Source organism: Streptomyces sp. NPDC039424, assembly GCF_055639495.1.
On sequence record NZ_JBVKAI010000025.1, the window covers coordinates 1 to 114731 of the forward strand.

A 114731-nucleotide genomic window follows, 5' to 3' on the forward strand; every position below is an offset into this window, starting at 1 on the left:
AGCTTGCCCTTCGCGTGCTGCGCCTCGGTCGCCCGCTCGCTCGGACCCGCCACGGCCTGCGCACGGATCTCGTGCAGCTCGGCGACCCGCCCGCGCGCGTCCGTCGGCTCGGCGCTCGGCACGTCCGCAGGATCACCCGTCGTCTCTTCCAAAACGGTCATGTAGCGACCTTACGAAGGACACCAAGGAAAGCGAGCCGTCGACTCCGTACAGTCTCCGGCCCGTTTTCCTGGTACCACTGAACAGAACCACCACGGGATGCAGCCGTTCCGACTGCTCAGAGGGCGTGGGGGTTGTAGGTTCGCCACAAAGCGGTCACCGGAGAGTCACCTCACATTCGTGGGTGGCACATGCCATCCCAGGAGTGACACGAACCCTCAAACGGCGGCCCGCCGACAGGATGTCCACGGAGTCGTCAGCGCGCAGCACCGAGCGCACCGGATGCTCCCAGACGATCTCCAGCGGCTCGCCGGTGCGTGGCGGCTCGCTGACGCAGAGCCTAGCCGTCCGGCCCCGCCGCCGGTGCCGGACCAGCACGCTCGCGCCCGCGGAGGCGGTGAGCGGCCCGGCCGTGGCGGCCTGCCAGAAGACTCCGGCGGTCAGTCCGAGGGAGGGCACCGAGACCGCCTGCCGACGGGCGTCGTTGGCGAGGACCGACAGCCAGCGGCGGTCGGCGGCACGGGCGGCGACCGTACGGCGGGACGCTCCCGGCATCAGGACGTAGACGTACGTGGCGTCCGCGGGGTCGGTGCCGTGGTCCAGCCAGAGCGTCTGCCAGCGCCGGGTGCGCCGCTCGGCCGTACTGGTGGTGTTGATGTCGGACCAGGCGCCGGTGCGGTCCTCGCGGAGGGTGCGCAGATCGCCGTCGCCGTACGGCAGGACCCAGCCGCCGTGGCCTTCGAGGTACGCCCAGCGGCGACCCCGTACGAAGACCTGGTTTCCGCCCTCCCCCAGGTTCCGGTTGTCGACCACCGTCTCGACCGGCACGCCGTCGGCGCAGCTGATCCCGGCGCCGAGGCATACCACCGCGTCGGCAACGCAGAACCAGGACTTGCGGGCCCGCAGCGTGGAGTCGAGGCCCTTCACATGCTGGCCGATCGCCGCGTACTCGCCGTCCGTCGTGCCACCCACCCAGCGCACGTCCGGCTTGGGGGCGCCCCACTCACCGCCGGCCCGGTCGGCGAGCGGCTTGGTGGAGACGGTGGTGCCGGGCAGCCGGTACCAGTTCACCGTGGGCCAGAACCAGTCCGTGTACTGATCGGACCGGCCGCTCCGGCCGGACGGCCACCAGTAGAGCATCCCGGCGCCCGTGTGCCAGCCGCGCGGGTTCTCGCCGTTGCCGCACTCGTACGATGCGATGCGGTCGCTGGACATCGAGAGGGCGGCGACGAAGCCGGGCCGACGGTGCACCGCGCGGTCCATGGCCGCGAAGAGCCGGTGGCCGGTGGGTTCGGGCGCGGCGGCCACCGGCGAACCGGCGACGGCGTGCAGCCGGGCGAGATCGGCGACACCGAACTGAGGGGCCGTCAGGAGAGGTGCCACCGTGTCCCGTTCGATCCATCCCTTGATCCGGCCGTACCACCGCTCCCGCTCCGCCGCGCTCGCACCGGCCGCCAGCAGGGCCAGGGCAGCGATGAGCTGCTGCCCGTGGAAGTGGTCGCCGCGCATAACGTGCTGATCGTCGCTGAGCAGATAACCGCGGCTGATGGCACGCCCGTTGACGCCGTCCATCACCAACCCGTCGTGGATGAGGGGCGCGTAGGCGCGCTCGACGCTGTCGAGGACGTTCTGCCGGCCGGGATCGGTGACCTCCCACTCCGACTCCGCGAGCAGCGCGAACAGCCGCCCGAGTCCGTCGAGCAGGACCTGCCCGTACGTCCCCGAGTAGGCGACCCAGGTGTGCTGGACGAACGAGCCGTCGGCGTACAGCCCGTCCCCCTGGGTGACGTACGGGAACACCGGCGAGAGCGCGTCCCGGGCGAGCGCGATCCGGTCGGCGGCCCGGCCCAGGATGCCGCGCAGGGCGACGCCGCGGCACAGGTCGACGCGGTTGGCGCCGGTGGACGTGCCGGAGTAGTCGGTGAGCATCGCGTCCGGGATGAAGTGGTCGACGGCGGCGCAGGCCGCTGCGATCCGGTCGGCGCCGAGGCGGTCGTACAGGGCCGCCGTGATGTCCATGAGGAGGCGGGGGCTGCCGATCTGCCATTCCCACCAGTTGCCGTAGCGGGTGGTGGCCGGGTTGTAGACGGCGGCGGAGAGATGGTCGAGCCCGCGCAGCACGTCCGCGAGGAGGCCGCCGTCGCCGGTCGAGCCGGTGCCGTCCTGCACATACGCCTGGGTCATCGTCCACAGGCGGCTGTAGCTCTGGGTGATGCCGGAGGGCGGGTCGAAGGGGTATCCGGGCCAGAGGGAGGTGGGGGCCGGGGTCATGGTGGCCCGTAAGGCACGGGCGAGTTCCCCGGTCCGGGCGAGGCGGGAGGCATAGGGCTCCGCGGCGGGGTCGTACCCGGCGCCGAGGGCGAGGCCGAGCCAGCGGTGGCGGAGGGTGTCGTAGGGGTCGGGGCCGGCCTGGGCCGCTGGGGGGGGTGCCGCGGTGGCGGTGAGGAAGGTGGTGAAGGTGGCGGAGGCTGCGGCGAGGAGGGTGCGACGGGCGGGACCTTCGGATGTGGATGCCATACCCCTGCCGTCTACTCCTTCCTCGGCGGCGCCGGAAGCAGGCGGCGGGGCGACACTCGGTAGTGGACACAACACGCCGGCCGATGATGTTGAAACTTGAACGGAATAGGTCTACGGTCGTTCTCGTTGACCTCGTTGAAGATTCAACATCACCGGCGAATCACCGGCGATCCGTCCCCCAAGGAGCACGTCATGGGCATCTTCGGCCGCAAGAACACCGCTGACACCGACACCACCCCCGCCGCGGCGCCGACCGCCGTAAACCCCGAGCTGGCCGCACTGACCGGCGACTACACGATCGACCCGTCCCACACCACGATCGGCTTCGTGGCCCGCCACGCCATGGTCACCAACGTCAAGGGCAAGTTCCTCGACTTCACCGGCACCCTGCACCTGGACGGCGCCGACCCGGCCGGGTCCACCGCCTCGATCGACGTCAAGATGGACAGCATCGACACGGGCAACCCGGACCGCGACGGCCACCTGAAGTCGTCGGACTTCTTCAAGACCGACGAGTTCCCGACCATGACCTTCCGCTCCACCAAGGCGGAGGCCCTCGGCGGCGACGACTACCGCATCACCGGCGACCTCTCCATCCTGGGCGTGACCAAGCCGCTCACCATCGACCTCGAGTTCAACGGCGCCGCGAAGGACCCCTTCGGCAACGAGCGCGTCGGCTTCGAGGGCAAGGCCGAGATCCTGCGCTCCGAGTGGGGCCTGACCTGGAACGCGGCCCTGGAGACCGGCGGCGTCCTCGTCTCCGACAAGATCAAGCTGAACTTTGACATCTCGGCGATCAAGAACGCGTGAGCCCACGGCGTCCGCCGGCCTGGCCGCTCCGAGCTCAAGGGGCGTACAGGAAAGGGGCGTACAGGACGGGACCGGTCCTACATGGGGTGGGTTTCGTCGGCGGGGTTTGCATGTGGCCGTGGGGGCCGCCCGCTTCTTGGTCATTGTCGTGCTTCCACGGCCCGAGTAAAGGGCGCTACGCGTCAGCTTCGCCGATGGCCCTGCGGGCCACCCTTGACTCGGGCCGCTCCAGCACGCGGGAGAAGCGAGCGAGCGGCCCGGAAAGGCGGGGTCCCGGGTCTTGATTCCCCTTGCGTGGGCTGCGTCCCGGGCCCGGGGTGTGGGGGCGCGGTCGCGCCTCGCCTGCACGCCGGGTCGGCTAAGCGGCGATCGGTGAGTGGGGGGTGCGGGGGCGCGCTGGGCGGGTGGCGGCACGCCGGGTGGGCTTAGCGGGGACCGGTGGGTGGGTGGTGCGCGTCCGGCCGGTGGCGGCACGCCGGGTCGGCTCAGCGGGGACCGGGGGGTGGGTGGTACGCGTCCGGCCGGTGGCGGCACGCCGGGTCGGCTCAGCGGCTTGCGGTCGGTGGCTTGTTGGCTCCCGGGCTCGGGCATATCGGGCGGGGTGGGGGTTGGGCGGTGCGGAGCGGCTGCGGCGGAGGCAAGTGGAGGACTTGGGCCGCGTCTGGCTTCGGCCACCTGCGTCTTTGCCTCCCGGGCGTGGCCCAAGTCCTCCAATTGCTCGCCACGCGGGACTGATGGGGCTGATGGGGCTTGTGGGACGAGGGGGCGGGCGGGTGTGGAGTCGTCCCACTCACCGGAAGCCGCCACGCCCACCGGCCGTGCCGCCACCCGCCGGACGCGCACCACCCACCCACCCACCGGCCGCAAGTCGCTGAGCCGCCCCGCCGTGCCACCACCCGCCCCTCGCGCCCCCACCCACCGGCCGCAAGTCGCTAAGCCAGCCCGGCGTGCCGCCACCCGCCTGACGCGCACGCCCACTCCCCCCACCGATCGCCGCTAAGCCCACCCGGCGTGCAGGCGAGGCGCGACCGCGCCCCCAACCCCGGACGCGACCGCAGCCCACTCAAGGGAAAACCCCGCCCGGGCCCCCGCCTTTCCGGGCCGCTCGCTCGCTTCTCACCCGTGCTGGAGCGGCCCGAGTCAAGGGTGGCCCGCAGGGCCATCGGCGCAGCCGACGCGAAGCGCCCTTTACTCGGGTCGCGGAAGCACGACAATGACCAAGAAGCGGGCGGCCCCCACGCCCACATGCAAACCCCGCCCGCACGATCTTGCCGGGGCTCCGTTCACCACCGCCGGCCTCAGAAGCTGCCGAAGTCGCCGCCGCCTCCGCCCCCGCCGAAGTCCCCTCCCCCGCTGTCGCCGAACCCGCCGCCGAAGTCGCCGGTGTCGAAGTCCGCTCCGGACATGTCCCCGCCCTCGTAGCCGCCGCCGAAGTCCCCGTAGCCGGCGCCGTAGTCCGCCGCGTAGGCGGGGCCGGACATCATGCTGCCCAGCAGGGTGCCGACCAGGAGGCCGGGGAGGATGCCGCCGCCGAAGTAGCCGCCTGCCCAGGGGCCGTAGGCGGGGCCCGCGTCCCAGTAGGGGCGGCGGCCGTAGTCGGTGTCGACCTCGCGGATGACGGGGTCGCGGCCGTCGGCCAGACGGGTGGCGTCGGCGGCGCAGACGGGGACCTCGCGGGAGGCGCCGCCGGGGGGTGTCCAGGTGGCGTCGGTGGTGGAGGGGCCGTGGCGCGGGTCGAAGAAGCAGGGTGGGCGGCGTTCGGGCAGGGGGCGGCGCTCGCGGCGGGCGGCGAGCTGGGTGAGGGAGAAGCGGCCGTCCTCCAGGGCCTCGGTGACGGGGCGGACGTCCTCGGGTCTGCGGGCGTCGGCCATGTACTGCTTGGCCTTCTCGTAGGCGTCCAGGGCCCGCTCGTAGTCGGCGCGCATGGCGTCGTCGGCGCCGGCCTCGGCCGGGTGGAAGTCGAGGCGGTCGAGTTCCTCGCCGAAGGCGGTGATGTCCTCGTCCACGACGACCCGCAGGCGGTCCAGCGCGGCCCGCTGTTCCTCGGCGTGGCGGCGGCGGTTGCGGCGGACGACGCCGTACGCGCCGGCGCCGCAGAGCACCAGGACGGCGGCGGTGGTGACGAGGGCGGTGGTGGAGACGCCGGTGCTGCCGGTGGAGGAGCCCCAGGTCGAGGGGGCCTTGCCGCCCATGTTGGCCAGGGCGCGGTCGGTGAAGTCGGTGAGCTGGGTGTCGGCGTTCTCGCCCTGGACGCTGGTGACCAGGTTGCGTACGGCCGTGCGGGACAGGACCGAGGAGTCGGCGCGGGCGTCGAAGCGGTCGCCGAGGCGGACGGCGTACAGGCCGGTGATGCCGGTGGCGGTGCGCAGGTCGGTGAAGAGGTCGCGGGTGGGGTAGTCGGCCGGGAGGACGGCGATGAAGAGGGGTTTTCCGGCGTTCTTGATCTGTTTGGCCAGGGTGCCGGCGTCGGACGTGGACAGTTGGGCGGAGGCCGCCGGGTCGACGTAGACGGGGCTCTTGCGGAGGGCCTCGGCGATCGTGGAGACGCCGGTGGCCGCCGTCGCCCGGGGCGCGAACACGGTCAGGACGGCCAGCGCCAGGGCCAGCAGCAGCACGGGGAGGCTTCGGGTCCGTACGACACCCTTCGGAGTTCGACCCTTCATGGTTCGAAACTACCCGAAGCCTCCCAAATATGGTCACTCTCGTGTGATTGTCATGCCGCTCGGTATGCCTCCCGCAGCTTGCGGAGCGCCTCCCCGTACCGGCCGGTCAGCAGCAGGTGGTCCGCATCGGCGAAGGGTTTCGCCACCGCCGGGGTGATCGCCTGTCCGATCCTGGCCTGGACGATCAGGCGCGCCCTGGTGACCAGCTCGCGGCCGGTCTCGTCCGAGCCCGTCCGCTCGGCCGCCGTGGCGGCGGCGGCCAGGGCCCGGAGGGTCGTGTCGCCGCCGTGCGGGATCGTGGTCCGGGTGGTCAGGCCCCAGCCGTAGGGGTACTGCGGGTCGTACGCGGTGTCGCCCACGTTGATCGGCAGTTGCGCCTCGGACCTGGGCCAGGTCACCGGGAGCTGTCCGGTGAAGGGGCGCCTGCCGTAGAGCACGTCCGCCACGCCGTCGCCCTCCGTGCCGGGCAGCCAGGACGCGACCAGGGCGTCGATCTCTCCGAGCCGGTCGCCGATGAGCTGGGGGCGCCCGGAGACGGTCAGCACCGCGCACTTCATGGCCGCGCAGACCTTGTCCACGGCGGCCCGGTCGGCGGCGGTCAGCTTGAGGTCGTGGCCGTTGCCCACGTCGCCGACGCCCTCGGCGTACGGGGTCTCGCCGACGACGACCACGCCGACGTCGTAGCCGGTCAGGGGTGCCGAGGCGTCCTTGGAGTAGGTGATGCCGCCGCCGGCCTCGCGCATCCCGTCGAGGATCGTGGTGCCCGGGGTGATGTCGCCGGAGGAGCCCTGCCAGGTGACCGTCCAGCCGCCGGTCTGGTTGCCGATGTCGTCGGCGTTGGATCCGGCGACGTACACCTTCTGGTTCTTCCTCAGCGGCAGGAGGCCGCCGGAGTTCTTCAGCAGCACCTGCGACTCGGCGGCTGCCTGCCGGGCGACGGCCCGGTGAGCCGGGGAGCCGATCCGCGCGGCGCCGGTGGTGTCGGCGTACGGGTGCTCGAAGAGGCCCAGCCGGAACTTCTGGGTGAGGATGCGGGAGACGGCGTCGTCGATGCGCCGCTCGGTGATCCGGCCCGCCTTCACCTCGTCGGTCAGGGTGGTGGTGAAGTCCTTGTAGACGTACGGGACCATGATCATGTCGAGGCCCGCGTTGACGGATGTGCGGACGTCGCTCGCGTAGTCCCCGGGCAGCTGGTCGATCGCCGCCCAGTCGCTGATGACGAAGCCGTCGAAGCCCATACGGCCCTTGAGGACGCCGTTGATCATGTCCGCGCGGGCGTGCATCTTGACCGGGCCCCGGCCGTCGCCGAGGAGGTCGAGGGAGGAGTACGACGGCATGACCGAGCCGATGCCCCGGTCGACGGCGGTCCGGTACGGGGCCAGGTGGACGGCTTCGAGCTGCTGCCTGGTGACCTTGGTGACGCCCTGGTCGATCGGGTAGGTGCCGGTCGTCGAGGAGCCGTACTCGGTGCCGCCGTCGCCGACGAAGTGCTTGGCGGTGGCCAGGACCTTGTCGTCGCGGCTCAGGTCCTCGCCGTTCGCGCGTCCTTGGAGGCCCTGGATGATGCTCTCCATGGATCGGACGAGGGCCGGGTCCTCGCCGAAGGACTCGTAGGAGCGGCCCCAGCGGTCGTCACGGGTGACACAGAGGCAGGGGGCGAAGTCCCAGGAGATGCCGGTGGCCCGGACCTCGGCGGCCGTCACCGCGCCGGTCCGCTGGGCGAGCCGGGGGTCGCGGGTGGCCCCGATGCCGACGTTGTGCGGCATGATCGTGGCGCCGACCAGGTTGTTGTGGCCGTGGACCGCGTCGACGCCGTAGATCAGGGGGATCTGGAAGCGGGTCGCCCGGGCGCGGAGCTGGAAGGCGTCGATCATCTTCGCCCAGGCTTCGGGGGTGTTGGGCGTCGGTGTGGAGCCGCCGCCGGAGAGGAGCGAGCCGAGGGCGTACGTCGCGATGTCGCCCTGGTCCGTCATGGCCCCGCGCTCGGCCTGGGTCATCTGGCCGGCCTTCTCCGCCAGGGACATGCGGGACAGAAGGTCCGCGACGCGCTTGCGCACCGGCAGCCCGCTGTCGAGGTACGGCAGTCCGTGGGCGTCGACGACGATCTGCGGGGTCTCGGCGGGGGCCTTGGCCCCGGTCACCGTGAGCTTCAGGGGGATCGTCTCGGCGGGCTCGGCCGTCCGGTCCCGGAGAGTCGGGACCTTGACGGTCCGCGCGGTGCCGGAGGCCGTGCCGGCCGGGAAGGTGAGGGTGCCGGAGAACGGGGTGTAGTCCTTGCCGGGGGTGGCGGTCCCGGTCGCCGCCGTCTCGTACGCGACCGTCACGGGCTGGTCGAGGGGGGCGGCGCCGGTGGTGGCCACGGAGATCCTGGCGGTGGCCGTGCCGCCCTCCGCGACCGGGTACACGGCGGAGTCGGTGATGACGGAGGCGCGCAGGGACTGGTCGGCCTTGCCGTAGAGCTCCACGTCGTCCATGGCGAAGGTGCCCTGGGCGCCCGCGGGGAGCGTGACGGCGTATCCCCACATCTGTGTGAGGCCGAGGACGTGGTCGATGCCGCCGACCGGCTGGTAGTCCGTCCGGTAGGCGAAGTCGGCGAAGGGGATCTCGATCTGCTTCCAGCCGGTGAAGTCGTCGGTGAAGGAGGTCGTCCAGAGTTCGGAGGCCTCGCCGTTCGCGCCGCCGTCCTTGATCTCGAAGGCGATCTTCTCGCCGTTGTCGCGGCCGTCCCACCAGAAGCGGACGCCCCGGTGGGCGGACCAGTCGTGGGCGGGCTCGGTCGCGGCGTAGTCGTGGGTGAAGCCGCCGTAGCCGCTGATGTCGTAGGTGCCGGTGAGGACCTTCTCGCCCTCGGGGGCGTCGGGGCGGGCGGTGAGCCGGAGGGCGGGCGGGTCGTCGGCGTCGCCGCCCCAGGTGAAGATGCCCTCGGCGGGCTGGCCGGTGAAGGGGACCTCGCCCTCGAAGCGGTCGACGGGGGTGGGGGCGGGGGCCGGGTCGTCGGCCGCGCGGGCCGACGCCAGGGGGATCAGGGCGGTGAGCAGGGCGGCGGAGGCGAGCAGGGCGGTTCTTCGCATGGGCGGCCTTCCCTCGGCACTCGGATACGCTCAGGATTCGCTCATGACTTAGATCACGTCGTGAGTTAACTGGCGGTCCCTCGTGTCGTCAAGACCGTGCTGCGGATCGCCCTGCGGCAACGCATGGTGGTGGTATGACCACACCGCAGGACCTGCTGATCGCCGCCCTCGACGTCGCCGCCGACCGCCCCGTCCCGCAGGGCGAGCTCTCGCTGGCCCTCGCGGGAGCCGAGCTGGTCGACCTCATCGGCGCCGGGGCCCTCACCCTGGACGGCGACCTGATCGTGCCCGGCGCGCAGTGGGCCATGGAGGACCGGCTGCTGGACGGTGCGATGTCCTCCCTCGTCCGGCAGACCCCGTACGAGTCGGTCGAGGACTGGCTGTGGCGCCGGGGGCGTGGCCTGGCCTCCGCCTATGTCGCGGCCCTGGAGGCGGAGGAGCAGCCCTCCGGGGAGCGTCACCGCTGGCTGCCCCTGAGGGGCGGCCGGGCGGCACCGGCCCACTCGCCGGCCCGGCGCCGGGCGGCCGACCGCTGGGCCTCGGGCGAACCGGTCCTCGCCGCCCTCGGGTCCGCGGTGGGCCTTCGTGACGAGCCCGCCGAGCCCGCCGAGGAGATCGCGGAGCACGCCGGCGAGGCGGTCGTGACCGTGCTGGACGTGGTCCACGACGCGGTGACGGAACTGGAGGCCGTGCGGCAGCGGCGTCAGATCGAGGAGGCGGCCTTCGACAACCTCTGGCGCGGCGACTGACGCGGGAGGACGCCGGGGTGCGTGGTCAGAGGACCGGCTGGCCGATGCCCAGCAGGTTGCCCTCGCTGTCCCGGAACCAGGCGCCGCGTTCGCCCCGTGCGCCCTTGCTCGGGTAGTTCCCCTCGACCTCGGCGATCCCGTCCCTGGTGCGGAACCCCGGCGTGTCGACCTCCTCGAACACCACGCCGCGCCGTCTGAGCTCCGCCACGGCCGCCTCGATGTCGTCGACCTCCCACGCCATCTGCGTGAAGGTGCCCGGCGAGGCTCCGGTGGAGCGGAAGACCACGAAGTCCACGCCACCGCAGCGGTACAGCAGTCCGCCGGGCCGTTCGTCGACGGGCTCCAGGCCGAGCCGCTCGGCGTAAAAGCGCCGGGCCCGGTCCAGGTCCCGGGCCGGCAGCCTGGTCGCCGCGCGGGCCCGGGTCAGGAAGTCCCTCTGTTCTGCGGTCATGCCTCCACTGTGGCTACTCCGCCGGGGTCACGCCCGCCCGGAGGAGGCCATACGTGTACGCGTCCTCCAGCGCCTGCCAGGAAGCCGCGATCACGTTCTCCGCGACGCCGACCGTGGACCACTCGCCCTTGCCGTCCGAGGTGGAGATCAGGACGCGGGTGGTGGACTGGGTGCCGTGCTTGCCCTCCAGGATGCGGACCTTGTAGTCGACCAGGTCGAGGGCGGCCAGCTCGGGGTAGATCTTCTCCAGGGCCACGCGCAGCGCCCGGTCCAGGGCGTTGACGGGGCCGTTGCCCTCCGCGGTGGCGACGATGCGCTCGCTCTTGGCCCAGAGCTTGACGGTGGCCTCGTTGGCGTGGGTGCCGTCGGGGCGGTCCTCGACGATGGCCCGCCAGGACTCCACCTCGAAGTACTTCAGGGGCCTGCCCTCGACCTCGGAGCGCAGGAGCAGTTCGAAGCTGGCGTCGGCCGCCTCGTAGGTGTAGCCCTGGAGTTCGCGTTCCTTGACGCGTTCCACCACCCGGCCGACCAGCTCGCGGTCGCCGCCGAGGTCGACGCCGAGCTCCTTGCCCTTGAGCTCGACCGAGGCGCGGCCCGCCATGTCGGAGACCAGCATCCGCATGGTGTTGCCGACCTGCTCGGGGTCGATGTGCTGGTAGAGGTCCGGGTCGACCTTGATGGCGGAGGCGTGCAGGCCCGCCTTGTGGGCGAAGGCGGAGACGCCGACGTAGGGCTGGTGCGTGGAGGGGGTGAGGTTGACGACCTCGGCGATGGCGTGGGAGATGCGGGTCATCTCGCGCAGGCGGCCGTCGGGGAGGACCTTCTTGCCGTACTTCAGTTCCAGGGCCGCGACGACCGGGAAGAGGTTGGCGTTGCCGACGCGCTCGCCGTAGCCGTTCGCCGTGCACTGGACGTGGGTCGCGCCCGCGTCGACCGCGGCGAGGGTGTTGGCGACCGCGCAGCCGGTGTCGTCCTGGGCGTGGATGCCGAGCCGGGCGCCGGTGTCGGCGAGGACCGTGGAGACGACGGCGTGGATCTGGGCGGGGAGCATGCCGCCGTTGGTGTCGCAGAGGATGACCACGTCGGCGCCGGCCTCCGAGGCGGCGCGTACGACCGACTTGGCGTACTCCGGGTTCGCCCGGTAGCCGTCGAAGAAGTGCTCGCAGTCGACGAAGACCTGGCGGCCCTGCTCGCGCAGGAAGGACACGGTGTCGCGGACCATCTCCAGGTTCTCGTCCAGGGTGGTGCGCAGCGCCAGTTCCACGTGCCGGTCGTGCGACTTGGCGACCAGGGTGATCACCGGGGCGCCGGACTCGAGCAGGGCCTTGACCTGGGGGTCGTCCGCGGCCTTGGCGCCCGCGCGGCGGGTGGCGCCGAAGGCGACGAGCTGGGCTTGCTGGAAGTCGATCTCCTGCTGGGCGCGGGCGAAGAACTCGGTGTCCCGCGGGTTGGCGCCGGGCCAGCCGCCCTCGATGAAGCCCACGCCGAAGTCGTCCAGGTGCCGAGCGATGGCCAGCTTGTCAGCGACGGTGAGGTTGATGCCCTCGCGCTGGGCGCCGTCGCGCAGGGTGGTGTCGAAGACGTGGAACGAGTCGTCCGGCCGGCTGGTTTCGGTCATGGTCTCAAGGCTCCTGTTATGAATCTCGGTCTTACCGGAATGACCGGCTCCACCGTCCCCTCATAGTCCCTCGCGCTCCGTCCCCGGCTGAAGGTGGGCCGGAAAACGAAAAAACCCCTCGCGGGTGCGAGAGGTCTGCGCGCGGGTCGAGGACGACGATGGCCACCCGTACCTGGTCGTACGTGGTGGTCACTGCGGACCGGCGCGCCTGCTGCCAATAATCATGGCGAACGAGAGCACGGGGGCAGTCTGGCACAGGCCTGCCCCCGGCTCACCGACCGTCTCAGGATGCGGTCGTCACGGCGGACGCCTCGCGGGCCTTCACCCGGGCCAGGTCCAGGTCCTTGGTCTCCCGCATGGTGACGTACACCACGAGGGAGACCGCGGCGCAGCCCGCCACGTACCAGTAGAAGCCGGACTCGATGCCCGCCTTCTTGAACCACAGGGCGACGTATTCCGCGGTGCCCCCGAACAGGGCGTTGGCGATGGCGTACGGCAGCGCCACGCCCAGCGCGCGCACGCTCGTCGGGAAGAGTTCCGCCTTCACGCAGGCGTTGATCGAGGTGTAGCCGGTGACCACGACGAGCGCGAGGAGGGCGAGGCCGAGGGCGGGCCAGTAACTGTCCGCGTGCTGGAGCAGGGTCATGATCGGCACGGTGAGGAAGGTGCAGCCGACCGCGAAGGTGATCAGCAGCGGGCGGCGGCCGATGCGGTCGGAGAGGGCGCCCGCGAGCGGCTGGAGGCAGGCGAAGACGATCAGCGCGGTGAACGAGACGAGGGTCGCGGTCTCCTTGGACAGGCCCGCGGAGTTCGACAGGTACTTGGTGAGGTAGGTGGTGTACGTGTAGTAGGCGACCGTGCCGCCCATGGTCAGGGCGATGACCAGGAACGCCTCCCGCCGGTGCCGCCACAGCGCGCGCAGGGTGCCGCGCTCCTCGGCGTGGGAGGCGTCCTCCTCGTACACCTCGGTCTCCAGCATGTTGCGCCGGAGGTAGAAGACGACCGCGGCGCCGAGCGCGCCGACGACGAAGGGGATGCGCCAGCCGTAGCTGTGCAGGGCGTCGTCGGACATGGTGCGCTGGAGGATGATCTGCAGGCCGAGGCCGATGATCTGGCCGGCGGTCATGGACACGTACTGGAAGCTGGAGGCGAAGCCGCGCCTGCGCGGGTCGGAGGCTTCGGTGAGGTAGGTGGCGCTGGCCGCGTACTCGCCGCCGACCGAGAGTCCCTGGAGCAGACGGGCGACGAGCAGGACGAGGGCGCCGCCGTATCCGGCCACCGCGTAGGTGGGGGCGACGGCGATGAGGATCGCGGAGGCGGACATCAGGGTGACGGTGAGGGTCAGCGCCGCCTTGCGGCCCTTGCGGTCGCCGACTCTGCCCAGCAGCCAGCCGCCGACGGGGCGCATGAAGAACCCGACGGCGAAGATGCCCGCCGTGTTCATCAGTTGGGCGGTGGGGTTGCCGCTCGGGAAGAACGCTCCGGCGAAGTAGGTGGCGAAACTCGCGTACACGAACCAGTCGAACCACTCGACCATGTTGCCCGCCGAGCCGACCCAGATCTTCTTCCAGTGTTGTCGTCCCATGGGCCGTTACTGCCCGGAGGGCGGGCCGGGGATTCCCGCCGAGGCGGGTCCCGCGCTCAACTCACGTCTCCGGGGCGGCGATTCTCAGGCGGCGACCACCCGTACGGCGTCAGGCAGGAAGTGCGTCTCGCACGGGCCGGTGCAGTCGCTGAACAGGGTCGCCACGACCGCGCCGCACCCTGCGCACCCCTCGTTGGGCCCCTCGCGCCCGCGCGCACCGCGGCAGCCGATCTCCAGCAGGGCGGGGTTGGCGGACAGGTGATGCCGCCCCACGTGGCGGGGCCGCCGGGGACGCGGAGTCCGGGGCGGCCCTGTCACTGGAACGGGTGACTTCTAGCTGAGCTGGTGCATCCAGCCGTGCTCGTCCGCCGTGACGCCGCGCTGGATGTCCAGCAGGGCCTGGCGGAGCTTCAGGGTGACCTCGCCGGGTTCGCCGGAGGACTGCTGCCATTCGGCGCCGGTGGAGCGCTTGACCGTGCCGACCGGGGTGATGACGGCGGCGGTGCCGCAGGCGAAGACCTCGGTGAGGGTGCCGTTCTCGGAGTCGCGCTGCCACTGGTCGACCGAGACGCGGCCCTCCTGGGCCTCGTAGCCGAGGTCGCGGGCGAGGGCGAGGAGGGAGTCGCGGGTGACGCCCTCCAGGATCGAGCCGGTGAGGGTGGGGGTGATGATCACCGGCTTTTCGTTGGACGCGGCGCCGTAGACGAAGTACAGGTTCATGCCGCCGAGTTCCTCGACCCACGTGCGCTCGACCGCGTCGAGGTAGCAGACCTGGGCGCAGCCGTGGGCGGCGGCCTCGGCCTGGGCGAGGAGGGAGGCGGCGTAGTTGCCGCCGGTCTTGGCGTCGCCCATGCCGCCGGGGACGGCACGGACGCGGTCCTCGGAGACCCAGATGGAGACGGGCTTGACGCCGCCCGGGAAGTAGGCGCCGGCCGGGGAGGCGATCACGATGAAGAGGTACTCGTTGGCGGGCTTGACGCCCAGGCCCACCTCGGTCGCGATCATGAAGGGGCGCAGGTAGAGGGACTCCTCGCCGCCGTGCGCGGGCACCCAGTCCTGGTCCTGCTGGACGAGGACGTCGCAGGCCTCGATGAAGGTCTCGACCGGCAGCTCGGGCATGGCCAGGCGGCGGGCGGAGCGCTGGAAGCGCTGGGCGTTCTGGTCGGGGCGGAAGGTGGCGACGGAGCCGTCGGGGCGGCGGTAGGCCTTCAGGCCCTCGAAGATCTCCTGGGCGTAGTGCAGGACGTTGGTGGCCGGGTCGAGTGGGATCGGCGCGTACGGAACGAGCTGGCCGTCGTGCCAGCCCCGGCCCTCGGTCCACTTGATCGTCACCATGTGGTCGGTGAAGTGGCGGCCGAACCCGGGGTTGGCCAGGATCGCCTCGCGCTCCGCGGCGGGCAGCGGGCGGGCGGAGGGCTTGAGCTCGATCGTGGGCGTCGTCATGAGTGCTTGTCCTTCACCGGTTGTAGTGACGGGCCGCGCTCACGCCCGTACGGCCTTCCGGCCAGTGCTAGGACGTCCGAGCATTCCCTCATACCGCGGCTCCGCGTTCGATTATCTCGCGAAGGGCGCGGCGGGTAGGAATAGGGGTGATTGCGGCCCTGGGGATGATGGTGGCACCCGGCGGGGACATGGGGGAAGCCGCCGAGTGCGGATGCGACCCGGCGGCTTCGAAAACGTTCGAACAGCTCGGCGGGGTCAGCCGGCTACTCGTACGGCGAGGGCGTCGCCGATCTCCGAGGTGGAGCGGGCGGGCAGCTGGGCGCGCTCGCCGAGGTCGGCGGAGACCGCGTCCTCGATCCGGGTCGCCTCGGCCTCGTAGCCGAGGTGGCGCAGCAGCAGGGCGACGGACAGGACGGTGGCGGTGGGGTCGGCCTTGCCCTGGCCGGCGATGTCCGGGGCCGAGCCGTGGACGGGCTCGAACATGGACGGGAACTCGCCGCTCGGGTTGATGTTGCCGGAGGCGGCGACGCCGATGCCGCCGGAGACGGCCGCGGCGAGGTCGGTGATGATGTCGCCGAAGAGGTTGTCGGTGACGATGACGTCGAAGCGCTCGGGCTGGGTGACCAGGTAGATGGTCGCCGCGTCGACGTGGATGTACTCGGTGGTGACCTCGGGGTACTCCTCGGCCACCTTGTTGAAGATGTTCGTCCACAGGTGCCCGGCGAAGGTCAGCACGTTGTTCTTGTGGACCAGCGTGAGCTTCTTGCGCGGGCGGGCCTGGGCGCGGGCGAAGGCGTCGCGGACGACGCGTTCGACACCGAAGGCCGTGTTGACGGAGACCTCGGTGGCGACCTCGTGCTCGGTGCCCTTCCTGATGGTGCCGCCGTTGCCGGTGTAGGGGCCCTCGGTGCCCTCGCGGACCACGACGAAGTCGATCTGCGGCTCGCCGGCCAGCGGGGTGGCGACACCCGGAAGGAGCTTCGAGGGGCGCAGGTTGACGTGGTGGTCGAAGGCGAAGCGGAGCTTGAGCAGGAAGCCGCGCTCCAGGACGCCGGACGGCACGGACGGGTCGCCGATCGCGCCGAGCAGGATGGCGTCGTGCTGCCGCAGGGCGTCGAGGTCGGCGTCGGTGAGGGTCTCACCGGTGGCGTGGTAGCGCTGGGCGCCGAAGTCGTAGTCCTTGGTCTCCAGCTTCACGTCCTCGGGAAGGACGGCGGAGAGGACCTTGAGGCCTTCGGCCACGACTTCCTGACCGATGCCGTCACCGGGGATCACTGCGAGATCGATGCTGCGAGACATGTCGGCACCCTACCCCTCGTCCCATGGGATGACATGGTCTGTCCGCCATGCGGACATGGGCAGGCGCCCCGGGGCGGGCGGTGGGCGTCATCCTGTTGGCCGCCGTTCACCCGTATGTGGGGCCGGTGTTGGGATTCGCTGGGAACTTCTGTCGACATGGAGACCCCTGACTTCGGCATTCCGCGGCGGCTCGTGGAGCGGATGAGCATGGCCGAGCAGTACGAGTACCTGCGCGCCCGGATGACCCGGCGCCGGACGCTGGTGACGGCGGGCGCGGTGGCGGGCGGGCTGCTGACCGGCTGCGGGGGTACGGCGGCGCCGTCCCGTACCGCGGGCGCCCCGGCCCCGGCGACCTCCCGTGTGCCCGGTTCGGTCGTCACCCCGTTCGGCCGCCATCTGGCGTTCGGGGCCGATCCGAAGACGCGGATGCGGATCTCCTGGCAGGTGCCGTTCGCGGTGAAGCGGCCGTATGTGCGGGTCGGTCTGCGGCCGGACGACCTCGGGCGCCGGGTCGGTGCCGAGGTGCGCCCTCTGCACACGCCCGGGGTGCAGGGGGTGCGGCCCGCGGTCGAGCAGTACTACGTGCACGCGGCCCTGGACGGTCTCAGGCCCGGCACGACGTACTACTACGGCGTCGGCCACGAGGGCTGGGACCCCGCCTCTCCGGCCCACCGCTCGACGATCGCCTCCTTCCGCACCGCGCCCGCGACGCCGGAGAGCTTCGTATTCACCGCCTTCGGCGACCAGGGCGTCGGCACCGGTGCGAACGCCAACGACCATCTGCTGCTGCGGCTGAAGCCGGCCTTCCATCTGCACGCGGGCGACATCTGCTACGCGGACGTCAACGGCGCCGGTTCGAAGCAGGACGGCTACGACCCGACGTTCTGGGACCTGTTCCTGAAGCAGAACGAGCCGGTGGCGAAGTCGGTGCCGTGGATGGTGACCACCGGCAACCACGACATGGAGGCCTGGTACTCCCCGGACGGCTACGGCGGTCAGCTGGCCCGCTTCTCCCTCCCGGACAGCGGCTTCGACCCGCACGGGTCGCCGGGCGTGTACGCGTTCACGTACGGCAACGTCGGCTTCGTGGCGCTGGACGCGAACGACGTGTCGTACGAGATCCCCGCCAACCTCGGCCTCACCGGCGGCAGGCAGACGAAGTGGCTGGACAAGAGGCTCGGTGAGCTGCGGGCGGCGAAGGGCGTGGACTTCGTGGTGGTCTTCTTCCACCACTGCGCCTACTCGACCTCCACGCACGCCTCCGACGGCGGTATCCGCAAGGAGTGGCTGCCGCTGTTCGACAAGCACCGGGTGGACCTGGTGATCAACGGGCACAACCACGTGTACGAGCGGACGGACGCCCTCCGCAAGGGCCGCATCGGCCGGACCGTACCGGTCGGCGGGTCCACGGATCCGGCGCGGGACGGGATCGTGTACGTCACCGCGGGCGGCGGTGGCCGCAACCTCTACTCGTTCCCGTCGGGCGTGAAGGACAGCTACGAGGGGCACGTCACCCGGCACGACGCGGTCAAGACCTTCCACTGGGCCGAGGGGAAGGTCCCGCAGGCGGAGACGGTGGAGTGGTCGCGGGTGCGGTACACCGGCTTCTCACTGCTGTCGGTTCAGGCCCGGGCCGGCGCGTCCCCGAGGCTGAAGGTGTCGGCGCTGGCGCAGGACGGCAAGCGGGTGGACCACTTCGAGGTGCGACGCGGCGGGTGAGGCCGCGCCGCACCTCGAACGGGTGCGGCTCCCGGCTGGTGGGGCGGCGGGCCGGCTCAGTGGCCGGTCTCGCCGCCGTTGTCGCGGCGGTCGAGGGCGCGCTGGAGGGCGGCGGCGGCGTTCTTGCGGTCGGAATCGCTCGTGCGGGACACGTGGCGGACTCGGCGGCGGACGGTCGTCTCGGCCATGGTGATCGACTCCTTCGACACACGGGAGTGCGGAAGACGGGGGGTTGCGAGACGCCGGGTGGGGCGGGGAGCGGACCGCAGGGGTTGCCTGCGCGGGGCCCGGCTCACGACCGCCATTCGCTGGATCGAGCGAGACGTTCGGCTCCTACAAAAGTAAGGGAGCGGCACGCTTCTGTCTGCACAATTACTCGGACTTCCTACTATCTGAGACGGTGGACCGGGTCACACCGCCGTGACCTGCGGTTTCGTCGTACGGGGACGCAGTGCGCGCAGCTCCCGGACGAGCGCCCGGACGGCCGCCGTGGTGGCCAGTTCGGGGGTGGTGACATAGCCGACGGAACGGGTCGGACGGCCGGGTCCGAGGCCGGTGATCTCGACCGTGGGCGGGGCGCCGGTGAGCGACAGCGCGGGCATGATCGCCATGCCGAGACCGCTGCCCACCATGGACAGCACCGCCCCGTCGTCCTCGGCGCGCACGGTCGCGGCCGGGATCCAGTCCTGGGCCGCCCACCACGCGCGGGTGTAGGAGCCGCAGTTCTCCATCCAGTCGACCAGCGGCAGCGAGCGCGGCGCCCGATGTCCGGCCGGGTGGACCAGGGAGTACGGCTCCTCCAGGAGCACATCGCCGACCAGGCCGAGCGGCAGCGGGGCCCCGGCGCCGAGGGTGACGATGCCGAGGTCGGCGCGCCCCTCGGCCACCTCGCCGGCCGTACCGGCGCCCAGTTCCCGGACGACGGTCACGGTGGTCTCCAGGCCGGGGTGGCGGGCGGTCAGGCGTTCCAGGGCGGCCGGCAGCAGATGCAGGGCGGCGCTGCGGAACGCGGCGATCCGCAGCGGCCCCGCGACCTCCCCGGCGGCAGCCCCCCGGGCCTCGGCCACCAGGGCGTCCAGCATCCGCAGCACCCGGCGCGCGTGCGCCGCCGCCCGCTCTCCGGCCGCCGTGGGCCGGGCGCCGTACCGGCCGCGCTCGAACAGCACGACGCCCAGTTTGCGTTCGATGCCGCGCACGGCGTGGGAGACGGCGGACTGGGTGGTACCCAGGCGTGCGGCGGCGGCCGAGAAGCCGCCCTCGGCGGCCACGGCCACCAGGGTCCGCAGCTCCTGCGGGGCAAGGTCGACTGAGCTCACTCGGACGCTCCCACCTGCTGCTATGAGGGTGATTCATGGACCGGTCGGTTCCATGAGCGCAACCCTCTGCCCGGCCCCCGCATTCCTGCCTACGGTCGGCCGCCATGACCGACATCGCGCTCACCGTGCAGCAGACCGCCCGCCCGACCGGCTTCCCCACCCCCGGCCACTTCCGCTTCGCCGAGTCCCCGGTCCCCGAACCCGGCCCCGGTACGGCCCTGGTCGAGAACCTCTACTGGTCCGTGGATCCATACCACCGCGAAATGATGGACGGGGACTTCGAGTTGAACGCCCCGCTGGAGGGCCGCGCCCTCGGCCGGATCGTCGCCTCCCGGCACCCGTCCCTGCCCGAGGGCGAGATCGTGTTCCACCGGCACGGCTGGCGCACCCACGCGCTGGTCCGCCCCGAGGAGGTCAGACACCTCCCCCATGACAGCGGGGTGCCGCTGTCGGCGTACCTGAGCGTGCTCGGCGGCACGGGGCTGACGGCGTACGTCGGCCTGACCCGGATCGCCCGGCTCCGCGAGGGCGAGGACCTGTTCGTCTCGGGCGCGGCGGGCGGCGTCGGGACGGCCACGGCACGCTTCGCGCGGCTGCTGGGCGCGGGCCGGATCGTCGGCAGCGCGGGCTCCGCGCGGAAGGTGAAGTACCTGACGGAGGTGGTCGGTTACGACGCGGCCTTCGACTATCACACCGGCCCGGTCTCCGAACTCCTCGCCGGGGCCGCCCCCGACGGGATCGACGTCTTCGTCGACAACGTCGGCGGCGAACACCTCGGCGCCGCGATCGGGGCGCTGCGGGAGCGTGGGCGGGTGGTGCGGATCGGCACGATCGGCCAGTACAACACCCCGGACGCGCCGCCCGTGGTGTTCAACCACGCCGATGTCGTGGAGAAGAGCCTGCGCGTCGAGGGGTTCCTGGTGAGCGGCTACCGGGACGTGCAGGAGGAGTTGTACGAGTTCGCCGTGCCACATCTGCTCAGCGGGGCGCTGGTGGCGGACGAGACGGTGGTGGACGGGTTCGAGCGGATCGTGGAGGCCTTCCTGCTGATGCTGCGGGGTGGCAACACGGGGAAGATCCTGGTGCGGGCGACGGCGACAACTGACCTGCCCTGACCTTTCCTCGGATCTTTACCGCTGCCAAGGTTCTTGACAGGCCCATCCACCCCCTCCACCCTCCCATACATCGGATGAATCAGAGACTGGAGGGTTCCGTATGCCGGTCCAACGTCGGGCCCGCACCATCGTGTTGACGCTCTGTTCCGCTCTGCTCGCCACCGCCGCCACCGCGCTCCCCGCCCGCGCCACGGCCCCCACGGCGCCCACGACCTGGGAGGTGTCCGCCCCCGGCCCCGCACACGACTCCCCCACCGCCACGGTCGCCCTCGATCCCGCCGACGGCCACCCCACGCTCACCGTCAGACGCGCCGGCGCCACCGTCCTCGACCCGTCACCCCTCGGCCTGGTCACCCAACAGGCCGACTTCTCCGCGCACTTGACCCTCGTGGGCCGCAGCGCCCGCACCGTCACCGAGCGCTACACGGCCACGGCGGGCAAGTCCCACCACCGAGCCACCCGGATGACGGAGGCCCGCTTCCGCTTCCGCACCGCCGACGGCGCCCGCATCGACCTGATCACCCGGGTCGCCCGGGACGGCGTCGCCTACCGCTACGCGCTGCCGCACAACCACGGCGACGTGCTCCGCGAGGCCTCCGGTTTCACGCTCCCCACCGGAGCCGGCGCCGTCCTCGGCGCCTACCGCGCGGACAACGAACTCCCCTTCAAGCGCTACGAGTCGGCCACCGCCGCCCCCGCGGGTACGTACATGACGCAGGCCCTGTTCGACACCCCCGGCGGCTACGCCCTGATCGCCGAGTCGGACCTCGACGGCTCCTACGCGGGCGCCCACCTCACCCATCAGGCCGCCTCACCGACGTACGGGGTGAGCCTCTGGAACGACGAACCGGTCCGGACGCGGGGCGCGTTGACCACCCCCTGGCGCACGATCATCACCGGCGACCTGGCCACCGTCACCGAGTCCACGCTCGTCGACGACCTCGCCCCGCCCTCCCGGATCCGCGACACGTCCTGGATCCGGCCGGGCCCGGCGCTGTGGACCTGGCTCGCCGGCGGCAAGGCGGCCGGGCAGAGCCTGACGGCACAGGAGAAGTACGTGGACTACGCGGCCGAGCGGCACTGGCCGTACGAAGTCGTCGACGCGGGCTGGTACTTCAAGACCGACGCGTGGGACGTCGTCGACCCGGACTGGCAGACCGACAGCTGGATGCCGGAGCTGGTGCGGTACGCCGCCGCGAAGGGCGTCGGCATCCATGTGTGGCTGCACTACTCCCTGCTGACCGATCCGGCCGAGCGGGAGAATTGGCTGGGCACGCTGGAGCGCTGGGGCGTCAAGGGCGTGAAGATCGACTTCATGGACTCGGAGTCGCAGGAGCGGATGCGCTGGTACGACGACGTCCTTCGGTCCACGGCCCGCCACCACCTCCTGGTGAACTTCCACGGCTCGACGATCCCCAAGGGAATCCAGCGCACCTGGCCGCAGGTCATGACGATGGAGGGCGTCGGCGGCGAGGAGAAGCGCAGCAACACCGCCGAGCACCTCGCCGCGCTCCCGTTCACCCGCAACGCGATCGGCTCGATGGACTTCACGCCCGGAGCCTTCCACCGCCCCTACCGGCCCAACGTCAGCTCGGACGCGGGCGAGCTGGGCCTGACGGTCCTGTACGAGTCCGGCGTCCAGAACCTCTCCGGCACCCCCGAGTCCTACGACGCCCGCCCCGAGGCCCGCCGCTTCCTGCAGCAGTTGCCCGCCCGCTGGGAGGAGACCCGCCTCCTGGCCGGCGACCCGGGCCGCTCGGCCGTGCTGGCCCGGCGGTCGGCGGACGGCCGCTGGTTCATCGGCGGCACGTTCGCGGGCGCGGCGCACACGGCCGACGTGCCCCTGCGGCTGGGGCCGGGACGCTGGCTGCTGGAGACCCTGACGGACGGGCCGTCGGGCCTGGTCCGCACGCCTCAGGTGGTGCGGGGCGGGGACACGGCGGCCGTACCCGTCGTCGCGGACGGCGGTTTCGCCGCGCTCGCCTGCCGGTGGCATCCGGGCCGTACGACCTGCGAGAAGTAGCTCACAGGGCCGCCGCCACCGCCTCCCGGAAGCCCTTGGGATCCTCCTCCCACGGCAGGTGCCCCGCGTCCGGGAGGCTCACCCGGCGGACGCGGGGCAGGGCCCGCTCCAGGGAGTCCACCGCCGAGCGGGGGCGGATGTCGCGGGCGCCGTCGATGATCGTGACCGGGAGGTCGAGGGACTGGCAGGCGGCGTACAGCTCCGGGGTGCCCCAGGTGCGCCTGCGCTCCTCGTTGAGCCCCCTGCCGCACTCGTCGTTGATCCCGAACCAGGGATCGGCCATGCGTCCGGCGGGCTCCAGCGCACGCTCCCGGTCCTCGAACTCGACCGACCAGTGGAGCACCGCCCGCTCCCGGTCCTCGTCCTCCGTCCGGTCCGGGCGGTCGGTCAACTCCTGCCAGCGGGCGAGGCGTTCGGGGTGGTCGCCGAGCCGGGCACGGAAGTTCTCCTGGTAGCCGGGGTGCCAGTCGGCGTCCGGGCCGATGCCGGTGCCGGAGACGTACACCAGCGCGCTGACCCGCTCCGGGTGGGCCAGCGCGTAGCTCAGCGCGAGCTGCGCGCCCCAGGAATGCCCGAGCAGGCGCATGCGGCCCAGCCCGAAGTGCCGTCGGACGGCGTCCAGGTCGGCCACGAAACGCTCGCTCGTCCACGGGCCGGCGCTCCGCTCGGACCGGCCGCACCCGCGCTGGTCCCAGCGGACGACTCCGGTCACGTCCGCCAGCAGTGCGGCCACGTCGGTGAACATGTCCCACAGGCCCGGGCCGCCGTGGCACAGCACCAGCGGCTCACCGCCGCCCGGACCCGAGGCCCACAGGCGTGTCCCGTCATCGGCCGTCACCGTCTCCGCGTCCGTCATGGGGACAGTCTGCCCGCGCGGACACGCGAACGGGCCGGGTCCGTGCGGACCCGGCCCGTTTCACGACGGGCGGTCAGCCCATGTGCGGGTAGATGTAGTCGGTCGGCGCGACCAGCGTCTCCTTGATGGCGCGGGTCAGGGTCCAGCGCGTCAGGTTCTGCGGGGCGCCGGCCTTGTCGTTGGTGCCGGAGGCCCGGCCGCCGCCGAAGGGCTGCTGGCCGACGACGGCGCCGGTCGACTTGTCGTTGATGTAGAAGTTGCCGGCCGCGTAGCGCAGCTTCTCCATCGTGTGAGCCGCCGCCGCGCGGTCGCCCGCGATGACCGAGCCGGTCAGGGCGTAGTCGGACACCGACTCCATCTGGGTCAGCATCTCGTCGTACTTCTCGGCCGAGCTGTCGTCGTACACGTGCACGGCGAGGATCGGGCCGAAGTACTCGGTCGTGAAGACCTCGTTCTCCGGGTCGGTGCACTCGATGACGGTCGGGCGGATGAAGTAGCCGACCGAGTCGTCGTAGCTGCCGCCCGCGACGATCGTGCAGCTCGGGTCGGCCTTCGCACGGTCGATCGCGGCCTTGTTCTTGGCGAAGGAGCGCTCGTCGATGACCGCGCCGATGAAGTTCGACAGGTCGGTGACGTCACCCATGGCGATGCCGTCGACCTCGGCGGCGAACTCCTCCTTGAAGCCGGAGTTCCAGATCGAGGCGGGGACGTACGCGCGGGAGGTCGCCGAACACTTCTGGCCCTGGTACTCGAAGGCGCCACGGGTGAGCGCCGTCTTCAGCACCGCGCGGTCGGCGCTCGGGTGGGCGACGACGAAGTCCTTGCCGCCGGTCTCGCCGACCAGGCGCGGGTAGGAGCGGTACTTCTCGATGTTGTTGCCGACCGTCTTCCACAGGTACTGGAAGGTCTTGGTCGAGCCGGTGAAGTGGATGCCGGCGAGGTCCCGGTGCTCCAGGGCGACCTCGGAGACCGCGATGCCGTCGCCGGTGACGAGGTTGATGACGCCCTTGGGCAGACCCGCCTCCTCCAGCAGCCGCATGAGCAGCACGGCGGCGTGGGTCTGGGTCGGGGACGGCTTCCAGACCACCACGTTGCCCATCAGCGCGGGCGCGGTGGGCAGGTTGCCCGCGATCGCCGAGAAGTTGAACGGCGTGATCGCGTAGACGAAGCCCTCCAGCGGGCGGTGGTCGAGGCGGTTCCAGACGCCCGGGGAGTTGGCCGGGGGCTGCTCGGCCAGGATCTGGCGGGCGTAGTGGACGTTGAAGCGCCAGAAGTCGACCAGCTCGCAGGGGCTGTCGATCTCGGCCTGCTGGGCGGTCTTCGACTGGCCCAGCATGGTGGAGGCGGCGATGGTCTCGCGCCAGGGGCCGGCCAGCAGCTCGGCGGCACGCAGGATGATGGCCGCGCGGTCGTCGAAGGACATCGCGCGCCAGGCGGGCGCGGCGGCGAGGGCCGCGTCGATGGCGTCCTTCGCGTCCTGCTGGGTGGCGTTGCGGTAGGTGCCGAGCACGGCCTTGTGGTTGTGCGGCTGGACGACCTGGAAGGCCTCGCCGCCGCCCATCCGCTTCTCGCCGCCGATGGTGCAGGGCAGGTCGATCGGGTTGTCGGCCAGCTCCTTCAGCTTGACCTCCAGCCGGGCGCGCTCGGGCGAGCCGGGGGCGTAGCCGTGCACCGGCTCGTTGACGGGGGTGGGGACCTGGGTCACAGCGTCCATGGGTTCCGTAACTCCTTACTCTGAGCGGTGTTGCGAGCTTGGGGGGGCGGGGATCAGCCCTTGCTGACCATCGACCGGAGGAAGAAGCGCAGGTTGGCCGGCTTCTCCGCGAGACGGCGCATGAAGTAGCCGTACCAGTCGGTGCCGTAGGCGGTGTAGACGCGCATGCGGTGGCCCTCGGCGGCCAGCCTCAGGTGCTCGTCGCCGCGGATGCCGTAGAGCATCTGGAACTCGTACTCGTCCAGTTTGCGCCCGGCGCGGTGGGCGAGTTCCTGGGCGATGGTGATCAGACGCGGGTCGTGGGAGCCGATCATCGGGTACCCCTCGCCCTCCATCAGGATCCTCAGGACGCGGACGTACGCCTTGTCGATCTCGTGCTTCTGCTGGTAGGCGACCTCGGCCGGCTCCTTGTAGGCGCCCTTGACCAGGCGGACGCGGCTGCCGTTCGCGGCGAGGCGGCGGGCGTCGGCCTCGGTGCGGAAGAGGTAGGCCTGGATGACGCATCCGGTCTGCGGGAACTCTTTGCGCAGCTCGTCGTGGATGGCGAACATCGAGTCCAGGGTGGTGTGGTCCTCGGCGTCCAGGGTGACGGTCGTACCGATGGCGGCGGCGGCCTCGACGACCGGGCGGACGTTGTTCAGCGCGAGCTCGTGGCCGCCTTCGAGCGCCTGGCCGAACATGGACAGCTTGACCGACATCTCGACCTTGTCGCCCAGCTGAAGCTGCTTGAGGTGGTCGGTCAGCGCCAGATAGGCGTCCCGGGCGGCGGCGGCCTGCTCGGGGGTGGTGATGTCCTCGCCGACCACGTCCATGGTCAGCTCCAGGCCCTTCGCCGTGAGGTCCTCGACGATCGGGACGATGTCGTCCACGGTCTCGCCGGGGATGAAGCGGTCGACGACCTGCTTGGTCACCGGGGCCGCCGAGATCAGGCGTCGCATCCGGTCGCTGCGCGACGCGGCGAGAATCACGGGACCCAGCACGGGGCACCTCCACAAGGGCAAAGAAGGCCGATACCCGACCATTCGGGTACGGCACGGAGAACCACCGTGAAACCTAAGGATCCCTCCGATCGTCGGCCATCGACAGCTGTCACGCATCCGTGCACTGGATCTCAGACAGATGTATGAAGGCTGCGGGATATGCGCGAGAATGCCCGGGTGACGTCCGATGCCGCGCCGTTCAAAAACGTGGGTGACTACCAGGAGCTGGTGGACGAGATCTCGGAGCTCCTGGGCGCGCCGGCGACCCTGGAGAACCGTGACTTCGAGCTGATCGCCTTCGGCGCGTACGACAGCGAGGGCGAGCTGGACGCCTCGGCGCTGGACCCGGTGCGCACCCGCTCGATCCTGACCCGGCGCTCCACGGCGGCGGTCCGGACCTGGTTCGAGGGGTTCGGCATCACGCGGGCGACCGGTCCGGTCCGTATCCCGCCGACGCCGGAGGCGGGGGTGTACCGGGGGCGTATCTGCCTTCCCGTACGCCATCGGGGGGTCGTCCTCGGATACGTGTGGCTCCTGGACGACGACCCGGGCCCGAGCGAGCGGCAGCTGGCCTCGGCGATGAGGGTCACGGCGCGGATCGGCGCGCTGCTCGCGGACGAGGCGCAGCACGGCGCCGACCTCACCCGGGAGCTGCGGGCGGTGCTCACCGCCGAGCGGGGCTGGCAGCGGGACATGGCGGTGGCCGAGCTGCGTACGGCTCTCGGCCCCCGGGCGGACGGTCCGCACACGGTGGTGTGCGTGGCCCCCTGGCCGTCCGCCGATCCGGACGACGCGCCCTCGGTGCGTACGCTGCCGGGCGCGACCGCGCTGTGCACGGCGCCCTGGGGGACGTCCGCGCAGTGCCTCGTGCTGCTGGTGCGGCTGCGGTCGACGGACGCCGTGACTCCGGCGGTGTCGGCGGCGGGGCGGCTGCTGGAGCGGGCGGGGAGTACGGGCAGGGGTGCCGGGCGGGGTGGTGGCGGTGCGGCGGCCGGGGTCGCCCTCGCGCGGCTGGGGCTCGCCGAGCTCGGGACCGCCTGGCAGGAGGCGTCCTCGGCGGCCAGGGCGGCACTGGCGGAGCCGCGGTTCGGGCCGGTCGCGGAGTGGGCGCGGATCGGCCCGTACCGGCTGCTGACCTCCCTGCCGCCCGAGGCCGCCCAGGACCCCGTGGCCACTCCGCTCCTGGCCCCCGCCCAGCAGGAGCTGGCCCGCACCGCCGAGGTCTTCCTCGACTGCGCGGGCCAGGCCGGCCGTGCCGCCGCCGAGCTGGGCATCCACCGCCAGACCCTGTACTACCGGCTGTCCCGCGTCGAGCAGTTGACGGGTCTGGACCTGGACGACGGGGAGGACCGGCTGTTGCTGCACATGGCGTTGAAGGGGGCGCGGCTGTAGCCGGTCATGTCCGCGTGGCGGCCTCGACGACCTGGCGCAGTCCCTCGGTGAGGGCGTCCGCGTCGGGTGCGGTCTTCGGGTCGAAGGTCCACTGGGCCATGAGGCCGGTCAGCACGGTCAGGTAGAACCGGCCGAGGGTGTCCGCGGTCTCGTCCGGCACCTCCTCCTCCGGCACGTCCATCAGCAGGGCGACCAGGCCGCGTCCGCCCTCGCGCTGGGCGTGGGCCAGAGGCTCGCGCACCCCCGGCAGATCCATCGTCATGATCTCGATGCTGAGCCGCCACATCGAGCCGGGCTCCCGCATGCTCTCGACGATGTTCGACCACACCGCCCGGAACCGCTCCAGCGAGCCGGGCGCACCGTCGATCCCGCCGGTCCCGGCGCCCGCGAAGACGTCGGACATGCCCTCCACCATCGAGATGTAGGCCTGGGCGAGCAGCGCGTCCTTCGAGCCGTAGTGGTAGCCGATCGAGGCCAGGTTGGTCCCCGACTCCTTGACGATGTCGCGCGCCGTCGTGCGGGCGAAACCCTTTTCCAGCAGGCAGCGCTTGGCGCCCTCCAGCAGATCCTCACGGTGTCCCATACGGACCATCCTACCCCGCTATCCATACAAACGTCCTATACAGATGACCTATACGGCCGGCCTGTACGGACGACCTATACGAACGACTTACACAGTCGTACTAGACAAGCGTTTAATACGTGTGTACATTCACTGTCATGACGAACTCGACGAGCGCCACGCCGACCGCCCGCGCCGGGCGCCGCGAATGGACCGCCCTCGGCGTGCTGATGCTGCCGCTGATGCTGGTCTCGATGGACGTCTCCGTCCTGTACTTCGCGATCCCCGCGATCAACGCGGACCTGGAGCCGACCGGCGCCCAGCAGCTGTGGATCTTCGACATCTACGGCTTCGTCCTGGCGGGCCTGCTGATGACGATGGGCTCCCTGGGCGACCGCATCGGCCGCCGCCGGCTGCTCCTCATGGGCGCCGCCGCCTTCGGCACCGCCTCGGCGCTCGCGGCGTACGCGAACAGCCCCGAGACCCTGATCGCCGCCCGCGCGGTACTGGGCATCGGCGGGGCCACCCTGATGCCCTCGACCCTGGCCCTGCTGCGCACGATGTTCACCGACCCCGGCCAGCGCGCCAAGGCGATCGGTCTGTGGTCCGGCGTGATGACGGGCGGGGTCGCGCTCGGCTCGGTGATGAGCGGCATCCTCGTCGAGCACTTCTGGTGGGGCTCGGTCTTCCTGGTCAACCTGCCCGCGATGCTGCTCCTGCTGGTCCTCGGCCCGGTCCTGCTCCCCGAGTCCCGCAGCGAGAACCCCGGCCGCTTCGACTGGCCGAGCGTCCCCCTGTCGATGGCCGCCGTGCTCCCCGTGATCTACGGCCTGAAGGAGATCCCGTCCGAGGGCTGGCACGTGCGGTACGTGGTGTCGGTGGCCGTCGGCCTGCTCTTCGCCGCGCTGTTCGTCCGCCGGCAGCGCACCGCGGCCTCCCCGCTGATCTCGCCGGCCCTGTTCCGCGGCCACGGCTTCACCCCGTCGATCGTGCTGACCCTGGTCTCCTCCTTCGGGATGATGGGCTCGGCCCTCTTCACCACCCAGTACCTGCAGTCGGTCCTCGGCAAGAGCCCGCTGGAGGCCGCGCTGTGGAGCCTGCTGCCCTCGGTGCTCATCGGCGTCGCCGGACCGGTGACGACCCAGCTCGTCCAGAAGGGCGTCAACCGGGGATACGTCGTCGCCGCCGGCTTCGCCGTCACCGCGGCCGGCTACGGCATGCTCGTCCTGGCCGGCACCGACTCCCTCTGGCTGGTGCTCGCCGCCGCCGGCGTCCTGGCCTCCGGGGTCGTGATGGTGATGTCCCAGCTCTCCGACCTCGCCCTGAGCAGCGCCCCCGTCGAGCAGGCCGGCGCGGCCTCCTCGGTCATGGAGACCGGCACCGAGTTCGGCGGCGCGCTCGGCATGGCGGTCCTCGGCTCCATCGGGGCGGCCGTCTACCGCCACGAGATCCCGGCCTCCGCCCCGGCGCCGGCCCACGAGACCCTGGGCGGGGCCCTGGCCGTCGCCGACCGCGTCCCGGGGCTGGCCACGGCGGCACGGCAGGCGTTCGTCAGCGGAATGCACTGGGCGGCGATCGCCGGGGCGCTGCTGCTGGCGGGAGCCGCGGTCGCGGCGGCGGTGACGCTGCGGCGGGTGACCGTGCGGGATGTCCCGGTGGCCGCGGAGGTCACCGAGCGGGAGAAGGTGGCCGCCTGAGAAGGCGGGCGAAACGAAAGCGCCGGGCGGGCTGGATCACCAGCCCGCCCGGCGCTTTCGTACGACTCTGCCCAGGGGGGTCAGACGAGGTTCACGGAACGCGCGAACGTGGCGCCGATCTCCTCCGCGACCTCCGCCAGAACGCCGGAGGCGACGGTGTCGTCCACGGTCAGCACGGCCAGCGCCTCGCCGCCCGCCGCCAACCGGGCGACCTGCATACCGGCGATGTTGAGGCCCGCCTCGCCGAGGATGCGGCCGACGGTGCCGACGACGCCCGGCCGGTCCTCGTACCGCAGGACGACCATGTGGTCGGCGAGCGCGAGGTCGACGTCGTACTCCCCGACCGCGACGATCTTCTGCAGGTGCTTCGGGCCGGCCAGCGTGCCGGACACCGAGACCTCCTCGCCGCCCGCCAGCGTGCCGCGCACGGTCACCACGTTGCGGTGGTCGGCCGACTCGGAGCTGGTGGTCAGGCGCACCTCGACACCGCGCTCCTGCGCGAACAGCGGGGCGTTGACGTACGACACCGTCTCGTCGACGACGTCCTCGAAGACACCCTTGAGCGCGGACAGCTCCAGCACCTTCACATCGTGCTGGGTGATCTCGCCGTACACCTCGACGTCGAGGCGGACCGCGACCTCGCCCGCGAGCGCGGTGAAGATGCGGCCGAGGCGCTCGGCGAGCGGCAGGCCCGGCTTGACGTCCTCGGCGATGACACCGCCCTGGACGTTCACCGCGTCCGGCACCAGCTCACCGGCGAGGGCGAGACGGACGGACCTGGCGACGGCGATACCGGCCTTCTCCTGCGCCTCGTCCGTCGACGCGCCGAGGTGCGGGGTGCACACCACCTGGTCGAACTGGAACAGCGGGGAGTCGGTGCACGGCTCCTTGGCGTACACGTCCAGGCCGGCGCCCGCGACCCGCCCCTCCTTGAGGGCGGAGTACAGCGCCTCCTCGTCGACGATGCCACCGCGCGCGGCGTTGACGATCCGCACCGACGGCTTGACCTTGTGCAGCGCCTCCTCGCCGATCAGACCGAGCGTCTCGGGCGTCTTGGGCAGGTGCACGGTGATGAAGTCGGAGACCTCCAGCAGCTCGTCCAGCGACAGCACCTTCACGCCCATCTGCGCGGCCCGGGCGGGCTGGACGTAGGGGTCGTACGCGACGACCTTCATGCCGAACGCGGACATGCGCTGCGCGACCAGCGCGCCGATGCGGCCGAGGCCGACCACGCCGAGGGTCTTCTCGGCCAGCTCCACGCCGGTGTACTTGCTGCGCTTCCACTCGGCGTTCTTCAGCGCGGCGTTGGCCTGCGGGATGTTGCGGGCGGTGGCGAGGATCAGACCGCAGGCCAGCTCGGCGGCGGTCACGATGTTGGAGGTGGGGGCGTTGACGACCATCACGCCGGCCTTGGTGGCGGCGGAGACGTCCACGTTGTCCAGGCCGACGCCGGCTCGCGCGACGACCTTCAGCTTCTTGGCGGCGGCGACGGCCTCGGCGTCGACCTTGGTGGCGGAGCGGATCAGGATCGCGTCCACGTCGGCGATGGCGGGAAGCAGTTCGGCCCGGTCGGCGCCGTTGCAGTGCCGGATCTCGAAGTCCGGGCCGAGTGCGTCGACAGTCGCGGGCGAAAGCTCTTCAGCGATGAGTACGACGGGTTTCGAGCTCACGTGAGTCCTCACAAGTCCAATGCGTGCGGACGGCCGTCCCGACGGCCGCAGGCGGAGGAGGGGCTAGCCGCGGAAGACGCACGACGCTGTGGGCCTGACGCGTGTTGTGCAGCAGTGTAGTGGCGGGACACATAGCGTCTTACGCCTCTGCGGAAGGATCACCCGTCCGTGGCTGGACGGGATGGACAACGGGGGCCGGAGCAGTGTGCCCCGGCCCCCCGCCATGAGGCTTACGCCTCCTCGTTCACCCAGCTCATCAGCTTGCGCAGCTGCTTGCCGGTGGTCTCCAGCAGGTGCTCGGAGTCCTGGTTCTTGTACTCGTTGTACTTCTTCAGACCGCCGTGGTACTCGTCCATCCAGTTCTGGGCGAAGGTGCCGTCCTGGATCTCGGTGAGGACCTGCTTCATCTCGGCCTTGGTGGCGTCGGTGATGATGCGCGGGCCGGTCACGTAGTCGCCCCACTCGGCGGTCTCGGAGACGGACCAGCGCATCTTCTCCAGGCCGCCCTCGTACATGAGGTCGACGATCAGCTTCAGCTCGTGCAGGCACTCGAAGTAGGCGATCTCCGGCTGGTAGCCCGCCTCGACCAGGGTCTCGAAGCCCGCCTTCACCAGCGCGGAGGTACCACCGCAGAGCACGGCCTGCTCACCGAACAGGTCGGTCTCGGTCTCCTCGGTGAAGGTCGTCTTGATGACACCGGCACGGGTACCGCCGATGGCCTTCGCGTACGACAGGGCCAGCGGGAACGCGTTGCCCGTGGCGTCCTGCTCGACGGCGGCGATCGCCGGAACGCCGCGGCCCTCCTCGTACTGACGGCGCACCAGGTGGCCCGGGCCCTTCGGGGCGACCAGGGCGACGTCCACGCCGGCCGGGGGCTTGATGAAGCCGAATCGGATGTTGAAGCCGTGCGCGAAGAACAGCGCGTCGCCGTCCTTCAGGTTCGGGGCGATGGACTCCTCGTAGACCTGGGCCTGGATCGGGTCCGGGATCAGGATCATGATGACGTCGGCCTCGGCGGCGGCCTCCGCCGGGCTCACCGCACGCAGACCCTGCTCCTCGGCCTTCGCCTTGGACTTGGAGCCCTCGTGCAGACCGACCCGGACGTCGACACCGGAGTCGCGCAGCGACAGGGCGTGGGCGTGGCCCTGGCTGCCGTAGCCGATGACCGCGACCTTGCGGCCCTGGATGATGGACAGGTCGGCGTCAGCGTCGTAGAACAGCTCGGCCACTTTGGGTTCTCTCCTTGGTGTGCAGGTGTTGCTCCCACCGTATGACGGCGGGCGGAAGGGAGGTTTCGGGATCTCGGCATACGGGCGGCCGGTGTCACCCGACCGGCCCGAACGCGGTGTTACGCCGACCGGTCGAGGGCGCGCAGCGAGCGGTCCGTGATGGAACGGGCTCCGCGTCCTATGGCGATCGTGCCGGACTGGACCAGCTCCTTGATGCCGTACGGCTCCAGCATCTTGAGCATGGCCGACAGCTTGTCGCTGCTGCCGGTGGCCTCGATCGTCACGGCCTCCGGGGAGACGTCGACGGTCTTGGCGCGGAAGAGCTGGACGATCTCGACGATCTGGGAGCGCGTCTCGTTGTCGGCGCGCACCTTCACCAGGACGAGTTCGCGCTGAACCGCCTGCGCCGGCTCCAGCTCGACGATCTTGAGCACGTTGACGAGCTTGTTGAGCTGCTTGGTCACCTGCTCCAGCGGCAGATCCTCGACGTTCACCACGATGGTGATGCGGGAGATGTCGGGGTGCTCGGTGACACCGACCGCGAGCGAGTCGATGTTGAAGCCGCGGCGGGAGAACAGCGCGGCGATCCGGGCGAGGATGCCCGGTGTGTTCTCCACCAGGACGGAGAGCGTGTGCTTGGACATATCTGGTCTTCCTCTTCGCTCTTCCTGGCTCAGTCGTCTTCGTTGTCGCCGAAGTCGGGGCGGACGTCCCGGGCGGCCATGATCTCGTCGTTGGAGGTGCCGGCGGCGACCATCGGCCACACCATCGCGTCCTCGTGGACGATGAAGTCCACGACGACCGGGCGGTCGTTGACGGAGTTCGCCTCTTCGATGACCTTGTCCAGGTCCTCCGGGGACTCGCAGCGGATGGCGTAGCAGCCCATGGCCTCCGACAGCTTCACGAAGTCGGGGACGCGGGTGCCGGCACTCGGGCCCTTGGGCTCGGCGCCCGGGCCGGAGTGCAGCACGGTGTTGGAGTACCGCTGGTTGTAGAAGAGGGTCTGCCACTGGCGGACCATCCCGAGGGCGCCGTTGTTGATGACGGCGACCTTGATCGGGATGTTGTTCAGGGCGCAGGTGGTGAGCTCCTGGTTGGTCATCTGGAAGCAGCCGTCGCCGTCGATCGCCCAGACCGCACGGCCGGGCTGCCCGGCCTTGGCGCCCATCGCGGCCGGGACCGCGTAACCCATGGTGCCCGCGCCGCCGGAGTTCAGCCAGGTGGCGGGCTTGTCGTACTGGATGAAGTGGGCGGCCCACATCTGGTGCTGGCCGACGCCCGCCGCGAAGATCGTGCCCTCGGGCGCGAGCTGGCCGATGCGCTCGATGACCTGCTGCGGGGAGAGCGAGCCGTCCTCGGGCTGGTCGTAGCCGAGCGGGTAGGTCTCGCGCCAGCGGCTGAGGTCCTTCCACCAGGCGGTGTAGTCGCCCTTGTGGCCCTCGCTGTGCTCCTTCTGCACGGCCTGGATCAGGTCCGCGATGACCTCGCGGGCGTCACCGACGATCGGCACGTCGGCGGCGCGGTTCTTGCCGATCTCGGCCGGGTCGATGTCGGCGTGGACGATCTTGGCGTAGGGGGCGAAGCTGTCCAGCTTGCCGGTGACGCGGTCGTCGAAACGGGCTCCGAGGGCGACGATCAGGTCGGCCTTCTGCAGCGCGGTGACGGCGGTGACCGAACCGTGCATGCCCGGCATTCCCACGTGCAGCGGGTGGCTGTCGGGGAACGCGCCGAGCGCCATCAGGGTGGTGGTGACGGGCGCTCCGGTGAGCTCGGCGAGGACCTTGAGCTCGGCGGTGGCGTGGGACTTGAGGACGCCGCCGCCGACGTACAGGACCGGCCGGCGGGCGGAGGTGATCAGCTTGGCGGCCTCGCGGATCTGCTTGGCGTGCGGCTTGGTCACCGGGCGGTAGCCGGGCAGGTCCGTGGTGGGCGGCCACTGGAAGGTGGTCCTGGCCTGGAGGGCGTCCTTGGCGATGTCGACCAGGACCGGGCCGGGACGGCCGGTGGAGGCGATGTGGAAGGCCTCGGCGATCGTTCGCGGGATGTCCTCGGCCTTGGTGACCAGGAAGTTGTGCTTGGTGATCGGCATGGTGATGCCGACGATGTCCGCCTCCTGGAAGGCGTCCGTGCCGATCGCCTTGGACGCGACCTGGCCGGTGATCGCCACGAGCGGCACCGAGTCCATGTGCGCGTCGGCGATCGGGGTGACCAGGTTCGTCGCACCGGGGCCCGAGGTCGCCATGCAGACGCCGACCTTGCCGGTGGCCTGCGCGTAGCCGGTGGCCGCGTGACCGGCGCCCTGTTCGTGGCGGACCAGGACGTGGCGGACCCGGGTGGAGTCCATCAGCGGGTCGTAGGCCGGGAGGATCGCACCGCCGGGGATACCGAATACCGTCTCGGCCCCGACCTCCTCGAGCGAGCGGATGAGGGACTGCGCACCCGTGACGTGCTCGACGGGGGTGGGCTGCTGTCCTCCGGAACGGGGCCGCGGCTGCGGATGGTGGGCCCCGGTGGCCTGCTCGGTCATCGGCATTCTCTTCTCGATGCTGAGGGTTTTTGCGAGGTTTGTGCGGTGTACGGCTGCTGTACGGCAGGTGCCTGTGCAACAAAAAACCCCTCGTGCCGTAGGGCAAGCGAGGGGAGCGCGCCGGTGAGGTCGCTGGGGTTTCCGGATCGTCCTCCGGTGGGTCCCAGCTCAGCCGACGCGCTGTCCAAGTACGAGAATTCGGGTGCGCATGGCACTGACCCTCCCCCCGACGCGCACCACGTGTCAAGTGGGTGGGACGGGAGTCTCATTATGTGAGCGGAGGGCGCTGCCGCTTCCGAAGACGGCGGAGACACCCCCGGTGACACCACTGGTGTACACCCCCGCGGCGCCGACCGTGAAGGCCGGCTCGGCGGGCGGGTGCGGAACCGGATAGTGGCCGGATACCAGCGCTCTGCGCAGCCGGTACTCGTCCAGCGGTCCGGAGAACGCCATGCCCATGCCGTGGGTGCAGCCCATCGCGCGCAGGGCCACGGCCTGTTCCGGGAGGTCCACGCCCTCGGCCACGGACTGGAGCCCGAGGTCGGCGGCGATACGGAGCAGCCCACTCGTGATCTTGTGCAGCCGGGCCGACTCCGCGACGCCCTCGACCAGGCCTCGGTCGAGTTTCAGCAGGTCGACGGGGAGTCTGCGCAGTGCCGTGATCGCCGCGTAGCCGCTGCCGAAACCGTCCAGCGCGATCCGGACGCCGAGCCGGCTGAGGGCGGTCAGGCGCCGCTCCAGCTCGTCCAGGCTGATCCGGGGATCGGTGTCGGACAGTTCGAGGACCAGCGAGCCGGAGGGCAGCCCGTGCCGGGTGAGCAGGGCTTCCACCGAGCCCAGCGGCAGGGAGCGGTCGAGCAGCCGCCGGGCGCTCATCCGGACGGCCACCGGTACGGTCAGCCCGGTCGCGGCCCGCTCGGCGGCCTGTTCCACGGCCTCCTCCAGGACCCAGCGGCCCAGTTCGGCCGCCTTGTCGCTGTCCTCGGCCACCCGCAGGAACTCGGCCGGGGTGAACAGCACCCCTTGGGAGGAGCGCCAGCGCGCCTGGGCGCAGACCGATGCGATCCGGCCGTTCTCCAGGGACACCACCGGCTGGTGCAGCAGCGCGAACTCGCCGTCGTGCAGCGCGGCACGCAGCCGTGTGGCCAGTTCCGCCTTGCGTACGACGTCCTGCTGCATCTGCGGCTTGTACAGCTCGACCCGGCCCTTCCCGGCCGACTTGGCCCGGTACATGGCGAGGTCGGCGTTGCGCAGCAGCTCGCCCGCACCGAGGCCGGGTTCGGCGAAGGCGACGCCGATGGAGGCGTTGACCCGGACGTCGTTGCCGTCGATCGCGTACGGCTGGGAGAGGGTGACCCTGAGGCGGTTGGCGAGCTCCAGGATGTTCCGCTCCCGGGCGCTGCGGTCCCGGGTGCCGTCCCCGACGATCAGGGCCGCGAACTCGTCGCCGCCCAGCCGGGAGGCGGTGTCCCCCTGCCGGACGGCGTCCTGGAGTCTGCGGGCGGCCTGGACGAGCAGCTCGTCACCGGCCTGGTGCCCGATGGTGTCGTTGACGGCCTTGAATCCGTCCAGGTCGATGAAGAGGACGGCCGTGCCGCGCAGCCGGTCGCCGCGGTCGGAGGCGCGGCGGCCGGACAGGGCCTGCTGCACGCGCTTGGTGAACAGGGCGCGGTTCGGCAGGTCGGTGAGCGGGTCGTGCTCGGCGTTGTGCTGCAGCTGTGCCTGCAGTCGCACCCTTTCGGTCACGTCCCGGCTGTTGAAGATGAGGCCGCCGTGATGGCGGTTGACGGTGGACTCGACGTTGAGCCAGCCGCCGTCGCCGGAGCGGAAGCGGCACTCGATGCGGGTGGTGGGTTCCTCCAGGGGGCTGGCGGCGAGGAAGCGGCGCACCTCGTGCACCACGCAGCCCAGGTCCTCCGGGTGGATGAGATTGGCCAGTTCCGTACCCACCAGTTCCTCGGCGGACCGTCCGTAGACCCCGGCGGCGGCCGGGGAGACGTACCGGAGGATGCCGTTGGGGGCGGCGATCATGATGACGTCGCTGGAGCCCTGCACCAGGGAGCGGAAGTGGTTCTCCTTCTGGGCCAGTTCCTGGGTGAGGGTGATGTTGTCGAGCAGCATGATGCCCTGGCGGACGACGAGCGCGAGCACGACGCAGCCGGCGGTGACGAGCACGACGTGGTCGGGGCTGCGGCCGTCGAGGACGTTGTACAGGATGCCCAGGGTGCAGACGGCCGCGGCGAGGTACGGCGTGAGCGCGGCCAGGGAGCCGGTGAGCGGCGGGCCCGCCGGGTACCGGCTGTGATCCCCTCCCGGCGCGGGCGCCGGTGCCGGTGCCGGTGCCAGGGGGTGGCCGCCGCCGCGCCGGCCGGGCAGGTGCTCGTGGACCACGCGGGTGTGGCCGTCCACGGCGCACCGGTCCCGTTCGGCGTTCTGCCGGCCCTGGTGCCGGGGAGCGGCCCAGGGGGCGTACGCCAGGAGCAGCGAGCCGGCGAACCAGCCCGCGTCGAGCAGCTGGCCGGAGTGGTAGCTGCTGTGCAGCAGCGGCGAGGTGAACAGGGCGTCGCACATCACGGTCAGGGCGAGCGCGCCGATCGCGGTGTTCACCGCCGTGCGGTTGCCGGGCCTGCGCCGGAAGTGCAGGGCCAGCACCATGCTGACGAGCGCGATGTCGAGCAGCGGGTACGCCAGCGACAGGGCGGCGTGTGCCACGCTCGGCCCGTCGAACCGCGCGGCCTGGGCGAGTGCGAGGCTCCAGGACAGGGTGAGCAGCGAGCCGCCGATCAGCCAGGCGTCCAGCCCCAGGCAGATCCAGCCCGCCTTGCTCACCGGGCGCTTGGCGAGCACGAGCAGTCCCACGATGGCCGGCGGCGCGAAGCACAGGAAGAACAGGTCGGCGTAGCTGGGACTGGGTACGGCCTGGTCCAGCACGATCTCGTACCATCCCCAGACCGCGTTGCCCAGGGCCGCCATCGCCGACGACAGCGCGAACAGCAGCCAGGCGGGTCGAAAGCGGACCCCCGGGCTGCGGGCGTAGAGGAAGCACGAGACGGCGGCGGTGCCCGCCGCGGCGGTCAGACCGAAGTCACCCATGATCAGCGCGACTTCGTTCGAACCCCAGCCGAGCGCGGAACCGACGGCGTATCCCGCGCACACCATGGCCAGGACCAGTTGGTGGACCAGTCGTGAGCCGTCGCCGGAGGCCGGCGGACGGGGCAGCAGCGTCCCCGGCGGACGCTGCGCGCGCAGCGTTTTGTCGAGGGTCGTCACGGGCGGGGGGCTCACCGGGCCCTCCCGGTCCGTGGGTGGTGGTGGCTGGTGTGGTGGCCGCGTCTGCGCGTGGCCTTGCGCCAGGGTCGTCGGCGGCTCCGCCGCGTCGGATCGTTCGTCCATAGGCCGTGCATCGCCCGTCGCCCCCCTCACAAAATCTGAAATGTCCATCCCCGGCGCCGAATGGTCCGCGGCGCAGCCCCTGTCGGGACGATACACCAGTCTCGTCACTCAGGGACATAGCTTCTCTACGCTCCGTGACGACCAGCGGGGATGCGGGTACGCACCGCGTCCAGGGAATCGCGGAGGGTACCCGAAGTGGGTTACGACCCCGCCGGGGAGCCCGTCGTAAGGATCACGTTGCGCAACGGCCGCCGGTTCACGAAACGGCTCAGCTGGTCCGCCAGCAGCCGCTTGGCGCGCGGCAGGAAGGCTGACGTGGGGCCGCCCACATGCGGGCTGATGAGCACGCCCGGGGCCCGCCACAGGGGGTGCGCGGGGGGCAACGGCTCGGGGTCGGTGACGTCCAGGGCGGCGGTGATGCGTCCGCCCTCCAGCTCCGTGAGCAGCGCCTTGGTGTCGACGACCGGTCCGCGGGCGACGTTGACCAGCAGCGCTCCGTCCTTCATCCGGGCCAGGAAGTCGGCGTTGACCATGGATCGGGTGGCCGCTGTCAAGGGGGTGGACAGGACGACGACGTCGGCCTCGGGGAGCAGGGCGGGAAGTTCGGTGAGCGGGTGCACCGGACCGCGCTCCGTGGTGCGCCCTGAGCGCGCGACGCGCGCCACCCGCGCGAGCTCGAAGGGAGTGAGCCGGTCCTCGATGGCGGCGCCGATGGAGCCGTACCCGACGATGAGGACGGTCTTGTCGGCGAGGGCCGGACGGACGCCGCCGAGCCACTCCCCCTTCTCCTGGGCCCGCACGAAGTCGGGGATGCCGCGCAGCGAGGCGAGGATCAGCGCGAGCGTGAGCTCGGCGGTGCTCGCCTCGTGCACCCCGCGCGCGTTGCACAGCCGCACGCCGGGGCGCAGCAGGTGCAGTCCTTGCTGTACGTGGTCGATGCCGGCGGAGAGCGTCTGCACGACCTGTACGGAGTTCATGTGTGCCAGCGGGCGTACGCACAGGTCGCTGGGCTTCATGTAGGGCACGACGTAGAAGGCGCAGTCGCCCGGGTCCGCGGGGAACTCCTCCTCCCCGTTCCAGAACCGGTAGCGGGGGCCCTCGGGAAGTCCCTCGATCTCCTCGGCCGGGATGGGGAGCCATACGTCAGCAGTCATGGTCAGGAGGCTAGGGCCTGTCCGGCGGGTCAGGCAGGAGAAAGATGGCGGTGCCTCGTAAGCGCGGGTGAGCGGGGTCTGGTGCGTGCAGCTGCAAGGCGGAGGAGGGAGTCGACGCGATGGGGGTCCCCCCGCGCGAGCGAAGCCGAGCGTGGGGGAGTCGGCGACCGACGACAACGCGGCAGATGCGCGTGCCGGACCCCGCGTCTCCTGCAGGACCCGCCGGACAGGCCCTAGGTCAGGCGTGCGCCGGCGCAGAGGTTAGGTTGGGGGCCGGTCACAGGGAGGTTCACGAGCAGGTGGAGCGCAGGACGATCGGCGCGGGGGCGCTCGCGGTGGGGGCCGTCGGACTCGGGTGCATGCCGATGAGCTGGGCGTACAGCGGGTCTCGGCAGCGGGGCGAGGAGTCGGTCAGGGCCGTGCACCGGGCGCTGGACGAGGGGTCGACGCTCCTGGACACGGCCGACATGTACGGCCCCTTCACCAACGAGCTGCTGCTGGGCCGGGTGCTGAGGGAACGGCGCGCGGATGCCTTCGTGTCGACCAAGGTCGGCCTGCTGGTGGGTGACCAGCACATCGTGGCCAACGGACGTCCGGGGTATGTGAAGCGGGCGTGCGACGCGTCGCTCAGGCGTCTGCAGACGGATGTGATCGACCTCTACCAGCTCCACCGTGCCGACCCCGAGGTGCCGGTCGAGGAGACGTGGGGTGCGATGGCAGAGCTCGTACAGGCCGGAAAGGTACGGGCGTTGGGTCTGTGCGCGGTGGGTGCGCGGGGCGGTCGCCGGTCCGGGGCGCGGCTGCACGACGGCACGCTGCGCCAGCTCCAGCGGGTGCAGCAGGTCTTTCCGGTGAGCGCGGTGCAGGCGGAGTTGTCGGTGTGGTCGCCGGACGCGCTGGACGGGCTGCTGCCCTGGTGCGAGGCGCGCGGGATCGGTTTCCTGGCCGCGATGCCCCTGGGCAACGGCTTCCTGACCGGCACGCTGACCCCGGGCGAGGGCTTCGAACCGGACGACGTCCGCGCCCGCCACCCCCGTTTCACGGCCGAGATGATGGCCGCCAACCAGCCGATAGTGGTCGGCCTGCGCCGTATCGCCCGCCGCCACGGCGAGCAGGTCACCCCGGCCCAGGTGGCCCTGGCATGGGTCCTGGCCCAGGGCCACCACGTGATCCCGGTCCCCGGCACCAAACGCGAGCACTGGGCGGCCGAGAACGCCTCCGCGACGGACCTCCGCCTGACCCCGGAGGACCTGACGGAGGTGGCGGGACTGCCGTCGGCGCAGGGGTCCTGGGACTGAGGCCACCCCGACCGGCGCGGGACCGCACCTCGACGCAAGCGTGGTGTCGCTGCCCGCGCTGTTCCCCCGCACGCCGCTGAAGTCGCGCCGTGTGTGTGGTCTGTGAGGGAGAGTGGAGGTGCGTCGCTACCGCTGCTGTGAAGGGACCATGATCGTGCAACGTCGAGTTGTGACGGCCGTGTTGGCCGCCGCCGCGCTTGTGCTGACGGCCGGCTGCTCCTCGGGCGGGGGGTCGTCGCCGGGTGGGGGTGGGAGTACCGCGGCCGGGGGTTCGTCGTCCGGTGCGTCGCCCTCGGGGCGGGTGGCGGAGCGGACACCGCCCGCGAAGGGCACGGTCAACGTGGTGCGCACGGTCGGTGAGGGACTGAAGACCCCGTGGGGCCTCGCCCCGCTGCCGGACGGCGGGCTGCTGGTCTCCTCCCGTGACGACGGGGCGATCATCCGGGTCGACGAGAAGACCGGCAGGAAGACCGAGCTGGGCAAGGTCTCCGGGGTCTCCCCGGCCGGCGAGGGCGGGCTGCTGGGCATCGCCCTCTCCCCCGACTACGCCTCGGACCACATGGTCTACGCCTATTTCACCTCGGCCTCGGACAACCGGATCGTCCGCATGCTGTACGACGAGGACAGGCCCGCCGGTGAACAGCTCGGCGCCCCCGACACGGTCTTCAAGGGCATCCCCAAGGGCTATGTCCACAACGGCGGCCGTATCGCCTTCGGCCCGGACGGCATGCTCTACGCGGGCACGGGCGAGAGCGGTCAGCGAGGCCTGGCCCAGGACAGGAAGTCGCTGGGCGGCAAGATCCTGCGGATGACCCCGGAGGGCGAGCCGGCCCCGGACAACCCGTTCCCCGGCTCGCCGGTGTACACGTACGGCCACCGCAATGTGCAAGGTCTCGCCTGGGACGACAAACAGCGGCTGTTCGCCTCGGAGTTCGGCCAGGACACCTGGGACGAGCTGAACGCGATCAAGCCCGGCGCCGACTACGGCTGGCCGGACGCCGAGGGCAGGTCGGACGACTCCGAGTACCAGAACCCCATCGCCCAGTGGCACACCGACGACGCCTCCCCGAGCGGTGTCGCCTACGTGGACGGCGTGATCTGGATGGCGGGCCTGAAGGGTCAGCGCCTGTGGCGCGTCCCCCTGAACGGCACGAAGGCGTCGGCGGCCCCGCAGGCCTTCCTCACGGGTGAGTACGGCCGTCTCCGTACGGTGGTGGCGGCGGGCGGCGACAAGGTGTGGCTGGTCACCAGCAACACCGACGGCCGGGGGACGCCGAAGAAGGGCGACGACCGGATCCTGGAGCTGGAGGTGTCGTAAGGCTCAGCCCCTCTCACCCCGCCGTCCGGACCCTGTGCTGGTCGGCCGGAAACATCCCCAGCCTGTGTGCCAGCGCCGCCGCCTCTCCCCGCCCCGAGACGCCGAGCTTGCCCAGGATGTTCGACACGTGGACGCTCGCCGTCTTCGGGGAGATGAACAGTTCCTCGGCGATCTGGCGGTTGGTGCGGCCGGCCGACACCAGGCGCAGCACGTCCCGCTCCCGGCTGGTGAGGCCGAGCGCCTCGACGGGGTCGGCGGTGGTGAGCGCCCCGCGCGGGGCGGGGGCCGGGGTGAGGCGGGCGCGCTGGGCGAGCAGGGCGACGGCCTCGGCGAGCGGACGGGCGCCCAGGTGGCCGGCGACGGCGCCGGCCAGCCGCAGCAGCTCCGTGGCGCGCTCGCGCTGGTCGCCGCCGCCGCCGTCGGACAGCAGGGCTTCGGCGAGCCGGTGCCGGACGCGGGCGAGGTCGTAGGGGCGCTCCAGGCACTCGAAGGCGGTGACCACCTCCGACCAGGTGTCCGAGGTGTCCTCGCCGGTGGCGCGCCGCAGTTCGGCGCGGGCCCACTTGTCGTAGGCGCGCCAGACGGGCGCGCCGGTGGTGAGTTTCCTGACGGCCTCGAAGAGGCGGCCGAGTATCTCGGCGCGGGCCGGTGCGGCGGCGGGCAGGGTGCGGGCGTCGGCCTCGGCGGTGGCGGCGGCCAGCAGCAGCTGCCAGGCGTAGCGGTGCGTGCCGGGCGGGAATCCGGCGTCCAGGGCGTTGAGCAGTTCGGCGCGGGCGTCGAGCAGTCGGCCCTCCGCGGCGGCGACGCCGATGACGATGCGGGACAGGGGCAGCCACTGCTGGGGCACGGTGTCGTGGGTGCCGTAGTGGGCGCGGGCGGTGGCCAGGTGGTGGCGGGCCTCGGTGATGTCGCCCCGGCCGAGCGCGAGGTCGGCGAGGCGGAGGGCGCCCGCGCCCTGGGGCTTGGCGCTGTGTCCCACGGTGAGCGCGTGTGTGGCGGCTTCGGCGGCCTCGTCCCAGTGGCCGAGCACGTACAGCGCGTGGGAGAGGTTGCCCCACACCCATGCCTCGGTGTCCAGCAGGCCGTACTTGCGAGTGAAGGCGACTCCTTCGCGGAGGATCGGCACGGCTTCCCGGACGCGGCCGACGGACTGCAGTTCGCTGGGCAGGTTCACCTGGGCGCGGCCCGCGACGTGTGCGACACCCTCCTGGAGGGCCTGCTCCAGGACCTGGCGCATCTCGGCGAGCCCGGCTTCGGTGTCGCCGGAGTCGACCATGAGGCCGCCGAGGGTGAGGCGGGCGTGGAGCTCGATCTCGCGGGCGTCCACCATGCGCGCGTACCGCACGGCCCGTTCGGCGGCGGCGAGGGCGTCGGGCCCGGGTTCGTGCAGCATGGACCAGTTGGCGACGTGGGCGAGGACCTCGGCGTGCACCTCCGACGGCGGCAGTCCGCGGACCAGTTCCTGCGCGGTGGCCAGCTCCTTCCAGCCGTCGCCCCGGGACTGGGCCTGCACCAGTCGGGAGCGCTGCACCCAGAACCAGGCGGCGCGCAGCGGGTCGTCCTCGTCCTCCAGCAGCCGCAGCGCCCGCTTGGCTATCTTCAGGCCGCGTTCGCGTTCTCCGCAGAAGCGGCCGGCGACGGTGGCCTCGGCCAGCAGGTCGAGGTAGCGCAGCGGGGTGGTGGCCGGGTCGCAGGCGCAGTGCGGGTAGACCTCGGTGTAGTCGGCGGGGCGCAGGGTGGAGCGTACGTCCTCGGGGGTGGCGTCCCACAGTTCCATCGCCCGTTCCAGCAAGCGCAGTTGTTCGCTGTAGGCGTGCCGGCGTCGGGCGACTACGGAGGCGTCCAGGACGGCGGGCAGGGCCTTGGCGGCGTCGTGCGCGTGGTACCAGTAGCTGGCCAGGCGCATCACGCGTGCGTCGGCGGGGACGAGCGTGGGGTCGGCCTCCAGGGCCTCGGCGTAGCGGCGGTTGAGGCGGGAGCGCTCGCCGGGCAGCAGGTCGTCGGAGACGGCCTCGCGGACCAGGGAGTGGCGGAAGCGGTAGCCGTCGCCGGCGGGTGCGGCGCTGAGGATGTTGGCGCCCACGGCGGCACGCAGCGCCTCGATGAGGTCGTCCTCGGCGAGCTGGGCGACGGCGGCGAGCAGCCGGTACTCGACGGTGGAGCCGCCCTCGGCGACGATCCGGGCGACCCGCTGAGCGCTCTCGGGCAGCGCCTCGACGCGGACCAGGAGCAGGTCGCGCAGGGAGTCGGTGAGGCCGGCGCAGCAGCCCTCGCAGGCGGCGACGGCGAGCTCCTCCACGAAGAAGGCGTTGCCGTCGGAGCGTTCGAATATTTCGTCGACCTGGGCGGGGTCGGGTTCGGTGGCGAGGATGCCGGCGATCTGGCGGCCGACCTCCTCGCGGGTGAAGCGGGCGAGTTCGAGGCGGCGGACGGTGCGCAGCCGGTCGAGTTCGGCGAGCAGGGGCCGGAGGGGGTGGCGGCGGTGGATGTCGTCGGAGCGGTAGGTGGCGAGGACGACGAGGCGGGCCGTGCGCAGGGTGCGGAAGAGGTAGGCGAGGAGGTGGCGGGTGGAGGCGTCGGCCCAGTGCAGGTCCTCCAGGGCGAGGACGACGGTGCGTTCGGCGGCGACGCGTTCGAGGAGGCGGGCGGTGAGTTCGAAGAGGCGGGCCATGCCCTGTTCGTCGTGGCGGCTGGAGGTGGCCTCGCCCAGTTCGGGCAGCAGCCGGGCCAGTTCCTCCTCCTGGCCGGATGCCGCGGCGGCCAGTTCGCCGGGGAGGGCCTGGCGCAGGGCGCGCAGGGCGGTGGAGAAGGGGGCGAAGGGCAGTCCGTCGGCGCCGATCTCCACGCATCCGCCCAGCGCGACGACGGCGCCCTGGCGGCAGGCGGCGGTGGCGAACTCCTCGACGAGCCGGGTCTTGCCGACGCCTGCCTCGCCGCCGACCACCAGGGCCTGCGGCTCGCCCGTGGCGGCACGGGCGAGCGCGTCGTTCAAGGTGCCCAGTTCGTCGGTGCGGCCGATGAACACGGGACTGACGGATCTGGTCTCCACGGGCCCGAGCATCGCATGCGGGCCGGACGGCGTGGGATCGGTTTTCCACAGGGCGTGGGTATTCGTCGTACCGGCGGACGCGTGCGTCGTACCGGTGGACGCGGTCACGCGGCGCGGGTGAGCCGGTCCCGGCGTGGGTCGTGGGTATGGGCCTCGGTCTCGGCGGCGCGGCGGGCGGCTTCCTCACGGCGTGCGGCGCGGCGGCCGCGTACGGCCGCGCGGGCCAGGCGCTCGTCCTCGGCCCGGCGGCGCAGCTCGGCGGAACGGGCCCGGTGCAGTTCGAACTCGAACATGGTGTGTCCCCTGATGAGAGATGGGTTTCGGCATCGCTTTCCGCGATGGCTCCACCTTCGCCGCCCAGGGGGGTGCGCCACATCGGGAGAGTTCCGCATCTTCCGCGGCGGGAGGGGCCTTAGACGCGCGGAAGGGGCCTCAGGACTTCCGTAAGGTGCTCGCGGATGTCCTAAGGCCCCTCAGACGCGGGGGGATTCAGCTGGTGGAGGGCAGTCCGAGCAGGGCGTCGGAGTACTTCAGGACGGCCAGCAGCAGGCCGATGACGCCGAGGGAGACGCCGGCCCAGGCGACCGACTTGATCCACGCGGCCTGCTGTTTGCCGGGGGTGCCGAAGGCGGGCCGGGCCAGCACGACGACGCCGGTGAGCAGCGCGGCCAGGGCGAACAGGCCGGCCCACACGGCGGTGGTCTGCCAGGCGTCGCCGTAGACCTCCTTGACCTGCTTGGCGACGCTCGCGCCGGAGGAGGTCTGCAGCTGGCCGACGAGGGTCTCGCGCGCGGCGGCCACGGTGCCGATCCAGCCGCCGGTGAGCGAGACCAGGCCCAGGGCGGCGGAGACGACGGCACCGGCGCCCTGTCCGACTCCGGCCGCCGTCTCGGTCTCGCCGGCCGGTTCCTCGCCGTGGGCCTCGGCATGCCCGGTGTCCGTCTCCTCGTCGGCCCGGTCCTCGGCCTTGGTGACGTCCACCGCCGCCTCGTCGTTCTTCACCTCGTCGTTCTTCTCCTCGGCGCGGGTCTCGGTTCCGTCCACTGTCTTCGTTGCCATGCCCCGCACCGTACGGACGCTGTCTGAGAGGTCTCTTAATGATCGTTCCGGCCGGCACGCGCGCGTGCCGCACGCCACTCGGGGGCGAGCACGGCCCAGATCTCGGTGTCCGTGCGCACACCCCGGTAGGGGTAGTTCTCGCGGAGCACGCCCTCGCGGGTCATCCCGAGCCGTCGTGCCACGTTGATGCTGGGTTCGTTGGCGGACGACACGTGCCATTCCACTCGGTGCATCCCGCGCTCGTCGAACGCCCAGTCCAGCAGCACCCGTGTGCCGCGGGTGACGAGCCCGCGTCCGGCGGCGGAGGGTTCCAGCCAGCAGCCGGCCTCGCAGACTCCGCTGGGGGTGTCCCAGACGCGGAACAGCAGCCCGCCGACCAGTTTCCCGTCCAGCCACACGCCGTGCAGGCTGCCGGTGTCCGCGGCGCGCTTCTCGGCGTACGAGCGGAGGTATGCGCGGGCCGACTCCAGGTCCGTGACCACGTCCGGCAGGCCTACGTGGCGGCCGATGAACTCCCGCCCCCGGTCGATGTTCGCTATGAGCTCCTCGGCGTGCCAGGGCTCCAGGGGCCGCAGTTCGGCGCCGTCGTCACCCAGGGATGTCGCGTACATCGTGCTCCCGCTCCTTGTGAAGGTCCGCCACGATCTCCGTGAGCCTCTCATGGGCGGCGCGGGACTCGGGCGGTTCGATGCTGATGCGCGGCAGGCGGCTCTCCAGCCAGCACGGCAGCCACCAGTTGGCGCCGCCGAGCAGGTGCATCAGGGCGGGGACGAGGAGGGTGCGCAGGACGCCTCGCTCACCCGAGTGGGAGGGACATCACAGGACAGTCACGGGAACTCTGTCGCCCTCCCGGGCACTTCAGTCGAACTGGTCTCCGAGCGCCATCACCATCGTTCCCGCGATCAGCAGCCAGAGCGCCCGCCTGGTACGGCCCCTGGCGCCCAGCACCGCGGCGAGCGCGCACACGGCGGCACCGAAGGCGTACGCGGCCGGGACCAGGACCGGGACGGAACCGGTGAGGCGCATCAGTGCCGCGGCGACACCCGCAAGCGCCAGTACGGCCCCGGTGCCGGTCGCCGTCCAGCGGGCCCGGCGCGCATCCTCGGCGGGGTCCTCCACGTCGGGGTCCTCCACGTCGGGCTCCGCTACGTCGTCCACCTCGGCTATCTCGGCTCGGGTGTCGGAATCCGTGCTTCCACTCATGGCGGCCGAGCGTAGTACCCGCGGCGGGGAAACCCGGGTGCGGGGAGCCGGATCGACTGCTATCGAAGTCTTGCGCATACCTTCCCGGTACGCAGGACCCGAGGAGCCCGTTCACCCCATGTCGTCGAATGCCCCGCTCACCGACCGCGTGACCCACCCGCGTTACCCGCGCAGCAGCCGCTACGACGCCCGCTGGACCGTCGAGAACCAGATGGGCCCGCACGCCCTGTGGCTGCTGGAGTGGCTGGCCCCGGCCCTCGGCCTCGACGCCCTGCGCCCCGGCGCGCGCGTGCTCGACCTGGGCTGCGGCCGCGCCATGACCTCCGTCTTCCTCGCCAAGGAGTACGACGTCCAGGTCGTCGCGGCCGACCTGTGGGTGAAGCCCGACGACAACGCCGCTCGCATCGCCGAGGCGGGCGTCGCCGACCGGGTGCTGCCGGTGTTCGCCGAGGCGCACGACCTGCCGTTCGGTGAGGGCACCTTCGACGCGATCGTCTCCGTCGACGCCTACCAGTACTTCGGCACCGACGACCTGTATCTGCCCACGCTGACGCGGCTGCTGCGCCCCGGCGGACGGATCGGGGCCGTCGTACCGGCGCTGCGCAAGGAGCCGGAGGGCACGGAGCCGCCCGAGCATCTCAAGCCGTGGTGGGATCCCGGCTACTGGTGCTTCCACTCCGCCGACTGGTGGCGGCGCCAGTGGACGCGCAGTGGGGCCGTCGAGGTCGAGGCGGCCGACTGGCACCCGGACGGCTGGCGGGACTGGCTGCTCTGGTGCGAGGTGGTCGCCGAGGAGAGCTCGGACGAGTTCCATGTGCGGATGGCCGGCCAGGTCGCGCAGATGCTGCGCGCGGACGAGGGGCGCGCGCTGGGCTTCGTACGCCTCGTGGGCCGTCGTACCTGATCACACACCTGGGGGGACGCATCGCGACCGATGCGTCCCCCCAGGGTTTTGCCGCGACGAGCCTCAGCCCTCGCTGACGCCCAGCTGCTGCAGGATCAGTTCCTTCACGCGGGCCGCGTCCGCCTGGCCGCGCGTGGCCTTCATGACCGCGCCGACCAGGGCACCGGCCGCGGCCACCTTGCCACCGCGGATCTTGTCCGCGATGCCCGGGTTGCCGGCGATGGCCTCCTCGACGGCGGCGGTCAGCGCGCCCTCGTCGGAGACGACCTTCAGACCGCGCTTGTCGACGACCTCGTCCGGCGTGCCCTCGCCCGCGAGGACGCCCTCGATGACCTGACGGGCGAGCTTGTCGTTCAGGTCACCGGAGGCCACCAGCTCGGCCACCCGGGCGACCTGCTCCGGCGTGATCGCCAGCTCGTCCAGCGACCTGCCGGACTCGTTGGCGCTGCGCGCCAGTTCGCCCATCCACCACTTGCGGGCGGAGGCCGCGTCGGCACCGGCCTCGATCGTGGCGACGATCGGGTCCAGGGCGCCGGCGTTGAGGATCGACTGCATGTCGGTGGCGCTGATGCCCCACTCCGCGAGCAGTCGGTTGCGGCGGGCCAGCGGAAGCTCCGGCAGACCGCCCCGGATCTCCTCGACCCACTCGCGCGAGGGGGCCACCGGGACCAGGTCCGGCTCGGGGAAGTACCGGTAGTCCTCGGCCTCCTCCTTCACGCGGCCCGAGGTCGTCGACCCGGTGTCCTCGTGGAAGTGCCGGGTCTCCTGCACGATCGTGCCGCCGCCGTTCAGCACCGCCGCGTGGCGCTGGATCTCGAAGCGGGCCGCGCGCTCCACGGAGCGCAGCGAGTTGACGTTCTTCGTCTCGGAGCGCGTGCCGAACTTCTCGGCGCCCTTGGGCATCAGCGACAGGTTCACGTCGCAGCGCATCTGGCCCATCTCCATACGGGCCTCGGAGACACCGAGCGCCCGGATGACCTCGCGCAGCTCGCGGACGTACGCCTTCGCCACCTCGGGGGCGCGGTCACCCGCACCCACGATCGGCTTGGTGACGATCTCGATGAGCGGGATGCCGGCGCGGTTGTAGTCCAGCAGGGAGTGGGACGCGCCGTGGATACGGCCGGTGGCGCCACCCACGTGGGTGGACTTGCCGGTGTCCTCCTCCATGTGGGCGCGCTCGATCTCCACACGGAAGGTCTCGCCGTCCTCCAGCTGCACGTCGAGGTAGCCGTTGAAGGCGATCGGCTCGTCGTACTGGGAGGTCTGGAAGTTCTTCGGCATGTCCGGATAGAAGTAGTTCTTCCGGGCGAAGCGGCACCACTCGGCGATCTCGCAGTTCAGCGCGAGACCGATCTTGATCGCGGACTCGACGCCGGTCGCGTTGACGACCGGGAGCGAGCCGGGCAGGCCGAGGCAGGTCGGGCAGGTCTGCGAGTTGGGCTCGGCGCCCAGCTCGGTCGAACACCCGCAGAACATCTTGGTCTTGGTGCCGAGTTCGACATGGACCTCGAGGCCCATGACGGGGTCGTACGACGCCAGCGCGTCCTCGTACGACACCAGGTCGGTCGTGGTGGTCACGGTGTTACTTCCCTCTCAGCCCAGCAGGACGTCGTCGTCGCCCAGCCGCTTCAGCTCGCGGTACAGGATGGCGAGGCCGGTGACGATGGCGACGGCGGACACGGTGGCGTCGATCAGGACCAGGGTGTCCTTCTCGGCGCGGGCCTTCTTGAGCCGCTTGGCGACACCGATCGCGCCGAACGCGGTCCCGGCCATGGACAGGTACGTACCGGACTTGGACTTCTTGAAGCCCTTGGCCTTGGTCAGTGCACTCACAGCGACGGAGCCTCCTCCAGGAGCGGGTGCCCCCACTTTTCCACGAAGGCGGCCTCCACAGCAGCGCCGACCTTGTAAAGACGGTCGTCCTTCAGCGCCGGAGCGATGATCTGCAGGCCCACCGGGAGGTTGTCCTCCGGGGCGAGACCGCAGGGCAGCGACATGGCCGCGTTGCCCGCCAGGTTGGTCGGAATGGTGCACAGGTCGGCCAGGTACATCGCCATCGGGTCGTCGGCGCGCTCGCCGATCGGGAAGGCGGTGGTGGGCGTGGTCGGCGAGACGATCACGTCGACCTGCTCGAAGGCCTTCTCGAAGTCGCGCGTGATGAGCGTGCGGACCTTCTGGGCGGAGCCGTAGTACGCGTCGTAGTAACCGCTCGACAGGGCGTACGTGCCGAGCATGATGCGGCGCTTGACCTCGGGGCCGAAGCCCGCCTCACGGGTGAGGGAGGTGACCTCCTCGGCCGAGTGGCCGCCGTCGTCACCGGTACGCAGGCCGTAGCGCAGGCCGTCGAAGCGGGCGAGGTTGGAGGAGCACTCGGACGGGGCGATGAGGTAGTACGCCGACAGGGCGAGGTCGAAGGACGGGCAGTCCAGCTCCACGATCTCGGCGCCGAGCTCCTTCAGCAGTTCCACGGACTCGTCGAAGCGCTGGATGACGCCGGCCTGGTAGCCCTCGCCGCGGAACTGCTTGACGACGCCGACGCGCATCCCGGCCACGCTGCCGTTGCGGGCGGCCTCGACGACCGGCGGGACCGGGGCGTCGATGGAGGTGGAGTCGAGCGGGTCGTGCCCGGCGATGACCTCGTGCAGCAGGGCCGCGTCCAGGACCGTACGGGCGCAGGGGCCGCCCTGGTCGAGGGAGGAGGAGAAGGCCACCATGCCGAAGCGGGAGACCGCGCCGTAGGTCGGCTTGACGCCGACCGTGCCGGTGACGGCGGCCGGCTGGCGGATGGAGCCGCCGGTGTCGGTGCCGATGGCCAGCGGCGCCTCGTAGGAGGCGAGGGCTGCGGAGGAGCCGCCGCCGGAGCCGCCGGGGATCCTGGTGAGGTCCCACGGGTTGCCGGTCGGCCCGTACGCGCTGTTCTCGGTGGAGGACCCCATGGCGAACTCGTCCATGTTGGTCTTGCCGAGGATGACGACGTCGGCGGCCTTCAGCCGCTTGGTCAGCGTCGCGTCGTACGGCGGGATCCAGCCCTCGAGGATCTTCGAACCGACGGTCGTCGGAACGCCCTCGGTGGTGAAGATGTCCTTCAGGGCCAGCGGGACGCCGGCCAGCGGGCCGAGCTTCTCGCCGCGCTCGCGCTTCTCGTCGACGGCACGGGCCTGGGCGAGCGCGCCCTCGCGGTCGACGTGCAGGAAGGCGTGCACCTTCTCGTCGACGGCCTCGATGCGCGCGAGGTGGGCCTCGGTGACCTCGACGGCCGTGAGCTCGCCGGAGGCGATCTTCGCGGCGATCTCGGCGGCGGTGAGCTTGATGATGTCCGTCATGGTCAGTCCTCCCCCAGGATCTGCGGCACCTTGAAACGCTGCTGCTCCTGGGCCGGGGCGCCGGAGAGCGCCTGCTCGGGGGTGAGCGAGGGACGGACCTCGTCCGGGCGCATGACGTTCGTCAGCGGGAGCGGGTGCGAGGTCGGCGGTACGTCTTGGTCGGCGACCTCGCTGACGCGGGCGACCGCGCCGATGATGTCGTCCAGCTGTCCCGCGAAGTGTTCGAGCTCTTCGGGCTTCAGCTCCAGACGCGCCAGCCGGGCGAGGTGGGCGACCTCCTCGCGCGTGATGCCAGGCATGCAGCGTTCCTCTGGGGTGAGTGTGTGTGGTTTGGGGCCAATCCTATGGGGCGGGGTGCTGTGCACGTGAAACGGTTTGCCCTGTCACCGGCGGGAGTCCCAGGCGGGGCTGCGCAGGAAGTGGTTGTCGTACAGCTCCTGCACCTCCAGAAGGCTCTCCGGCGTGGCCTCGCCGAGGGCGATGCGCCGCAGGTGGCGGAAGTACTCGAAGCGTTCGACGCCCGGGGTGAGGACGATGAGCAGGTCGGCGTCGGCGCCCGGCACGGCGGCGAAGGCGTGCGGCCTGCCGGGCGGGACGATGACGAGGTCGCCGGGGCCGGCGGTGACGACCTCCTCGCCGGAGAGGATCTCCGCGGCGCCGTCGATCAGGAAGAACATCTCGGCGGAGTTGTCGTGCCAGTGCGGCTTGGCGCCGTCGGCGCCTCCCGTGAGGGTGACCCGCTGGGTGGACAGCGCGCCTCCGGTGGCGCTGCTGTCGGCCAGCAGGCGGATGGTGGTGGGTGCGCGGCCGACGACCTCGGCCTCGGCCTCGCGGACGATCACGGACTCGTCGAACTTCGGAACGAACAGCGACATGGTCATACCCCCGGTGATGGTGCCGACGTGGTCGGACGAAAGGGTCAGACGAGGAAGAGCAGGGCGGCGCTGATCAGTACGACGACCGCGGTGGCGAAGTGGATCCCGAACGCCACCGCCTTCGTGCCGCCGTGTCGCAGGACTATCAGCATGTCGCCGAGCGGCACGAGTGCCACGCAGACCATGAACCAGGCCTCGGCACGCGCTCCGGCGAAGGCCAGCACCGCGAGGCCCACCACGCCGAACGCGCCGTCTCTGAGGCCCTTGATCGTGAGGTAGGCACCGGCGTCTCCCGCCGGATCGGCCGGGACGCCGTAGCCGGCGGCGGCGGAGGCGGGCTGGAACAGGAACCGGTAGCCGAGGAACAGGCAGAACAGGTCGAGCACGACGGCCAGAGTGTACGCGGTGACGGTCATGCCTCTTCTCCTTTCTAGCAACGCTAGGGACAAGAGCGAAGCTAGCAGAGCATCGACAGATTGGCTAGCGTTGATAGAATCCAGAGCATGCCGATCCAGACGCGCCGAGAGCGCGAGCGGGCGGAGCGCGAGCGGTTGATCGTCACCGCCGCGCGGGAACTGGCCGAGGCCGAGGGCTGGGACGCGGTGACGACACGGCGGCTGGCGGCCGAGATCGAGTACAGCCAGCCCGTCCTCTACAGCCACTTCAAGGACAAGGGCGCGATCATGGCCGCGGTCGCGGTCGAGGGCTGCGCGGAGCCGGCCGTCGAACTACGGGCGGCGCGTACGGCGGCGCGGGTCGCCCGAGCGGCCCTGGCGGCGGTCGGCGAGGCGTACACCGTCTTCGGCCGCCGGCGCCCCGCCCTCTACGACGCCGTCTTCACCCACCCCGTGGACCTGCCGTTCGCCACGCCCAAGGCGCCGGCGGCACTGCGGGAGGCGTTCGGCGAGCCGGCGCAGGCCGTGGAACCGATCGCCGCGGACGGCGACGACCCGGGGCTCCTGACGGAGACGTACTGGGCAGGCCTGCGCGGTCTGGTCACCCTGATGCGCAGCGGTCGCCTGCCGGAGCGCGCCCACGAGGCCCGACTGGCGCTGCTGATCGGTCACTTCACGGCGGGAACGGGCTGAGGGGACCCGGGCGGAGGGACTCGGCCGGGGCCGAGCGGGAGAGTCACTCGGCGGCGGGGAGCGCCGCCCGCGGCCGCTGCCAGCCCCGTGACCCGCGGGCCAGCAGCCAGGCCGTCGTCTCCTCGGGAGGCATCGCCGCGGCCACCAGCCACCCCTGCACGGCGTCGCAGCCCAGGTCCCGCAGGCGTTCCCAGGTCTCGTCGTCCTCGACGCCCTCGGCGACGACGAGCAGGCCCAGGGAATGGGCGAGGTCGACCGTGCAGCGGACGATCTCCGCGTCCTCCGTGTCCACGGCCAGCCGCGCCACGAACGAGCGGTCGATCTTCAGCTCGCTGACCGGCAGCCGGCGCAGATGGACCAGCGAGGAGTACCCGGTGCCGAAGTCGTCCAGCGACATCTTCACGCCGTGCATGGTCAGCGCGGCGAGGGTGTCGGCGGCCCGCTGCGGGTCCTCCAGCAGCACGTGCTCCGTTATCTCCAGCTGGAGCGCTCCCGCCGGGACACCGTGCCGGGCCAGCCGCGCGGCGACGGAGCCCGCGAAACCGGGCGTGTGCACATCGCGCGGGGAGACGTTGACGGCCACCGGCACGTACAGGCCCTGGGCGCGCCACCGGGCGACCTGCGCGAGGGCGGTCTCCAGCACGTACTCCGTCAGATGGGGCATCAGCCCCGAGGACTCGGCGATCGCTATGAACTCGTCCGGCGGCACCTTCCCGCGCTCGGGATGCACCCAGCGGACCAGGGCCTCCAGTCCGGCGACCTGCCCGTCGAAGCGGACCTTGGGCTGGTAGTGCAGCTGGACCTCGTGCGCGTCCAGCGCCCGGCGCAGGTCGCCCAGCAGGCCCAGCCGGTCGGGTGTGTTGGAGTCCCGCTTGGACTCGTAGACCTCGACGCCCGTGCGGTCCCGCTTCGCCTGGTACATCGCCACGTCCGCGCGGCGCAGCAGCCCTTCGGCGTCCAGGGCGTGGTCGGGGAAGACGGCGACGCCCGCGCTGGCCTCCAGCACGAGGGTGAGCCCGTCGAGGTCGAGCGGGGAGCTGAGGGCGGTGACGAGGCCGCGGGCCACCCGGGTCGCCGACGTGGTGGAGTCGGCGACGGGCAGTAACACGGCGAACTCGTCCCCGCCGAGCCGGGCGGCCTCCGCGCCGCGCGGCAGCGCGAGGCGCAGCCGGTCGGCTATCTGCAGCAGCAGCCGGTCGCCGGCGAGATGACCGAGGGTGTCGTTCACCGACCGGAAGCGGTCCAGGTCGATGAGCATCAGGGCGGCCCGGGCGCCGATGCGCTCGGCGTCGTCCAGGGCCGTCCAGATGCGCTCCAGGAGCCACTGCCGGTTGGGCAGCCCGGTCAGCGGATCGCGCAGCTGCTCCTCCGCGCGGGCCCGGGCTATCCACAACGTGGAGTCGAGCGCGATGAGGGGGATGGCGAACAGCGGGAGCAGCAGCGGCTGGGCGACGGCGACCACGCAGACCAGCGGCGCGATGCCGAGCAGCGCCACGGCGACCAGGCCCTGCCGGACCAGGGCGGTGCGGGCGACGGTGGGCAGGCCGCCGCGCGGGGCGTGCAGGTACCACAGCAGGATGCGGCTGACCGCGAGGTAGGCGGTGGCGACGAGGACGACCTCGGGGGCGGTGGTGATCGTCCAGTGGTCGGGGTTCCAGGGCCGCTCCACCGTCGGTACGCGGCCGGAGACGCCCAGCACCAGGGCGCCGGCGCCGATGCCGAGGATGTCCACCGCGCCGCGCAGCACGCCCTGGCGCCAGCGGTGGCGCCGGGCCACGCCGACCAGGACGACGACGGTGAGGCTGACCAGGCCGGCGGGCACCCAGCCGTACAGCAGCAGGACGGCGATGGTGAGGGCGGCGCCGGAGCCGGTGCCGCCCCACCAGCGGGAGCGGCCGAGCAGGACGAGGTGGCCGACGATGACGCCGGTCAGCACGGCCAGGGCCCAGCCGACCGCACCGGAGGGGAAGAGGGCGCGGTGGCCGGTGAAGGCGCCGTAGAAGCCGGCGCCCAGGGCGAGGCCGGCGGCGGCGACCACGGCCGCGGGCAGCGAGGGCCGGGACAGGTTCCGTTCGGGTTCGGCACCGGGCAGTGCCGAGGCCGGCTCGATGGCCGGCGGTACGGGTGCGGGGCGCGCGTCCGCCGGGGTGGGGCCCGCGGTGGCGCGCCCCGGCGTGCCGCGCTCCTCGGTCCGCCCCGTCCACCGGATCCCCCGCCATGCGCCCGTCCTGCGGCGCAGGCGCAGCCGGGAGTCCGGGGCGGCGCTCTCGGTCGGTTCCATTCCCGTCCCTCTCACAGCCGGCGGTGCCCACGCCACGCGGCCCGACGCCCGACAACCCTCAGCGGCTCCGCGTTGGAAAGCCCTTCCTCCCGCTCCAGGAGAGCAGGGGGATGCCCCGACCGCAGCTGGGCACGGCAGGCGCACAGCTCAACAGTAGGCCGCTGAAGGCTTCCTCGGGCAGCGGTCGTCGACGGTTGCCCGAATGCGCCCTGGCCACCCTTATGCTTCTGATATGCGCCGTTCGGGTGGCCTTCAACCGCTACTCTCCGGTCGGAAGCGCGACTTCGGCCGCCGCGTCGGGTCCCTGTTCCAGTAGGACGCCGAAACCGTCCTCGTTCAGAACCGGCACCTTCAGCTGCATCGCCTTGTCGTACTTCGATCCAGGGTTGTCACCCACAACGACGAAGGATGTCTTCTTCGAGACCGAACCGGTCACCTTCGCACCCCGGCTCTGCAGGGCCTCCTTGGCGCCGTCGCGGGTGAAGCGCTCAAGGGTGCCGGTCACGACGACGGTGAGCCCTTCCAGCGGACGCGGTCCCTCGTCCTCGCCGGAGCTCGCGTCCTCCAGCGGGACTCCGGCCGCCTTCCACTTGCGCACGATCTCGCGGTGCCAGTCCTCGGCGAACCACTCCTGCAACGCCGCGGCGATGATGGGGCCGACGCCGTCGGTGGCCGCCAGCTCCGCCTCCGTCGCCTGTTCGATGCGGTCGAGGGACCGGAACTCCCGCGCGAGGGCCTGCGCCGCCACCGGCCCGACATGCCGGATGGAAAGCCCGTTCAGGAAGCGGGCCAGCGGACGGGTCTTGGCCGCCTCGATGTTCCGCAGCAGCGCGAGGGTGTTCTTCTTCGGCTCGCCCTCCTTGTTGGCGAACACCGTGACGACCTTGTCCTCGCCCGTCTTCGGGTCCCGCTTGGGCAGACCGCTGTCCGGGTCGAGCACGTACGCCTTGATGGGCAGCAGCTTCTCCACCGTCAGGTCGAACAGGTCGCCCTCGTCGACCAGCGGCGGGTCGGCCGGCTCCAGCGGGCGGGTCAGCGCCGCCGCCGCCACCTGGCCGAAGTGCTCGATGTCCAGGCACTCACGGCCCGCGAGATAGGAGACCCGCTCCCTCAACTGCGCGGGGCAGGTGCGCGCGTTGGGGCAGCGGAGGTCGATGTCGCCCTCCTTCATGGCCCGCAGCGGTGTACCGCACTCGGGGCACTCGGCCGGCATCACGAACTCGCGCTCGCCGCCGTCGCGCAGGTCGACCACGGGTCCGAGGATCTCCGGGATGACGTCACCGGCCTTGCGGATCACCACCGTGTCACCGATGAGGACACCCTTGGCCTTCACGACCTCCTGGTTGTGCAGGGTCGCGAACTCGACCTCGCTGCCCGCGACCGTGACCGGCTCGACCTGGGCGTACGGCGTGACGCGGCCGGTGCGGCCGACGCCCACCTTGATGTCGATCAGCTTGGTGTTGACCTCCTCCGGCGCGTACTTGTACGCGATCGCCCAGCGCGGGGCGCGGGCCGTGGAGCCGAGGCGGCCCTGGAGGCGGATCTGGTCGAGCTTGACCACCACGCCGTCGATCTCGTGCTCCACGGAGTGGCGGTTCTCGCCGTAGTACGCGATGAACTCCCGGACGCCGTCGAGGCCGTCGACCACCCTGTTGTGCCGGGAGGTGGGCAGGCCCCAGGTCTTCAGCAGGTCGTAGGCCTGGGAGAGGCGGGTGAGGCCCTCGTAGCCCTCCAGGGCTCCGATGCCGTGGACGACCATGTGCAGGGGGCGGGTGGCGGTGACGCGCGGGTCCTTCTGGCGCAGCGAACCGGCCGCCGCGTTGCGGGGGTTGGCGAAGGGCTTGTCGCCGGCCGCGACCAGGCGGCGGTTGAGCTCCTCGAACCGCTCCATCGGGAAGTAGACCTCGCCGCGGATCTCCACCAGGTCGGGGACGCGGTCGCCGTCGAGGCGGTCCGGGATCTCCGCGATCGTACGGACGTTGGGCGTGATGTCCTCGCCGGTGCGGCCGTCTCCACGGGTGGCGGCGCGGGTGAGCCTGCCGTTCTCGTAGGTGAGGTTCACGGCGAGGCCGTCGACCTTCAGCTCGCACAGGAAGTGGTACTCCTGCTCGCCCAGTTCCCGGGCGATGCGGTCGGCCCAGGCGGCGAGATCGTCGTCGTTGAAGGTGTTGTCCAGGGAGAGCATCCGCTGCCGGTGCTCGACCGAGGTGAACTCCGTCGCGTACGACCCGGCCACCTTCTGGGTCGGCGAGTCCGGCGTGCGCAGCTCCGGATACCGGTCCTCCAGCCCCTCCAGGGTCTTCAGCAGACTGTCGAACTCCGCGTCGCTGATGACGGGAGCGTCCTTCACGTAGTACCGGAAGCGGTGCTCCTCGATCTGCTCAGCGAGCTGCGCGTGCTGCTCCCGTGCCTCGGCGGGCACTGCCGTCTCCGCCTGCTGCTTGTCGCCGGCCACCGTGTTGTCCTCCCGTTACTCTGGGTTGTCCGCGAGAGACCTCGCCGCCCGGGCGCAGTGGGCGAGCGCCCGGCGCGCGTACTCCGGGGAAGCGCCCGCGAGACCGCACGCCGGAGTGAGGGTCACCGCCTCCGCGAGCAGTCCCGGATGCAGCCCCAGCCTGCGCCACAGCGTCCTGACACCCATGACGCTACCGGCAGGGTCTGACAGCGGGCCGTCCGCGCTCGGCACGACACCGGCGAAGAGGCGGGTGCCGCCCTCCACCGCCTCGCCGATCACGTCGTCGTCACGCTCGGTGAGGAGGGAGAAGTCGAAGGAGACCGCGGCCGCGCCCGCGCGGCGCAGCAGGGCGAAGGGCACGTCCGGGGCGCAGGAGTGCACCACCACGGGTCCCGGCGCGTGCACGCCGACGATGTCCCGGATCGTGGCTTCGACGATCTGCCGGTCCACGGCGCGGTGGGTGCGGTAGCCACTGGCGGACTTCACCTGGCCGCGCAGGACGGCGGTGAGGGAGGGCTCGTCGAGCTGGAGGACCAGGTGTGCGCCGGGGATGCGGCGGTGGACCTCTTCGAGGTGCAGCCGCAGGCCCTCGGCGAGGGAGGCGGCGAGGTCGCGGCAGGCGCCGGGGTCGGAGAGGGCGGCCTCCCCGTTCCTCAGCTCCAGGTTCGCGGCCAGTGTCCACGGTCCGACGGCCTGTACCTTCAGCGGGCCCTCGTAGCCCTGTGTGAACTCCTCCAGGGCGTCGAGGTCCTCGCCGAGCCAGGACCGGGCCCGCCTGGTGTCCCGCCCCGGCCGGTCGCCGATCCGCCAGCCGCTGGGCTCCACGCGTGCGTACAGCTCGACGAGCATCCCTGTGGTGCGGCCGATCATGTCCGCGCCGGGGCCGCGCGCGGGGAGCTCGGGCAGGAAGGGGAAGTCCTCGATGCTTCCGGTGGCCGTCTTGGCGGCTTCCCGGGCGTCGCCGCCGGGGAGGGAGCCGACGCCGGTGGCGGGGCCGAAGCGAAAGTTGTCGTTCACGGGTGAAGCCTACGTAGGTGTTGGGGGGTGGGGTGCCGGTGCGGGGTGCCGGTGCGGGGCTCGGTTGTCTCGCCCCCGCCGCCCCTACCCGTCCCATCCCAGGGGCTCCGCCCCTTCGACCCCGCCAGGGACCGCGCCCCCAGCACCCCCGCAGGACTCCGCCCAGCACCCCGCTTGAGGGCTCCGCCCCCTGACCCCCGCAGGGCTCCGCCCCACCACCTCCCGGGGGCCGCGCCCCCTGCACCCCGCCAGGGGCCGCGCCCCCGCAACCCGCTTGGGGGATCTGCCCTAGCACCCCGCCTGAGGACGAGCCCCTGCACCCCACTTGAGGGCTCCGCCCGTTCGACCCCGCAGGCTCGCCGGGGGCCACGCCCCCCACCCCGCCGGGGCTCCGCCCCCAGTACCCCCGCAGGGCTCCGCCCCAGCGCCCCCCAGGGGGCCGCGCCCCCTGCACCCCGCTAGGGGCCGCGTCCCTGCACCCCGCTTGGGGGCTCTGCCCCTTCGACCCCGCAGGGCTCCGCCCCTGCACCCCGCCATGGGCCACGCCCCCCCACCCACCCGCACCCGGAGGCCCCGCCCCAGCACCCCACCACAGGGCTCCGCCCCCAGCCCCCGTTCAGCCTGGACGCCCCCGTCCTCAAGCCCTGAACGTGCTGAGAGGTGGGCGTGCGAGGAGGAGGGCTATCGGCCCGGGCGTACCGTCACGTCGTTGATCTCCGCGTCTTTTGGGAGGTCGATCGCTGTGAGGATTGTCGTGGCTACGGATTCGGGGGCGATCCACTTGGTGGGGTCGTAGTCCTTGCCCTCCTGTTGGTGGACCTTGGCCTGCATGGGGCTGGCGGTGCGGCCGGGGTAGACGGAGGTGACGCGGACGCCGTTGGGGTGTTCCTCTTGGCGCAGGGAGTCGGCGAGGGCTTTGAGGCCGTGCTTGGAGGCGGCGTAGGCGGACCAGCCGGCGTGGGCGTTGAGGCCGGCGCCGGAGTTGACGAAGACGACGTGGCCTCGGGCGGCGCGGAGCTGCGGGAGGAAGTGCCGGGTCAGCTCGGCGGGGGCGATCAGGTTGACGTTGAGCTGGTGGCGCCAGGACTTGGGGGTCAGGTCGCCCACCTCGCCGAGGTCGACGACTCCGGCGATGTGCAGGAGCGAGTCGACCCGGTCGGGGAGCGCCTGGTGGGAGAAGGCCCAGGACAGCCGGTCCGGGTCGGCGAGGTCGCCGACGAGCGTCTGCGCGCCGGGGAACTCCGCCGCCAGTTCCTTCGCGCGGGCCGCGTCGCGCGCGTGCAGGACGAGTTCGTCCCCGCGCGCGTGCAGGCGGCGGGCCACGGCCGCGCCGATGCCGGAACCCGCTCCGGTGATCACATGAGTAGCCATGGCGTCATCGTCGCATCAGGCGTTGTCCTGGCCCTGCTCCAGGTACGCCAGCGCCCCCACCGGCTCCTCGGCGAAGAACACGAGGTCGCTGAGCGGGCGGGGCAGGAAGCCCTCGTCCTCCATGCGGCGGAACTGCTCCTTGAGGCCGTCGTAGAAGCCCGCCGTGTTCAGCAGCACCACCGGCTTGTCGGTGCGGCCGTGCTTCTTCAGTTCGAGGATCTCGGTGGCCTCGTCGAGCGTCCCGGTGCCGCCCACCATGATCACCACCGCGTCGGCCTTCTCCAGCAGCAGCTTCTTCCGTTCGGCGAGGTCCGCGGCTATCACCATCTCGTCGGCGCCGGGCCGCGCCCGGTTCGCCAGGAAGCCGACGGAGACGCCGACGAGCCGGCCGCCCGCCTCCTGCACCCCGTCCGCGACCACCTTCATCAGGCCGACGTTCGACCCGCCCCAGACCAGGGTGTGGCCGGCCTTGCCGATCAGCTCGGCGAACTCGCGCGCGGGGCGCGTGTAGCGGTCGTCGAGGTCGGCGGCGGAGAGGAAGACGCAGATTCGCATGGGGTCAGCCTAGGGGGAAGAAAAGCGGGGCCCGCGAGTGCTGTTCCGGTATGGCCGAAGGACATGCGACAGGGCACACCATCACGATCGAGCAGGGTGAGCGGCGCGTGCGCGTGCTGCACGGGGAGCAGGTGCTGGCCGAGACCGACCGGCCCCTGGTACTGCGGGAGACCGGCTGTCCGGTGCGGTACTACATCCCCGCCGAGGACGTACGGCTGGATCTCCTCACCCCCTCCGACACCCACACGTACTGCCCCTTCAAGGGCACGGCGTCCTACTGGTCGCTGCCGGACGCGCCCGACCTCGTGTGGGCGTACCTCGACCCGAAACCGGACGTGGCGCCGATCAAGGACCACCTCTGCTTCTACGAAGTCGACGTGTCCTGACCGATGAGTCCATACCCGTGCGGCAGTCTGCTGAGGTATGGACAAGGAGACGCTTTCCCGCGACGGCACCCGAATCGCCTACGAAACCACCGGCCGGGGTCCCGCGGTGATCCTGGTGAGCGGAGCGATGTCCACGGGCCACACCGTGGCGCCCTTGGCACAGCGGCTCGCAGACCGTTACCAGGCCGTCGGGTACGACCGCCGGGGCCGCGGCGCGAGCGGTGACACGGAGCCGTACGCGGTGGAGCGGGAGGTGGAGGACCTCGCGGCGCTGATCGACGCGGTGGGCGGAGAGGCGGCGCTCTACGGCATCTCCTCGGGCGGCGCGCTGGCGCTCCGGGCGGCGGCGAGCGGGCTGCCGGTGCGTCAGGTGGCCGTGTACGAGACGCCGTTCGCGGACTACGGGGGCGGGGGCGCGAAGGAGCGCGCCGCGTACACGAAGAACCTCACCGAGGCGCTCGCGCGGGGCAGCCGCGGTGACGCGGTGGAGCTGTTCCTGCGGCTCACCGGGCTGGCCGAGGGGATGATCGAGCGGGCCCGCCAGTCCCCCATGTGGGCCGACATGGAGGCCATCGCGCCGAGCCTGGCCTACGACGACGCCGTGATGGGCGACGGCCTGCTGCCCCGGGACCGGCTGGCCGCGATCACCGTCCCCGTCCTGGCGGTCGCGGGCGGCGAGAGCCCCGAGTGGCTCCGCGAGGCGACCCGGGCGGTCGCGGAGGCGGCCCCCCGGGGCACGTACCGCGTCCTGGAGGGTCAGACCCACATGGTGGACCCGGACGTCCTGGCGCCGGTGCTCGCGGAGTTCCTCACCGCGCGGGGCTGACGCTCACGCCACCCCGGCCGTGGCCCGCACCGTGGTCGCGATCGTCGCCGAGCCCACCACGCGCGTGCCGTCGTACAGGACGATCGCCTGGCCGGGGGCGACACCGCGGACGGGCTCGGTGAACGACACCTCCAGGGAGCCGTCGACCAGCTCGGCGGTGACCTCGGTCTCGCCGCCGTGGGCGCGGAGCTGGGCGGTGTAGGTGCCGGGGCCGGTGGGGGCGGCGCCGCACCAGCGGGGCTTGACGGCGGTCAGCGCGGTGACGTCCAGGGCGGCGGCCGGGCCGACCGTCACCGTGTTGTCCACCGGCGAGATGTCGAGCACGTAGCGCGGCTTGCCGTCCGGCGCCGGGGTGCCGATCCTGAGCCCCTTGCGCTGGCCGATGGTGAAGCCGTACGCGCCCTCGTGCGTGCCGAGCCTGGCTCCGGACTCGTCGACGATGTCGCCCTCGGCCTTGCCCAGGCGCTGGGCCAGGAAGCCCTGGGTGTCGCCGTCGGCGATGAAGCAGATGTCGTGCGAGTCGGGCTTCTTGGCCACGGCCAGGCCCCGGCGCTCGGCCTCCGCGCGGATCTCGTCCTTGGTGGTGACCGTGTCGCCGAGCGGGAACATCGCGTGGGCCAGCTGCCGGTCGTCCAGGACACCGAGGACGTACGACTGGTCCTTGGCCATGTCGGAGGCGCGGTGCAGCTCGCGCGTGCCGTCCTCGGTCACGATCACCTGGGCGTAGTGGCCGGTGCAGACCGCGTCGAAGCCGAGGGCCAGCGCCTTGTCCAGCAGCGCGGCGAACTTGATCTTCTCGTTGCAGCGCAGGCACGGGTTCGGGGTGCGGCCGGCCTCGTACTCGGCGATGAAGTCCTCGACCACGTCCTCGCGGAAGCGGTCGGCGAGGTCCCAGACGTAGAACGGGATGCCGATGACGTCGGCGGCCCGGCGGGCGTCGCGCGAGTCCTCGATGGTGCAGCAGCCCCGCGCGCCGGTGCGGAACGACTGCGGGTTCGCGGAGAGCGCCAGGTGGACGCCGGTCACGTCGTGGCCCGCCTCGGCCGCGCGGGCGGCGGCGACGGCGGAGTCCACGCCGCCCGACATGGCGGCGAGGACGCGGAGGGGGCGGGTGGGCTGCGAGGTGTCAGTCATAACCCTTCCAGGGTAAGGGGGCGCGGGAACCGGAGGCCGCGCACATCCGTTGACGATCACATGGGGGCGACACAGGCGGGCGCGGCGAAGGGCGACTCCGATCGGCGGCTGGGGCGACGGGCCCTGCTGGTCGGCGGCGCCGCTGCCGCCGTGGGCACGGCCGCGCTGGCCCGGGAGGAGCTGTCGCACCTGTGGTGGCGGCTGCCGGGAGTGGACAAGCCCCGGGTGGCGGGCGCGGTGGATTTCCGGGGTGCGCGCTGGGTGGCGGCGTCCGCGGCGAACTACCGGCGGGCGGACCGGCCGGCCGACTACGCGATCGACCGGGTGGTCATCCATGTCACCCAGGGCGACTACGCGAGCGCGGTGCAGGCCTTCAAGGACCCGGCGCACGAGGCGGCGGCGCACTACATCGTGCGCGAGGACGGGCGCGTGACGCAGCTGATCCGCGAGCTGGACGTGGCCTTCCACGCGGGCAACCGGGGGTACAACGAGCGGAGCGTCGGCATCGAGCACGAGGGGTTCGTGGAGCGCGCGTCCTCCTTCACGGACGCCATGTACGCGGCCTCGGCGCGGCTGACCGCCGCGATCTGCGGGCGGTACGGCATCCCTGTCGACCGGGAGCACATCATCGGGCACGTGGAGGTGCCGGGTACGGATCACACGGATCCGGGGCGGTACTGGGACTGGGACCGGTACATCGGGCTCGTACGGCAGCAAGCGCGGCATAAGAAGTGACGCACATCACACACCGGTCCCGCTGTGAGCGGGCTCCGGGGTTCATGTGTCCGATGCGTCCCGCGCGATGGATGTGACCTGCCGCACTTCAAGTTGGCTTTTCTTCAAGGCAGTTGAGCAAGGATGCCGCTCACGGCGGTCTCACAGCGCGCGTGGCTCATCCCTAACTTCGGCCCACTCTTTACACAGCCCTTAGGTCAAACATCCGGGGCCATGACTCACAGCACACAGCCCGTCGGCCGCGCGGGCGGACGAGGTAAGGGCCTGCACCGACGGAAGTTCCTGGGCGGCATGACGGGGCTCGGCCTGGCGGCGGTCGGGGCGGCGGGCACGACCTTCGCCCTGCTGAGCAACGGCAGCGACAAGGCGTCCGCGGCGTCCGGCACGCTCACCGTCCCAGACCTCCTGGAGGGCGCCACCTCGGACGGCACCACCACCTTCACCCTGGAGGCGAAGACCGGCATCAGCGAGGTGGTCGCCGGCGTCACCAGCTCCACCATGGGCTACAACCAGGCGTACCTCGGCCCGACCATGAAGTGGACCAGCGGCGATACGGTGCTGCTGAACATCACCAACAGCCTGGGCGCGGACACCACGGTCCACTTCCATGGCGCCCACGTCCCGCCCAAGATGGACGGCGGCCCCCAGGTGGCCTTCGCCGACGGGGAGACCTGGGCCCCCACCTTCGAGGTGAAGGACGAGGCCAAGACCCTCTGGTACCACCCGCACGCACTCGGCACGACGGCCGAGCAGGTGGTGGCCGGACTGGCCGGGATGATCATCGTCGAGGACGACTCGGACGCCTCCGCCGCGCTGCCCAGCGAGTACGGGGTCGACGACATCCCGCTCATCCTGCAGTGCCTGGCCGCCGACAGTTCCGGCGACGTCAAGTACAACCTGACCGGCTACCTCTCCAGCGGACTGACCTACCCCGTGCTGTGCAACGGCACCAACGTCGACGACACCACCCTCACCTTCGAGGCGACCAAGACCCGCACCCGCTTCCGGATCCTCAACGCCTCGCCGTCCGACATCATCACCGTCCAGCGCAGCGACGGCGGCACGATGACCCAGATCGCCACGGACCAGGGCTATCTGGCCGAGCCGGCCGACGTGACGTCCGTCCGGCTGGTGGCCGGCGCCCGCGCCGAGGTCGTCATGGACCTCACCGCCGACGTGACGCTGCAGGCGGTCATCACCACCGGCTGGGTGCGCGGCGGCAGCGGCACCTACGACTTCCTCACCGTCACCGCGAGCGGCAGCGACACCCCGGACGACCTGCCCAGCACGCTGAACACCATCGACCGGTACGACACGAGCGACTTCACCGCGCGGACGATCACACTGGGCCAGAGCGGCGCGACCATGCTGATCAACGGCTCGGCCGGGACCACCATGTCCGCCATGGCCATGATCAGCACGACGCTGGGATCCAAGGAGATATGGACCGTCAAGAACAACACGCAGCTGGAGCACTCCTTCCACCTGCATGACGTGCCGTTCCAGCTGGTCTCCGTCAACGGCGAGGATCCCAGCGGGGTCGAGCTCGGCTGGTACGACACCTACGAGGTGGTGGGCGGCGGAACCATCGAGATCGCCATGGAGTTCACGGACTTCGCCGACGACACATACATGTACATGCTCCACTGCCACCTCCTCCAGCACGAGGACGAGGGCATGATGGCGTCCCTCATGGTGACGGAGAGCTAGCCACCCGTCAGGTCAGTCCCGCGGCGCGCGCACGCTCCACCGCGGGGCCGATCGCCTTCGCGACCGCCTCGACGTCCGCCTCGGTGGAGGTGTGGCCCAGGGAGAAGCGGAGGGTGCCGCGGGCCAGGTCGGGATCGGTGCCGGTGGCGAGGAGGACATGGCTGGGCTGGGCGACGCCGGCGGTGCAGGCGGAGCCGGTGGAGCACTCGATGCCCTGGGCGTCCAGCAGGAGCAGCAAGGAGTCGCCCTCGCAACCGGGGAAGGTGAAGTGGGCGTTGGCCGGGAGCCGGTCCACCGGGTCGCCGCCCAGGATCGCGTCCGGGACCGCGGAGCGCACCGCCGTGATCAGCAAGTCGCGCAGGGCGCCGATCTCGCGGGCGAACCACTCCCGCTGCTCGGCGGCGAGGCGGCCGGCCACCGCGAAGGAGGCGACGGCCGGGACGTCGAGGGTGCCGGAGCGGACGTGGCGCTCCTGGCCGCCGCCGTGCAGGACGGGTACGGGGGTGTACTCGCGGCCGAGGATGAGGGCGCCGATGCCGTACGGGCCGCCGATCTTGTGGCCGGAGACGGTCATCGCGGCGAGGCCGGAGGCGGCGAAGTCGACCGGGACCTGACCGAAGGCCTGGACCGCGTCGGCGTGCAGGGGGATACCGAACTCCCCCGCGACGTCGGCGAGTTCACGGACCGGCAGGACCGTGCCGATCTCGTTGTTCGCCCACATGACGGTGGCCAGGGCCACATCTCCGGGGTCGCGGGCGATGGCCTCGCGCAGGGCCTCGGGGCGGACCCGTCCGTAGGAGTCGACCGGGAGGTACTCGACGGTGGCGCCCTCGTGTTCGCCGAGCCAGTGGACGGCGTCCAGGACGGCGTGGTGTTCCACGGGGCTGGCCAGGACGCGGGTGCGGGCCGGGTCGGCGTCGCGGCGGGCCCAGTACAGGCCCTTGACGGCGAGGTTGTCGGCCTCGGTGCCGCCGGAGGTGAAGACCACCTCACTGGGGCGGGCGCCCAGCGCGTCCGCCAGGGTCTCGCGGGATTCCTCGACCGTACGACGGGCCTTGCGGCCGGAGGCGTGCAGGGAGGACGCGTTGCCGATGATGCTCAGCTGGGCGGTCAGGGCCTCTGCCGCCTCCGGGAGCATCGGGGTCGTGGCGGCGTGGTCGAGGTAAGCCATGGTGAGCCCGATTCTACGGGGCCCCCTGGCAGTGGTCGCGGCTCGTCCCCGGCCGCTCCCCACGCGTGCGCACGGCTCGTCCGGTTGCCTAGAAGCTCCAGGACACGGTGTTGTCCGCCTGCATGAACGCCACCAGGACCAACAGGTCGGCGACGCCCAGGGTCATGCCGAGCAGGGCCCGGCCGCGGCGGGCGGTGCCCCGCCACAGGGCCACGCCGGCCAGGGCGATGGCGATGGGGCCGAGGAACAGGTTCAGGACCAGGAGGCCGAGGAGGCCCAGGATGAAGGAGGCGACGGCCATACCGTCGGCATCGCGGGTAGCGGTACGGCGGGTCGCCGGTGCGGTGAGTTGCATGGTGGTCAGCTTCCGACGGAACGGATGAATGGCTGGCTGGACGGGTGCGGGTCAGTTGGCCGACGTACCGCGCCGGCGGCCGTGGCGCTCGCGGAGCGCGAAGACGCCGAGCCAGGTGGCGATGACGGCGGCGGCGACGGCGGTGAAGGTCAGCGGCGCGTGGGCCACGGTGCCCAGGACGACGCCGAGCAGCAGGAGAGCGGCGACGATGAACAGCATGAGTGGATCCCCCTCCGAGGTGCTGGCGTGAAGTTTCGGTGAACGGTTGTGGTTACACTTGTTCACTGACTTCGAGTCTAGCGCCCCGGGCGGCTTTTCAATTCCGGAGAACAGTTGTTAACTGGATGACATGAGTCACACCCTCGGGATCCGGCAGGCCCAGAAACAGAAGACCCGGCAGGCACTCCTGGACGCGGCGCTGGGGCTGCTGGAGGAACAGAGTCTGAGCAGCCTGGGCCTGCGTGAGGTCACCCGTGCCGTCGGCGTCGCCCCGACCGCGTTCTACCGGCACTTCCGCTCCACCGCGGACCTCGGCGTGGCCCTGGTCGACGAGGCGCTGGGCAGTCTGCACCCGATGGTGCGGACGACCGTGTCCTCGGCCGGTGACAGCGACGAACGCGTCGCGCGCGCCATCGCGTTGATCGCCGGCCATGTGGCCGCCTACCCCGCCCATGTCCGCTTCATCGCCCGGGAGCGGCACGGCGGAGTGCAGCCGGTGCGGGAGGCCATCCGGGCCCAGCTGTCCCGGTTCGCCGAGGAGGTGAAGGCCGAGCTGGCCAAGGATCCGGAGTCCTCGGGGTGGAACGACGACGACCTGCTGATGCTCGCCCACCTCTACGTCGACCAGATGCTCATCACGGCCTCCCTCTTCCTGGAGGCCATGGAGGCGCCGGACGCCTCCGAGGAGGCGCGGGAGCGCGTCACCCAGCTCGCGATCCGGCAGCTGCGGCTGATCAGCGTCGGCCGCCACCACTGGCTGGACTGAGCCCGGACGCGCGAGGGCGGCGCGCCCGTCTGCCCGGCGCGCCGCCCCGCCGTACGGATCCCGTGCCGTACGGACCCTTCCGTCAGCCCTGCTGAGCCTGCTGCCCCTGCCCCGGCTGTCCGCCGCCCGGGCCGCCGCAGCCGCCGCCCTGACCACCGCCGGGGCCGCCCTGGCCGCCGCCGGGGGCGCCGCTCGGCGCGCCGGAGGGGACGCCCGAGGGGGTTCCGGTCGGCTTGCCGGACGCCGCCCCCGAGGGTGCGCCGGACGGGGCGCCGCTCGGCGCGCCGCTCGGGCGCCCGGAGGCGCCGCCGGTCGGCATGCCGGACGGCGGCCGGCAGCTCTGCTGACCGGAGCTGCCGCTGGAGGACGACGAGTCGCCCGAGCCGCACGCGGTCAGCAGCAGCGGGGACAGCGCGAGCAGGGCGACGGCGGGGACGAGACGGGCACGCTTCATGAGAGCCAACTCCACGGAAGATGAGGAAGTCCTGAGGCGGCACTCAATCAACGGCGCTTAGGGCGTTCTTGAGTCCCTCCTGTGGCCTCCCTGTCCATCGGGTAAAGCACGCGCCAAGTACCCGTCCCGGCCTGGGCTTTCGCTGTCCCGCCGCGCCCGCTCACTGGTACAGGTCCGTGACGGAACGGGCCGCGGCCAGCAGTTCGGCGCGCACCTCGGGGGGCGAGAGCACCTCCACCCCGTCGGAGAAGGCGAGCAGTTGGCGGGTCGCGCGGACGGACGGGTACGACAGCCGGGCCGTCACCCACTCGCCCTCGCCGTCGTCGTCGGGGAGTTCGGCCAGCGCCGAGGCCGTTATGCGCTGGAACATGTCCAGGCGCTCCCGGTGGACCCGCACGGTGACCTCCAGGCCGCCCGGCGACTCCTCGACCTGGCGGCGCAACAGCTCCCAGACGTCGGCGAGTTCGACACCGGGACGGCGGCGCACGGGGTCGTCGAGCAGCCGGGCGGAGTGCACCCGGTCGGCGCGGAACAGCCGCGGCCGGCCCCGGCGGTCGGCGACCAGGTACCAGACGCCGGCCTTGGCGACCAGGCCGTAGGGGTCGACGGTGTACGTGTTCGGCTGCCGCTCACCGCTGTGCCGGTAGCGCAGCCTAAGGCGCCGGTCCGCGAAGACCGCGTCCTGCAGCGTCTCCAGGTCGACGGCCGGCTGCGGACCGCCCTTCCAGCGGGTGGCGTCGACCAGGATGCGGCGGCTGGTGACCTCGGCGGCGGGCCGGTGCGGCGCCGGCAGGGCGGCCATCACCTTGCGCAGCGCCGAGCCGAGGGCCGCGTCCAGGCCCAGCGCGGCGTGCGCGCCCTGGGCGGCCAGGATGAACAGGGCGCGGGACTCGTCGGCGGTCAGTCCCGTGACGTCCGTACGGAACCCGGCGAGGAGCTCGATGCCGCCGTGCCGGCCGCGCTCGGCGTAGACCGGGACGCCGGAGGCGGACAGGGCCTCGATGTCGCGGTAGATGGTGCGTACCGACACCTCCAGCCGCTCGGCGAGTTCGTGCGCGGGGACCCGGCCCCGGGTCTGCAGGAGCAGCAGGATCGACAGCAGGCGGTCGGACTTCACCCGGCCAGGATCCCGCCCCGGGCGCCTCGCGGCAAATGTTGACGGAAGATGTCAGGTTATCCGGGGATGCTCGGCCCGACGACTCAACGAGAGGCACGCCATGAACGCCATCGATCCCCGCCCCCTCTACACCCGCGCCACCGAGCAGGCCGCCGCGCTCATCAAGACCGTCCGGCCCGAGCAGCTGGCCGGTCCCACGCCCTGTACCGAGTTCGACGTACGCACCCTGCTCAGCCACATCGTCGGCGGCACCCGGCGGATCGCGGTCGTCGGCGAGGGCGGCGACGGCCTCGCGGTCCACCCCTTCGCCGACGGCGTCGGGGACGACGAATGGACGGCGGCGTACGACGAGGCGCGCACCCGCGTCCTCAAGGCCTGGCAGAGCGACGCCCGGATGACGGCTCCGGTCCGCGTCCCGTGGGGCGAGGTCCCCGGGCGAGCCGCGCTCTCCGGCTACCTGATGGAACTGGTCACCCACACCTGGGACCTGTCCGAGGCCCTCGGCCACCCCCACGAACTCGACCCCGAGCTCGCCGACTTCGCCCTCGCCACCGCCCACCGCGTCCTCCCGGACCCGGCCCGCGACCAGGACACCCCCTTCGCCGACGCGACCAAGACCCCCGAAGGAGCCGACCCTTACAGCGAGTTGGCCGCCTGGCTGGGCCGCATGCCGGTCAGGCGAGTCTGACGCGGGCCAGTTGGCGGGACTGGGCGACCAGGCGGTCGGTGCTGTCCCAGACCTCGGCGTCCTCCTCCAGGAAGCCGCCGGCCAGGTTGCGGGTGGTGATCGCCACGCGCAGGGGGCCCGGGGCGGGGCGGTGGCGTACGTGGACAGTCAGTTCGACCGTCGGGACCCAGCCGGAGATGCCGATCTCGAAGGCGGTCGGCGGCAGGGCGTCGACCGCGAGCAGCAGCGCGAAGGGGTCGGCGTCCCGGCCGTCGGCGAGGCCGAACCAGGCGCGCATCTCGCCCTTGCCGGAGGGGGCGCCGAGGGCCCAGCCGAGGGTGGCCGGGTCCAGCTTGAGCATCAGGCGGTCGGCGATGGCGGAGCTGCCCTCGACCGGGGCGGGTCCGTCCTCGGGGCCGAAGCACTGGTCCATCGGCGGGAGGGCGGGCGGCCGCGCGGTCGTACGGACGTCGTCGGGCAGGGAGTCGAGGTCGCCGTAGGAGGCGAGGACACGGATCCGCTCGACCTCGTTGCCCTGCTCGTCGTACTGGAGGAGCGAGGCCTGGCCGGTGGAGAGGGTGCGGCCGGTGCGGACGGTCTCGGTGCGGACGACCGCCGGGCCCGGCTGGGAGGCGGTCAGATAGTGCGCCGAGATCGTGAACGGGTCGGGGTGCGGGAGGGTGTCCGCGAGGGCCCGGCCCAGGACGGCCAGCAGATAGCCGCCGTTGACGGCGCTGATGATGGTCCAGCCGGCCGAGAGGTCGATGTCGTAGACGCCGGGCTCGCGCCGGGTGACCGCGGTGTCGCGGTCGAACTCGCTGTCGCCGATCACGGCCCGCGTGACGGGGGCGGAAGCTGCTTCTGGCATGGGTGAACCGTACAACAGGAAATTACTAAGCGGTAGCTTTGGTTGTTGCGGGCGGATGACAAGAGATCCGGCCTGCCGGGTGAGGTTCCGGCAATTTCTCGGTAAGTGTCCGGACACGTCCGTAACCCGGAGCCCGTTGTTCCCCTCTATGAGGGCATGAGCCTCACCGGGACCGCGTTTCTCTCCACGACCGCCGTGCTGTCCGTCGTCGCCCTCGTGCTGCCGCTCGTCCTGTGGTCCAGGATGCGGGGGCCCAGGGCACTGCGCGTCGCGGCCCGGGTGCTGATGCTGCTGTTCGCCCAGGGCACGGCCGTCACCCTGGTGTTCGTCCTCGTCAACAACTCCAACAACCTCTACGACAACTGGGCCGACCTGCTCGGCACCGGCGACCACGTCCAGCAGGCCGCCGACCTCGGCCGGGACGGCACCGGCGGCATAGCGCTGAAGCGGCTGCCCAGGGTCGAGCAGACCTTCGAGGCCGCCGACGGCCCCGGCATGCACGCCGCCGGCGGAGTCCGCGTCACCCAGCTCAAGGGCCGGGTGTCGGGCGTGAACGCCGAGGTCTACGTCTGGCTGCCGCCGCAGTACGGCCAACCCGCCTACCGGCACCGCAGGTTCCCGGTCGTGGAACTGCTGCCGGGCTACCCCGGTTCGGCGAAGGCCTGGTTCGGGTCCCTGAAGGCCCACGAGCAGCTGCTGCCGCTGATGCGCAGCGGCCGGGTGGCGCCGTTCATCCTGGTGGCGCCGCGCACCAACCTGCTGGCCGGCGTGGACACCGGCTGCGCCAACATCACGGGCACGGTGAACGCCGACAGCTGGCTGAGCATAGACGTACCGAAGATGGTGACGGACAACTTCCGCGCCGAGCCCGCGCCCTCCGGCTGGGCGGTCGCCGGGTACTCGGCGGGCGCCCACTGCGCGGTCAAGCTGGCCGTCGCCCACCCCGACCGCTACCGGGCGGCGGTGAGCCTGTCCGGCTACAACGACCCGATCGGCGAGCGCAACTCCCTCGCCGCGCAGAGCCCCGCCCTGCGCGCCCGGAACAACCCCTACCTGCTGCTCCAGAAGGCTCCCGTGCCGCCCCGGATCGCGCTGTACGTCTCCGGGGAGTCCGGGGACGGCTACCAGGCGGGCATGGCCCTGGAATCGATCGCCAAGGCGCCGACGACCGTGCACGTGGTGTTCCTGCCGCGCAGCGCGGGCGGCCACACCATGGCGCTGTGGCGGCCACAGGTGGTGCCGGTCTTCCGCTGGCTGACCCTGCAGATGGGCGAGAACCGGCCGCGGACGGCGGACACGGCCGGCACTACTCCTCGGACACCGTCGACCGGCGGTTCCACGCACGCGGCGCTCGCCAGTGGTACCGCATCGCGAGCAGCCGCAGCACGAAGGCGGTGACGACGGCGAGGGCGCTGGTGAACGGGGTCAGCGCGGCGTAGCGGATGCAGAGCACCACCATGGTGGCGCCGACGATCGCCGGAACCGCGTACAGGTCGCGGTCCCAGCGCAGCAGCGACGGCACCTCGTTGGCGAGCACGTCCCTGAGCACACCGCCGCCGACGGCGGTGGCCAGCCCCAGACAGGCCGAGGCGGTCAGGCCCAGCCCGAAGGCGTACGCCTTGGTCGTGCCGGCGACGCAGAACAGGCCGAGGCCCGCCGCGTCGAAGACATTGACCGCGACCTGGATGCGCTCCACCTGCGGGTGCAGGAAGAACACCAGGAGGGCCGCGAGCAGCGGGGTGATGAAGTACCCCAGGTCCGTGAACGCGGCCGGGGGTACGGCCCCGATCACCAGGTCCCGGAACAGCCCTCCGCCCAGCGCGGTGACCTCGGCCAGCACGGCGATGCCGAAGACGTCGAAGTTCTTGCGGACGGCCAGCAGCGCGCCGGAGATCGCGAAGACGAAGATGCCGACGAGGTCGATGGTGTGCTGGACGGAGGGACTGAAGAGTTGCTGGAACACCCTGACATTCTCACCTGCCGGCGAGCGTGAACCTTACAAAGCGAGGCTCACAGTGCCGGTTTCCCTGTGGTGAACAGCCAGGTCTGGAAGAGGTCGTCGAGCTGCTGCCCGCTGGCCTTCTCCGCGAGCCGGATGAAGTCGTCCGTGTCGGCGTTGCCGTACCGGTGCAGTTTCGTCCAGGCGGGCAGCAGTTCGAAGAACGCCCGGTCGCCGATCCGCTCGCGCAGCATCTGGAGCGTCATCGCGCCGCGCTGGTAGACGGCTGAGGCGAACATCGTGTCGCGCTGCGGGTCGGCGACCTTGATCTGCCAGAAGGCGGCGTCGGCGGGGCGGGCGTTGTAGCCGGCCAGGAAGGAGTCGTGCGCCGATCGGGTGCCCTGGTGCTCCGCCCAGAGCCACTGGGCGTAGGTGGCGAAGCCCTCGTTCAGCCAGATGTCCTTCCAGTGCGCGACGGAGACCGAGTCGCCGAACCACTGGTGGGCCAGCTCGTGCACGATCGTCGTCTCGTTGCGCACGGCGGAGTAGGCGGGCTTGCTCTGCACCTCCAGTGAGAACCCGGCCTGCGGCATGTCGTCGACGATCGCGCCGGTCTCCTCGAAGGGGTACGGCCCGAAGACCTGCGACCAGTAGTCGGTGGCGGCGGCGGTGACGGCGTACACGTCGACGTTGTTGGCGTTCTTCAGCACCGGGTCGATGGCGACGTAGATCGGGGTGCCGGAGGGGGTCCTTCCCGTCCGCACGTCGAACTTCCCGATGGTGGCGGTCGCGAGGTACGTCGCCATGGGCCTGTTCTCGCGCCAGTGGGTGTACGTGGAGCCGCCGCGGTCGTGCGTCGAGACCAGCCGCCCGTTGGAGACGCCGGTCAGACCCTGGGGCGCCTTGATGCGGATGTCGTAGGTGGCCTTGTCGGAGGGGTGGTCGCTGGACGGGAACCAGGTGGAGGCGGCGTTGGGTTCGCAGGCGACGAAGACGCCGTCGGCGGTCTTCATCCAGCCGTAGTCCGAGCCGAAGACGATGGGGCCGCCGAGGGGCTCCGGTACGCCGCCGTAGGTGACGGTGGCGGTGAACGTCCGGCCCCGGTGCAGGGGGCTGCGGGGGGTGATGCGCAGTTCGTCGCCGTCCCGTGTGAACTGGGCGCGTCTGCCGTTCACTTCGACGCGGGTGACCTCCAGTTTCTGCAGGTCGAGGTCGAAGGAGGAGAGGTTGCGGGTGGCGCGGGCGGTGATCGTCGTACGGCCGTCGAGGCGGTCGGTGTCCGGGTCGTACGCCACGTTCAGGTCGTAGTGCCGGGCGTCGAAGCCGCCGTTGCCGAGCTGGGGGAAGTAGGAGTCGCCGATGCCGTCGGCGCCCGGGGTGGGGGCGGAGGCGGCGCCGATGGCGAGGAAAGAGGCCGCCGCGGTGGCGACAGCCCCTAAACGTGCCGAACGGGAGAATGCCATGGTCGTCCCTTCGAGCGTGTTCCGATCAATGGACGGACACGGACGACTCTGCACTCTCCCGCTCGGGCTTGCGTATGACTTTGCCCAGTTGTCATGCGCTACTTGTCGGTTGACTCCTGGGGCTCCGGCTCCGCGTCCGTCTTCTCGGCGTCCGTCTTCTCCGCCTTGACGGGCTCCGCCTTCGCGGACCCGACCTTCGCGGGCTCCGCCTTCGCGGATGCCGTCTTCGGGGATTCCACCGCGGCCGACGTCTGCGCCGACTCCTCCAGGACCGCGTCCGGGACCAGCTCGGAAGCCTGCTTCGCGGCGGTCAGCAGCACCGTGTCCTGGGGCGCCTGGTCGGCGAAGTTCTCCGGGTGGTGGCAGGCCACGCGCTGGCCGGGGCGCAGTTCGAGGAGCTGCGGCTCGGTCGTCTTGCAGATCTGCGTCGCCTTCCAGCAACGGGTGTGGAAGCGGCAGCCGGAGGGCGGGGCGATGGGCGACGGGACGTCACCGCGGAGCAGGATGCGCTCGCTCTTGGTGCCCCGGCGCTTGGGGTCCGGCACCGGCACGGCCGACATCAGCGCCTTGGTGTACGGGTGCATCGGCGACTCGTACAGCGAGCTGCGGTCGGCGAGCTCGACGATCTTGCCGAGGTACATCACCGCGATGCGGTCCGAGACGTGCCGGACGACGGACAGGTCGTGCGCGATGATCACGTAGGTGAGGCCGAGCTCCTGCTGGAGGTCGTCCATCAGGTTCACGACCTGCGCCTGGATCGACACGTCCAGCGCGGACACCGGCTCGTCGGCGACGACCAGCTTCGGCTTCAGGGCGAGCGCGCGGGCGATGCCGATGCGCTGGCGCTGACCGCCGGAGAACTCGTGCGGGTAGCGGTTGTAGTGCTCGGGGCTCAGACCCACCAGCTCCAGGAGCCGCTGGACCTCCTTCTTCACCCCGCCCTCGGGCTCCACGCCCTGCAGCCGGAAGGGCGCCGAGACGATCGAGCCGATGGTGTGCCGGGGGTTCAGGGAGCCGTACGGGTCCTGGAAGATCATCTGGATGTCGCGGCGCAGCGGGCGCATCTGCGCGGTCTTCAGCCGCGTGATGTCCTGCCCCTCGAAGTGGATCGAGCCGCCCGTCGGGTCCTGCAGACGGGTGATGACCCGACCCATGGTCGACTTGCCGCAGCCCGACTCGCCGACGACGCCCAGGGTCTCGCCCTTGCGCACCTCGAAGTCGATGCCGTCGACGGCCTTCACCGCGGCGACCTGCCGCTGCAGGATCCCCTTCTTGATGGGGAAGTGCTTGGTCAGGCCCTCGACCTTGAGCAGCACCTCGCCGTCGGCGGAGCCGCTCGCGGAGCCCTTGGCCGCCCCGGTCTTCTTCGTCTCACTCACAGCTTCGGCGCAATCTCTTCGGTCCAGATCCGCGTACGGTCCTCCGCCGAGAGGTGGCAGGCGGTCCAGTGCCCGCTGCTCACCAGCTCCAGCTCGGGGCGCACCGTGCGGGTGACGTTCCCCTTGGGGATGTCCGCGTACGGGCAGCGCGGGTGGAAGGCGCAGCCCGACGGGACGTTGATGAGGCTCGGCGGCTGGCCCTTGACCGGGATGAGCCGGTCGGAGGTCTCGCGGTCGATGCGGGGCATCGAGCCGAGCAGGCCCCAGGTGTAGGGGTGCTGCGGCTTCTCGAAGATCTCGTCGACCGGACCGCGCTCCACGCACCGGCCGCCGTACATGACCAGCACGTCGTCGGCGATCTCGGCGACCACGCCGAGGTCGTGGGTGATCAGGATGACCGCGGAGCCGAACTCCTTCTGCAGGTCCCGGATCAGGTCGAGGATCTGCGCCTGGACGGTCACGTCGAGTGCGGTGGTCGGCTCGTCCGCGATGAGCAGCTCGGGGTTGTTGACCAGGGCCATGGCGATCATGGCGCGCTGGCGCATACCGCCGGAGAACTCGTGCGGGTAGCCGTCGACGCGCTTGGCGGGCTCGGGGATGCCGACCCGGTCGAGCATCTCGATGGCGCGCGTGCGGGCCACCTTCTTGCTGACGTCGTGGTGGACCCGGTACGCCTCGACGATCTGGTCGCCGATCTTGTAGTACGGGTGCATCGCGGACAGCGGGTCCTGGAAGATCATCGCCATCTCGCGGCCGCGCAGCTTGCGCACCTCGTCCGGGGCGGCGGACACCAGTTCCTTGCCGTCCAGCCAGATCTCGCCGGACATCTGCACGTTCTTGCCGCGCGCGCCCAGCCGGTGCAGACCCATGATGGCCAGCGAGGTCACCGACTTGCCGGAGCCGGACTCGCCGACGATGGAGAGGGTCTTGCCCTTCTCCAGCTTGAAGTTGAGCCCGTCGACGGACTTGACCAGGCCGTCGTCGGTGGGGAAGTGCACCTTGAGGTCGCGGACCTCGAGGAAGGCGTCGGGGGCCTTGCCGGGAGAGGTGGGCTCCCCCACCGCGGCGCCGGTCTTGGAGAGTTCGGTCACGAGAGCCTCACTCGCGGGTCGGCGGCGGCATACACCAGGTCCACCAGAAGATTTGCGATCACGACGAAGAAGGCGGCGAGCAGGGTCACGCCGAGGATGGGGGGCAGGTCGTTGTCGGTGATGCCGTCCACCGCGTACTCGCCGACGCCGTGCAGCGAGAACACGGTCTCGGTGATCACGGCACCGCCGAGCAGCAGGCCGAGGTCCATGCCGAAGACCGTGATGATCGGGGTGAGTGCGGCGCGCAGTCCGTGCCGGACCACCACGTTGCGCTCACGCAGACCCTTGGCGCGGGCCGTGCGGATGAAGTCCTCGTTCATCGTCTCCAGCATGCCCGAGCGGGTGAGCCGCGCGTAGATGGCGGAGTACAGCAGCGCCAGTGAACACCAGGCGGGGAAGAGCGTGTTGGCCCACTGTGCCGGGTTCTCGGCGAGCGGGACGTAGGTGCGGCCGAAGATCGGCCACTGGTAGGTGAAGAGCAGGAGCGCCAGGTTGCCCGTGAAGAACATGGGCAGCGAGACACCGGCGAGCGCGACGCCCATGAAGGTGCGGTCGAAGACCGAGCGCGGCTTGAGCGCGGAGATGACACCGACCACCACACCCGAGACCAGCCACAGCACGGCGGCGCCCGCGGCCAGCGACAGGGTCACCGGGAGACGGGAGGTGAGCTGCGGCCAGACCGCCTGGTGGGTCTTGAAGGAGTAGCCGAAGCAGGGTGCGTCGCAGTGCACCGTGGTGGGGCCGAGGTCATAGGTGGCGCCGGCCACGATCCCCTTGATGAAGTGCCAGTACTGGACGTAGACGGGCTGGTCCAGACCGAGGTTGTGCTTGACCGCGGCGATGTCGGCCTTCGACGGGCTCTTGCCGATGTACTGCTGCGCCAACTGGTCCGCTGTCTGGCCGGCCAGCCGTGGCAGCAGGAAGAAGATGGCGAAGGTGACCGCGGAGACGACCAGCAGCAGGATCACTGCCGCGAACGTCCGACGGAGGATGTACGAGATCACGGGGATCGGCGCTGGTGCCCGCGGGCCGCGAAGCCCGCGGGCACCAATGCCTTCACCTGCCTTCCGGGGCTGCTACTTCGTGGTGCCGATGTTGAGGTAGTCGTACTGACCACTGAAGGCCGCCGTGGAGACCACGTTGGTGGCGTTCTGCGGACGGGCCAGCAGGACCTTGAAGTAGGTCAGCGGGACAAGGACGGCGTCGTCCATCGTCTTCTTGTCGATCTCGGTGTAGAGGCTGTTGCGCTCAGTGGTGTCCTGAGTGCCGATGGCCTTCGCCAGGAGGTCGTTGACGGCCTTGTTGTCGTACTGCGACAGGTTGGTGTTACCCGACTGGCTGATCGCCTTGCCGTTCAGGATCTGCTGCAGGAAGCCGAAGCCGGCCGGCCAGTCGGCGCCCCACTGCATCATGATCAGGCCGAGGTTCTGCTTCTCGGTGAACTTCGGGACACCCGCGTAGTCGGTGAAGTACTTGCCCGACGGGTACTGCTTGAGGGTGGCGTTGATGCCGACCTTCTTCAGCGAGTTGATGATCGCCGTGGCGGCGTCGATCTCCTGCGGGCGGTCGGAACGGGCCGAGATGTTCGTCGTGATCGACGACTTGCCGCAGGCCTTCAGCTGCTCCTTGGCCTTGGCCGCGTCGCCCTTGTTGCCGGTGGTCGCGTAGACGTCCGACTTCTCGTAGCCGGGGATGTCCGGCGGGAGGACGGTGGACGCGATCTCACCGCGGATCGGGCCGCCCTCGGCGGTCTGCACGGAGACCTTGTCGATGGCGTACTGCACGGCCTTGCGGCACTCGACCTTGTCGAACGGCTTCACCTTGGTGTTGATCGCCATGTAGACGAGACGGCCACCGTAGGTGTTGTCCGTGTTGGCCTTCTTGGCGGAGTCGGTGAGCACCTGGGCCTGGGTCGAGGCCTGGACACCCGTACCGCCGAGGTCGATCGCGTCGCCGGCCAGGACGTCCTTGTCGATCGTCTCCGGGTTGACCTTCAGGTTGACGACGATCTTTTCCGGGTACTGCTTGCGCAGCGGGTCGGTCTTCGGGTCCCAGTTCTCGTTGCGCACGAGGACGGCCTGCTTGCCGTCCTGGTAGCTCTGGAACTTGTACGAGCCCGAGGACACGATGCTCTTGACGTAGTCGACGCCCTTGTCCTTGGACTGGGGCACCGGGGCCGTCTGCGGGGCCGCGACCAGGTAGTCGAACTCCTGGAAGGCCTGCTTCAGGTGGAAGACGATCGTGGTGTCGTCCGGGGTCTCGATGGACGACAGGCCCTTGGCGCTCTTGTCCTTGTAGGGGCCCTTGTACTTGTCGCCGCCGGCCAGGAACTGCTGGAAGTAGTTCGGGCCGAGCGAGAGCACGTCACGCGCGAAGTTGGAGCGCTCGACGGCGTACTTGACGTCCTTGGACGTGATCGCCGTGCCGTCCTGGTACTTCAGGCCCGAACGCAGCTTGTACGTCCAGGTCTTGCCGCCGTCGCTCGGGACGCCCTTGCTCGCGGCGAGGTCCGGGACGAGGGTGTTGCCCTTCTCGCCGGCCGCGGGCTGGAACGTCATCAGCGGGCGGGCGTACAGCCGGCTGAAGTTGTACATGTACGCGTAGTACGTGTTGCCGGGGTCGAAGGAGTCCGGAACATCGGACAGCTCGTAGGTGAGCGTCCCGCCCTTCTTCGTGGAGGCGTTGACGACGTCCTTGGTCGCGGCGTTGGCGCCGGCCGATTTGGTGCCGTTGTCGTCCTTGTTGTCATCGGCCTTGCTGCAGCCTGCGACCAGCAGACTCGCACTTCCGATGGCCGCAATCGCGGCCAGCGCTGACCTTCGCATGATGGGCGGGTTCCCCTCCATTGTCGGAAACTTTTCGGGCTCTCGGCGGCAGGCGTCAGCGGCTGCGCGGGTCGAGAGCATCGCGGAGACCGTCACCGAGCAGGTTGAACGCCAGCACGGTCACGAAGATGGCGAGTCCAGGCACGATCATGTACTGGGGGTCGACCTGGTAGTAGGTGACCGCTTCCCGCAGCATGCCGCCCCAGGACGCCTGCGGGGGCTGGATGCCGACGCCGAGGAAGCTCAGGGACGCCTCGAAGAGGATGTTGGTCGGGATGAGCAGCGTCGAGTAGACGATGATCGGGCCGACCAGGTTGGGCATCAGCTCCCGGAACAGGATGTACGGGCCCTTGGCACCCATCCCCCGGGAGGCGTCCACGAACTCGCGCTCGCGCAGGGCGAGGGTCTGGCCCCGGACGATGCGGCCCAGGTAGGGCCAGTTGAAGAAGCCGATGACGAAGATCAGCACGCTCAGGTGGAGCGGGAGCCCTTCGAGGCCGAACGCGCCGCCCTGCAGGGTGGCGGAGATGGCGATGGCGAAGAGCAGGAGGGGGAAGGCGAGGAAGGTGTCCATCAGGCGGCTGATGATCGAGTCGACCCGCCCGCCGTAGTAGCCCGCCACGACACCCAGGACCGCGCCGATCACGTTCGACAGGATCGTGGCGCCGAAGGCGACCACCAGCGACACCCAGGAGCCCTCCAGGACGCGGGTGGCGATGTCCCGGCCGAACTTCGGGTCGACGCCCAGCGGGTGATCGAGGCTCATACCGCCCATGCCGCCCGCGGGCAGCGAGGTGTTGGCGTCGATGAGGTCCTGGTGGAAGGCGTTGGGGTCGAGGCCGAAGAGGGCCTGGATGGGACGGGAGAGGATCGCGACGACGATCAGCAGAATGACGATGACGCCGCCGGCGACGGCGACTCTGTCCTTCTTGAACCGGGTCCAGGCGATCTGTCCAAGGGAACGACCCTCGATCTGCCCCTTACCGGCACCCTCCAGCACAGCTTCCGGCTGTGCCTCGGCTGCCGCTCCGGTGGTCTCGATCGGTGCGGTCACTGTGACCCGACCCCTCTCGCCGGTGGTGACCGGCCTGCGCCTGCCGCGGTTTGCGGCTTTGTCGACTTGCACTCAGACACGAGGTTTCGACCTGGTGTCTGAGTCGCGAGTCTTCAGCGTCGTCGCGATCACCCGCCAGAGCTGACGGAGAAAGTATGCGCAACCGTGATGCTGTGCGGAGGATTCCGTTATCCGAACAGTGGGTAACGACCCCCGGACGGGGGCGAGTTGGACAGAACGGTAATTCCGCCCATTTCACCACCTTCAGCGGCTATCTACGCGCGCAGAAGAGCGTGGATTCTGTGAATCCTGTGCGCAGACGACGAAGGCGGGTTTGGCGGCCGGTCCGGTCAGTAGCCGCCGGGCGCGGGCGGGTAACCGTACCCGGCGGCGGGGGCCGGCGGCAGCGCGGGGGCATGCGCCTCGCGGTCGTAGAAGGGGCGGGCCTTGGCCCGCATCCACATCACCACCGGGTCGTAGTCGTCGGACATCGCGACGGTCGACACCGGCAGCCCGTCCGGGACCGCCCCGATGGACTGCTGCATCATCGCGCGCACCGAGTCCACGGCGGGCGGCGAGGTGTCGTACACCTCCAGGCCGACGGCGAGGTACGGCGCTCCGAGCGCGGGCTGCACCCAGGCGCGGCGCAGCGAGCGGACGGCCGGCGTGCGATGGGCGTTCTGCGTGAGCAGGGCATAGAACTGCGGCACCTCGATGCCGGGCTCGGACAGCCGCAGCGGGCCGGCCGGCTGACGGTCCAGGCCGGTGGCGATCCGGCGCAGGTCGAGCCAGGGGATGCCGACGCCGCCGCCCGGCGCGTGCGGGTTGAGCCACAGGCCGTAGTGGTCGGGGTAGAGGGTGCGGGCGACGTCGAGGCCGTCCACCACCTCGTACGACCTGTTCCAGCCGCTGGCGGAGAGCTCCTGGGCGGAGGTGACGCACGGGGCGTAGCCGAAGCCGTCGACCTCCATGTTCCCGTACTGGGCGTCCGGGGAGCCGGACTGACCATGCCACAGGAGCATCCAGACCTGGCCGGAGGTGGGGGTCGCGAGTGCGCGCAGCAGTGCCTCGTAGGCGTCGTAGCGCCCCGGCGTCACCTGGCGCAGCATGTGCTCGACCTGTCCGGTCGCGGTGCCGCTGCCGCTCGCGCTCACCTGGTTTACCGCCCCTTCGAGAAGTTGCCCCGGATATGCATCAGCTTAAGCGCCTGGGAGCCCCGGGCTCGCTGGCGCTTCAGGTGGGTTCAGTGGCCGTACTGGTAGAAGGGCCGGACGGTGGTCTTCATCCAGTCGCCCACCGGGTCCTCCGTCACGTCCAGCAGGACCAGGTTGACCGGCCATTTGACCGGGACCTTGCCGAGGGCCTGGCCCAGGGCCTGCAGGGGGAGGGCCCGGATGTCGCCCTCCCACTGGGAGAGTTCGACGCCTATGAACATGACCGGGTCGGCCGTCTCGATGGTGGCGAGGCAGCGGCGGGCGGTGAGGACCACGCCGGTCTCCGCGAACTCGGCGGACGCGGCGGCGAGGAAGTCCACCGGGTCGTCCTGCCAGTCGGGTTCGAAGAGGCGGACGCGGCCACCGCCCGCGGGGCCGTCCAGGGGGGTGCGGCCCGCGCGGCAGAGCTCGGCCACGGCGTCCGGCGGAAGGGGGATGCCGACCACGCCGTCCGGGTTGACGGCGATGCCGACCTGCGGGGGCAGGCCGCGGGCGAACTCCACGGCCGGGGCGATGGTGTACGACATGTGCGAGCCGACGACCTGGCGGAACTGCTCCTCGGAGCTGAAGACCGGCACGAAGGCCTGGCCGTCGATCTCCACCGTGGGCAGGTCCAGCGGGCCGCTGTGCGGGCCGCCGCCGCTGGGCAGCGGGATCCACAGGAAGCTGCGGCTCAGGACCTCGATGATCCGGCCGCCGGCCGAGGGGACGCCGAGGGAGGCCGACAGCACCTCCTCCAGCTCGTTGCCGGGCCATCCGCCGTGCGGATGGGGGTGCGCCTGTGCCGGGAAGTCCGCGGGAAAGTCCGCCGGGAAGTCCATCTGCCTACCGCCTGCTGGAAACCACTGTTGTGGCTGAAAGGCTAGCGGGTACCTGTGCGCGCATCCTCGGGGTCCGCTCAGCCCGCGAAACCGATCCCGCGCAGCGCGTCCGCCGCGTCCCGGTCGAGCAGCACCGCCGAGCCGCAGCCCGGGGGCAGCTCGCCCCGCTCCACCGCGCGCAGCAGCCGGGCGGCGGCCCTGCGGTGGCGCAGGAAGGCGTACCGGGAAACACCCCGGCCGCGCTCGCGCTGGCCCTCCCGGGCCGTGGCGGGCGGGACGTCGAGCAGCAGCAGGTGCAGCGTGCCGCCCCGGCGGCGGGCCTCGCGGGCCAGCCAGTCGCGCACCCAGGCCTGCGCGCCGCAGTCGTGCACGACGACTCCCTCGCCGGTGCGCAGGACGCGGCGCAGTCCGGCGTAGTGGGCGAGGCGGACCAGGGGGCGGTACACCGCGTAGGGCAGGTGGCGGGGCATGCGGCGCTGCCAGCGGTCGCGGGCGTCCTGGGAGTCGATGCGGACGCCCTCGACGGCGCGGTGCATCAGGGTCGACTTGCCGCTGCCCGGCAGACCGGTGACCACGACCAGGTCGCGGGGGCCGAAGAGGAGGCCGTGCGGGCTGCGTCCGGCGCGCTCGCGCAGGTCGCGGACGACCGGGGCCGGGCGCTCGTCGCACCGCTCGCGGGCCGGGGCCGCGGGCTGCCGGGGCACCGCGACGCCCGTGGTCGTCGCGTAGGCCGTGGTCCTGTTCACCGTGATCGTCCTCCCTGTGGGTCAGGAAAGGTTCTCCCCACCGAATGTAAAGAGAAGGTAATCCACCCTGTCTCTCGTTTCCGTGCGCGTACTGCCACAGCCCGGTTACAACTGGCTCGCACTGTCGAGCGGGGACGCGGCGTGCAATGATGTCCGCGCCAACTGCATACCGGCCGCTTGAATCCGCGCGGGAGAGTTCCCAGCGGCGCTTCGCCGAAGCGTCGTGCTGGGGCGCCGAAGGAGCAAGTCCCTCCCTTGAATCTCTCAGGCCCCGTTACCGCGCGGGCGAGGCACATCTGAAAAGCGGGCCGCTGTGACAGTGGCTCCACCCAAGGTGCAAGCCGTGTCCCCGTCTCCTAGGGGGGTCATGGCGAACCTCTCAGGTTCCGATGACAGATGGGGAGGAACGACCTCGCCTGTCATGCCCTGGGAGACGACCGACCGATGAGCAGCACCGCACTCCGCCACACCGCGCTCGATGCCCTGCATCGCTCGCTCGGTGCGACGATGACCGACTTCGCCGGCTGGGACATGCCCCTGCGCTACGGCTCCGAGCGCGACGAGCACCTCGCCGTGCGCACCAGGGCCGGCCTCTTCGACCTCTCCCACATGGGCGAGATCACCGTGACCGGCCCGCAGGCCGCCGCCCTGCTCGACTACGCGCTGGTCGGCAACATCGGCGGCGTGAAGACCGGCCGCGCCCGCTACACCATGATCTGCCGGGCCGACGGCGGCATCCTGGACGACCTGATCGTCTACCGGCTGGCCGAGACCGAGTACATGGTCGTGGCCAACGCCTCCAACGCCCAGGTGGTGCTGGACGCGCTGACGGAGCGGTCGGCCGGCTTCGACGCCGAGGTCCGCGACGACCGGGACGCCTACGCGCTGATCGCCGTCCAGGGCCCCGAGTCGCCCGGGATCCTGAAGTCCCTCACCGACGCCGACCTCGACGGCCTGAAGTACTACGCCGGACTGCCCGGTACCGTCGCCGGCGTCCCGGCGCTCATCGCGCGCACCGGCTACACCGGCGAGGACGGCTTCGAGCTCTTCGTGAAGCCCGAGCACGCCGTCGAGCTGTGGCAGGCGCTGACCAAGGCGGGCGAGGGCGCCGGGCTGGTGCCCTGCGGGCTGTCCTGCCGGGACACGTTGCGCCTGGAGGCCGGCATGCCGCTGTACGGGCACGAGCTGTCGACCTCGCTCACCCCCTTCGACGCCGGGCTGGGCCGGGTGGTCAAGTTCGAGAAGGAGGGCGACTTCGTGGGCCGCGAGGCGCTGGCCGAGGCCGCGTCCCGCGCCCAGGAGAACCCGCCGCGCGTCCTGGTCGGCCTGGTCGCCGAGGGCCGCCGGGTCCCGCGCGCCGGGTACGCGGTGGTGGCGGGCGGCGCGGTGATCGGCGAGGTCACCTCCGGTGCGCCCTCGCCCACGCTGGGCAAGCCCGTCGCCATGGCCTACGTCGACGCGGCGCACTCGGCGCCGGGCACGCCGGGCGTCGGCGTGGACATCCGGGGCAGCCACGAACCGTACGAAGTCGTGGCACTGCCGTTCTACAAGCGCCAGAAGTAGACACTGGGCGCGGGTACCCGGGCACCCGGGCGTGACCCTGCGCACATTTTCGCTGTTCACGCGCGTTTCCAGCAGTCCCTCTTTCACCAGCACTCCCCCGCGTACAGGAGAATTCAGGCCATGAGCAACCCCCAGCAGCTGCGCTACAGCAAGGAGCACGAGTGGCTGTCGGCCGCCGAGGACGGCGTCTCGACGGTCGGCATCACCGAGTTCGCGGCCAACGCGCTCGGCGATGTCGTCTACGCCCAGCTCCCCGAGGCCGGCTCCACGGTCACCGCGGGTGAGACCTGCGGCGAGCTGGAGTCGACCAAGTCGGTGTCCGACCTGTACTCGCCGGTCACCGGTGAGGTCACCGAGATCAACGAGGACGTGGTCAACGACCCGTCGCTGGTGAACTCCGCCCCCTTCGAGGGCGGCTGGCTGTTCAAGGTCCGCGTCACGGAGGAGCCGGCCGACCTGCTCTCCGCCGACGAGTACGTCACCCACACCGCCGGCTGAGGAGTCGTACCCCTTCATGTCTGAGCAGAAGTCGCTTCTGAACACGCCCCTGCACGAGCTCGACCCGGACGTGGCCGCCGCGCTCGACGCCGAGCTGCACCGCCAGCAGTCCACCCTCGAGATGATCGCCTCGGAGAACTTCGCCCCGGTCGCGGTCATGGAGGCGCAGGGCTCGGTCCTCACCAACAAGTACGCCGAGGGCTACCCGGGCCGCCGCTACTACGGCGGCTGCGAGCATGTCGACGTCGCCGAGCAGATCGCCATCGACCGGGTGAAGGAGCTGTTCGGCGCCGAGTACGCCAATGTGCAGCCGCACTCGGGCGCCTCCGCCAACCAGGCCGCCCTGTTCGCGCTGGCCCAGCCCGGCGACACGATCCTCGGCCTGGACCTGGCGCACGGCGGTCACCTGACCCACGGCATGCGGCTGAACTTCTCCGGCAAGCAGTTCAACGTGGTCGCCTACCACGTGGACGACTCCGGTCTGGTCGACATGGCCGAGGTCGAGCGGCTGGCCAAGGAGCACCGGCCGAAGGTGATCATCGCCGGCTGGTCGGCGTACCCGCGGCAGCTGGACTTCGCCGAGTTCCGCCGGATCGCCGACGAGGTCGAGGCCCACCTGTGGGTCGACATGGCGCACTTCGCGGGCCTGGTCGCGGCCGGGCTGCACCCGAACCCGGTCCCGTACGCGGACGTCGTCACCTCCACCACCCACAAGACGCTGGGCGGACCCCGTGGCGGCATCATCCTCGCCAGGAAGGACTTCGCGAAGAAGCTGAACTCCTCCGTCTTCCCGGGCTTCCAGGGCGGCCCCCTGGAGCACGTGATCGCGGCCAAGGCGGTCTCCTTCAAGGTCGCCGCCTCGGAGGAGTTCAAGGAGCGCCAGCGTCGTACGGTGGAGGGTGCGCGGATCCTCGCCGAGCGGCTGACGGCCGCCGACGCCCGCGAGGCCGGTGTCAACGTGCTGTCCGGTGGTACGGACGTGCATCTGATCCTGGTCGACCTGCGCGAGTCGGAACTGGACGGACAGCAGGCCGAGGACCGGCTCCACGAGGTCGGCATCACGGTCAACCGCAACGCCGTCCCGAACGACCCGCGTCCGCCGATGGTGACGTCCGGTCTGCGCATCGGCACGCCGGCCCTGGCGACCCGCGGCTTCCGGGCCGAGGACTTCGCCGAGGTCGCGGACGTGATCGCCGAGACGCTGAAGCCGTCCTACGACGTCGAGGCACTGAAGGCCCGGGTGAAGGCCCTCGCCGACAAGCACCCGCTGTATCCCGGTCTGAACAAGTAAGTCCCCGGTGGGGCACCCGCTACAGGTGCCCCACCACCCCCGCATTGAGGAGTTCCCGTGGCCATCTCGGTCTTCGACCTGTTCTCGATCGGCATCGGCCCGTCCAGCTCCCACACGGTCGGCCCGATGCGCGCGGCGCGCATGTTCGCCCGCCGGCTGCGCAACGAGGGCCTGCTGCCCTCGGTCGCGTCGGTACGGGCCGAGCTGTACGGCTCGCTCGGCGCCACCGGCCACGGCCACGGCACGCCCAAGGCGGTGCTGCTCGGCCTGGAGGGCGCCTCGCCGCGCACGGTCGACGTGGAGACGGCCGACGAGCGGGTGGCGGCCATCAAGGAGTCGGGGCGCCTGAACCTCCTCGGCGAGCACGAGATCGCGTTCACCTTCGACGACGACCTGGTACTGCACCGCCGCAAGGCCCTCCCCTACCACGCCAACGGCATGACCCTGTGGGCGCACGACGCCGAGGGCGCCGAAGTGCTGTCGAAGACGTACTACTCGGTCGGCGGCGGTTTCGTCGTGGACGAGGAGGCGGTCGGCGCGGACCGCATCAAGCTCGACGACACGGTCCTGAAGTACCCCTTCCGCACCGGCGACGAACTGCTGCGCCTGACCAAGGAGACCGGTCTGTCGATCTCCGCGCTGATGCTGGAGAACGAGCGGGCCTGGCGCTCCGAGGAGGAGATCCGGGCGGGCCTGCTGGAGATATGGCGGGTCATGCAGGCCTGCGTGGCGCGCGGCATGTCCCGCGAGGGCATCCTGCCGGGCGGCCTGAGGGTCCGCCGCAGGGCCGCCGTCTCCGCCCGCCAGCTGCGCGCCGAGGGCGACCCGTTGGCCCGCGCGATGGAGTGGATCACGCTCTACGCGATGGCGGTGAACGAGGAGAACGCGGCCGGCGGCCGGGTCGTCACGGCCCCCACCAACGGCGCCGCGGGCATCATCCCGGCCGTCCTGCACTACTACATCAACTTCGTCCCCGGTGCCGACGAGGACGGCGTGGTCCGCTTCCTGCTGGCCGCGGGCGCCATCGGCATGCTCTTCAAGGAGAACGCCTCCATCTCCGGCGCCGAGGTCGGCTGCCAGGGCGAGGTCGGCTCCGCCTGCTCCATGGCGGCGGGCGCGCTGGCGGAAGTGCTGGGCGGCAGCCCGGAACAGGTCGAGAACGCCGCCGAGATCGGCATGGAGCACAACCTCGGCCTCACCTGCGATCCCGTAGGCGGCCTCGTCCAGATCCCCTGCATCGAGCGCAACGGCATGGCCGCGGTCAAGGCGGTCACGGCCGCCCGTATGGCCATGCGCGGCGACGGCTCCCACAAGGTGTCCCTGGACAAGGTCATCAAGACCATGAAGGACACCGGCGCCGACATGTCCGTCAAGTACAAGGAGACGGCCCGGGGCGGGCTCGCGGTGAACATCATCGAGTGCTGACGCCCGTTTCTCCCGTGTCTTCCGTGTCTACCGTGTCTCCTGTTCCTCCAGGGGCTACCGCCCAGTAACCGCTTACCCCTTCGCTGCCGCCAACTCGGCGACAGCGAAGGGGTTTTCGACGTGCGTACGGTCAGGCGGGTGGCGGCGCTGCTCGGGGTGGCGGCGATGGTGTTGGCAGCGGCGGGCAACGCCCGGGCGGTGTCGGGGAAGTTGGCGGGCACGACGGCGATCGGTACGCACAACGCGTACGAGAAGTCCAAGTACACTTACTTCGCACAGGCGTTGGACTTGGGGGCGTCGCTGCTGGAACTGGACGTCTACGCCGACAGCGTGAACCACCGCTGGCGGGTCAGTCACGGCAACCCGCTGGGCAACGACAACAACTGCGAGTACGCCAGCACCCCGAGCGAGCTGTACGGCAAGCAGCGCAACCAGGACCTCGGCAGCTGCCTGGACAACATCGCGGCCTGGAACCAGCTCCACCCCGACCACGCCCCGATCGTACTCAAGGTGGAGATGAAGGCCGGGTTCAACAACGACGCCGGGCTCGGGCCCGACGAGTTCGACGCACTGGTCGCCTCGAAGCTGGGCAGCAGCGTGTACAAGCCGTCCGACCTGCTGGGCTCCACGTACTCCACCCTGGACGCGGCGGCCAAGGCGAACGCGTGGCCCGAACGGGACGCCCTGAAGGGCAAGTTCCTGTTCGAGCTGATCCCCGGCACGGTGGAGGAGTCCAACCCCCTCGACGTCTACTGGACGGACGAGGAGTACGGCGACCGCCTGCGCGACCTGTACGCGGCCGGGAACATCTCGGCGGCCCAGGCCTTCCCGGCGGTGCTCGGCGCGGCGGGCGGCGATCCGCGCACCAGCCGGTACGACGCCTCGATCCGGCCGTGGTTCGTGTTCTTCGACGGCGACGCGGCGACGTACGTCAACAGCGGCTACGACACGTCGTTCTACTCCGCGAACCACTACATCCTGATCATGACGGACGCCTACAACGTGTCCCCGGCGATCTCCTCGACCAGTCCCACGGACGCGGAAGTGGCCGCCCGTCTCTCCCTGCTGGCCGCGGACCACGCGAGCATCATCACCTCGGACTGGTCGGCGAAGTCGGCGGCCGTGCTGGGGTCGGTGACGACCCGGGACTGACCGGCGCAAGCCGACGTTCCCGGCGCGGCGATGAGTCGCGCGTGCCAGGCTGGGGCATACACGAGTCAACTCCTGTCACCCCACTGGCACAAGGGAGTCCCCCCATGCTGCACGGCATCGATGTGAGCGCTTACCAGTCCTCGTCGTACGACACCGACGGCCTCTCCTTCGTCTTCATCAAGGCGACGGAAGGCCGTTCGTACGTCAACCCCAGACTCGCCGCACAGACGAAGACCGCCCGGGACGCCGGCCTGGTCGTCGGCTTCTACCACTTCCTGTGGCCCGGCGATCTCACCGCCCAGGCCGAGTACTTCGTCAAGCACGCCCCCGAGAAGGCGGGCGACATCCTCGTCGTCGACTGGGAGACGACCGGCGACGGGACCCACGCGAGCAACGCGGAGAAGGATCGGTTCATCCGGAGGGTCAAGGAGTTGAGGCCCGACAACCGGGTCGTGCTGTACTGCAACCGCGATTACTGGCTGAACGTCGACACCACCTCGAACGCCGGGGACGGCCTCTGGATCGCCGACTACGTCACCGCCGGCAAGCCCCGCATCAAGGCCAAGTGGCGCTTCCACCAGTACAGCAGCGAACCGCACGACAAGAACGTGGCCGCCTTCGCCGACGAGGAAGCCCTCCGGGCCTGGGCCACGGACGACTGACCGCCCGTCAGGGTGAATCCGTCGGTCCGGGCAGGTTTCGGGATGACGCGATGGGGCCACACTGGCGCCGTGACGATCCGTCCCGCCCCCTTCTGGGAGGCCCTCGACCCCGGTGACCGGGCCGCGCTGCTCCGGGCGGCGACCCGGATGTCGCTGCCCGCGGACCAGCAGTTCCTGACCCAGGGGGAGGACTCCGACCACCTGGTGGTCCTGCTGCACGGCTGGGTCAAGGTGATCGCCCAGTCGCACGCCGGCTACCGCGCCCTGCTCGCGCTGCGCGGCCCCGGCGAACTCCTCGGCGAACAGGCGGCGGTGGAGCGCGGACGCCGCTCGGCCTCGCTGCTCACGGCCACCGCGACCGAGCTGCTGAACCTGCCCGCCACCCGGTTCCAGGTGCTCGCCCGCTCCCGCCCCGGGGTCGCCGCGGCCCTGGAGCAGACCCTCTCGCAGCGGCTGCGCGAGGCCGACCTCCAGCGCGCCGGCATCACCGAGCCGGTGCCCGCCCGGCTCGCCGTCCTGCTCCTCGACCTGGTCGAGCGCTGCGGCCACCCGGATCCGGACGGCTCCGGCCACCGCATCGGCCTCGCCCTCTCCCAGGACGACCTGGCCGGCCTGCTGCTGACCTCCCGGCGCACGGTGAGCCGCGTACTGGAGCAGTGGCGCGCGCAGGGCTGGATCGTGACGGGACGTCAGGCCCTCCTGGTGCGGTCGGCCGACCAGTTGAAGCGGCTGGCCTTCGGCGGGTGAGCGGCGGCGGGCGGGTCCTCAGCAGGTCGTGTAACGCACCCCGTTCCTGGGCGCCTTGTAGATCCGGTAGCCGTCGGACTCGGTCAGCTGGTACGTCACTCTCCAGTGGTCGCAGGTGTCGCCGGGGCTGCCGGCGGGGCCGTAGCCGGCCTGCTGGTGGCTGGTGAAGTTCAGGGTGGCCAGGGTGTAGTCGCCGATCGAGCTCAGGTTTCGCAGGACGAGGTCGCCGTCGACGGTGGTGGACATCTGCTCCTTCCATTCGCTCCGGCCGGCTTCGGAGCCGAGGTCGACCACCGCGGTGCCCGGGTCGTAGTACCGCAGCGCCGTGTCGTACCGGTGCTCGTTGATCGCGCCGAAGAACTCGGCGAACATCTCCGCCACGTCCTCGGCGGACGGGTCGCCGGCGACCTGGGAGTAGTCGACGGTGGCCCCGGAGGCCACGGCCCGGTGTGCGGGCGGGGTGGTCTCGTCGGCGGGGTCCGGGGAGGTCGCGTCGGCGCCCGAGTTCTCGCCGACGAACGTGCCGACGCTGGGCGGCACCGAGGTCGACGGGGCGGGAGAGTCGTTCGAGTCGTCCATGTGGGTGGCCGCGTAGCCGCCGACCACTCCGACCAGCACGGCGGCCAGCAGCCAGCGGAACCATCCGCCACCGCCGGTCGAGGTGGTCTGCCGCGGGTGGGAGGACGGTATCCGGAACCCGGCCGACGGGGTCTGGGCCGTCGGCTGCCACGGGGGTGCGTTCGGGGTCGGGTTCGGGGTGGCAGTGATGGTGGGGGGCGGTGCGGCGCGCTTGACGCGGCCGTGTTCCAGCTCCAGTACGGGGATCCACTCGGCGAGCGTCGGGCGCCGCTGCGGGTCCTGGTTCCGGGCGCGCGCCGCGAGGTTGGCGAGCTGGGTGGAGACGGCCCTGAGCGGGCCGAGGTCCCCGCTGTCCTGGCTGCGGTTGAACACCCGCGCGGCCAGCAGCCCGAACTTCCAGGAGTCCGAGGCGGCGGTGGCCTTCGCCGCCTCGGGCACCTCCCAGTCGGGGGTGTCCACCTGCTTCAGCACGTCCTTGCCCGCGTAGCGCATCGAGTCGCAGTCGATGAGCAGGCAGCGGGCCGGCCCGTCCAGTGTGAACAGGACGTTCTTCGGTGACAGGTCGCCCACCGCCACCCCGTGCCGGTGCAGCCGGTCGACGGTGCGGGCCAGGTCCAGGAGCACCTCCAGGCGTCGCGCGTCGTCGACGACGAGGCCGATCCGGGTGCCGTAGGAATCGTGGTTGAGCAGGAACTCCAGCGCCTGCTGCCGCACGTCGCCCAGCTGCGGGCTGTGCAGCTCGTAGGGCCGGGTCACGCGCTGCATCAGGAAGCCCGCCACATGGGTCTGCGGGTTCCGGGAGGGCAGCGGGTGCTTGGGGGTGTCGCCCCGGTACACCAGCACCCTCGGCCAGGTCAGCCGGTCGTCCAGGAAGGCCCGCTCGGCCGGGGCGAGGAGCTGGCGGAAGCAGACCATGTCGTACAGCACGTCGCTCTGGTACGGGATGTTCGGCAGGTACTCCTTGTAGGCCAGGTACTCGCCGGGGAACTTCCCCTGCGGGTCCGGCACCCCGTACACGATGCCCTGGCCGCCGCCGCCCAGGCGGTGCGCCGGATAGTCGCCGAGCTTCTCGGCGAGTATCCAGGGCACCCTCACGTCGTTCATCGCGGGCCTCCCGGCACCCCGCCACGCGGCCACAGGGCGACCAGCGTGCGGTCGTCGTCGAAGGTCTCGCGGTAGAAGTCGAGCAGGTGGGCGAAGGCCAACGGCGATACGGGGCGGCTCAGTTCCTCGCCGAACAGCCGGCCGACCGCGCCCCGGCCGTCGCCGAGGGGGTCGCCGAAGCCGTCCGTGCCGATCAGCAGGACACTGTCCGGTGCGAGGCCGTACTCGAAGGGGGCGACGTCGGCCGGGACGTACGGCATGGGCCGCACGGCCGAGGAGACCAGCCCGTCCGCGCCGAAGGACTTGCCGCCGCTGAGCGGGTAGACCCGCTGGTGCTTGATCGCCCACGCCCCGGAGTCGCCCACCGACACCAGGGCGACCCGCACACCGTCCTGGGTGGGGGTGGCCGCTCCGGCGACCAGGGTGGTGGCCAGCAGGTCGGCCGTGTCGTCCACGCCCGCGTCCGGCCGCCGCAGCAGGCGGCGGGCCTGCTCCAGCAGCTGCCAGTGCACGGTGTTCAGCAGCTTGCGCCAGTCGGTGACCCGGCCGCCGCTCGCCCGGACCTGGGCGAGCAGCTCGTCGACCGCGCTGCGGCAGGCCAGCTGGGAGCCGATGTGCGGCTGGCGCGCGTCGGAGACGCCGTCCGCGACGGCGAACACGACCGTGCCGGTGAGCTCGTCCCAGGCCGCCGCCGCGTCGTCCTCACGGGGGCGGCCCTCGGTCCGGTGGGCGTAACCGCGCACGGAGGCCAGCCGCAGCTCCAGCGTGCCCGTCGACCAGCCGTCGCAGACGGTGTCGGGGCGGTAGGACAGGCCTCCGGTGGGCGGCTTCGTCTCGTAGTGGGGGACGGCGCCGTCCACGGCGATCGTCGCCCACCCCTCGGCGAACCCGCTCCTGTGGGGGGCGGGTTCGCGGGCCTGCTCGGCCGTCCGGGCGGTCGGGCCGCCCGGCGGCCAGGCCTGCGCGTCCTGCTGCCAGTCGTAGACGTAGGGCTGGGCGGGTGCCTGCGGGACGGTGTAGGACTCGGCCGGACGCTGTGCGTACGGGTCCTGCTGGTACGGGTCCTGCTGGTACGGGTCCGGCTGGTACTGCTCAGGCTGGTTCTGCTCCGGCTGGTGCTGCTCCTGCGCTCCCAGCGGTGGGGCGGCCGGGCGGGGAGGCGGCACGCGCCGCTGCTCCCCCCGGTCGTCCTCGGAGTGACGGTTGTGGAACAGGGGCACGTCAGATCACATCGATCGCGACGGTGAAGCCTTCCGGCTTGTCGACCACGAGCTGCGGCTGCGGCGAGCCCAGCGAACGCCCCGAGGAGATCACGCTCTTGGTCAGGGCGGTGCAGAACTTCGCGATGGCCCCGCCGACGTCGACGCCCTTGTTGGCGACGAAGCCGAACTGCTGCTCGGTGGCGACCTGGCTGATGGTCTGCGCGTCGGCGTCCACGATGCCGCAGGCGATGATGTTCGGCGCGCCGAGGGTGGTGCTGCGGTCGGTGAGGCGGCGGTGCGCGTCGAGCCAGTCCTCGCCGTGGTTGGGCAGCCCGTCGCTGAGGAAGAACACGGCGGGCCGGTGCACCTGGTAGCCCTCGCGCTTGAGGGCGTTCACGTCGTTCGGGATGCGCGTGATCAGGTCCTCGAAGGCGGCGAGGTAGCTGGTCATGCCGCGGGTGCGCAGCCGCGGGAACTCGTTGGCGCTGCGCAGGTCGACCAGGTGGACCCGCTCGACCACGTCGTCGGAGAAGCCCAGCACCGAGAAGCGCACCTTGGCGGCGGCCATCGGTTCGCCGAGCAGGGCCTGGTGCAGCGAGCGCAGGCCGTCGTTGAGCTCGTCTATGTGGTCGGTCATGGACCCCGACTCGTCGGCGAGGACGTAGATGGGGAGCAAGTGCCCCCGGTTGCTTTCCATCATCGTCTTTCCGTTCTTGCGTGGTGGGGACTGCGTGGATCGTGGAAACGGGCCGGACGGGTCAGAACGCGTCCTCGGCCCTGCGGAAGCCGTCCGGCGGGCTGACCGCGAACTGCGGGTCGCCGGAGGCGATCCGGCGTGCGTAGCCGACGACGCTGTCGCGCAGGAAGGCGGCCAGGCTGTGCGCGGCGGACACGGCGTCCTGGTTGGGCGGCGCCATGAAGGCGAACTCGGGGCGGGTGGCCACGGCGCGGATCGCGAAGGTGTCGGCGCGGCCCAGGCCCAGCGCGATGACGTGCGGCGCGGCCGGGTTGCCCGAGGTGTCGGTCAGCGCGCGGTGGGCGTCCCGCCAGCGGTCGCCCTCCTCGGGCGCGCCGCCGGTGACGAAGTGGACGATCGGCCGCAGCACCTGCGCGCCCTCGCCCTTGACCACGCCGACGTCCTGCCCGACGACGGTCTTCAGCAGCTGGAAGGCGTGGGTGTACGACAGTCCCGGCCGCCCGGTGAGGATGGGTGTGCGCGTGCCGGGTGTGACCGTCTCCAGCTGGAGCCGGGGTTCCGCGGTGGCGGCCATGCCGAGGACGGACAGCCGCAGCGCCGTGGAGAGTTCGGGCGCCGAGGAGAGCGCGGAGTGCAGGTCGCTCAGGCCGCGGTTGATCTCCTCCAGGCAGTCGCGGTCGAGTGACTCGTCGAGCACCAGGTAGATCAGGGCGGTGTAGGCGGGGGTGGCGGGCCGTCCGGAGTACGGGGGGCCGGGGTCGCCCACGACGGTGGAGCCGGGGCCGTAGGCGGCGGAGGCGGCGGGGGCCTGAGGCGGGGGGTAGGCGGGCTGGGGCCGGGTCTGGGTGTACGACGGCGGCGCCTGCGCCGGTCCTCCGGTGGCGGTGGCGGCACCGGCCAGCTGGGCCGGCGGGGCGTCCCAGGGGCGGGCACCGGTGAGCTGCGGGGTGGTGGCGGACGGGAGCTGGGCCTCGCCGCCGGTGGCGCGGCCGACCGCGTCGGTCAGCAGCGACCGCATCACCTCCAGGTCGCCGGCCTGCACCAGGTTCTTCTCGGCCATCGCCTGGAACAGGCCGAGCGCGCGCTGGTTCTGCAGTTCGGCGGTGGCGAAGCGGGCCTCCTCCAGTTTGCGCATCATCTCGAAGGCGCCGGCGGCGTCCTCCGGGTGGGTGATCAGGTAGTGCCGGATCAGGCCCTCGCTGGTGGTGAGGGTGTCCTGCATGGAGGCCGCCTGGCGGGCGGTGGCCTCTATCTCCAGCTCCTGTTTCTTGGAGTCCAGTTGGCCCTGGCGCAGGACGTCGCCCATGTTGGGCAGGTGCTCGGCCTGGCCGAGGGTCTCGCGCCGGCCGGCCTCGATCAGGGACTCCAGATAGGCCTTGGACTTGTCGTCGGGCTGCACGCTCACCTGGCAGCCGTACACGATCAGCCCCTCGGCGAGGGCGACCTGCTGGGCGCACTTCTGGTTGAGGTAGTGCTGGAGGCCGAAGGAGTCCTCGATGGCGAAGCGCTGCCCGGCGCCGTGGAAGAGGCTGGTGAGGTAGTTGTGCACCAGGGGCAGCGGGTTGTCGATGCCGGAGCGCACCACGGCCTTGGCGCCCTCCCAGCCGTCGACGCGGAAGGCGAAGTCCACCTTCACCTCGAAGGCGTGCACGCCGTCCCGGGAGACCAGCGGGTTGCGGCCGAGGACGGCACTGCGCCGGCAGGGGCGCAGATCGATCTCGTAGCGCATGCGGTACTTGGAGAAGACCTGTTGCGAGGGCTTCAGCGGGCGGCCCTCGAAGCACTCCACCTCGCCGGAGGCGGTGGCGTAGACGACCGCCAGATGCGGCTCGGTCGCCTTGGTCGGGCCCACCGCCATGCGGGGCACCTGCGTCCGGTTGACGATCAACGAGACCGGCTCGTTCACCGGCCACCTCCTGCTTGAGTGGGTCGAGCGGATGGCGCGGTCCGCAGGGCGGCGCCGAGGACGGCCGCCGAGCGGGGCAGGGGACGGAAGCGGTCGCGGTCGGTCCACTGGGCGGCGTAGCGCCGCAGGAGCAGACCGGCGCGGGGCGAGCGGGCGGCGACGTCGTCGACCAGGATGCGGACGAAGTCGTCCAGGAGCTGGGGGTCGGACTCGGCCTGGGCGGCCCAGGCCTCCAGGACGGTCGCGGCCTGGTCGGAGAAGACCTCGCCGCTGATCGCCTCGGCCCACAGATAGCCGATGAGGCGGCGCAGTTCGCCGCCGGGCGGGCTGTCGGCGGCGAGCCTGAGCAGGGTGGGGCGGCTGCGCCCGGGCAGGCCGCCGGCCGGGGGTTCGTCGGAGACCAGGGCGTTGGCGAGGATGAGGAAGGCGAGGTGCCCGGTGGGGCGGCTCCGCGGTTCGTGCGCCATCTCGGCGAGGGCGCGCAGCACCGCCGGGGCGTTCGCCCGGACGTCGTCCTCCATCAGGTCGGCGACGGCGTCGCCGATCTCGATGGCGACCTGGATGTGGTCGACGGCGCCGAGCCGGGTGAGGGCCTGCACGGCGGTGGGCAGGTCGGCGCCGCCCAGGCACAGGCCGTAGGCGCGGGCGGCGGCGGCCTGGAACTGCCAGGGGCCGCCCGCGTACCAGCCCTCGACGAGGGTGCGCACCCCGGCCCGCAGCGCGGGGTCGCGGGCACAGACGCGCAGCGCGTAGGCGATGGCCTCGCGGCGCAGGTAGCCGCTGTGCTCGTCGCGGATCCACTCGGGGAGGACGAGGGTGCTGATGGCGTCGAAGGACTCGGTGGCGATCAGGCCGAGGGCGGTCCCGGCGAAGCTGCGCACCTGCTGCGAGGGCTTGTCGACCAACTCGGCCAGCCAGTCGAGGAGTTCGCCCTGGATGTGGTACTGCGACCAGGCGTGCCGGATGATCCGAGCCGGGTAGTCGGGGTTGCGGTACTCGGCGACGGTGCACGGCAGCCAGCCGTTGTCGCCCCGGGTGACCGCGGTGACGGTGCGGGCGCGCAGCTTCTCGGTGAGCATCCGGCGGGACTGGTCGAAGGGGTCCTGGCGCAGCGGTACGGGGCCCCGCTCGACGCTGGCGGTCAGCACGCCCCGGTCGCTGCGGAACCGGTCCAGGAGGGTGCTCGCGGCCATGGCGACGTACTCCTGGGGCAGGCCTCCGAGGACGGCGAGGGCGACGGCGTGGGTGCGCAGCCCGGTGTCGCCGAGCCCCTCGAACCACTCCTCGGGGCCCTCGCCGCCGGTCTGGTCCATCCGGGTGCGGACCCGCTCCAGGTCGATGGCGCCGGCGCCGTGTTCGTGTCCGATGACCTCGGCGAGGCGGGCGGCGTCGCGGCAGGCGGCGCCCTGGTCGAGCAGTTCCTGGCACAGGTCCAGGACGCCCGCCGCGGCGAGGGCGCGTTCGGCGTCCTCCTCGCCGAGCCGGTGCGCCAGGTGGGCGGAGAGGATGTCGTGCAGGGCGTCGGGGCGGCCGATGCGCTGTACGTACTCGCCGACGCCGCGGCCGAGGTCGGCCTCCGGTCCGGCGATCAGCACGAGGTGGGCCTGGGCCTGCGCGAGCAGGTGCTCCAGGCCGGCCAGTTGGGGCCCGCGCAGTTCGCCGAGGTCGGGGGGCCGGTCGAGCAGCAGGCCCGCGCCGCTGCCGAGCTGGGTGAACTCGGTCAGCCGGGTCAGTTCGGCGACGGAGTCCAGCAGGTAGATGGAGCCGGCCCGGGCGGAGATCAGCAGCCGTACGGCCGCGGCGGTCTTGCCGGCGCCGCCGGGTCCGCGCAGTACCACCGAGCGGCGCTGCCAGGCGTCGGCGACCACGTCGTCCCAGCGGGGCGGCGGCTGGAAGGTGTGCCGGACGCTGTCCACGATGCCGGTGGCCAGGGCGCGCAGGACGACGCCGCGTTCGCCGTCGGCATGGATGACGATCTTGTCGCCCTCGACCCGGTCGCCGCCGATGTGGGTCCAGGCGGTGCGCAGCAGTCCGGCGCGCAGACTGCCCTGGCCGGCGCGGGCGGTGGCCTGGCGGGCGGAGGCGTTGGTGCCGACGGTGTTGTCGGGGGGCGCGGGCTGCTGGGCGTCGCCCTGCTGGGGGGTGGCGCCCTGCTGGGGGGTGGCGCCGTCGCCGCCGGTGCCCTGGCCGGGCGGGGGTGGGCCGCTGCCGCCGCCCGGTGGGGACGCGCTCCCGGGCTGTCCCGGCGGGGGCGCGGTGTTCGCGGGGGGTGCGGTGGTCGTGGGCTGTGCGGTGGTGGGTGGGGGTGCGGGGGTGCTCATGAGCCGTCCGCGGGGGTGGCACGGTGGGGCGGGGCGGGGTGGCCGGCGCCGTAGTGGTGGACGGTCTTGTCGCCGTTCACGTAGTCACCGCCGACGGCCACCGCGCCGTCCCCCACGGCTATCTGGCTGTCCCTCACTCCGCTGATGTACGGCGTGGACGGCGGGACCGGGCTCCCCGGTCCGGTCCCGCCGTCTGCCGCTCCCGCGCGGCCGCCCGTGCCGGGGGTGACCCCGGTCCTGCTGTCACGTGGCGGCTCCCCCGAGTCCGCGGGAAGTCCGGGCGGCGCCGGGTAGCCGGGTACGGTGACCCAGCCCCGGCGCGGCTCGCCGTGCTTGGTGACGAAGTCGGCGGGCAGGTAGGCCGCCGGGTCGATGCCCGGGTAGCCGCCCAGCACCACTTTCCGGTGGATGTCCTCGGAGACGACCACCACCAGGTGGGCCCGGCCGGCCCGGGCGAGCACCTGCTTGACGGGGCCCGCGTCCACCAGCCGGGCCAGGTCGTTGATGGCGTTGCCGGTCCACAGCTGGCCCTGCTGGATCACCAGCCCCTGGTTGAGTCCGACCCGCAGCCGCATCCGGTGGTCGTGGTTGAACTGGCCCTTGTGTAGAACCAGGGCGTCCTCCAGGCCGCGCACCAGCTCGCGCAGCAGCCTGGTGGGGCTGGTGCCGACCGGGATCAGCAGCAGCATGCCGTCCCCGCGGTCCTGCCAGGGGCACTGGTCCAGGTCGAGCCCGGCGCGGCGCAGCGCGAACCCGACCACCTGGTGCATGCTCTGGTGGAGCGTCGCCTGCGTGGTCTCCGGGCGCAGACTGAAGTCCTCGATGTCGAGGAGCACGATCCAGTGGGTGAGCGGATCGTCCGGAACCAGCATGTGCGACCTCCCGTGCCGGAGCAGGGCGCGCGTACGCCCCGCGCATATCTGGATAGGACCTGTTGTGGGCAGTGTCTACGCCATCTGGCGCACAATGCCCTCTTGTCGACGTGTTCGACGCTGTTTCCGGCACATCGTCACACGCACGCGTACGATGCCCCTCGACGTTCTGGAAACACCCCGTACGGAAACTGTCGGTCCGTCATAATCCGTGCTCCCGGTGGTGGTTCCCGGTCGATGGCAAGAGCGGTACGGACGGTGGAGGGGGCTCGGGTGCGCCAGTTCCGCGTCCCACCGCGGCTGTTGCTGGGCTTCGTGCTCGGCCTGGTCCTCGTGGTGTCCGCCCGTTCCTGCGGCGACGGTCCGGGAGGGACCCCGGCGGCGGCTCCGGCCCCTTCGGCCGGCGGCGACTCGGCGGTGACCCGCGCGGGCGGTGCCCCGGCGGGCCTGCCCGTCCTGTGGCCCGCGCCCCAAAGTGTGCGGCGCGAGGCCGGTTCGGTGCGGATCGGCCGCGCCGTGGCGGTGCGCTCCGACGCCGGGACGGACGCGTCCACGCTGGACGCCGTCACCCGTGCGCTGCGCGCGGGCGGGGCCCGGGAAGTACGGCTGGGGGACGCGCCGAAGTCCGGCGAGCTGCTGGTCACGGTGGCGTCGGGCGGCACGCCGGCCGAGCTGTCGGCGCTGGGGGCCCAGGGGCCGTCCGGACTCGCCGCGGGGGGCTACGTCCTCGCCGTCGGCGCCGACCACGGGCGGCCCCGTGCAGTCCTGGCCGGAGTGGACCCGGCCGGTGCCTTCCACGCCGCGCAGACCCTCGCCCAGCTGGTCCGCCCGGTCGGCTCGACGGCGGCCCGCACCGAACTGCCCGCCCTCCGCGTCCGCGACTGGCCGGCCACCGCGGTCCGCGGCATCGTCGAGGGCTTCTACGGTGAGCCGTGGACGCGGCACGAGCGCCTGGAGCAGCTGGACTTCGCCGCCCGCTTCAAGCTCGACACCTACGTCTACAGCCCCAAGGACGATCCCTACCTGCGCGCCCGCTGGCGCGACCCCTACCCCGAGGACCGGCTCGGCGAGCTGCGCGCCCTGGCCCGGCGGGCGGAGGCCGACCACGTCTCCTTCGTGTACGCCCTCTCCCCCGGCCCGTCGATCTGCTATTCGTCCGCCGCGGACACCGCCGCTCTGATCGGCAAGTTCCGGCAGCTGTGGGACGGGGCCGGGGTAAGGGCCTTCGCCGTGCCCCTGGACGACATCGACATCGACCGCTGGAACTGCGCGCGCGACGCGGCCGTGTACGGCAGCGGGCGGGGCGCGGTCGGACGGGCGCAGGCGGATCTGCTGAACAAGGTGCGGCGCGAGTTCCTCGACGGCCGCCCCGGTGCCGCCCCGCTGCTGACGGTGCCCACCGAGTACGACGGGTCGGCCGCGAGCGCGTACAAGAGCCGGCTCGCGGCAGGGCTGGACCGGGACGTCACCGTGATGTGGACCGGGCCGCTGGTCGTCTCGCCGCGCATCCGCGCCGACCAGGCCCGCGAGGCCGTACGGCGGTACGGGCACCCGGTGCTGGTGTGGGACAACTACCCGGTCAACGACTACACCGCGCAGCACCTGCTGCTCGGCCCCTACACGGGCCGCGAGGCGGGGCTGCCCGGCGTGGTGGCGGGCGTGCTGGCCAACCCGATGAACCAGGCCGCCGCCTCCGACCCGGCGCTGTTCTCGATGGCCGCGTACGCCTGGAACCCCACGGCGTACCGGCCCGCCGACGCGCTCGACGCGGGCCTGAGCGTGCTGGCCGACGGCGACGGGCGCGCCCTGACCGCGCTGCGCGCCTTCGCCGACGTCAACCGGGCCTCGCGGCTGGACTCGGTGCAGGCGCCGCGGCTGGCGGCGCTGACGGCGGCGTACTGGCGGGGCGGTGCGAAGGCGGAGGCCGCCCTGCGCGAGCGGCTCGGCGTCCTCGCGTCGGCGCCCCGGGCGGTGCCCGCGTCCCTGCGCACACCGGCCGCCCCCTGGCTGGCCTGCACCCGGGACTGGGCCCGCGCCGCCCTCGCCGCGCTGGACGTGCGCGACGGCAAGGGCGCACGGGCCCGGGTGACGTCCCTGCGGACCTCGGCCCGCTCCCACACGATCGTGGACTGGCAGGGCCGGACCCGGGCGGTTGAGGTGGGGGCCGGGGTGCTGGACGTCTTCGTGGCGCGGGCGCTGGGCGAGCGATAGACCCTGGTGGGACCTGGTGGCGCTACCCCCGGAAGTCCGCGGGACGCTCCGGGGACGCCTCCGCCAGGGCCTTCCTGACCTCCTCCACGCCCGCCCGCAGGCCGTACACCGGGGTGCCGGGCTGCTGGCGCCAGGAGTCGTCGAGGCCGCCCGCGTCGACGGTGTCGAAGCCGAGTTCGTCGATCAGGTCGCGGACCACCCGCTTGGCGGCCTCGTCGTCGCCGGCCACCGGGAGCGCCATGCGGTCGGGGGCGCCGGCCGGGCGGGGGCGCTCCAGGATGTCCTGGGCGTAGGTGCCGTTGAAGGCCTTGATCACGGGGTGGCCGATCCGCTGTTCGGTCCAGCGGCTCTCGGTGCGGGCCTCGTCCTCGATCTCCGCGATCCGGCCGTCCCGCTGCTGCGGGTAGTAGTTGCCGGTGTCGATCACGGCGACGCCCTCGGCCGCCCCGTCCAGCAGGCCGGACGGCAGGTCGGGGACCGCCTTGAAGGGGATGGTGACCACCACGACCTCCGCCCCGCGCGCCGCCTCCCCCACCGGGACCGGGGTCGCTCCCGTCTCCTCGGCCAGCTCGGTGAGCGTGTGCGGACCACGCGAGTTGGCGACGGAGACGTCATGTCCGAGGGCGGTGAGCCGCCGGGTGAGATTGCCGCCGATGTTGCCCGCGCCGATGATGCCGATCTTCATGACTCGCCTCGCCCTTCCGGGGGTCGGTGTCCAGACCTGTCCTGCCTTCGCAGGTCACCACCAACCGACGGACGCGGCGTGCTATTCCGTGGCGAACGGGTGACGGTCCACCTAGGGTGCCGGAATGATCGTAGGAAAGTCGGTAAGGCTGCGCGCGCTGCGCTCCGAGGACGCGCGGCACCATCTCCGGTGGCGCAACGACCCCGAGGTGGTGCGCTGGGCCGCCGCCGGTGACCCGTGCTTCGGCCCGGTCACCGAGGAGGCGCTCGGGATCGGCTTCGACACCATGCTGCGGCTGAGCCCGCGGGAGTCGGCCGTGTTCACGGTGGAGGACCTGGCGGACGGCCGGGTGATCGGCATGGCCGACTACCGGGACCTGGACCCGTACGCGGGGGTGGCCACGCTGGGCATCACCATCGGCGAGCGGGAGTTCTGGGGCCACGGCAGCGACGCGCTGCGGCTGCTCGTGGACCACCTGTTCGGCGCGTATCCCCTGAACCGGCTGGAACTCGACACCTGGAGCGGGAACGAGCGCGCCGTCCGCGCCTTCACGAGATCGGGGTTCCGTGAGGAGGGCCGGCTCCGCTCGGCCGTGCTGGTCGAGGGGAAGCGCTACGACCGCGTGCTCTTCGGGATGCTCCGGGAGGAGTGGACGAGCTCCGTGTGACGGCGGAGGGGGCGCCCCGGCAAGGCGCCCCCTCCCCGCGCGTCACTTGCTCAGGTACGCCCAGAACTCGTCGAACGACAGGAGCTTGTCGCCGTTGAGGTCGCGGGTCCTGATGATGGCCTCCGCCACCGTGTCGGTGACGTTCCAGTCACCTTGCTGGGCCAGGGCGGACTTGAACTCGGCGGCGGTGATGAAACCGTCACCGTCCGCATCGATCCGCTGGAACTGCTTGCGTGCTTCCTCGATGTCCGGCACCGATCCGCCCCTTTTTGTCGCGTTTCTCTGTCTTGCTGGCTCACTGCCGCAGGTCAGGTTAACCGCCCGCGTGCGCGCCCAGTGCGGCGACCACCCAGGCGAACTCCTCCCGGTGCGCCGGCAGGGGCTGACCGTGCACCTGGGAGAGCAGCTCGCGGTAGCGGGCGATCCGGTCGCCGGTGGCCGTGCGCAGGCGTTCTGGTACGGCGGCCCGGTCGGCGTCGCCGAGCAGTTCCCGCAGTACCGCCTCGGCCTCGGCGTCGTACAAGCGGTATCCGCCGGAGGAACGGGCCACCGGGGGGTGGAGACTCAAGGCGCCCCGGCCACTCCCTAGCGGAAGATGCCCGTGTGCCCGAGCGAGTAGCGGCCCGGCTGCGGGTAGACGGCCAGGCCGTGCGGGCCGCTGCCGACCGGGATGCGGGCCAGTTCGGCGCCGGTGCGGGTGTCGATGGCGTACACCTCGGAGTCGTAACGGCCGGAGAGCCACAGGACCTTGCCGTCCGCCGAGACGCCGCCCATGTCGGGGCTGCCGCCGCCGGGCAGGTGCCACTTCTTGGTCAGCCGGTCCAGGGGGAAGTCGAAGACGGAGACGCTGCCCTCGCCCCGGTTGGAGATGTACATCTCGCGGGAGTCCCGGCTGATGTACAGCCCGTGCGTCCCCTTGCCGGTGTGGAGGAACTCGGGCCTGCCGAAGGTGTCGCCGTTCAGGATCCACAGGCCGTTCGCCATCATGTCGGCGACGTAGAACCGCTTGCCGTCGGGCGAGACCTTGACGTCCTGCGGCATGGCGCCGTCCAGGGGCAGCCGCTGCTGGCCGATCACCTCCATCCGCTCCGTGTCGACCTTGAGCAGATCGCCGCTGAACTCGCAGGAGACGATGAAGTACCGGCCGTCGAGGGAGAAGTCGGCGTGGTTGACGCCGAGGCAGTCGACCGGCACGGCCTTGACCGTCTTCATGGTGTGCGCGTCACGGAAGACCAGCTCGCGGTCGAGGGAGGCCATCACGACGGCGTACTTGCCGTTCGGCGTGAAGTAGAGGTTGTAGGGGTCGTGGACGTCGACCGGCTCGCCCGCCTTCCCGGTCCTCGGGTCGATGGGAGTGAGGGTGTTGCCCTTGTCGTCGTTCACCCAGAGCGTCTTCAGGTCCCAGGAGGGCACGACGTGCTGGGGCTGCCGGCCCACCGGGATGGTCCTGATGACCTCGTACGTCTTCGGGTCGATCACGGAGACGGTGTCGGAGTTGGTGTTGGGCACGTAGACCCGGGAGGGGAAGTCCCGTACCACCGGGGAGAGCCGGTTCGGGCGGTCGGCGGCGTACACGTCGGCCGGGTCGAGCACGGGCGGCATCCCGGGCAGCCCGTCGGCCCGTGCCTCCTTCACCGGAGGCCGGACGGGCGTCGTGGCGGCGCGGGCCTCGCCCTCGGGGTGCTGGGATCCGCCGCCGCACGCGGACAGCAGCGTCAGGGCGGCGAGGGCGGCACCGGCGGCCAGGGCGCGGGCGGCGTGGAGGGGATGCATCAGCTCAGCAGCTCCGTGGTGGTGACCGCGCGCAGTCCGCGCCGGCCGAGTTCGTGGAGTACGGCGGGGAGGGCGGCGACCGTGTCCGGGTAACCGAAGTGCAGACTCACCACGGATCCGGCGCGGGCCTCGGCCAGAACCGTGCGGGTGATCGCGGGGGCACCCGGCCGGGTGTAGTCGAGCGAGTCGACGTCGTACGACAGCACGTGCGGGTAGCCCGCCTCCCGGGCCAGCCGGGTGACCAGCGCGCCGGCGGTCGCGGCGCGGGAGGGGCGGAACCAGGTGCCGATCGACCCGGTGAGCCGTGTCAGCCGGTCCGCGCAGACGGTGATCTCGGCGCGGGCGTCGGCCTCGGACATGGCGTTGATCGCGAGGTGGCGCTGGGTGTGGTTGCCCAGCTCGTGGCCGCCGTCCAGGATCCGGCGGGCCAGGTCGGGGTGTTCGTCCAGCCAGCTGCCGACGGCGAGCACGGTGATCCGGGCGCCGTACCGCTCGGCCTCGGTGAGCAGGCTGCGGGCGAGGACGGGGTCGCCCTGGCCGTGGAAGGTGAGGGCGAGGCGGGGGTGGGTGCGGGGGCCGTGCGTGATCTGGACGGGCTGCCGCGGGAAGGCGCGGGGCGCGGGAGCCGCCCGGGGTGTGGCCGCCGGGTGGCCGGACGCGTGGGGCCGCGTGGTGGCGGCGGTGGGGCGCGCGGCGCCGGTCTCCGCGCACCCCGCGGCGAGCGCGCCCCCGGCGACGAGTCCGGCGCCCGCACGGAGCACCCCGCGTCGGTTGGTCGTGGTCACCCGGCCCATTTAAGGGGCGGCGGGTAAGAAATCCGGCGATTCACCCCTATGTGGGCACCCGCGGGTCGCGGCGGGCGGCCGTCAGCGTTCGGCGACCCGCATCTCGAACCAGGTCGTCTTGCCGCGCGGGAGCAGGTCCACGCCCCAGCGGTCGGACAGTTTGTCGACCAGGAACAGGCCCCGTCCGCTGACGTCCAGCTCCTGGACCGGCATCAGACAGGGCAGCCCGCGGGAGGGGTCGCGCACCTCGACCCGGATCCAGCCCCGGCGGTGGCGCATACGGAGCCCGAAGACACGGGCGCCGGTGTGCCGTACGGCGTTGCCGACGAGTTCGGAGACGAGCAGCACCACGTCCTCCGTCATCTTCGGGGTGAACCCCCACTGGCGCAGGACGACGACCTGGGCGAGCCGGCGGGCGGTGGCCGCCGACTCCGGGCGGGACGGCAGCGGAACCTCGGCCTCCGTCGGATTGCCGAACAACTCGAGCGCTTTGAGCGCCCGTTCGTCCTCGACCGCAGGCGACCAGCGCGCCGCGGTCGCACGGCTGTGTCCCCGCGGCTGTTCGATGCCCTCCAGCCCCGCCATGCCCCCCATCATGGCCGCCCGGAGGGCCCTCCGGGGCCGTTCCCGAGGAATACGCCCCCCGGATGCCACCGTTCCACCGGTACCATCCGGCATATGCCGATGGCATCTAAGGGGCTGTGACACCTCGCCCGACCTGCGGCGACGGCTCACCTTCCGGCAAGCGGCGGTTTCCCCCGAAGGCAGATCCAAGGCTCCCCGAAGCGCGCCCCGATCCGCCCCAACGAGGGACACCGCGAGTCAGACGTCGTGTCAATTGCAAGCCTTTCAGAGGAACTTGGCCTTGCCGGGCCCTTCCTCCACGAAGCTGCGCATGCCCCGCTCGCGGTCCTCGGTGGCGAACAGCCCCGCGAACCAGTTCCGTTCGACGGCCAGCCCGGTGTCGAGATCGGTCTCGACGCCCGTGTCGATGGACTCCTTCGCCGCGCGCAGCGCGATCGCCGGGCCCTGTGCGAGCTTCGCGGCCCAGGCGTGCGCCTCGGCGTACACCTCGGCGGCCGGGACCACCCGGTCCACCAGGCCGATCGTGAGGGCCTCGTCGGCCTTGACCATGCGGCCGGTGAAGATCAGGTCCTTGGCCTTGGAGGGGCCGACCAGCCGGGGCAGCCGCTGGGTGCCGCCCGCGCCGGGGATCAGGCCGAGCAGGATCTCCGGCTGGCCCAGCTTGGCGTTGTCGGCGGCGATGCGGTAGTCGGCGCACAGGGCCAGTTCGCAGCCACCGCCCAGGGCGTACCCGGTGACGGCGGCGACGACCGGCTTGGGGATGCGGGCCACGGCGGTGAAGGAGTCCTGGAGGGCGCGGGCGCGCAGGACCATCGCGGTGTGGTCCATGGCCTGCATCTCCTTGATGTCCGCGCCCGCCGCGAACACCTTCTCGCCGCCGTAGATCACCACGGCGCGCACGTCGTCGCGGCGCGTGGCCTCCTCGGCGAGTTCCTTCAGCCGGTCCTGCGTGGCGACGTCCAGCGCGTTCATCGGGGGGCGGTCGAGACGGAGGGTGCCGACGCCTTCGGCGACTTCGAGATTCACGGTCATGGGCAGCAGGTTAACGGCCACTAACGACAGTGGGCCCGGTGCTGTCGGTCACAGCACCGGGCCCGTACGTCAGCGGGGGCTCACGCCTTCCACTTGTCCCAGGACATGTTCCAGCCGTTGAGGCCGTTGTCCGGGTCGACGGTGCGGTCGTTCGAGTGCTTGACGACGACCACGTCGCCGATCATCGAGTGGTTGAAGAGCCAGGCCGCCGGCACACCGCTGTCGTAGCCGCCCTTGACGTCGCGCAGACCCACGCAGCCGTGGCTGGCGTTGTAGTTGCCGAAGGCGTCGCCGCCCCAGTAGTTGCCGTGGAGGAAGGTGCCGGAGGTGGTCAGGCGGATGGCGTGCGGGACGTCCTTGATGTCGTACTCGCCGCCGTAGCCGACCGTCTCGCCGTTCATACGGGTCACGGTGAGCTTCTCGCTCATGACCATCTGGCCGTTCCAGGTGTCGTAGCCGGGCTTGCCGGTGGTGACGGGGATGGTCTTGATGACCTTGCCGTCCTGGGTGACCTTCAACGTGTGCTTCTTGGCGTCCACGACCGAGACCTGGTTGCGGCCGATGGTGAACTTCACCGTCTTGGACTGCTTGCCGTAGACGCCGTCACGGCCCTTGACGCCGTCGAGGTTCAGCTTGACGGTGACCTTGGTGCCGGACTTCCAGTACTTCTCGGGACGGAAGTCCAGGCGGTCGTTGCCGAACCAGTGGCCCTGGACGTCGACGGCCGGCTCGGTCTTGATCTGGACGGCCTTCTCCACGTCCTGGGGGTTGGTGATGCCCCGGGTGAAGCGGATCGAGAACGGCATGCCGACGCCGACCGTGCTGCCGTCCTCCGGGGTGAAGGTGCCGAGGAAGGTGTTCTTCGGCGTGAGGGTGGTGAAGCTGGAGTCCTCCGCCGCCTCCCGGCCCTCGGAGTCCTCGGCGACCGCGTGCACCGTGTACTTGGTGGCGGCCGCGAGGTGGGTCGAGGGCGTCCAGCCCGCGCCCCCGCCGCTGATGCTGCCCTCGATCTCGGTGCCCTTGGGGTCCTTCACCACGACCTTGGTCAGCTTGCCCTTGTCGGCCCTGACCTTGAGGTCGCCGTCGGTGTCGACGCCCGTCGAACCCGACTCCGGCGCGATGCTGATGACCGCTTCGGACCGCTTGCTCTGTGTGCTCCCGCCCTTGCCCTTCCCGTCACCGGAACCGGACCCCGAGTCCGACCCTCCCCCGCACGCGGTGACGGCCATGAGCAGGGCGCCGGCTATGAGCACCGGCACCCCCTTCCGGCCACGCCCTCGCGCGTCAACCGACGCCCCCCGTATCGGCCGCACGTTCAACTGTTCTCCCCTCCCCGGGCCTGGTCAGACCCGCACCCCGGCGCGCCCACGCACGCGTCGGCGCATATTAACCACAAGGTTTTGGGGATCGTGTCAGTTGATGGTCACCGTTTCGTAGCAACATCAACTGACGGCGCCGCCGTCCTTCCACTCCTTCCACCCCATGTTCCATCCGCCGAGGCCGTTGTCGGGAGCGACCTTCTTGTCATTGCTGTGCACGACCTCGATGACATCCCCCACGAGGGTGCGGTCGAAGAACCAGCCCGCGGGCGTGTCCGAGCTGCCGCCCTTGATGTCCATGAGGCCCACGCAGCCGTGGCTGACGTTGACGTTCCCGGGGGCGTCCGGAGCCCAGTAGTTGCCGTGCAGGAAGGTGCCGGAGTTGGTGAGCTTCATGGCGTGCGGGACGTCGGGGATGTCGTACTCGCCGCCGAAGCCGACCGTGCGGCTGTTCATACGGGTGACCTCGAGCATCTCCATCACCACCATCTTCCCGTTGTAGGTGGTGGTCTTGGGGGCACCGGCGGTGATGGGCACGGTGGCGAGCAGTGCGCCGTCCCTGCGCACCTCCATGGTGTGCTCGGCCGCGTCCACCAGCGAGACCTGGCTGCGGCCGACGGTGAAGGTGAACGTCTTGGACTGCAGCCCGTAGACGCCGGGCGCCCCCTCGACATCACGCAGCCGCAGCTCGACGGTGACCTGGGTGCCGGCTTTCCAGTAGTGCTCGGGGCGGAAGTCGAGGCGGCCCTTGCCGAACCAGTGCGGGCGGATCTCCACGGGTGGCCGAGCGGTGACCCGGACGGCGCGCTCCACGGCGGCCCGGTTCTCGATCTCCCGGTTGAAGTCCAGGGAGACGATCATCCCGGTGCCGACGGTGGCGCGGTTCTCCGGGGTGACGTACCCGATGAACCGCTCCTCGGGGACGTACGTCGTGAACGTGGTGTGCCGGGCCGAGCGGTGTCCGTCGCCGTCCACCGCCACCGCGTCGACGGTGTACTTGGCGGCGAGTGCCAGCCCGGGGTCGTCGGGCTCCCAGGCCCTGCCGCCGTCGGTGAGGTGACCGGGCACCGGGGACTCCTGGGCGTCCTGGGACCGGACCACGGTCACCGTCTCCAGTCGCCCGCCGGGCACCCGTACCCGCAGCCGTTCGCCGGGCCGGACGCCCTTGTCCCCGTCGTCCGGGGAGATCCGGATGGCGTCCTCGGGGGCCGGGGGTTTGCCCAGGACCCGTTCGATGCCCATGTCGTCCGTGACGTCCGGACCGCAGCCGGTCGCGCCGGCCAGCAGTCCCGCCCATGTCAGTACCGCGGCCAATGCGGCGCCCGCGCGCCGTGCGCGCCCTTGTGCATGCCTCACGAGGGACACAACGACCGTCCCGCTCTGGGGAAACGTGAGTGCGACGCCAGGGCTGGGCAGAACAGTGGGGAGGACGACGCGATCGGGAGCCGCGGCGGGACCCCGTATGCCCGTTTCCACGTCGTTCCACGAGCCGCGGGAGGCTGACCACGTGACCAGCTCGGCCGAGCAGCAGGTAGTGGCGGACCAGCGCGCCGCAGTCGTGAACGGCGGCCGGCGCCCCGCGCCGCCCACCGTGGCCGCCTGGCCGGGCTCGCCCACCCCGCTGGGCGCGCGCTTCCGGGTCGGCCCGGACGGCGTGGCCGGCACCAACTTCGCGCTGTGGGCGGCCGGTGCCGAGGCGGTCCAGCTGTGTCTGTTCGACGAGCGGGGCCGGGAGACACGGGTAGGACTGACCGAGCTGACGCACGAGATCTGGCACGGCTTCGTGCCCGGGGTGATGCCCGGCCAGCGCTACGGCTACCGGGTGGACGGCCGCTGGGACCCGTGGGTCGGCGCCCGCTGGAACCCGGCGAAGCTGCTCCTCGACCCGTACGCGCGTGCGGTGGACGGAGAGTTCGGCCTGCCGCCGGAGGTGTACGGGCATGTGCGGGACTGGCCGGAACAGCACGTCGCCGACACCGTGCGCGACGACCGCGATTCCGCGCCGCACGTGCCCAAGGGCGTCGTCGTGCAGGACGACGACGACTGGGCCGACGACCGCCGCCCCAAGACCCCGTGGGCGGACTCGGTCATCTACGAGCTGCACGTGCGCGGCTTCACCAAGCTGCACCCGGGGATCCCCGAGGAACTGCGCGGCACGTACGCGGGTCTGGCGCACCCGGCGGCCGTCGAGCACCTGGTGAACCTGGGCGTGACGGCCGTCGAGCTGCTCCCCGTCCACCAGTTCGCGCACGAGGACCACCTGCTGCGCCGCGGTCTGAGGAACTACTGGGGCTACAACTCCATCGGCTACTTCGCCCCGCACGCGGCCTACGCGGCCTCCGGTACGACGGGACAGCAGGTCGGCGAGTTCAAGCGCATGGTCCGCGCGCTGCACGCGGCCGGCATCGAGGTCATCCTCGACGTGGTCTACAACCACACGGCGGAGGCGGGCGAACTGGGCCCGACCCTGTCCCTGAAGGGCATCGACAACCGCGGCTACTACCGCCTCCAGGACGACGCCCGCCGCTACGCCGACTACACCGGCTGCGGCAACACCCTGCACGTGGTCCAGCCCCAGGTCCTGCGTCTGATCACGGACTCCCTGCGCTACTGGGTGACGGAGATGGGCGTGGACGGCTTCCGCTTCGACCTGGCCGCCGCGCTGGCCCGCTCGATGCACGACGTCGACATGCTCTCCCCGTTCCTGGCGGTGATCTCCCAGGACCCGGTGCTGCGCCGGGTGAAGCTGATCGCCGAGCCCTGGGACATCGGCTCGGGCGGCTACCAGGTGGGGGCCTTCCCGCCGCTGTGGACGGAGTGGAACGACCGCTACCGCGACGCGATCCGCGACTACTGGCGCGGCGCGCTGCCCGACGTGCGCGACCTCGGCTACCGCCTGTCCGGCTCCAGCGACCTGTACGCCTGGGGCGGCCGGCGCCCCTACGCCTCGGTCAACTTCATCACCGCGCACGACGGTTTCACCCTACGCGACCTGGTCTCCTACGAGCGCAAGCACAACGAGGCGAACGGCGAGGGCAACCGGGACGGCTCGGGCGACAACCGCTCCTGGAACTGCGGGGCGGAGGGCGAGACTGACGACGAGCACATACGCGGGCTGCGCCGCCGCCAACTGCGGAACCTGCTGACCACCCTGCTGCTGTCCACGGGCGTCCCCATGCTGGTGGCGGGTGACGAACTGGGCCGCACCCAGCACGGCAACAACAACGCCTACTGCCAGGACAACGAGATCGGCTGGCTCGACTGGACCCTCCTGGACGACCCCGCCTGGCGCCCCCTCTTCGACCTCACCTCCCGGCTGATCGCCCTGCGCCACCGGCACCCGGTGCTTCGCCGGCGCGCCTTCTTCTCCGGCCGCGCCCACTCGGCGGACGGCCTGCGGGACCTGGCCTGGTTCACCTGCCGGGGCACGGAGATGACCGAGGGCGACTGGTACGCGCCCGCCGCCACGCTCGGCATGTACCTCTCCGGACGGGACATACCCGGCCGGGACGAGCGGGGCACCCCGATCCTCGACGACAGCTTCCTCGCGCTCCTGCACGCGGGCGACACCCCGACGCCCTTCGTCCTGCCCGGTCCTCCGTGGGCGGAGCGGTACGAGGTGGTCGTCGACACCTCGCGGGAGGAGCAGCGGGAGGCGCCGGCGGTGGTGCACGAGGCGGGGACGGAGATCACGGTGCCGGGGCGGGCGGTGCTGTTGCTGAGGGTGGGCTGAAGGCGGTTTCCGCAGTGTGGACGAGGCGCTCGGCGAGGGGTGCCCAGGACGCGGGCCACCTCCGCGTGGTCGGCCACCGGGTCGAGGCCGGCGACCCGGACCCGGCCGGCGTCCGGGACGCGCAGGCCCTCGACGCACTCCACGGTGGTGGTCTTGCCCGCGCCGTTCGGGCCGAGGATCCCGAAGATCTCGCCCTCCTCTCGGTCGATGCGGCCGTACGACCCCTCGGGAGGCCGTGTACGAGAACTCGAACACGCTGGTCGTAGGACCTGCGGCGGAGTCCGCTCGGGCCGAAACTCGGTGGGCGTTGTCAGTGCCGGTCCGTAGGCTCGCGGTGATGCCCACGACACGTGCAACCACCGCCGAGGACCGTTCCGCCGTGCGTACTCTCCTGCGCCTGTGGCCGTACGTCCGGCCCGTCCGCATACGGCTGTTCACCGCCGCGTTCGTCGCGGTCGTCGCCTCCTGTACGGGGCTGGTGATCCCGCTCGTGCTGAAGTGGCTGGTGGACGGGCCGGTGGCCGACCGGGATCCGCGGGGGGTGTGGCTGGGCGCGCTGTACCTGCTGCTGCTCGGGTTCGCGGAGGCGCTGCTGTTCGGGCTGCGGCGGTGGCTGGTGGCACGGCCGTTGTCGCGCGTCGAGGCGGAGATGCGGGCGGGGCTGTACCGGCATCTGCAACGGCTGCCGGTGGCCTTCCACGACCGCTGGTCCTCCGGCCAGTTGCTCTCGCGGGGCACGACCGATCTGATGCTGCTGCGGATGTTCCTCGCCTTTCCGCTGACCTTCCTGCTGGTCAACGCGGTGACGATCCTCGTCGGTGTGGTGATCATGCTGATGCAGGACTGGGTGCTGGGGCTGGTGATCCTGGGGCCCGCCGTGCCCGTGATGTGGACGTGCGCCGTCTTCGAACGGCGGTACGCCGAGGTGGCGCGGCTCGCCCAGGACCAGGTCGGGGACCTGACGACGGTCGTGGAGGAGAGCGTCCTCGGGATCCGGATCATCAAGGGCTTCGGGCGGCACCGCAGCCAGGCACGGGCGTTCCGGGAGCTGTCGGGGACGCTGCGCGGGACGGAGCTGCGCAAGGCGCGGCTGCTGGCGACGATCTGGGGGGTCATCGTCACGCTGCCGGAGGTGGCGATCGGGGCGGCGCTGGTGTGGGGGGTCGTCCGGGTGGCGGACGGTGACCTGTCCGCGGGGACGCTGGTGGCGTTCCTGTCGACCGCCCTCGCTCTTCGGTGGCCCGTGGACTCCATCGGCTTCCTCCTGGCGATGAGCCAGGAGGCGGCGACCGCCACGGAGCGGTACTTCGAAGTGCTGGACGAGGAGCCGGAGTCCGCCGAGGCGGGGGCGGGCGCGGAGTCCGACGGTGACAGGGGCATCCGGTTCCATGACGTCCGCTTCCGCTACCCCGACGCCCCGCCCGGCTCGCCGCCCGTGCTGGACCACATCGACCTCCACATCCGTCCCGGCGAG

At 71.5% G+C, this 114731-nt stretch carries 97 protein-coding genes, 4 pseudogenes and 2 riboswitches (1 of these 103 running past the window's edge); of the genes and pseudogenes, 29 read left to right on the top strand and 72 right to left on the bottom strand.

The annotated features are described in order from the left end of the window. Together ACZ7L0_RS38300 and ACZ7L0_RS38305 are read right to left on the bottom strand one after the other, a co-directional pair. Positions 1-161: pseudogene (locus ACZ7L0_RS38300) on the bottom strand (methylmalonyl-CoA carboxyltransferase); the annotation flags it as partial. A 154-nt stretch (positions 162-315) separates the two neighbouring features. Beyond that, positions 316-2676 (bottom strand): polysaccharide lyase 8 family protein, encoded by a 2361-nt coding sequence (locus ACZ7L0_RS38305; protein WP_471247198.1) that lies wholly within the window; start codon positions 2674-2676, stop codon positions 316-318. Positions 2677-2868: 192 nt separating this feature from the next. Here ACZ7L0_RS38305 and ACZ7L0_RS38310 point away from each other — a divergent pair, with 192 nt between their 5' ends. After that, complete coding sequence (locus ACZ7L0_RS38310; RefSeq protein WP_471247199.1) at positions 2869-3486, top strand: YceI family protein; 618 nt, start codon at positions 2869-2871, stop codon at positions 3484-3486. A gap of 1298 nt (positions 3487-4784) precedes the next feature. Here the strand turns inward: ACZ7L0_RS38310 and ACZ7L0_RS38315 are convergent. Together ACZ7L0_RS38315 and ACZ7L0_RS38320 are read right to left on the bottom strand one after the other, a co-directional pair. After that, on the bottom strand, positions 4785-6149 hold the full coding sequence (locus tag ACZ7L0_RS38315) for a hypothetical protein (protein WP_471247200.1): 1365 nt from the start codon (positions 6147-6149) through the stop codon (positions 4785-4787). 50 nt (positions 6150-6199) lie between these two features. After that, positions 6200-9220, bottom strand: a complete 3021-nt coding sequence (locus tag ACZ7L0_RS38320) for a glycoside hydrolase family 3 protein (RefSeq protein ID WP_471247201.1) — start codon at positions 9218-9220, stop codon at positions 6200-6202. A 134-nt stretch (positions 9221-9354) separates the two neighbouring features. On the opposite strand from ACZ7L0_RS38320, the gene ACZ7L0_RS38325 reads away from it, so the two are divergent. Further along, positions 9355-9969: a GOLPH3/VPS74 family protein gene (locus tag ACZ7L0_RS38325; RefSeq protein ID WP_471247202.1), complete on the top strand. Its 615-nt coding sequence runs from the start codon at positions 9355-9357 to the stop codon at positions 9967-9969. Positions 9970-9994: 25 nt separating this feature from the next. On the opposite strand, the gene ACZ7L0_RS38330 is transcribed toward ACZ7L0_RS38325, so the two are convergent. The 6 genes from ACZ7L0_RS38330 to ACZ7L0_RS38355 form a co-directional block, all read right to left on the bottom strand. Then, positions 9995-10420 carry a VOC family protein gene (locus ACZ7L0_RS38330; protein ID WP_471247203.1) on the bottom strand — a complete coding sequence of 142 codons (426 nt, stop codon included), beginning with the start codon at positions 10418-10420 and terminating at the stop codon, positions 9995-9997. A gap of 13 nt (positions 10421-10433) precedes the next feature. Beyond that, positions 10434-12038, bottom strand: coding sequence for a citramalate synthase (gene cimA / locus ACZ7L0_RS38335; protein WP_471247204.1), 1605 nt, complete (start codon positions 12036-12038; stop codon positions 10434-10436). 283 nt (positions 12039-12321) lie between these two features. Further along, positions 12322-13623, bottom strand: coding sequence for an MFS transporter (locus tag ACZ7L0_RS38340; protein ID WP_471247205.1), 1302 nt, complete (start codon positions 13621-13623; stop codon positions 12322-12324). Positions 13624-13707: 84 nt separating this feature from the next. Beyond that, on the bottom strand, positions 13708-13896 hold the full coding sequence (locus tag ACZ7L0_RS38345) for a hypothetical protein (protein ID WP_471247206.1): 189 nt from the start codon (positions 13894-13896) through the stop codon (positions 13708-13710). Between the two features lie 60 nt (positions 13897-13956). Next, complete coding sequence (locus ACZ7L0_RS38350; protein ID WP_471247207.1) at positions 13957-15066, bottom strand: branched-chain amino acid aminotransferase; 1110 nt, start codon at positions 15064-15066, stop codon at positions 13957-13959. A gap of 255 nt (positions 15067-15321) precedes the next feature. After that, positions 15322-16365, bottom strand: a complete 1044-nt coding sequence (locus tag ACZ7L0_RS38355; protein WP_471247208.1) for a 3-isopropylmalate dehydrogenase — start codon at positions 16363-16365, stop codon at positions 15322-15324. A gap of 156 nt (positions 16366-16521) precedes the next feature. On the opposite strand from ACZ7L0_RS38355, the gene ACZ7L0_RS38360 reads away from it, so the two are divergent. After that, positions 16522-18084, top strand: coding sequence for a purple acid phosphatase family protein (locus tag ACZ7L0_RS38360; protein ID WP_471247209.1), 1563 nt, complete (start codon positions 16522-16524; stop codon positions 18082-18084). A gap of 56 nt (positions 18085-18140) precedes the next feature. Here the strand turns inward: ACZ7L0_RS38360 and ACZ7L0_RS38365 are convergent, their stop codons facing one another. Then, positions 18141-18272: a hypothetical protein gene (locus tag ACZ7L0_RS38365; RefSeq protein ID WP_294004210.1), complete on the bottom strand. Its 132-nt coding sequence runs from the start codon at positions 18270-18272 to the stop codon at positions 18141-18143. 222 nt (positions 18273-18494) lie between these two features. Further along, a complete protein-coding gene (locus ACZ7L0_RS38370) occupies positions 18495-19400 on the bottom strand; it encodes a LysR family transcriptional regulator (RefSeq protein ID WP_471247210.1) in 906 nt (301 codons plus the stop codon). A 104-nt stretch (positions 19401-19504) separates the two neighbouring features. On the opposite strand from ACZ7L0_RS38370, the gene ACZ7L0_RS38375 reads away from it, so the two are divergent. Then, entirely contained in the window at positions 19505-20515 is a 1011-nt protein-coding gene (locus ACZ7L0_RS38375) for an NADP-dependent oxidoreductase (protein ID WP_471247211.1), read from the top strand. 100 nt (positions 20516-20615) lie between these two features. Further along, on the top strand, positions 20616-22538 hold the full coding sequence (locus ACZ7L0_RS38380) for a glycoside hydrolase family 97 protein (RefSeq protein ID WP_471247212.1): 1923 nt from the start codon (positions 20616-20618) through the stop codon (positions 22536-22538). 1 nt (position 22539) lies between these two features. On the opposite strand, the gene ACZ7L0_RS38385 is transcribed toward ACZ7L0_RS38380, so the two are convergent. The 3 genes from ACZ7L0_RS38385 to ACZ7L0_RS38395 form a co-directional block, all read right to left on the bottom strand. Beyond that, a complete protein-coding gene (locus tag ACZ7L0_RS38385) occupies positions 22540-23394 on the bottom strand; it encodes an alpha/beta fold hydrolase (RefSeq protein ID WP_471247213.1) in 855 nt (284 codons plus the stop codon). A 73-nt stretch (positions 23395-23467) separates the two neighbouring features. After that, entirely contained in the window at positions 23468-25108 is a 1641-nt protein-coding gene (gene pruA / locus ACZ7L0_RS38390; RefSeq protein WP_471247214.1) for an L-glutamate gamma-semialdehyde dehydrogenase, read from the bottom strand. 53 nt (positions 25109-25161) lie between these two features. Next, a complete protein-coding gene (locus ACZ7L0_RS38395) occupies positions 25162-26088 on the bottom strand; it encodes a proline dehydrogenase family protein (RefSeq protein ID WP_471247215.1) in 927 nt (308 codons plus the stop codon). A gap of 159 nt (positions 26089-26247) precedes the next feature. Between ACZ7L0_RS38395 and ACZ7L0_RS38400 the strand changes: the two genes are divergently transcribed. Further along, positions 26248-27480: a PucR family transcriptional regulator gene (locus tag ACZ7L0_RS38400; protein WP_471247216.1), complete on the top strand. Its 1233-nt coding sequence runs from the start codon at positions 26248-26250 to the stop codon at positions 27478-27480. Positions 27481-27484: 4 nt separating this feature from the next. On the opposite strand, the gene ACZ7L0_RS38405 is transcribed toward ACZ7L0_RS38400, so the two are convergent. After that, on the bottom strand, positions 27485-28063 hold the full coding sequence (locus ACZ7L0_RS38405; protein WP_471247217.1) for a TetR/AcrR family transcriptional regulator: 579 nt from the start codon (positions 28061-28063) through the stop codon (positions 27485-27487). Between the two features lie 137 nt (positions 28064-28200). Between ACZ7L0_RS38405 and ACZ7L0_RS38410 the strand changes: the two genes are divergently transcribed. Further along, entirely contained in the window at positions 28201-29739 is a 1539-nt protein-coding gene (locus ACZ7L0_RS38410; protein ID WP_471247218.1) for an MFS transporter, read from the top strand. 80 nt (positions 29740-29819) lie between these two features. On the opposite strand, the gene serA is transcribed toward ACZ7L0_RS38410, so the two are convergent. The 6 genes from serA to ACZ7L0_RS38440 form a co-directional block, all read right to left on the bottom strand. Beyond that, on the bottom strand, positions 29820-31409 hold the full coding sequence (gene serA / locus ACZ7L0_RS38415; RefSeq protein WP_471247219.1) for a phosphoglycerate dehydrogenase: 1590 nt from the start codon (positions 31407-31409) through the stop codon (positions 29820-29822). A gap of 230 nt (positions 31410-31639) precedes the next feature. Continuing rightward, entirely contained in the window at positions 31640-32638 is a 999-nt protein-coding gene (ilvC, locus tag ACZ7L0_RS38420) for a ketol-acid reductoisomerase (protein ID WP_471247220.1), read from the bottom strand. A 119-nt stretch (positions 32639-32757) separates the two neighbouring features. After that, the gene (ilvN, locus tag ACZ7L0_RS38425) at positions 32758-33282 is read right to left on the bottom strand and encodes an acetolactate synthase small subunit (RefSeq protein ID WP_059128941.1); all 525 of its coding nucleotides are present in this window, start codon (positions 33280-33282) and stop codon (positions 32758-32760) included. A 29-nt stretch (positions 33283-33311) separates the two neighbouring features. Then, entirely contained in the window at positions 33312-35165 is a 1854-nt protein-coding gene (locus ACZ7L0_RS38430; protein ID WP_471247221.1) for an acetolactate synthase large subunit, read from the bottom strand. Between the two features lie 243 nt (positions 35166-35408). Continuing rightward, complete coding sequence (locus ACZ7L0_RS38435; protein ID WP_471247222.1) at positions 35409-38450, bottom strand: putative bifunctional diguanylate cyclase/phosphodiesterase; 3042 nt, start codon at positions 38448-38450, stop codon at positions 35409-35411. A 308-nt stretch (positions 38451-38758) separates the two neighbouring features. After that, a complete protein-coding gene (locus tag ACZ7L0_RS38440; protein WP_471247223.1) occupies positions 38759-39712 on the bottom strand; it encodes a 2-hydroxyacid dehydrogenase in 954 nt (317 codons plus the stop codon). 299 nt (positions 39713-40011) lie between these two features. Between ACZ7L0_RS38440 and ACZ7L0_RS38445 the strand changes: the two genes are divergently transcribed. Further along, a complete protein-coding gene (locus ACZ7L0_RS38445) occupies positions 40012-41010 on the top strand; it encodes an aldo/keto reductase (RefSeq protein WP_471247224.1) in 999 nt (332 codons plus the stop codon). A gap of 148 nt (positions 41011-41158) precedes the next feature. Then, a complete protein-coding gene (locus ACZ7L0_RS38450) occupies positions 41159-42328 on the top strand; it encodes a PQQ-dependent sugar dehydrogenase (RefSeq protein WP_471247225.1) in 1170 nt (389 codons plus the stop codon). A gap of 13 nt (positions 42329-42341) precedes the next feature. Here the strand turns inward: ACZ7L0_RS38450 and ACZ7L0_RS38455 are convergent, their stop codons facing one another. The 6 genes and pseudogenes from ACZ7L0_RS38455 to ACZ7L0_RS38480 form a co-directional block, all read right to left on the bottom strand. After that, positions 42342-45389: a helix-turn-helix transcriptional regulator gene (locus tag ACZ7L0_RS38455; RefSeq protein ID WP_471247297.1), complete on the bottom strand. Its 3048-nt coding sequence runs from the start codon at positions 45387-45389 to the stop codon at positions 42342-42344. 92 nt (positions 45390-45481) lie between these two features. Further along, a complete protein-coding gene (locus ACZ7L0_RS38460) occupies positions 45482-45670 on the bottom strand; it encodes a hypothetical protein (protein WP_471247226.1) in 189 nt (62 codons plus the stop codon). A 196-nt stretch (positions 45671-45866) separates the two neighbouring features. Beyond that, entirely contained in the window at positions 45867-46436 is a 570-nt protein-coding gene (locus tag ACZ7L0_RS38465; RefSeq protein ID WP_471247227.1) for a hypothetical protein, read from the bottom strand. A 35-nt stretch (positions 46437-46471) separates the two neighbouring features. After that, a complete protein-coding gene (locus tag ACZ7L0_RS38470; RefSeq protein WP_471247228.1) occupies positions 46472-47047 on the bottom strand; it encodes a GNAT family N-acetyltransferase in 576 nt (191 codons plus the stop codon). Beyond that, positions 47025-47225 (bottom strand): annotated as a pseudogene (locus ACZ7L0_RS38475) (hypothetical protein); the annotation flags it as partial. The gene ACZ7L0_RS38470 and the pseudogene ACZ7L0_RS38475, both read right to left, overlap by 23 nt. Before the next feature lie 69 nt (positions 47226-47294). After that, a complete protein-coding gene (locus tag ACZ7L0_RS38480; protein ID WP_471247229.1) occupies positions 47295-47639 on the bottom strand; it encodes a hypothetical protein in 345 nt (114 codons plus the stop codon). A gap of 118 nt (positions 47640-47757) precedes the next feature. Between ACZ7L0_RS38480 and ACZ7L0_RS38485 the strand changes: the two genes are divergently transcribed. Further along, positions 47758-48543, top strand: a complete 786-nt coding sequence (locus ACZ7L0_RS38485) for an SAM-dependent methyltransferase (RefSeq protein ID WP_471247230.1) — start codon at positions 47758-47760, stop codon at positions 48541-48543. A 63-nt stretch (positions 48544-48606) separates the two neighbouring features. Here ACZ7L0_RS38485 and gatB read toward each other — a convergent pair whose 3' ends face one another. The 6 genes from gatB to ACZ7L0_RS38515 form a co-directional block, all read right to left on the bottom strand. Then, complete coding sequence (gene gatB / locus ACZ7L0_RS38490; protein WP_471247231.1) at positions 48607-50121, bottom strand: Asp-tRNA(Asn)/Glu-tRNA(Gln) amidotransferase subunit GatB; 1515 nt, start codon at positions 50119-50121, stop codon at positions 48607-48609. Positions 50122-50136: 15 nt separating this feature from the next. Further along, positions 50137-50376, bottom strand: coding sequence for a hypothetical protein (locus ACZ7L0_RS38495; protein WP_003993134.1), 240 nt, complete (start codon positions 50374-50376; stop codon positions 50137-50139). Then, complete coding sequence (gene gatA / locus ACZ7L0_RS38500) at positions 50373-51866, bottom strand: Asp-tRNA(Asn)/Glu-tRNA(Gln) amidotransferase subunit GatA (RefSeq protein ID WP_471247232.1); 1494 nt, start codon at positions 51864-51866, stop codon at positions 50373-50375. Before gatA ends, ACZ7L0_RS38495 begins: the two co-directional genes overlap by 4 nt. A gap of 2 nt (positions 51867-51868) precedes the next feature. Next, positions 51869-52165 carry an Asp-tRNA(Asn)/Glu-tRNA(Gln) amidotransferase subunit GatC gene (gene gatC, locus ACZ7L0_RS38505; RefSeq protein WP_030231941.1) on the bottom strand — a complete coding sequence of 99 codons (297 nt, stop codon included), beginning with the start codon at positions 52163-52165 and terminating at the stop codon, positions 51869-51871. An 84-nt stretch (positions 52166-52249) separates the two neighbouring features. Continuing rightward, a complete protein-coding gene (locus tag ACZ7L0_RS38510; protein WP_471247233.1) occupies positions 52250-52741 on the bottom strand; it encodes a cupin domain-containing protein in 492 nt (163 codons plus the stop codon). A gap of 44 nt (positions 52742-52785) precedes the next feature. Next, a complete protein-coding gene (locus tag ACZ7L0_RS38515) occupies positions 52786-53157 on the bottom strand; it encodes a DUF4267 domain-containing protein (RefSeq protein ID WP_471247234.1) in 372 nt (123 codons plus the stop codon). 87 nt (positions 53158-53244) lie between these two features. Between ACZ7L0_RS38515 and ACZ7L0_RS38520 the strand changes: the two genes are divergently transcribed. Beyond that, the gene (locus ACZ7L0_RS38520) at positions 53245-53829 is read left to right on the top strand and encodes a TetR/AcrR family transcriptional regulator (RefSeq protein ID WP_471247235.1); all 585 of its coding nucleotides are present in this window, start codon (positions 53245-53247) and stop codon (positions 53827-53829) included. A gap of 43 nt (positions 53830-53872) precedes the next feature. Here ACZ7L0_RS38520 and ACZ7L0_RS38525 read toward each other — a convergent pair whose 3' ends face one another. From ACZ7L0_RS38525 to ACZ7L0_RS38545, 5 genes are all read right to left on the bottom strand, one after another. Next, positions 53873-56110, bottom strand: a complete 2238-nt coding sequence (locus tag ACZ7L0_RS38525; protein WP_471247236.1) for a putative bifunctional diguanylate cyclase/phosphodiesterase — start codon at positions 56108-56110, stop codon at positions 53873-53875. A gap of 259 nt (positions 56111-56369) precedes the next feature. Beyond that, on the bottom strand, positions 56370-58565 hold the full coding sequence (gene ligA, locus ACZ7L0_RS38530; protein ID WP_471247237.1) for an NAD-dependent DNA ligase LigA: 2196 nt from the start codon (positions 58563-58565) through the stop codon (positions 56370-56372). 15 nt (positions 58566-58580) lie between these two features. Then, positions 58581-59582, bottom strand: coding sequence for a methionine synthase (locus ACZ7L0_RS38535; protein ID WP_471247238.1), 1002 nt, complete (start codon positions 59580-59582; stop codon positions 58581-58583). 681 nt (positions 59583-60263) lie between these two features. Further along, the gene (locus ACZ7L0_RS38540; RefSeq protein WP_471247239.1) at positions 60264-60953 is read right to left on the bottom strand and encodes an SDR family oxidoreductase; all 690 of its coding nucleotides are present in this window, start codon (positions 60951-60953) and stop codon (positions 60264-60266) included. Positions 60954-60968: 15 nt separating this feature from the next. Then, the gene (locus ACZ7L0_RS38545) at positions 60969-61508 is read right to left on the bottom strand and encodes an LOG family protein (RefSeq protein ID WP_471247240.1); all 540 of its coding nucleotides are present in this window, start codon (positions 61506-61508) and stop codon (positions 60969-60971) included. 50 nt (positions 61509-61558) lie between these two features. On the opposite strand from ACZ7L0_RS38545, the gene ACZ7L0_RS38550 reads away from it, so the two are divergent. Both ACZ7L0_RS38550 and ACZ7L0_RS38555 read left to right on the top strand, forming a co-directional pair. Continuing rightward, positions 61559-61894 carry a DUF427 domain-containing protein gene (locus ACZ7L0_RS38550; RefSeq protein ID WP_471247241.1) on the top strand — a complete coding sequence of 112 codons (336 nt, stop codon included), beginning with the start codon at positions 61559-61561 and terminating at the stop codon, positions 61892-61894. A 37-nt stretch (positions 61895-61931) separates the two neighbouring features. Then, positions 61932-62720, top strand: coding sequence for an alpha/beta fold hydrolase (locus ACZ7L0_RS38555; protein ID WP_471247242.1), 789 nt, complete (start codon positions 61932-61934; stop codon positions 62718-62720). Between the two features lie 3 nt (positions 62721-62723). Here the strand turns inward: ACZ7L0_RS38555 and mnmA are convergent, their stop codons facing one another. Next, entirely contained in the window at positions 62724-63854 is a 1131-nt protein-coding gene (gene mnmA, locus ACZ7L0_RS38560) for a tRNA 2-thiouridine(34) synthase MnmA (protein WP_471247243.1), read from the bottom strand. A 60-nt stretch (positions 63855-63914) separates the two neighbouring features. Here mnmA and ACZ7L0_RS38565 point away from each other — a divergent pair, with 60 nt between their 5' ends. Together ACZ7L0_RS38565 and ACZ7L0_RS38570 are read left to right on the top strand one after the other, a co-directional pair. Further along, positions 63915-64589, top strand: a complete 675-nt coding sequence (locus ACZ7L0_RS38565; RefSeq protein ID WP_471247244.1) for an N-acetylmuramoyl-L-alanine amidase — start codon at positions 63915-63917, stop codon at positions 64587-64589. A gap of 213 nt (positions 64590-64802) precedes the next feature. After that, a complete protein-coding gene (locus tag ACZ7L0_RS38570) occupies positions 64803-66299 on the top strand; it encodes a multicopper oxidase family protein (RefSeq protein ID WP_471247245.1) in 1497 nt (498 codons plus the stop codon). Between the two features lie 7 nt (positions 66300-66306). Here the strand turns inward: ACZ7L0_RS38570 and ACZ7L0_RS38575 are convergent, their stop codons facing one another. The 3 genes from ACZ7L0_RS38575 to ACZ7L0_RS38585 form a co-directional block, all read right to left on the bottom strand. Further along, complete coding sequence (locus ACZ7L0_RS38575; protein WP_471247246.1) at positions 66307-67470, bottom strand: cysteine desulfurase family protein; 1164 nt, start codon at positions 67468-67470, stop codon at positions 66307-66309. A gap of 88 nt (positions 67471-67558) precedes the next feature. Further along, the gene (locus tag ACZ7L0_RS38580) at positions 67559-67825 is read right to left on the bottom strand and encodes a DUF4190 domain-containing protein (protein WP_471247247.1); all 267 of its coding nucleotides are present in this window, start codon (positions 67823-67825) and stop codon (positions 67559-67561) included. Positions 67826-67876: 51 nt separating this feature from the next. Further along, positions 67877-68044, bottom strand: coding sequence for a hypothetical protein (locus ACZ7L0_RS38585; RefSeq protein WP_471247248.1), 168 nt, complete (start codon positions 68042-68044; stop codon positions 67877-67879). Positions 68045-68174: 130 nt separating this feature from the next. On the opposite strand from ACZ7L0_RS38585, the gene ACZ7L0_RS38590 reads away from it, so the two are divergent. Continuing rightward, positions 68175-68810 carry a TetR family transcriptional regulator gene (locus ACZ7L0_RS38590; protein WP_471247249.1) on the top strand — a complete coding sequence of 212 codons (636 nt, stop codon included), beginning with the start codon at positions 68175-68177 and terminating at the stop codon, positions 68808-68810. 82 nt (positions 68811-68892) lie between these two features. On the opposite strand, the gene ACZ7L0_RS38595 is transcribed toward ACZ7L0_RS38590, so the two are convergent. Together ACZ7L0_RS38595 and ACZ7L0_RS38600 are read right to left on the bottom strand one after the other, a co-directional pair. Next, positions 68893-69264, bottom strand: coding sequence for a hypothetical protein (locus ACZ7L0_RS38595; protein ID WP_471247250.1), 372 nt, complete (start codon positions 69262-69264; stop codon positions 68893-68895). A gap of 160 nt (positions 69265-69424) precedes the next feature. Continuing rightward, the gene (locus ACZ7L0_RS38600; protein ID WP_471247251.1) at positions 69425-70381 is read right to left on the bottom strand and encodes a helix-turn-helix transcriptional regulator; all 957 of its coding nucleotides are present in this window, start codon (positions 70379-70381) and stop codon (positions 69425-69427) included. A gap of 100 nt (positions 70382-70481) precedes the next feature. Between ACZ7L0_RS38600 and ACZ7L0_RS38605 the strand changes: the two genes are divergently transcribed. Continuing rightward, complete coding sequence (locus ACZ7L0_RS38605; RefSeq protein ID WP_471247252.1) at positions 70482-71069, top strand: TIGR03086 family metal-binding protein; 588 nt, start codon at positions 70482-70484, stop codon at positions 71067-71069. Here ACZ7L0_RS38605 and ACZ7L0_RS38610 read toward each other — a convergent pair. After that, positions 71056-71916: a thioesterase family protein gene (locus tag ACZ7L0_RS38610; protein WP_471247253.1), complete on the bottom strand. Its 861-nt coding sequence runs from the start codon at positions 71914-71916 to the stop codon at positions 71056-71058. The two genes, ACZ7L0_RS38605 and ACZ7L0_RS38610, sit on opposite strands and share 14 nt — an antisense overlap. A gap of 156 nt (positions 71917-72072) precedes the next feature. Between ACZ7L0_RS38610 and ACZ7L0_RS38615 the strand changes: the two genes are divergently transcribed. Continuing rightward, complete coding sequence (locus tag ACZ7L0_RS38615) at positions 72073-73314, top strand: alpha/beta hydrolase (RefSeq protein WP_471247254.1); 1242 nt, start codon at positions 72073-72075, stop codon at positions 73312-73314. Here the strand turns inward: ACZ7L0_RS38615 and ACZ7L0_RS38620 are convergent. The 10 genes from ACZ7L0_RS38620 to ACZ7L0_RS38665 all read right to left on the bottom strand — a co-directional run bounded on the left by ACZ7L0_RS38620 (position 73223) and on the right by ACZ7L0_RS38665 (position 84448). Then, positions 73223-73879, bottom strand: a complete 657-nt coding sequence (locus ACZ7L0_RS38620; RefSeq protein WP_471247255.1) for a trimeric intracellular cation channel family protein — start codon at positions 73877-73879, stop codon at positions 73223-73225. The two genes, ACZ7L0_RS38615 and ACZ7L0_RS38620, sit on opposite strands and share 92 nt — an antisense overlap. Before the next feature lie 47 nt (positions 73880-73926). Further along, positions 73927-75318 (bottom strand): M1 family metallopeptidase, encoded by a 1392-nt coding sequence (locus ACZ7L0_RS38625; RefSeq protein ID WP_471247256.1) that lies wholly within the window; start codon positions 75316-75318, stop codon positions 73927-73929. A 98-nt stretch (positions 75319-75416) separates the two neighbouring features. Then, on the bottom strand, positions 75417-76697 hold the full coding sequence (locus ACZ7L0_RS38630) for an ABC transporter ATP-binding protein (RefSeq protein ID WP_471247257.1): 1281 nt from the start codon (positions 76695-76697) through the stop codon (positions 75417-75419). Beyond that, the gene (locus tag ACZ7L0_RS38635) at positions 76694-77788 is read right to left on the bottom strand and encodes an ABC transporter ATP-binding protein (protein ID WP_471247258.1); all 1095 of its coding nucleotides are present in this window, start codon (positions 77786-77788) and stop codon (positions 76694-76696) included. Before ACZ7L0_RS38635 ends, ACZ7L0_RS38630 begins: the two co-directional genes overlap by 4 nt. Beyond that, on the bottom strand, positions 77785-78792 hold the full coding sequence (locus ACZ7L0_RS38640) for an ABC transporter permease (protein WP_471247259.1): 1008 nt from the start codon (positions 78790-78792) through the stop codon (positions 77785-77787). The genes ACZ7L0_RS38635 and ACZ7L0_RS38640 overlap by 4 nt, the downstream gene beginning before the upstream one ends. Before the next feature lie 72 nt (positions 78793-78864). Next, positions 78865-80613, bottom strand: coding sequence for an ABC transporter substrate-binding protein (locus ACZ7L0_RS38645; RefSeq protein WP_471247260.1), 1749 nt, complete (start codon positions 80611-80613; stop codon positions 78865-78867). 55 nt (positions 80614-80668) lie between these two features. Continuing rightward, on the bottom strand, positions 80669-81667 hold the full coding sequence (locus tag ACZ7L0_RS38650) for an ABC transporter permease (RefSeq protein ID WP_471247261.1): 999 nt from the start codon (positions 81665-81667) through the stop codon (positions 80669-80671). Between the two features lie 350 nt (positions 81668-82017). Beyond that, the gene (locus tag ACZ7L0_RS38655) at positions 82018-82776 is read right to left on the bottom strand and encodes an enhanced serine sensitivity protein SseB C-terminal domain-containing protein (RefSeq protein ID WP_471247298.1); all 759 of its coding nucleotides are present in this window, start codon (positions 82774-82776) and stop codon (positions 82018-82020) included. A 134-nt stretch (positions 82777-82910) separates the two neighbouring features. Next, positions 82911-83702, bottom strand: coding sequence for an enhanced serine sensitivity protein SseB (locus ACZ7L0_RS38660; protein WP_471247262.1), 792 nt, complete (start codon positions 83700-83702; stop codon positions 82911-82913). Between the two features lie 77 nt (positions 83703-83779). Further along, positions 83780-84448 (bottom strand): AAA family ATPase, encoded by a 669-nt coding sequence (locus ACZ7L0_RS38665; RefSeq protein ID WP_471247263.1) that lies wholly within the window; start codon positions 84446-84448, stop codon positions 83780-83782. Between the two features lie 178 nt (positions 84449-84626). Then, a riboswitch (glycine riboswitch) is annotated at positions 84627-84738 on the top strand. Then, positions 84739-84854, top strand: a riboswitch (glycine riboswitch). A 38-nt stretch (positions 84855-84892) separates the two neighbouring features. Here ACZ7L0_RS38665 and gcvT point away from each other — a divergent pair. From gcvT to ACZ7L0_RS38700, 7 genes are all read left to right on the top strand, one after another. Beyond that, the gene (gene gcvT, locus ACZ7L0_RS38670; protein WP_471247264.1) at positions 84893-86011 is read left to right on the top strand and encodes a glycine cleavage system aminomethyltransferase GcvT; all 1119 of its coding nucleotides are present in this window, start codon (positions 84893-84895) and stop codon (positions 86009-86011) included. A gap of 120 nt (positions 86012-86131) precedes the next feature. After that, positions 86132-86509: a glycine cleavage system protein GcvH gene (gcvH, locus tag ACZ7L0_RS38675; protein ID WP_471247265.1), complete on the top strand. Its 378-nt coding sequence runs from the start codon at positions 86132-86134 to the stop codon at positions 86507-86509. 16 nt (positions 86510-86525) lie between these two features. Next, the gene (glyA, locus tag ACZ7L0_RS38680; protein WP_471247266.1) at positions 86526-87800 is read left to right on the top strand and encodes a serine hydroxymethyltransferase; all 1275 of its coding nucleotides are present in this window, start codon (positions 86526-86528) and stop codon (positions 87798-87800) included. Between the two features lie 57 nt (positions 87801-87857). After that, positions 87858-89225 (top strand): L-serine ammonia-lyase, encoded by a 1368-nt coding sequence (locus ACZ7L0_RS38685; protein WP_471247267.1) that lies wholly within the window; start codon positions 87858-87860, stop codon positions 89223-89225. A 120-nt stretch (positions 89226-89345) separates the two neighbouring features. Next, on the top strand, positions 89346-90377 hold the full coding sequence (locus tag ACZ7L0_RS38690; RefSeq protein WP_471247268.1) for a phosphatidylinositol-specific phospholipase C domain-containing protein: 1032 nt from the start codon (positions 89346-89348) through the stop codon (positions 90375-90377). Between the two features lie 104 nt (positions 90378-90481). After that, on the top strand, positions 90482-91039 hold the full coding sequence (locus tag ACZ7L0_RS38695; protein ID WP_471247269.1) for a glycoside hydrolase family 25 protein: 558 nt from the start codon (positions 90482-90484) through the stop codon (positions 91037-91039). Between the two features lie 69 nt (positions 91040-91108). After that, positions 91109-91786: a Crp/Fnr family transcriptional regulator gene (locus ACZ7L0_RS38700; RefSeq protein ID WP_471247270.1), complete on the top strand. Its 678-nt coding sequence runs from the start codon at positions 91109-91111 to the stop codon at positions 91784-91786. Positions 91787-91804: 18 nt separating this feature from the next. On the opposite strand, the gene ACZ7L0_RS38705 is transcribed toward ACZ7L0_RS38700, so the two are convergent. The 6 genes from ACZ7L0_RS38705 to ACZ7L0_RS38730 are packed head-to-tail and all read right to left on the bottom strand — an operon-like array spanning position 91805 to position 100467. Next, the gene (locus tag ACZ7L0_RS38705; RefSeq protein WP_471247271.1) at positions 91805-93469 is read right to left on the bottom strand and encodes a hypothetical protein; all 1665 of its coding nucleotides are present in this window, start codon (positions 93467-93469) and stop codon (positions 91805-91807) included. Continuing rightward, positions 93466-94689: a protein phosphatase 2C domain-containing protein gene (locus tag ACZ7L0_RS38710; protein ID WP_471247272.1), complete on the bottom strand. Its 1224-nt coding sequence runs from the start codon at positions 94687-94689 to the stop codon at positions 93466-93468. Before ACZ7L0_RS38710 ends, ACZ7L0_RS38705 begins: the two co-directional genes overlap by 4 nt. A 1-nt stretch (position 94690) precedes the next feature. Then, positions 94691-95371, bottom strand: coding sequence for a vWA domain-containing protein (locus ACZ7L0_RS38715; protein ID WP_471247273.1), 681 nt, complete (start codon positions 95369-95371; stop codon positions 94691-94693). A 58-nt stretch (positions 95372-95429) separates the two neighbouring features. Beyond that, entirely contained in the window at positions 95430-97274 is a 1845-nt protein-coding gene (locus ACZ7L0_RS38720) for a hypothetical protein (protein ID WP_471247274.1), read from the bottom strand. Next, positions 97271-99595 (bottom strand): hypothetical protein, encoded by a 2325-nt coding sequence (locus ACZ7L0_RS38725; protein ID WP_471247275.1) that lies wholly within the window; start codon positions 99593-99595, stop codon positions 97271-97273. The genes ACZ7L0_RS38720 and ACZ7L0_RS38725 overlap by 4 nt, the downstream gene beginning before the upstream one ends. Next, positions 99592-100467, bottom strand: coding sequence for a hypothetical protein (locus tag ACZ7L0_RS38730; protein ID WP_471247276.1), 876 nt, complete (start codon positions 100465-100467; stop codon positions 99592-99594). The genes ACZ7L0_RS38725 and ACZ7L0_RS38730 overlap by 4 nt, the downstream gene beginning before the upstream one ends. A 273-nt stretch (positions 100468-100740) precedes the next feature. Between ACZ7L0_RS38730 and ACZ7L0_RS38735 the strand changes: the two genes are divergently transcribed. Continuing rightward, positions 100741-102678 carry a beta-N-acetylglucosaminidase domain-containing protein gene (locus tag ACZ7L0_RS38735; RefSeq protein WP_471247277.1) on the top strand — a complete coding sequence of 646 codons (1938 nt, stop codon included), beginning with the start codon at positions 100741-100743 and terminating at the stop codon, positions 102676-102678. 22 nt (positions 102679-102700) lie between these two features. On the opposite strand, the pseudogene ACZ7L0_RS38740 reads toward ACZ7L0_RS38735, so the two are convergent. Then, a pseudogene (locus ACZ7L0_RS38740) lies at positions 102701-103378 on the bottom strand (NADPH-dependent F420 reductase); the annotation flags it as partial. Positions 103379-103487: 109 nt separating this feature from the next. On the opposite strand from ACZ7L0_RS38740, the gene ACZ7L0_RS38745 reads away from it, so the two are divergent. Continuing rightward, on the top strand, positions 103488-104030 hold the full coding sequence (locus tag ACZ7L0_RS38745) for a GNAT family N-acetyltransferase (RefSeq protein WP_471247278.1): 543 nt from the start codon (positions 103488-103490) through the stop codon (positions 104028-104030). 42 nt (positions 104031-104072) lie between these two features. Here the strand turns inward: ACZ7L0_RS38745 and ACZ7L0_RS38750 are convergent, their stop codons facing one another. The 8 genes from ACZ7L0_RS38750 to ACZ7L0_RS38785 form a co-directional block, all read right to left on the bottom strand. After that, on the bottom strand, positions 104073-104285 hold the full coding sequence (locus tag ACZ7L0_RS38750; protein WP_471247279.1) for an EF-hand domain-containing protein: 213 nt from the start codon (positions 104283-104285) through the stop codon (positions 104073-104075). Positions 104286-104343: 58 nt separating this feature from the next. After that, the gene (locus tag ACZ7L0_RS38755; RefSeq protein ID WP_471247280.1) at positions 104344-104598 is read right to left on the bottom strand and encodes a hypothetical protein; all 255 of its coding nucleotides are present in this window, start codon (positions 104596-104598) and stop codon (positions 104344-104346) included. Positions 104599-104615: 17 nt separating this feature from the next. Beyond that, positions 104616-105803: a YVTN family beta-propeller repeat protein gene (locus tag ACZ7L0_RS38760; RefSeq protein ID WP_471247281.1), complete on the bottom strand. Its 1188-nt coding sequence runs from the start codon at positions 105801-105803 to the stop codon at positions 104616-104618. Then, positions 105803-106597, bottom strand: coding sequence for a polysaccharide deacetylase family protein (locus ACZ7L0_RS38765; RefSeq protein ID WP_471247282.1), 795 nt, complete (start codon positions 106595-106597; stop codon positions 105803-105805). Before ACZ7L0_RS38765 ends, ACZ7L0_RS38760 begins: the two co-directional genes overlap by 1 nt. A 72-nt stretch (positions 106598-106669) precedes the next feature. Continuing rightward, the gene (locus ACZ7L0_RS38770; RefSeq protein WP_471247283.1) at positions 106670-107173 is read right to left on the bottom strand and encodes an ATP-binding protein; all 504 of its coding nucleotides are present in this window, start codon (positions 107171-107173) and stop codon (positions 106670-106672) included. A gap of 264 nt (positions 107174-107437) precedes the next feature. After that, positions 107438-108205, bottom strand: a complete 768-nt coding sequence (locus ACZ7L0_RS38775; RefSeq protein WP_471247284.1) for an enoyl-CoA hydratase/isomerase family protein — start codon at positions 108203-108205, stop codon at positions 107438-107440. A gap of 80 nt (positions 108206-108285) precedes the next feature. Further along, on the bottom strand, positions 108286-109524 hold the full coding sequence (locus tag ACZ7L0_RS38780) for a L,D-transpeptidase (RefSeq protein WP_471247285.1): 1239 nt from the start codon (positions 109522-109524) through the stop codon (positions 108286-108288). A 123-nt stretch (positions 109525-109647) separates the two neighbouring features. Continuing rightward, the gene (locus tag ACZ7L0_RS38785; protein ID WP_471247286.1) at positions 109648-110880 is read right to left on the bottom strand and encodes a L,D-transpeptidase; all 1233 of its coding nucleotides are present in this window, start codon (positions 110878-110880) and stop codon (positions 109648-109650) included. Between the two features lie 151 nt (positions 110881-111031). Between ACZ7L0_RS38785 and glgX the strand changes: the two genes are divergently transcribed. Next, positions 111032-113257, top strand: a complete 2226-nt coding sequence (gene glgX, locus ACZ7L0_RS38790) for a glycogen debranching protein GlgX (protein WP_471247287.1) — start codon at positions 111032-111034, stop codon at positions 113255-113257. Positions 113258-113298: 41 nt separating this feature from the next. Here glgX and ACZ7L0_RS38795 read toward each other — a convergent pair. Then, positions 113299-113466, bottom strand: a pseudogene (locus ACZ7L0_RS38795) (ATP-binding cassette domain-containing protein); the annotation flags it as partial. Between the two features lie 128 nt (positions 113467-113594). Here ACZ7L0_RS38795 and ACZ7L0_RS38800 point away from each other — a divergent pair. Next, positions 113595-114731, top strand: partial view of an ABC transporter ATP-binding protein gene (locus tag ACZ7L0_RS38800; RefSeq protein ID WP_471247288.1) — the 5' portion only. It continues 642 nt past the right edge of the window; 1137 of the gene's 1779 nt are visible here — the first part of the coding sequence; it begins with the start codon at positions 113595-113597; its stop codon lies off the right edge, out of view.

Bases quoted from the DNA above. Each gene is read 5' to 3' on its own strand.
- ACZ7L0_RS38305 (WP_471247198.1), bottom strand. From the start codon at position 2,676: ATGGCATCCACATCCGAAGGTCCCGCCCGTCGCACCCTCCTCGCCGCA.
- ACZ7L0_RS38310 (WP_471247199.1), top strand. From the start codon at position 2,869: ATGGGCATCTTCGGCCGCAAGAACACCGCTGACACCGACACCACCCCC.
- ACZ7L0_RS38315 (WP_471247200.1), bottom strand. From the start codon at position 6,149: ATGAAGGGTCGAACTCCGAAGGGTGTCGTACGGACCCGAAGCCTCCCC.
- ACZ7L0_RS38320 (WP_471247201.1), bottom strand. From the start codon at position 9,220: ATGCGAAGAACCGCCCTGCTCGCCTCCGCCGCCCTGCTCACCGCCCTG.
- ACZ7L0_RS38325 (WP_471247202.1), top strand. From the start codon at position 9,355: ATGACCACACCGCAGGACCTGCTGATCGCCGCCCTCGACGTCGCCGCC.
- ACZ7L0_RS38330 (WP_471247203.1), bottom strand. From the start codon at position 10,420: ATGACCGCAGAACAGAGGGACTTCCTGACCCGGGCCCGCGCGGCGACC.
- cimA (WP_471247204.1), bottom strand. From the start codon at position 12,038: ATGACCGAAACCAGCCGGCCGGACGACTCGTTCCACGTCTTCGACACC.
- ACZ7L0_RS38340 (WP_471247205.1), bottom strand. From the start codon at position 13,623: ATGGGACGACAACACTGGAAGAAGATCTGGGTCGGCTCGGCGGGCAAC.
- ACZ7L0_RS38350 (WP_471247207.1), bottom strand. From the start codon at position 15,066: ATGACGACGCCCACGATCGAGCTCAAGCCCTCCGCCCGCCCGCTGCCC.
- ACZ7L0_RS38355 (WP_471247208.1), bottom strand. From the start codon at position 16,365: ATGTCTCGCAGCATCGATCTCGCAGTGATCCCCGGTGACGGCATCGGT.
- ACZ7L0_RS38360 (WP_471247209.1), top strand. From the start codon at position 16,522: ATGGAGACCCCTGACTTCGGCATTCCGCGGCGGCTCGTGGAGCGGATG.
- ACZ7L0_RS38365 (WP_294004210.1), bottom strand. From the start codon at position 18,272: ATGGCCGAGACGACCGTCCGCCGCCGAGTCCGCCACGTGTCCCGCACG.
- ACZ7L0_RS38375 (WP_471247211.1), top strand. From the start codon at position 19,505: ATGACCGACATCGCGCTCACCGTGCAGCAGACCGCCCGCCCGACCGGC.
- ACZ7L0_RS38380 (WP_471247212.1), top strand. From the start codon at position 20,616: ATGCCGGTCCAACGTCGGGCCCGCACCATCGTGTTGACGCTCTGTTCC.
- ACZ7L0_RS38385 (WP_471247213.1), bottom strand. From the start codon at position 23,394: ATGACGGACGCGGAGACGGTGACGGCCGATGACGGGACACGCCTGTGG.
- pruA (WP_471247214.1), bottom strand. From the start codon at position 25,108: ATGGACGCTGTGACCCAGGTCCCCACCCCCGTCAACGAGCCGGTGCAC.
- ACZ7L0_RS38400 (WP_471247216.1), top strand. From the start codon at position 26,248: ATGCGCGAGAATGCCCGGGTGACGTCCGATGCCGCGCCGTTCAAAAAC.
- ACZ7L0_RS38405 (WP_471247217.1), bottom strand. From the start codon at position 28,063: ATGGGACACCGTGAGGATCTGCTGGAGGGCGCCAAGCGCTGCCTGCTG.
- ACZ7L0_RS38410 (WP_471247218.1), top strand. From the start codon at position 28,201: ATGACGAACTCGACGAGCGCCACGCCGACCGCCCGCGCCGGGCGCCGC.
- ilvN (WP_059128941.1), bottom strand. From the start codon at position 33,282: ATGTCCAAGCACACGCTCTCCGTCCTGGTGGAGAACACACCGGGCATC.
- ACZ7L0_RS38430 (WP_471247221.1), bottom strand. From the start codon at position 35,165: ATGACCGAGCAGGCCACCGGGGCCCACCATCCGCAGCCGCGGCCCCGT.
- ACZ7L0_RS38440 (WP_471247223.1), bottom strand. From the start codon at position 39,712: ATGACTGCTGACGTATGGCTCCCCATCCCGGCCGAGGAGATCGAGGGA.
- ACZ7L0_RS38450 (WP_471247225.1), top strand. From the start codon at position 41,159: ATGATCGTGCAACGTCGAGTTGTGACGGCCGTGTTGGCCGCCGCCGCG.
- ACZ7L0_RS38455 (WP_471247297.1), bottom strand. From the start codon at position 45,389: ATGCTCGGGCCCGTGGAGACCAGATCCGTCAGTCCCGTGTTCATCGGC.
- ACZ7L0_RS38460 (WP_471247226.1), bottom strand. From the start codon at position 45,670: ATGTTCGAGTTCGAACTGCACCGGGCCCGTTCCGCCGAGCTGCGCCGC.
- ACZ7L0_RS38465 (WP_471247227.1), bottom strand. From the start codon at position 46,436: ATGGCAACGAAGACAGTGGACGGAACCGAGACCCGCGCCGAGGAGAAG.
- ACZ7L0_RS38470 (WP_471247228.1), bottom strand. From the start codon at position 47,047: ATGTACGCGACATCCCTGGGTGACGACGGCGCCGAACTGCGGCCCCTG.
- ACZ7L0_RS38480 (WP_471247229.1), bottom strand. From the start codon at position 47,639: ATGAGTGGAAGCACGGATTCCGACACCCGAGCCGAGATAGCCGAGGTG.
- ACZ7L0_RS38485 (WP_471247230.1), top strand. From the start codon at position 47,758: ATGTCGTCGAATGCCCCGCTCACCGACCGCGTGACCCACCCGCGTTAC.
- gatA (WP_471247232.1), bottom strand. From the start codon at position 51,866: ATGACGGACATCATCAAGCTCACCGCCGCCGAGATCGCCGCGAAGATC.
- gatC (WP_030231941.1), bottom strand. From the start codon at position 52,165: ATGCCTGGCATCACGCGCGAGGAGGTCGCCCACCTCGCCCGGCTGGCG.
- ACZ7L0_RS38510 (WP_471247233.1), bottom strand. From the start codon at position 52,741: ATGTCGCTGTTCGTTCCGAAGTTCGACGAGTCCGTGATCGTCCGCGAG.
- ACZ7L0_RS38515 (WP_471247234.1), bottom strand. From the start codon at position 53,157: ATGACCGTCACCGCGTACACTCTGGCCGTCGTGCTCGACCTGTTCTGC.
- ACZ7L0_RS38520 (WP_471247235.1), top strand. From the start codon at position 53,245: ATGCCGATCCAGACGCGCCGAGAGCGCGAGCGGGCGGAGCGCGAGCGG.
- ACZ7L0_RS38525 (WP_471247236.1), bottom strand. From the start codon at position 56,110: ATGGAACCGACCGAGAGCGCCGCCCCGGACTCCCGGCTGCGCCTGCGC.
- ACZ7L0_RS38540 (WP_471247239.1), bottom strand. From the start codon at position 60,953: ATGGCTACTCATGTGATCACCGGAGCGGGTTCCGGCATCGGCGCGGCC.
- ACZ7L0_RS38545 (WP_471247240.1), bottom strand. From the start codon at position 61,508: ATGCGAATCTGCGTCTTCCTCTCCGCCGCCGACCTCGACGACCGCTAC.
- ACZ7L0_RS38550 (WP_471247241.1), top strand. From the start codon at position 61,559: ATGGCCGAAGGACATGCGACAGGGCACACCATCACGATCGAGCAGGGT.
- ACZ7L0_RS38555 (WP_471247242.1), top strand. From the start codon at position 61,932: ATGGACAAGGAGACGCTTTCCCGCGACGGCACCCGAATCGCCTACGAA.
- mnmA (WP_471247243.1), bottom strand. From the start codon at position 63,854: ATGACTGACACCTCGCAGCCCACCCGCCCCCTCCGCGTCCTCGCCGCC.
- ACZ7L0_RS38565 (WP_471247244.1), top strand. From the start codon at position 63,915: ATGGGGGCGACACAGGCGGGCGCGGCGAAGGGCGACTCCGATCGGCGG.
- ACZ7L0_RS38570 (WP_471247245.1), top strand. From the start codon at position 64,803: ATGACTCACAGCACACAGCCCGTCGGCCGCGCGGGCGGACGAGGTAAG.
- ACZ7L0_RS38575 (WP_471247246.1), bottom strand. From the start codon at position 67,470: ATGGCTTACCTCGACCACGCCGCCACGACCCCGATGCTCCCGGAGGCG.
- ACZ7L0_RS38580 (WP_471247247.1), bottom strand. From the start codon at position 67,825: ATGCAACTCACCGCACCGGCGACCCGCCGTACCGCTACCCGCGATGCC.
- ACZ7L0_RS38585 (WP_471247248.1), bottom strand. From the start codon at position 68,044: ATGCTGTTCATCGTCGCCGCTCTCCTGCTGCTCGGCGTCGTCCTGGGC.
- ACZ7L0_RS38590 (WP_471247249.1), top strand. From the start codon at position 68,175: ATGAGTCACACCCTCGGGATCCGGCAGGCCCAGAAACAGAAGACCCGG.
- ACZ7L0_RS38595 (WP_471247250.1), bottom strand. From the start codon at position 69,264: ATGAAGCGTGCCCGTCTCGTCCCCGCCGTCGCCCTGCTCGCGCTGTCC.
- ACZ7L0_RS38605 (WP_471247252.1), top strand. From the start codon at position 70,482: ATGAACGCCATCGATCCCCGCCCCCTCTACACCCGCGCCACCGAGCAG.
- ACZ7L0_RS38610 (WP_471247253.1), bottom strand. From the start codon at position 71,916: ATGCCAGAAGCAGCTTCCGCCCCCGTCACGCGGGCCGTGATCGGCGAC.
- ACZ7L0_RS38615 (WP_471247254.1), top strand. From the start codon at position 72,073: ATGAGCCTCACCGGGACCGCGTTTCTCTCCACGACCGCCGTGCTGTCC.
- ACZ7L0_RS38625 (WP_471247256.1), bottom strand. From the start codon at position 75,318: ATGGCATTCTCCCGTTCGGCACGTTTAGGGGCTGTCGCCACCGCGGCG.
- ACZ7L0_RS38645 (WP_471247260.1), bottom strand. From the start codon at position 80,613: ATGCGAAGGTCAGCGCTGGCCGCGATTGCGGCCATCGGAAGTGCGAGT.
- ACZ7L0_RS38655 (WP_471247298.1), bottom strand. From the start codon at position 82,776: ATGCTGCGCCAGGTGACGCCGGGGCGCTACGACGCCTACGAGGCACTG.
- ACZ7L0_RS38660 (WP_471247262.1), bottom strand. From the start codon at position 83,702: ATGGACTTCCCGGCGGACTTTCCCGCGGACTTCCCGGCACAGGCGCAC.
- gcvT (WP_471247264.1), top strand. From the start codon at position 84,893: ATGAGCAGCACCGCACTCCGCCACACCGCGCTCGATGCCCTGCATCGC.
- gcvH (WP_471247265.1), top strand. From the start codon at position 86,132: ATGAGCAACCCCCAGCAGCTGCGCTACAGCAAGGAGCACGAGTGGCTG.
- glyA (WP_471247266.1), top strand. From the start codon at position 86,526: ATGTCTGAGCAGAAGTCGCTTCTGAACACGCCCCTGCACGAGCTCGAC.
- ACZ7L0_RS38695 (WP_471247269.1), top strand. From the start codon at position 90,482: ATGCTGCACGGCATCGATGTGAGCGCTTACCAGTCCTCGTCGTACGAC.
- ACZ7L0_RS38705 (WP_471247271.1), bottom strand. From the start codon at position 93,469: ATGAACGACGTGAGGGTGCCCTGGATACTCGCCGAGAAGCTCGGCGAC.
- ACZ7L0_RS38715 (WP_471247273.1), bottom strand. From the start codon at position 95,371: ATGATGGAAAGCAACCGGGGGCACTTGCTCCCCATCTACGTCCTCGCC.
- ACZ7L0_RS38725 (WP_471247275.1), bottom strand. From the start codon at position 99,595: ATGAGCACCCCCGCACCCCCACCCACCACCGCACAGCCCACGACCACC.
- ACZ7L0_RS38730 (WP_471247276.1), bottom strand. From the start codon at position 100,467: ATGCTGGTTCCGGACGATCCGCTCACCCACTGGATCGTGCTCCTCGAC.
- ACZ7L0_RS38745 (WP_471247278.1), top strand. From the start codon at position 103,488: ATGATCGTAGGAAAGTCGGTAAGGCTGCGCGCGCTGCGCTCCGAGGAC.
- ACZ7L0_RS38760 (WP_471247281.1), bottom strand. From the start codon at position 105,803: ATGCATCCCCTCCACGCCGCCCGCGCCCTGGCCGCCGGTGCCGCCCTC.
- ACZ7L0_RS38765 (WP_471247282.1), bottom strand. From the start codon at position 106,597: ATGGGCCGGGTGACCACGACCAACCGACGCGGGGTGCTCCGTGCGGGC.
- ACZ7L0_RS38770 (WP_471247283.1), bottom strand. From the start codon at position 107,173: ATGGCGGGGCTGGAGGGCATCGAACAGCCGCGGGGACACAGCCGTGCG.
- ACZ7L0_RS38775 (WP_471247284.1), bottom strand. From the start codon at position 108,205: ATGACCGTGAATCTCGAAGTCGCCGAAGGCGTCGGCACCCTCCGTCTC.